Consider the following 113,037-nt stretch of genomic DNA (forward strand, 5'->3'; position numbering starts at 1 on the left):
TCCCGCGACGGCATCCAGATCCTCACGATCAACCGTCCCGAGGCGCGCAACGCCTGCACGAAGGCGGTGGCCGAAGCGCTAGCCGCGGCACTCGACGAACTGGAGCAGCGCGACGACCTGCGGCTCGCCATCATCACCGGCGCGGGCGGCACGTTTTGCGCGGGCATGGACCTGAAGGGCTTTCTCAAAGGCGAAAGGCCGAGCCTGCTGGGCCGCGGCTTTGCCGGGCTCACTGAAGCGCCGCCGCACAAGCCGCTCATTGCGGCGGTCGAAGGCTACGCGCTCGCCGGCGGCTTCGAAGTCGTGCTCGCGAGTGATCTCGTCGTGGCCGCGAACAACGCGCAGTTCGGTCTGCCCGAAGTGAAGCGCGGGCTATGCGCCGCAGCGGGCGGATTGTTGCGTCTGCAACAGCAGTTGCCCGAGCGCATCGCCATGGAACTCGTGCTCACGGGCGACATGTTCGGCGCGCAACGGGCCTTCGAATTCGGTCTCGTCAACCGTCTCACCGCGCCGGGCGAAGCGCTGGCGGGCGCGCTCGAACTCGCGCAGAAGATCGTGGCGAACGGGCCGCTCGCGGTGGCGGCGAGCAAGCGCGTGATGCGCGAGTCGCGCGACTGGTCCAGTGCCCAGATGTTCGCGCGTCAGCGCGAGATCACGGACCCGGTGTTCGCTTCCGCCGACGCGCGAGAGGGCGCGGCGGCGTTTGCGGAGAAGCGCAAGGCGGTGTGGCAGGGGAAGTAGGGCGGCCCTTGCTTCAAGCGTGCGTGAGCGTTCTTCGCAGCGCCGCGAAGAACAGCTCCGACTGCAAACGCTCGCCCTGAATCTGGTCGGCCACGCGTTGTGCGAGATCGGCCGCCACCGGTCGCAACCCGCGCCCGGTGGAGCCCGCGAGCACCTGCGCGGCGCAGGCGCGCTCGAGGTAATAGAGGTCGTCGAACGCGTAGTCGATGCGCTCGCCGCACACCACCACGCCGTGGTTGCCGAGGAAGCCGATATCCCTGCCGTCGAGCGCATGCGCGATGCGCTCGCCTTCCTCGGGGCCGAGCGCGAGCCCGTTGTACTCGCGGTCCAGCGCGACGCGGCCGTGATAGCGCATGGCGTTCTGCGACAAGGTCGTGTCGAGCCCGCAGTCCTCAGTGAGCGTGAGAGCGGTTGCGTACGGCATGTGGGTATGCAGCACACAGGCCTTCTTCGCGATCCCGTGGATGGCGGCGTGAATGAACATCGCCGTCGGCTCCACGGCGTGACGGCCTGCCATCACGTCCCCCTGTGCGTCGACGATGACGACATCGTCGGCCATCACCTCGCTCCACATCAGGCCGCGCGGGTTCAGCAGAAAGAGACCGTCTTCGCCGGGAAGCGCGACGCTGAAGTGATTGCAGACGCCTTCACCGAGCCCGAAATGCGCGGCGGCCCGCAGTGCGAGCGCGAGGTCCGCACGCAGCGTCGCGACGTCCGGGTGGTGGAACAACTCTTCGCTTTCAATGGCTCCAGCGTGATGCACGGCGTTGCTCATGGGTCGTGGCTCCGGTTGTTCAGATGACCGCGTTGCGTCTGCGTCGCAACCCGCGTTCCTCATTCGCCGTCCAGCGCGAGCGGCACTTCGAGCCCGACCTTCACGCGGCTCATGCTCACCAGCGTCTTGAACCGCTTTACGTTGTTGTTCGAGAAGAATAGCTCGCGCGTGAGTTCCGTGTACTGGTCCATGTTGCGCACCGCGAAAATCAGCACGAAATCCCACTCGCCCGCGACGTAGTAGCACTGCTGTATCTGCGGGCAACGCTCGAAGGTGCGCTTCATCGTATCGAGCAGGTCGATCTGCTCGCTCTCCACCTCGACGGTCGCAACGATCGTGATGGGATGATCGACCTTCTCGGGCGAGACGATCGCCGCGTAATGGTCGATCACGCCTTCGTCGACGAGACGGCGCAAACGCCGGTTCACCGCCGCCGTGGAGAGGTTCACACGCGCGCCGAGTTCGTTTTGCGGAGTCTGGGCGTCGCGCTGGACTTCCATCAGGAGTTTGCGGTCGAAGGAGTCGAGATGTGTCGCCATTTACGCGGGAGCCTGAAAGTCGATATTTTTTTGCGTGACGTGACCGCATTATGAGACTTTTTCGCAGGGGCTGCGCAATATCATTTCGACATCGCAAGTCCACCGGAGCCCACCCATGCTGTTCGCCAACCCGCGCGCCACGCGCCATGCCTACCCCGAAACGCTCGGGAACATCCTGAACGTGAAGTCGGGTGACGAAAGCCGGGCATGGCTCGCCCGTTGGGAATTGATCAGCCCGGAGCCCACGCCGCTCTGGGACCTGAGTGGTGCGGCCGCGCGCCTGGGCGTGGCCCGCCTCGGCCTCAAGGACGAATCGTTTCGTTCTCCTCTTGGCAGCTTCAAGGCGCTGGGCGCACCGATCGCGCTGATGCGCCTCATCATGCGCCTGTGGCCCCAGCAGGAGATCGATCCTTGCAAGCTGATCGAGGGCCGCTACGGCGAGATGGTCACGAACCTCACGGTCATCAGCGCGACCGATGGCAACCACGGCAAGGCGCTGGCGGCAGCCGCGCAATCGATTGGCTGCCACTGCGTGATCGTGCTGCATGCGAACGTCAGCGCGGAGCGCGAAGCGGCGATCGCCGCGTACGGCGCGCGTATCGTTCGCATCGCGGGCAACTATGACGAATCGGTCGAGCACGCGGCGCAGCTCGCGAAGACGAACGGCTGGCACGTCGTCTCCGATACCTCCTATGACGGCTACGAGGCGATCCCGCGCGATGTCATGCAAGGCTACGGCACCATCGCGGCGGAAGTCATCGAACAGTCTGGCGGCGCGTGGACGCATGTGTTTCTGCAGGGCGGCGTGGGCGGTCTCGCGGCCGGCGTAGCCAGCTATCTGTGGGAGCATCATGGCGCCGCGCGTCCGCGTTTCATCGTGGTCGAACCGCGCCAGGCCGACTGCCTGTATCAAAGCGCCATCGCCGGCCGCGCCGCGAAAGCCACAGGGTCGGTCGATTCCGTGATGGCGGGCCTTGCGTGCGGGGAGACCTCGCCGCTCGCGTGGCAGATACTCGAGCCGTGCGTCGACGACTTCATGCTGATCGACGACGAGGACGCCGTGGACGCGATGCGCAGCCTCGCCACCGGCGCGGCAGGCGACGTACCCGTTGTATCGGGTGAGTCGGGCGCGGCAGGGCTCGCGGGCCTTGCGAAGCTCATGCGCGAACCCGAACTTGCGCGCGCAGCAGGGCTCGACGCGAACTCACGCGTGCTGCTGATCAGCACCGAGGGCGCCACGGCGCCGGGTGTGTACGCGGAACTGGTCGGCGCGTCTGCGCAAACCGTGGCGGCGCGTCGCGACGCCTGGCTGAGTCAGGTCACGCAGTAACCGAAAAGAGGACACCCACATGGAAAGCACACTGCAAGGCCAACTCAAAAGCTGGCGACAGTATCTGCACCAACGTCCCGAGACCGGCTTCGAGGAGATCCATACTGCCCACTACGTGGCGAACATCCTCGAGACACTTGGGCTCGAGGTGCACCGCGGCATTGGCGGCACGGGGTTCGTGGCGAACCTCACGGTCGGCAACGGCAAGCGCGTGATCGGCCTGCGTGCCGACATGGACGCGCTCAATATCGCGGAGCAGGCGCCGGGCCGCGCGCATGCCTCGCTGAACGCGGGAAAAATGCACGCCTGCGGGCACGACGGCCATATGTCGATGGTCCTCGGCGCGGCGCGGCTGCTCGCCGAGCGGTGCGATTTCGACGGCACGGTGCGCTTCATCTTCCAGCCTGCCGAGGAGCACGGCCGCGGCGCCAAGGCGATGATGGCGGACGGCTTGTTCGAGCGCTTTCCCGTCGATGCGATCTTCGGCGCGCACAACATGCCCGGCATGCCCGCCGGCACGTTCGCCACGCGCGCGGGCGGCATCATGGCGAGCGAGGATAACTTCGTCATCCATATCAAGGGCCGCGGCACGCACGCGGCGCGCCCGCACATGGGGGTCGATCCCATCGTCATCGCCGCGCAGATCGTGCTCGCGCTGCAAACCATCGTGTCGCGCAATCTCGACCCGGGCCTGCAAGCCGTGATCTCCTGCACGGAATTCATCACCGACGGCATTCGCAATGTGATTCCCTCGAACGTGATCATCAAGGGCGATACGCGCAGCTATTCGAACGACGTGCAAGCGCTGCTCGAAACCCGCATGCGTGAAGTCAGCGTCGGCATTTGCCAGACGCACGGCGCCGAATGCAGCTTCGAGTACACGCACGAGTTCGCGCCGACCGTGAATTCGGAGCAGTTCGTCGATCTGGCGGTGAACGCCGCGCGCAACGTGGCGGGAGACGCCGCCGTGGACGCCAACGTGCAGCCGATGATGATCTCCGAGGATTTCGGGGCATTCCTGCAGGTCGTGCCCGGCAATTTCATCTTCATCGGCAACGGCGACGCGCCGGAACGCGGCGGCATTCCGCTGCACAACGCCGGCTACGATTTCAACGACGACATCCTGATGACCGGCGCCCGCTACTTCGCGGAAATCGCGCGCCTCGCCTTGCCGGTCGGAACCAACCAATCATGAATACGCTGAAACTGAACGGCGAAGTGCTGCTTCGCCAACTGCGCGAACTGGGTGAAATCGGCGCCGATCCGCAAGCGGGCGGGCGCACCCGCATCGCGCTCACCGACGACGAAAAAGCCGGACGCGACCGCGTGGTCGCGTGGATGCGCGAACTCGAACTCGACGTGCGCATCGACCGTATCGGCAACGTGTTCGGCACCCTGCACGCAGGCGCCGACGCCGGCTCGCAACGCCCGCTGATGATGGGTTCCCACATCGACACCGTGCGCAACGCGGGGGCGCTCGATGGTTGTTATGGCGTACTCGCCGGGCTCGCCGTGGTGCGCGCGTTTCGCGAAGCGGGCGTGAAGCCGGGCCGGTCCATCACCGTGGGCGCATTCACGAACGAGGAAGGCGTGCGCTACCAGCCGGACATGATGGGCTCGCTGGTCTACGCCGGCGGCCTGGCCGTGGAAGCGGCGCTCGACGCGCGCGGCATCGATGGCACGCGACTCGGCGACGAACTGGCCCGCATCGGCTACGCGGGGGCGATGGAGCCGGGCGCGATCACGCCGCACGAGTATTTCGAACTGCATATCGAACAGGGACCGATTCTCGAAGCGGAAAACGTGCGCATCGGCGTGGTCGAGAATCTGCAAGGCATTTCGTGGCAGCGCGTGAGCGTGCAAGGCAACGCCAATCACGCTGGCACGACGCCTACGCGTTTGCGTCATGACGCGGGCTGGGTGGCCGCGGCGGTCGCCACGTTCCTGCGCGACCTCGCGGTTCGAAGCGGCACGATGCTCGCCACCATCGGCATGCTGAGCATCGAGCCGAACGTCATCAACGTGATTCCCCGCAAGGCCGTTTTCACGGTCGACCTGCGCGACCCCGATGAAGCACGTTTGCAGGACGCCGAGCGCCGCCTCGCCGATTTTCTGGCGGAGGTGGCACACAAGGAGGGCGTGAAGATCGAGACCGAGCGTCTCGTGCGTTTCGAACCGGTGGTATTCGACGCGGCACTCGCACGCGCCATCGAGGCCGCCGCCGAACGCCGGGGCTTCTCGAACCGGCGCATGACCTCGGGCGCGGGCCATGACGCCCAGATGATTGCGCGGATCGCGCCGGCCGCGATGATCTTCGTGCCGAGCCGCGGCGGCATTAGCCACAATCCGCGCGAGCATACGGACGACGATCAGCTCATCGACGGCGCGAACGTGCTGCTCGATGTGGTGCTCGAGCGCGTTGGCACGGCGTGAGGCCCGCGTGGTGCGGGACTACGTGCCGACCGCCGCGGCCTCGTCGAGCGCATCGTAGATGCCGATCACGCCGGCGGCGACAGTGTTCCAATGATCGATGGCGTGCGTGCCGACCACGTCGTCCCAGAACGACTCCGATCCACATTGAAGACGTTGCGCGTGCAACCGTCTCGTATAGAGCTGCAGGTCGAACTCGGCGGTGATGCCCATCGCGCCCACCAGCGCGTGTGCGCCGTTCGCCACCAGCGGCGCGGCGCGGCTCGCACGCGCCTTCGCAATGGCCGCCGCGATGCGCTGTTCCGACGTGTGGTGTCCCGCGCAGCCCAACTGCGCCGCGACGCGCGTGGCGGCCACGTGCTCGGCCATGACGCTCAACTGCTGCTGCACGGCCTGGAACTTGCCGAGTGAGCGGCCGAACTGCTGGCGGTCGTTCACGTAGCCGAGCGTGATGTCGAACACGCGCTGCATGCCGCCCGCCATCGTTGCGGCCGTGGCGAGCGCGCCCAGTTCGCCCACGCCACGCACGCTGGCGGGCAGCGTGCGGGCCGCGTGCGCGGGGTAGGTGAGCGTGGCGTCGAGGCTATCGCCGTGCGCGCGCAGATCGGCGCTGGCGAGCTCGACGAGGCTCGCGCCATCGGCGGTTTCGACGATGAGCGTGTCGGCGACGAGACCGTAGGGCACGAACGCCGCGCCGTGGCGCGAAGCGTTGCCAAGCGCGATGGCGATGGGACCGCGCGGCGCTTCCACGCCCGCGCGTGCGAGCAGATCGCGCGCGATCATGGTGTGCGCGGCGGGTAGCGGCAGCGCGTGCGCGCCGAATTCGAACAGCGCGCCCGCGGTGGCGGCGAGGCGCATGCCCGAGCCGCCTTTCTCCTCAGGCACGAGCGCGTCGAGAAAGCCGAGCGCGTCGAGCTGGTCCCACAGGGCGCGTCCCGCGTGACGGTCGCGCGCCGCTTCCACGGTGCGCACGAATTGCGGCGTACAGTGACGCGCGAGCACGTGTCGCGCCGATTCGGTCAGCATGTCATCCATGGTGTTCTTCTCCATGTTCGTCGTTCGTTTAGCGCAGCCCGAGGCCGCGCGCGATCATGCCGCGCAGGATCTCGCGCGTGCCGCCGCGCAGCGAGTACGACGGCGCGATCTTCGTCACGTAGTCGAGCGTATCGGCTAGCTCGCGCGTCACGGCCTGCTGCGGATGCGCGCCGAGCGCGTCGCCGATCAGCGTGGGCACGCTCTGCTCGAAGCTGGTGCCGAGGTCCTTCACGAGCGCGGCCTGGGTGGCGGGGCTCGCCCCGTCGGCAAGCGCTCCCGTAACGGCCACGGACATGGCGCGCAAGGTGGCGAGTTCGGTTACGAACGCCCCGAGCGTGCGGCGCTCGCTTTCGCCGACCGGCGAGTGAGCAGTGCGTGCGGCTTCGCGCAACGTATGCGCCCATTCCTCCAGCAGCACGATGCTCGAATAAATGCGCTCGGGGCCGCTGCGCTCGAACGCCAGTTCCGCGGTGACCTGTTCCCAGCCTGCGCCTTCAGTGCCGATCAGCGCGTCCTCGGGCAATTCGACATCGTCGAAGGTGACTTCGGAGAAGTGCGCGTCGCCGGCGAGGTCGCGGATCGGCGCCACATGCACGCCCGGCAGCGACAGGTCGACGATCACTTGCGAGAGCCCGCGATGCCGGTCTTCGGGCGCGCCCGAAGTGCGCACGAGCGCGATCATGAAGTGCGAGTGCGGGGCGTTGGTCGTCCAGATCTTGCGGCCCGAGAGGCGCCAGCCGCTGGCCGTGCGCTCGGCGCGCGTGCGTACGCTCGCGAGGTCGGAGCCCGCGTTGGGCTCGCTCATGCCGATGCAGAAGAACGCCTCGGCCCGGCAGATGCGCGGCAGATAGAACGCCTTCTGCGCCTCGGTGCCGTAGCGTGCGATGAGCGGGCCGCTCTGGCGGTCGGCGATCCAGTGGGCCGACACCGGTGCGCCGGCCGCAAGCAGTTCTTCCACGAGCACGAAGCGCGCGAACGGGCTGCGCCCGCCGCCGCCGTATTCGCGCGGCAGCGTGAGGCCCAGCCAGCCTTGCGCCGCGAGCCGGCGGCTGAAGTCGGCGTCGAAGCCGAGCCACGAACGCGCACGCACCGCGGGCGGGACGCCCTTGAGTGCTTTGGCGAGAAATGCGCGCACCGGTGCGCGCAACGCCTCGTCTTCGGGCGGAATGGTTCGGAGTGTGAAAGGGTCGGTCATAGCGTGCTGCGCTTTACAGTGCAGTTCCTGGCAGTGCGAAGTCATCGGGCACTTGCGCGCTCATTCGGGGCGGCCGGCGAGCATGCGCTTGACGGTGTACGAGAGCACGAGTTCGTCGCGCTGGTTGAGCACTTCCACGCGGCTCGTGACCACGGCGCGATTGTGCTTCGAGGTGGGCTTCACTTCCTCGACTTCCACCACGCCGTAGATCGTGTCGTTGACGAGCACCGGCGCGTGCGCCTTCATCGAGAACTCGAGCATGGCGAGCCCGGTGCCTTGCACCATGGTCTGGAACAGCAGGCCTTCGATCAGGCCGCTCGTGAGCGCGCCCGGCACGGGGCGCCCGCTCATGGCGCCGTGCTCGAAATGCGCGTCGATGAAGATCGCCTCCAGCATGCCGGTCGCCGAAATGAAATTGACCAGGTCGGTCTCCGTGACCGTGCGCCGGAACGTGCGAAAGCGCTGACCTGCTTGCAGCTCCTGCCAGTAGAAACCGCGTCCGAGCAGTTGGGCGTCCTCGTGTGTCGTCATGCCTGTCTTCCTCCGGTGTGGGATGGCGCGCTGCGCCGGTATCGTGTTCCGATTCTAGAATCGAGTTTCGATATCGGCAACACGGTTCGAATATCGGAACAGCCTGGTCGACCGATGATGCGCCGGTAACTTTCTGTTTATAAAGAATAATTAGTCGAATTTTGGACGCTTAGAGGGTATACGCCAGGCACGCGCCTCGTTCGATATTCAGAATCCGATGCTACATTCGGAACCCGAGACCGGCACCGCCGGCCCGGCAGCCAGAACGATTCGAATAAACCTGAAAACAGGATTCAAGGAGACAAGCTGGATGAACGCCAACCCCGAGATCGCGCAGGCAGGCGCGGCGGCCGAAGCGGCGCCGCGACGCACGGCCAGCGTCATATTCGCCGGCAGCGTCGGCAACGTGGTGGAGTGGTTCGACTGGTCGGTGTATACGACCTTTGCGATCTACTTCAGCAAGCAATTCTTTCCCGCCGAGAACGACACCGCCTCGCTGCTCGCAACCTTCGCCGTGTTCGCCGTGGGCTTTTTCATGCGGCCGCTGGGCGGCTGGGTGATCGGCGGCTTCTCCGACCGCTTCGGGCGGCGCGCCGCGCTCACGCTCACCATCATGATGATGGCGGGTTCCTCGCTGCTGATTTCCGTGCTGCCCACCTACGCGACGATCGGCGTGCTTGCGCCCGTGCTCATGACGGTGCTGCGCATGGTGCAGGGCCTCTCGGTCGGCGGCGAATACGGCGCAGCCACCACTTTCCTCGCGGAATCCGCGCCAGCGAAGCGTCGCGGGCTGTATGGCAGCTTCCTGTTTTTCAGCATCGCGGCCGGCCTGCTGCTCGCTTCCGCGCTCGCCAGCGTGATGACGAACGTGATGTCGAAGGAAGCGCTCGTGACGTGGGGCTGGCGCGTTCCGTTCTTCATTGGCGGTTGCGGTTCGCTCGCAGGCTTCTGGATGCGCCGCAACGTGGGCGAAACGCACGCGTTCGAGCAACTGCGCCGTTCGGGCCGTATCGAGCGCCGCTCGCTGTGGTGGACGTGGACGCAACATCGCACGGCCGTGCTGCGCCTCGTGGGCATCAGCGTGCTGGGTGCGTTCAGCTTCTATCTCTTCATCAGCTTCATGCCGATCTACGCGATCCGCCACGCGGGCGCGACGCCGGCCGACGCCTTTCTGGCCAGCACGCTGAGCATTGCCATCTTCATGATTGCGCAGCCGTTCTTCGGCGCGTTGTCGGATCGCTTCGGGCGGCGTCCGCAGTTGATGGTGTTCGCGACGGCGTATCTCGTGTTCCTTTATCCGGTGGTGCGCTCGATCGGGCCCAGCGTGACGTCGATGCTGCTCGTCGAATGCTTCGGGCTGCTCACTTATGGACTCTATTCGGCCATTGCGCCCGCGATCATGGCCGAGTTGTTCTCGACCGCGGTGCGGGGCATCGGCATCGGCGCGGCGTACAACCTCGTGGTCGCCTTGCTCGGCGGCACGACACCGTATCTCATGACATGGCTGCAATCGCAGCAGCGCGAGGGCTGGTTTCTCGCCTACGTGTGCGCGGGCGCGGCCGTGAGCCTTATCGCTTACTGGCGCATGCCCGAGACTGCGGGCAAGCCGCTCGACTGAGCATGGCGTACGCGCAGCGCCCGAACGTGCAGTTTCGCAATCCAGGCAGAGGTCATTTCACATGCAGCAGCAGACGAGAGCAGCATCGGCATCGCAGTCAACGAAAGCGCAGGCACGACAACAGGCACAGCAAGGCGGCCAGCGCGGCCGGCCGCTCGAAGGCATACGGGTGCTCGATCTTTCCCGCGTGCTGGCAGGGCCGTGGTGCACGCAGAATCTCGCCGATCTCGGCGCGCAGGTGATCAAGATCGAACGGCCCGGCCCGGGTGACGAAACGCGTTCGTGGGGGCCGCCCTACCTGCGCGACGAAGCGGGCCGCGACACCGTGGAGAGCGCGTATTACCAGTGCGCGAACCGCGGCAAGCTGTCGATGGCCGTGGACATCGCCGCGCCCGAAGGCGCCGCGCTGATCCGCGAACTGGCGCGTCAGTGCGACGTGCTGGTGGAGAACTTCAAGGTGGGCGGCCTGAAGAAGTATGGGCTCGATTACGCAAGCCTCGCGGCGCTCAATCCCGCGCTCATCTACTGCTCGGTCACGGGCTTCGGGCAGAGCGGGCCGCTCGCGCATCGAGCTGGATACGACTTCCTCATTCAGGGCATGGGCGGCCTCATGAGCGTGACGGGCGAGCCCGACGAAACGCCCGGCGGCGGCCCGCAGAAAGTCGGCGTGGCGGTCACGGACCTGATGGCCGGCATGTACGCGACGACGGGCGTGCTCGCCGCCGTGATCGAGCGGCAGCGCAGCGGCCTCGGCCAGCACATCGACATTGCGCTGCTCGACTGCCAGCTGGCGATGCTCGCGAACCAGTCGATGAATTATCTCTGCACGGGCGAGGCACCGCGGCGCCTGGGCAACGCGCATCCCAACGTCGTGCCGTACCAGACCTTCGCGGCCAGCGACGGCCATCTGATTCTCGCGTGCGGCAACGATAGCCAGTTCCGGTCGCTGTGCGGCGCGATGGAGTTGAACGCACTCGCAGCGGACCCGCGCTTCGCGACCAACAGCGCACGCAGCGTGAATCGCGCTCTGTTGCTGCCGGTGCTCGAAAAGGCGTTTCGCACGCGCACACGCGACGCGTGGATCGACGCACTCGAAGCGTGCGGCGTGCCGTGCGGGCCGATCAACGATGTCGCGCAGGCGTTCGGCTCCGAGCATGCGCGTGCGCGTGAATCCGTGCGCCGCATTGCGCATCCGCTGGCGGGCACATCGCCGAGTGTGGCGAGCCCGCTGCGCCTGTCGGCGACGCCCGTGCAATACGAGGTGCCGCCGCCCCTTCTCGGCGAGCACACGCGTGAACTGCTCGACGATCTGCTCGGGCTCGACGCCGCGCGCATCGATGCGCTGTGCGCGAGCGGGGCGATCGGCGCGAACGCGAGCGTGCGCACGCGCGGCGCGCATGAGGAGGCGGTTTGAGCAGAGGTAAGCCACACCGTCGCGGCCGGTCCGCATCACTTTCGGGAGCAGGGCGGCATGTATAATTTTTCGCACCGTTCAACCGTCGATCGATCCATGGCGCACCTCCCCGAAGACCGCGAAGCGGGCACCGAATCCACCGCATCGCCCGGGCCGCGCGCGACCACGCGCATCGTGCAGGTGCTGCGCATTCTTGCCGACCATCCGCAAGGCGCCACGCTCACCGAACTCGCGGACCTCAGCGCCACGCCCAAAACGAGCCTGCTCGCGCTGCTGCGCGCGCTCACGCACGCGCACTATCTCACGCATGACGGCGGCAAGTACGCGCTCGGCGTGGAAGCATTCAAGCTCGGCGCGGCCATCGTCGCGCAGCGGCGCTTTCCCGAGATCGCGCGCCCCGTGATGGAGCGCCTCGCGCTCGAAGCGGGCGAAACGATCCTGATCGGTCAACTCGCGAGCGACCGGCCTTCCATGGTCTATGTGATGTCGGCGGAGAGCCGCAGCGCGATCCGCTTCATCGCGGGCATTGGCGAGCGGCGCGAACTCTTTTCCTCCTCGGGCGGACGCGTGCTGCTGGCCGCGATGAGCGAGGCGCAGCAAACCGAGTATTTCCGCACGGCCGAACTGCGCGCCCACACGCCCGCCACGCGCACGCAAAAGCGCGAGTTGAAGGCGCTTCTCAAGGAAGTGGCCGAGACCGGCGTGGCCGCCACGGTCGAGCAGAGTTCCGCCGACGTGGTGGGCTTTGCCGCGCCGATCCGCGACGAGTCGGGCGCGGTGATCGCCGCGCTCGTGATGGGCACGCCGGTCAGCCGCGGCGTGCCGGGCATGGAGCGCTTCAAGACGCTGATCGCGCGTGGCGCCGCGGAGGTGTCGGCGCTGCTTGGCTATGCGGGGCCCACTACGCTGGCGTTTTCGAAGCCGCAGAGATAACCCGCCTCGCTTGACCGCACACTGGCTTGGCGCTGGCTGCCTGACCCGAGCCACAGAAACCCGGCGGCCAGCAAGGAACTGACTTCCGCGCTGCGCCAGAACACCGAAAACGCCGTCCAGGGCGAGTGGCTTGCCGCAAGCGCTTCGGAAGTGGCGGCGCAATCCTGTGAACACCTCCCCTTAAACCCGGCTTTTCGAGCGATTAACCGGGAGGGGGTTGCCTGACAATCTCTAGAAACGCGGGGTGGGCTCGCACTTTCTCGAGGCAGATATGTCAAGCAGCATTACGATCACGGACGAACTGGTGGCTGAAATCGCGGAACGGATGGCCGACGAGGGCCAGAAGGTTTCTCCCATGGCCATCTGGTCCGAAGTTCATACCGGCTCGGTGGTCGCAGTGGCTGCCTCGCTGCGCAAGTGGCGCGAAGAGCGGGCGCCGCGCGTGCAGCAGGTCGTCGAGCGCCCCGCGTTGCCGGAAACCGTGACGGACACGATGCGCGACGCGCTCGACCGTCTGTGGACGTCGGCGCAGGACGAGGCCGAGCGCGCCGTGGCGCGCCGCCTGCTGTCGATGCGCGAGCGCGTCGAGGACGCATGCAACGAACGCGACAACGCGCTCGAAGAGCTGCAGAGCACGGTCCAGGAACTCGACGCCCTGCAGGTTCAGCTGGATAACATGACGCGCGCCTACGAGACCAGGCCCAATGACGGGCCGGCTCTCGAGGAAGACATCGCGAGCGCGATCGAGCGCGCCGATGCAGCGGAAAAGCGCGCCGAGGAACTGGCCGAGCGCGTTTCGGCCCTCGAGGCGGAACTGGCGCGCGCGGTCGCCGAACTGGCCGCCGAGCGCGAAGCGCACGCTGCCCAGGCCGCGGAAGCCGAAGCCGCTGCGGCAGCCGCGCAGGAAAGCGAGCAGGCCGAACCGGCAGCCTCGACGGAGAATGACGAAGCGGAGCGCGCAGCGCTGGAAACGGCTCACGCGGAAGCGGTTGCGAAGCTCGAGGGCGAACTGGAAGCGATTCGCGCGGCGCTGCAAGCCGAGCAGGAAGCGCACGCGGCCCAGCGCGAACAGGTCGCCGGTGCCCAGGCCGAGCGCGATGCCGCCGCCACCGAACTGCAGAATGCCCAGCAGCAGCTCGCCAGCCTGAGCGACGAGCGCACGGCCGACGCCTCCGAGATCGCCCGTCTCACGGCGAGCCTGACCGAGGCGCAGGAGCGCGCCGACGCCGCGCAGCAGCAGGCGACCGAACTCGCCGAACTGGGCGAATTCGCCAAGGCCGCGGCGTCGAGCGAAGCCGCCGAGGGCGCAGCCGAGGCACAGCCTGCGGCCGCCGATCCGGAAGAAATCGAGACGCTGAAGGCCCAGCTTGCCAGCGAGACGGCCAAGCACGCCGCCGCGATTACCGATGCGCGCGAGAACATCAAGCGCTGGTCCGAGTACGCGAACGGACTGAAGCAGCAACTGGCCCAGGCCAACGAAAAGGCGATTGTGGGTCTGGCCCGCAGCGCCGGCGAAGCCTCGCTGAGCCGCCGCCTCGCCGCCGAGCTGGGCCAGGTCGTGCCCGAGCATGAACTGCTGCGCAAGGAGTCCCAGCAGCAAGTGGTCGTCGAAGCGGTCAGCGCTCATCTCGAGCAGCAGGGCTACGCCTACGACGCCAAGACCGGCATGGTGACGAAGCTGAGCACCGAAAACGCGCCGGCCTGAGCGCACCAAAGACCGTCTGTTTGATGGCGCATCGCGAATGCGGTGCGCCGTGCCGTTTCTCCATGCCCGCTGCCTCAGTGCAGCGGTTTTTTTTGCCCCTGCTCGCCGGACCCGTCGATTGCGCGTGTGCAGGCATCGGGACAAATGCCGACTTCCAGCCAGCCGAACGCCCGCTTTCCCGAAAACGAATTGTTGGCCTCGTGCGCCTGAACCACACTGGCACCTGTCCAGTGGCGCGCCTATGCGAATCAGGCGCCGCCGCGCAGCACACTCCAAAGCACACAAAAGCCCCCAAGGGCAAAGGAGGAGACATGACGCGAATCAAGACGCAGCACGGGAGCATCGGCAGTCCGGGACGCGGACGGCCCGCGCCGACGAACCTGCGCGGCGCGCTGGCGGCAGCGCTGGCCATCGCACTCGCGCCGTCGTTCGCGCACGCCACGGAGTGGCGCGTGGGCGTGGAACTGCCGCTCACCGGCGCGCTCGCGCAGGCGGGCACCGAAATGTACCGCGGCATTCAGGTGGCGGCCGACATCTACAACCGGCGCCATCCGCAGGACAAGATCACGCTGGTGGCCGTCGACGACGAATCGAACCCGGCCAAGGCCGTCGCCGCCGTCGAGCAGCTCGCCTCGCAGCACGTGGTCGCGATCGCGGGCGCGGCCAATTCGAACTGCGCCGGGCCGGCATCGGAAGCCGCGAACAAGGCCGGGCTCGTCTACGTGACCTCGGGCGGCACCAGCGACGACATGGTCACGCGCGGCCTGAAGAACTTCTTTCGCGTGAGCAACACGCCCGGCTACACGAAGGGCATGGTGGGCCTCTTCAACACGCTGGGCGTGAAGTCGGTGGCGATCGTCTATTCGACGAAGGATGCGACGAGCGACCTCGCGAAGCAGCTCGACACGGCGCTCAAGGCGCAAGGCGTGAAGACCTTCCTGCATGCCTACGATCCCTCGATCAGCGACTTCAAGCCGCTCATCAACAAGGTCAAGCTGCAGGACAAGCCCGACGCCATGGCGATGATCGGCTACGAGAACGACTACGTGGGCATTCTGCGGGCCTCGCGCGTGCTCAAGCCCGAGCTGAAGGCGATAGCGGCGCCATGGGCGTTCGCGAGCCCGAAGATGGCGCAGTCGTTCCCCGACCTCGTGCCGAATGTGTATGGCGCGACCGTGCTCTCCTCGCCGGCTGACTACCGCTCGGCGGACCAGCGCGACTTCTCCGATACGTACCAGCGGCTCTTCAAGACCGGCTCGAACTATCAGTCGCAGACGTCGTTCGTCTACGCGCAACTGCTGTTCGACGCGATCGCGAGTGCGCAGAAGGCGGGCACGCTCGACAAGGGCGGTCTGGCCGACACGCTGCGCGCCACCCGGCGCGACGACACGTTCATTGGCAAGGTGGCGTTCGACGCTCGCGGCGACAACGCGAACTACGTGGCGCACATGGGCCAGTTCGCGCACGACGGCAAGCTCGCGCTCGTGTGGCCCGCGACCTACGCGACGGCGAAGCCGGTGTATCCGGGCGTGCCGTGGTGACAAAAACATAGAACAACGAAACAGGGCGAGCACCGCATCTGAACGGTGCCGCTTCCTATTACCGAGACTCAGGTTTGGAGGTTCGATGGACCGCTTCGCGACTCGCAGCAAGCCGCGCGCCCTCGTGCGTGCTCTCTTTCGCATCGGCGCGGGCGCCGCAAGCGCCTGCGCGCTGCTCGCCCACACGCCCGCCGCATTTGCCGACACGCTGCCCGTGGGGGTGGAGTTGCCGCTCACCGGTTCGATGGCGCGTGCAGGCAACGCGCAGCTCGAAGGCATCCGGCTCGCCGCCGATCTCTTCAACAACGGTAGCGGCAAACATAAGGTCGCGCTCACCGTGGTCGACGACGAGGCGCAGCCCGCCAAGGCCGTATCGGCGGTGGAGAAGCTCGCTTCGCAAGGCGTGCTCGCCATTACGGGCGGCTACGGCTCCAATTCGGTGAGCCCGGCTTCGGAAGCGGCGGACAAGGCGGGCATCGTCTATATCACCTCGGGGGCCGTGGACAGCGCGATGACTACGCGCGGCCTCAAGCACTTTTTCCGCATCGGGCCCGCATCGGGCTATTCGAAGGCCGTGGTGGGGCAGTTGAACGCCATGGGCGTGAAGTCGGTTTCGATTCTCGCCTCGACGAAGCAGGCCACCACCGACCTCAGCAACGAAGTCTCGACGCAACTGCGCGCGCAGGGCGTGACAGTGACGGTGCACGCATTCGACCCGGCGATGACGGACTTCAAGCCGCTCGTGAACAAGGTGCGCTTGCAGGACAAACCCGAAGTCCTGCTGATGATCGCGTACGAGAACGACTATATCGGCATTCTGCGCGCGGCCAAGGTGCTGCGCCCGCAACTGAAAGCCGTGATGGGCGCGTGGTCGATCGTCACGCCGAAGATGACCACCGACTATCCCGATCTCGTGAACAACGTGATCGGCTGCGCGATGCTGCCGTATCCCGCGGACTTCGGCACGGCCGACGGCAAGGCCTTCGTGCAGGCGTACCAGGCCGCCTATCACAAGGAACCCGATTACCTGGCCGAATTCGCCTACGTGCAGTCGCGGCTGCTGTTCGACGCCATGGCGCGCGCCGCCGACGCAGGCACGCTCAAGCAGGACGGCATTGCCGCCGAACTGCGCGCGAAGCCGCACGACACGCTGATCGGCAAGGTGAGCTTCGCGCCGAACGGCGACAACCCCGCGTTCCTGAACAACATGGCGCAGATCCAGGGCAATCGCATCGTGCTCGTGTGGCCGAAAGAGCGTGCGACGGGCAAGCTGAACTACCCCGCGCTGCCTTGGTAATTGCGCGCGCAACGAAGGAGGAGCCGCGATGACGGACCTGTTGCTGCAATCGCTGTATTCGGGCGTGCTCGTGGGCGGTGCCTACGCGCTCGTCGCGCTGGGGCTCGCGCTGGTGTTCGGCTCGATGCGCATCATCAATCTCGCCCACGGCGAGCTGGTGCTGCTTGCCGCCTATATCGCCTACACGTTCGAGACGAAGCTCGGCCTCAATCCCGTGTTCGCGATTCCGGTGGCGATTCCGGTGGTCTGCGCGGCCGCCGCCGCCGCGTGGTATCTGGTTAGCCGCATCAAACGCGACCGCGAGCTGAACTCGCTGATCCTGACCTACGGTATCGGCATCGTGCTGACCAACGCCGTGCTGCTGGGTTGGGGCGCCGACGTGCGCTCGACCGGCAGCGCATGGCTGCAGGACAGCGTGATGCTCGGCAACCTGCTTTCCATGCGCAGCGAAGTGCTCTCGTTCGGAATCAGCGTCGTGCTGATGCTCGCGCTCTGGTGGTGGCTCTCGCGTTCGTGGTATGGCCGCGCCGTGCGTGCGATTTCCAGCAACCGCGATGCGGCGCGCCTGATGGGTATCGACCCGCGCAAGACCGAACTGATCTCGTTCATCGTGGCGGGGCTGCTCGCTTCGTGTGCGGGCGTGTCGATCTACGCGTCGAGCGCGATCCAGCCATCCATTGGCGAAGCGCTCACCGTCAAGGCGTTCATCATCACGGTGCTCGCGGGCGTGGGCTCGATTCCGGGCGTGCTGGCGGGCGCGATGCTGCTTGGCATTACCGAGGCGCTCACCGTCACGCTCGCCAGTTCGGCGTTGCAGGAACTCGCGGGCATGCTGCTGTTTCTGCTCGTGCTCTACGTGCTGCCGAACGGCTTGTTCGGTGTGGCGAAACGAAGGGGATGAGATCGATGTCGACATTGAAAACCACGACGGCCTGGTCGGGCCCGCGCCTGGCTGGGCTCGCCGTGGCGCTGGCCGTGCTGTATGCGGGCGTGCCGCTCGTGTTCGGGCAGAGCCTGTATCTGATGAGCCTGGCGGTGGCCTCGCTCACGATCGCGGGTGTGGCGCTCGCGTGGGCGCTGCTCGGTAACCTCGGCGGCATGGTGAGCTTTGGACACGCGGCGTTTTTCGGCGTGGGTTCGTATATCTCGGCGCTCCTCACGCTCAAGGCGGGCTGGCCCGTGTTTCCCGCGATGCTCGCGGGCGGCGTGGGGGCGGCAGTCGCCTCGCTCGCCATGGCGCCCGCGCTGCGCCTGAAGGGGCCGTACTTCGCGCTCGCCATCCTCGCCTATGCGCAGATCTTCCGCATCATCGCGACCGAATGGTCCGGCCTCACGGGCGGCGCGAGCGGCCTTTCCAGCATTCCGGGGCTGCCGAAGGTCGCGGGCTTCGATTTCGGCAGCAAGAGCGGCGGCTATCTCGTGGTGCTCACGCTCGTGCTCGCGTTCGCCGCGATTTATGCGCGGCTGCGCGGCAGCCATGTGGGACTCGCGCTGCGGGCGATGCACGAGTCGGAGGACGCCACGCGCGTGGTGGGCGTCAACAGCGTGATGCTCAAGCTCGCCATGCTGATGCTCTCGGCGCTGATGACGGGGCTCGTGGGCGCCTTCAACGCGCACTACATCAATTTTCTCGAACCCGATTACGCGTTCAACGCGAGCTGGGCCGTCGTGCCGATCATCGCGGCAATCTGCGGCGGCTATCGCACCATACTCGGGCCGCTGGTGGGCGCGGTGACGGTCTATCTAGTGGATCAGCTCGTGCTCAAGAGCCTGCTGCCGACGGGACACCAGATCGTGCTGGGCATCCTGCTCGTGGCGATGATGATCGTGAGCCCCGCGGGTCTGACCGCGCTGCGCTTCAAACGTACCCGGCGAGGTGTTTATGCAGCAAGCTGAACAGGCGGCGGAGCTGCGCCTGCAGGATGTCTCGATCCGCTTCGGCGGCATCACGGCGGTCAACGGTGTATCGCTCTCGCTCGGCACGCGCGACGTGGTGGGGCTGGTCGGCCCGAACGGCGCGGGCAAGACGACGCTTTTCAACGCGATTTCGGGGCTCGTGCGGCCCACGAGCGGATCGATCCGTTTCGGCGACGTGAATCTGCTGAAAGCGCCGCTTTACCGGCGCGCGCGCCTGGGCATCGGGCGCACGTTCCAGGTGCCGCAGCCCATGCACGAACTCACGGTGCGCGAGAACCTGATCGTCGCGCAACGCTTCGGTACGGGGCGGGTTGACGAGGCGCGCATCGACGAAATCCTCGCGTTCCTGGGACTCGAAGGCAAGGCGCAGCGCGACGCGGCGACGGAACTCGCGCTCACCGAACTGAAGGCGCTGGAGGTAGCGAAGGCGCTCGCGACGGGGCCGAAGCTGCTGTTGCTTGACGAAGTGCTGGGGGGCCTGGAGACGGCCACCAAGCGCCGCTTCATGCAAACGCTGCTGGCGGTGCACGAGCGATACAACGTAGGCATCCTGATCATCGAGCACGATATCGAAACCGTGATGAACCTGTGCAGGCGCGTATGCGTGCTCAATTTCGGCAAGCTGATCGCCGACGGGCCACCTGCCGAGGTGTTCCGCGATCCGGAGGTCGTGCGCAGCTATACGGGGGAGGCCGCTCATGCTTGAGGTTAGTAGCGCCCGCGCCGGCTATGGCGCGATCAATGTGTTATGGGACGTTACGCTCAATATTGCGAGCGGCGAGGTCACGACCATCGTGGGCCCGAACGGTGCGGGCAAGACTACGCTGCTGCGGGCGATCATGGGGCTCGTGCCGCTGGAGCGCGGCCAGATCACCTTCGATGGTGCGCCGCTCGCGGGCGTGCCCACGTGGGACATGGCGCAGCGCGGCATTGCGATGGTGCCCGAAGGGCGCATGATCTTCCGCGACATGTCGATCGAGGAGAACCTGATGCTGGGCGCGTTTGCGAAAACGCGTCGCGCTGGGGCGAAATCGCAGCTCGAGGAGGTCTATGCACTGTTTCCGCTGCTCAAGGAGCGGCGCGGGCTGCCTGCGGGCACGCTATCAGGCGGGCAGGCGCAGATGCTGGCGCTTGGGCGCGGGCTCATGTCTTCGCCGCAGCTCATGCTGATCGACGAGCCTTCGCTTGGGCTTGCGCCTGTGATGGTGCAGGAAGTGTTTGCGATTCTTGATCGGCTCAAGGTTGCCGGGCGGACTATTGTGCTCGTGGAGCAAAATACTAATATGGCGCTGCGGCTTGCTGACCAGGTTTATCTTATGCAGGGCGGGAAGGTTACGTTTGCTGCGCGCGCTAAGGATGTGAATGTGGATGAGCTTCACGATATGTATTTTGCGCGTTAGGTTTTTTTTGTTTTCGGTCTTGGCTGTTTTCGCGGTTTCTTGTTTTTGCGTCGGTATGCAGGCGTTGCCCCTGTGCGGGGCGGCACCTACTTTCTTTGCGGCGGCAAAGAAAGTAGGCAAAGAAAGCCGCTCAAACCGCGAGCGCCTGCCACAGTTCACATCTGGCCGTAAATGGTGAATGGCTCCGGAGCGTCTGTCACCTCGCACCACCAAAGTCAGTGACAAAGCAATCATTCATCCCGCTGCTCGCTACGCGCGCTGCGGTTGGGTCTGCAAGGGAAAGCGGGTGGCACGCGTGAGCATTCGCGAGAACTCATGTACCCCATCGGTGTTTGGTTATGCCCTTCGGCGCGCGTAGCGCCGCCGGAAGGATGAGCGCCTTGTCACTACCTTTGAAGGTGCGGGGTGACAGACGCTCCGGAGCCATTCACCATTAATGGCGAGATGTGAACTGTGGCAGGCGCTGGCGGTTTGAGCGGCTTTCTTTGCCTACTTTCTTTGCCGCCGCAAAGAAAGTAGGTGCCGCCCCGCACAGGGGCAACGCCTGCACACCGACGCGAAAACAAGGAAAGGCCAAAACGGCCAGAAACCACGGCCAAAGCCCAGGAAAACCTCAAACGCACTAGCGGCTCAAACCGCGCCAGAATCGAGACAGTTCTCATCACTCCACCCATAAAGCCACTGCAGCGAGTCATAAAACTGCTCCTGGCTGCGCCCCACCCACATCGCATTGCGCACGAGCCGATCCACGCCCTTGGCGTGATAAATACGCCCCATCTCACGCGCAGAGTAAAGCACACGCGCCGTCCGCGGAATACGCGCCGCCTCATACCGCTTGAACGCCTCGACGAAATCGCCATCCGCAGCCTTGACGGCAACGCCCAGCGTGACCGCATCCTCTAGCGCCTGGCAAGCGCCCTGCGCCACATACTGCGTCATCGGGTGCGCAGCATCGCCGAGTATCGTCGCACGCCCGAAGCTCCATTGCTCGACCGGATCGCGGTCGGCCGTGGCCCAGCGCTTCCACGACGTCGGGCGGTCGAGCATCTGCCGCGGCAACGCGTCGACTCCTTCGAAGTACGAAAGGACTTCTTCCTTGCTGCCGTCGCGCACGCCCCAGACTTCCTGCTCCCGGCTATGAAAGGTCACGACGAGGTTGTACTGCCGGCCGCCGCGCAGCGGATAGTGCACGAGGTGGCAGTGCGGCCCCGCCCACACCACGGGCGCGTTGATCTGCAGATCCTTCGGCATGTTCTCCACGTCGACCACGGCGCGGTAGACCACGTGGCCCGTCACGCGCGGTTCGTCGCCGATCAGCGCCGCGCGCACCGCGGACTTCACGCCGTCGCAGCCGATCACGGCGTCGGCGCTGTAGCGCTCGCCATGCTGGTCGATCACGGTTACGCCGTGCTCGTTCTGTTCGAGCGACTTGATCTGCGTGTCGGTGCGGAACTGGATGAGCGGATTGTCCTTCACCGCTTCGAGAATCGACAGATGAATGTCCGCGCGATGAATCACGCCATATGGATTGCCAAAGCGCTCGCGAAAGCGCTCGCTCGTTTCGATGCGCGCGACGGGCTTCGCGTTGGTCGCGTCCATGAGCGTGAGCGAGTCCGTGAACACGGCGCGATTGCGCGCCGCCTCGCCCGCGCCGAGCGCGTCGAGCGCCGTGAACGCATTGGGGCCGAGCTGGATGCCCGCGCCGATCTCGCCGATCTGCGGGGCCTGTTCGAGCAGCAGCACGCGGACGTCGGCCCGCGCGAGCGCAAGCGCCGCGGCAAGGCCGCCGATGCCGCCGCCCACCACGATCGCGCTGCGTCTGGCGTTGGATGATTGCATGTCTTGTCTCCTGAATGACTTGTTTGAGGCCCGCGGCGCGCGGCTAGGCGGTGTAATCGGGCTGACGCCGTGGCTCGGCCGCTGCGAATGCGGGATGCTCGCAGGCGTGCCGGTAGACAGCCATGCTGCGCGGGTAAGCGGACAAATCGCAGTCCATGCGCAACGCGTTGGCGATCTGCGGCACGAGGCAGCAGTCGGCCAGCGTGGGCGCCGCGCCGAAGCACCACGGTCCATCGTGCGACCCGGCGGCCTGCGCGAGCAGACGCTCCACGCCTGCCATGCCTTGCGCGACCCAGTGCCGATACCACACGCTCTTCTGCTCCGGCGTCACGCCCAGCACATCCTGCAGATACTTGAGCACGCGCAGGTTGTTGACGGGATGCATGTCGCAGCCGATCAGGTACGCGAGTTCGAGCACGCGCGCACGCGCTTGCGGCTCCGCTGGAATCAGACGCGGCTCGGGATAGCGCGCATCGAGCCAGTCGATGATGGCGAGCGACTGGCCCAGATGGAAGTCGCCTTCGACGATCGCGGGCACCGTTGCCGAAGCGTTGATGTGCTCGACGTACTGCGGCGCGCGATGCTCGCCGGTGCGGATGTTGACGCCGAGATACTCATGTTCGACGCCCTTGAGCCGCAACGCGATGCGCACGCGGTACGAAGTCGAGCTATTGAAGAAGCTGTAGAGCTGCACGATGGACTTTCCTGTAGAACGGATGCAGCTCAAACCACCTTCACGGTCAGCTCGCCCAGGCGCTCGACGCCCACCTTCATGGTGTCGCCGGCCTTCACGGGGCCCACGCCTTCGGGCGTGCCGGTGAAGATCACGTCGCCCGGTTCGAGGCGGAAGAACTTCGAGAGATACGAAACCGTTTCGGCCACTGACCAGATGAGGTGCGAGACGTCGCTCTTCTGCTTCGTTTCGCCGTTGACGGTGAGCCACAGGCCTGCTTTCTCGAAGTGGCCGGCTTCGCTCGCCGGATGCACCGGGCCCACCGGCGCGGAAAGATCGAACGCCTTGCCGATCTCCCAGGGGCGGCCCATTTCACGCATCTTCATCTGCAGGTCGCGGCGCGTCATGTCGAGACCCACGGCGTAGCCCCACACGTGCGAGAGCGCGTGTTCCCCGGCGATGTCCGAGCCCGCCTTGCCGATCACCGCCACGAGTTCGGCTTCGTAGTGGTAGTTCTGCGTTTGCGCCGGATACGGCAGTTCGAGCGTTTCGCCGTAGGCGACCGGCACGATGGCGTTATCGGGCTTGCAGAAGAAGAAGGGCGGCTCGCGATCCGGGTCGAAGCCCATTTCGCGCGCATGCGCGGCGTAATTGCGGCCCACGCAGTACACGCGGCGCACGGCGAACTGATCGGTCGAGCCGGCGACGGCAAGGGCGACAGGCGCCTCGGGCTGGAAAACGAATGCCATGATGGTTGCTCTTTGAGAGAGTGAACAGATTGATAGGGATGCCGAAGCAAGCTGCGCGCGCGTATCGAGGCGGACGCGCGCTCGCCGTCGAAGCGTTAGCCGATGCGTTCTTCGCGCAGCAGATTGAGCGCGGCGAGCACGGGGCGATCGGAGTAGCTGAAGAGCACCGCGTCACTTTCAGCTTCGAGTTGGACCGGCACCCACGAGGGCGCGACGAACACGTCGTGCGGGTCGAACGTGAAGCGTTCCTCGCCGATGCGCACCGCGCCGCTGCCTTCCACCACGCAATAGACGGTCGAATCGGTGCTGCGGTAGGTCTTGCCCTTGAAGCCCTTCGGCAGGAACTGCATGAAGGTCGCCATGGTGGGCATGGGCCAGCCGCCCGTGGCCGGATTCACGTAGCGCAGCTTGACGCCGTCCCAGCCGTCGAGTTCGCCACCGCGGTAGAGCGTGTCGAGCGCTTCGCGGCTGCGCGCATACGGGTAGCTGAAGATCGGCGAGGTCGGATCGCTCACCGTATGGCGTACCGGCAGCATGTTGTGGCCGAAGCGCGCGAAACTATCGCCCTCGGTGCGCGCAATGGGCTGCGTGGCCTCGGGGTAGTTCTCGGCGAAGCCCGCGTCGAGATGCGCGATGAGCGGAATGTCCAGACCGTCGAGCCACACCACGGACTCGCCGCCTTCCTCGACGGACGGGTTGCCGTGATCGTGCCAGGTCCACGAGGGCGTGATGATGAAGTCGCCGGGGTGCATGGTGGTGCGCTCGCCGTTCACGGCCGTCCACGCGCCCTTGCCTTCGACGATGAAGCGCAGCGCCGACTGCGTATGGCGATGGCTCGGCGCGATCTCACCGGGCAGGATCAGCTGCAGGCCGGCATACAGATTGGGTGTGAGACTCGACTTGCCGGGCAGACCGGGATTTTCGAGCACGAGCACGCGCCGGATCGCCTCTTCGGCGCTGATGACCGAGCCCGCCTGCATGACGAGCTCGCGCAGCTGCGCGTACTTCCAGATGGCGGGCAGGGCCTGCGGACGCGGCGACTTCGGCACGAGGGCGTGCAGCGACTCCCAGAGCGGCGACATGCCGCTGCGCGCGATCTGCGCATAGTAGGCATCGCGTTCGGGCGTGGTTGTGCTGGCGGACATGCTGGACATGCGAGTCTCCTTTATTCCTGTGTATTCGTCGGCACGGCGTTTGGCCTGCATTGCCGTTGAACGAATTTATAAGCCAGCGAGCCATATCCAGTAAAATCATGATTTCTTCTTATCCATATGTTTTTTGGTATAGCTAAGTGGGGGACACATGGACTGGACACATCGCCTGCGTCTGCGGCACCTGCAGATGCTGCTTTCCGTGGCGCAGACCGGCAATCTGAGCCAGTCGGCCGAGGCGCTCAACACCACCCAGCCGGCGCTGTCCAAGTGGCTCAAGGACCTCGAAGCCGACATCGGCTTGCCGCTCTTCGAGCGCCACGCGCGCGGCCTGCGGCCTACGCCCTATGGCGAGGCGCTGATCGAGCATGCGCGGCGCATCGAGGGCCATCTCGACAGCGCGCGCGACGACATGGATGCGCTGCGCGAGGGCGGCAGCGGGCTGATTTCGATCGGCACGTCGGGTGTTTCGGCGGCGGACACGGTGCCGCTCGCGGTCGCGCGGCTCGTCGAGGCCATGCCGCGCGCGCAGGTGCGCCTCGTCGAAAGCACGATGAACCTCATGATGCCGGCGCTCGTCCATGGCGACCTCGATATCGTGGTGGGACGCGCGGCCAGTGCGCAAGTCGACCCGACGCTCGAAATGGAAACGCTCTATCGCGACCCGGTGAACTTCGTCGTGGGGCTCGGGCATCCGCTCGCAAAACGCCGCAAGCTGGACTGGCCCGATCTGTTCGAGTATGCGTGGATCGTCTGGCCGGCCGGCACGCCCATTCGGACGGCGCTCGAAACGGCGCTCGCCGCGGCGGGGCGCAGCATGCCGCGCCACACTGTGGAGTCGAATTCGTCGATGCTCAACGTGACGCTCCTGAACCAGACGCACCTGATCGGCGTGGCCTCGCATCGCGCGGCCGTGCGCTTCTCGCGGCTGAACGTGCTGCGCGTGCTCGCCATGCCGATGCCCCTCGCCAGTTCGGGCGGGGTGGCGATGTACTGGCGGCGCGACAGCGTGAGCCGCGCGGCGGTGGCGCTGGCGCTGGATTGTCTGCGCGAGAGCGCGAACCTGCCGGCGGAGGGCGCGGTCCTTCAATAGCGTTTCATGAATCCCATTCATGAAAGCATGCGCGATCCGGGTCTTTATCGAAAAGCGACTACGTATTTAAATCCCTACTTTGGCAACTAGCTCGAAGTGAGAGGATATGGACTATCGGAATCTGGGCCGCAGTGCGCTCAAGGTTTCCCCGCTGTGCCTCGGCGCGATGATGTTCGGCGGCGAGACCGACGAGGCCGCGTCGAAGCGCATCATCGACAAGGCCTTCGAACAGGGGATCAATTTCATCGATACGGCCGACGTGTATCACGCGGGCCGCTCGGAAGAAATCGTCGGCCGCGCCATCGCGGCGCAGCGCGACAGCTGGGTCGTGGCGACGAAATTCGGTTTCCCGTTCGCGCAGGGGCCGAATGAGCAGGGGCAGTCGCGCAAGTGGATCTACCAGTCGGTGGAGGCGAGCCTGAAGCGCCTCGGGACCGACTATATCGACATGCTGTATTTTCACCGCGCGTTGCCCGACGTGCCGCTCGACGAAGCCGTGCGCGCCGTGGGCGATCTGATCCGCCAGGGCAAGGTGCGCTACTTCGGCGTGTCGAATTTCCGTGGCTGGCGCATTGCCGAGATCGTGCGCCTCGCGGACCAGATGGGCATGGACCGGCCCGTGGCGAGCGAGCCGCTGTATAACATCGTCGATCGTACGGCCGAGGTCGAGCAGTTGCCCGCGGCCGCGCATTACGGGCTGGGCGTGGTGCCCTACAGTCCGCTCGCGCGCGGCGTGCTGACCGGCAAGTACGCCGTCGATGCACCGCCGCCCGGCGACAGTCGCGCGGGCCGCGGCGACCGGCGCATCCACCAGACGGAGTGGCGCACCGAGTCACTGCGGATTGCGAGCGAGATCGCGAACTACGCCGCGCAGCGCGGCACGACGCCTGTCGCGTTCGCGCTCGCCTGGGTGCTCAAGAATCGCCACGTCAGTTCGACGATCGCCGGTCCGCGCACCGAAGCGCATTGGGACAGCTATATCGACGCGCTGAACCTCCAGCTCGGCCCCGATGACGAAACGTTCGTCGACAGCCTCGTGGCGCCGGGGCATGCCTCTACGCCGGGATATACGGATCCGGGCTATCCGGTCGAAGGGCGCAAGTCCGGTAGTTAATCGGCACCAGGGCGCGCTACGCTACGCGCGATAGCGCAGCGCGTCGATCACGAGCGCGAGCGCGCGCGACGACTGTCGCCGGCTCGGGTAAAACGCGTGATAGCCCGGAAATACCGGGCACCAGTCCTTGAGCACGCTTTTCAGGCGGCCTGCGCGGAGGAACGGCAACGCGGCGTTCTCGGGAACGAACGCGAGGCCGTGACCGTCCAGCGCGGCGTTGAGCATTTGCGGCATGGCGTTGAACGTGAGCTGGCCGTCCACGCGCACTTGCAGCGCATGCTCGTCTTTCTTGAGTTCCCATGCGTACAGGCCACCCGACGACGTGAGCCGCAGCGTAATGCAGTTGTGCTTGAGCAGATCCTGCGGCGCGCGCGGCGCCTTGTGCGTGGCGAAATAATCGGGAGAACCGACGATTGCCATCTTGACGTCCGGCCCGATGCGCACCGCGATCATGTCTTTCTCGACCTGATCGCCCAGGCGCACGCCAATATCGTAGCGATCGGCGACGATGTCGCGCAGGCCGTAGTCCACGGTGATCTCGACCTTGATGTCGGGATAGTCGGCGACGAGCGGGCGCAGCTTCGGCCAGATCACCGTGTCGATGGGATGATCGATCGCGGTGATGCGGATGGTGCCCGCGGGCTTGTCGCGCAGTTCGGTGAGGGCGGCAAGCTCGGCGTCGATCTGCTCGAAGCGCGGCGAGAGCGCCTGAAAGAGCCGCTCGCCGGCTTCCGTGGTGGCGACGCTGCGCGTGGTGCGCGTGAGCAGACGCAGGCCGAGGCGCGTTTCGAGGCTGCGGATGGTGTGGCTCAGCGCCGACTGCGAGACGCCGAGCTGCGCGGCCGCGCGCGTGAAGCTGCGCTCGCGCGCGACGGCGAGAAACGCAAGAAGATCGCTGAAGTTTTCACGCGCCATGATGGGGTTCGCTGTGGGGGCGGGTGGAGCGAATCGTATCAAACACGCGAACGGGAGTGTGCCTCGCCTCCTTCATGCACGATCGTTGCGGTGTGCTCCGGCAAATCCGCTTGCACGGCGCTTGCTGCGCGCGTCCGCCCCAGGAACACGAGCACCGCGATAGCGCAGCCAAGCGTCAGCGCAGCCAGCCCCATCAGCAGCACCGAAAAGGCATCGGCATAGGCCGCACGCAACGCGGACACTGGCACTCCCGGCAGCCACGCCGCAGCCTGTGCGAGGTCGCCCGCCGCGAGTCTTGCCGACGTCTGCGCAAGCGCGCCCGCGTCGGCATGAACGTGGACCGCTGCGAGCAGCCGGGTTTGCGTGAGCGCGGCCAGCAGCGCGCTCACGCAGGCCAGCGCGATCCCTTCGCCCGCCACGCGCGTCGTGCTGAAGATGCCGGTGGCCATGCCCGCGCGCTCCTTCGGCACGACGCTCACGGAGAGGCCGTCCATCAAGCCCCAGGGCATGGCCGCGCCGGTGCCGATCGCGAGCATCGGCCCGATCGCGGACGCATTCGCACCGCCGCGCAACGCCAGCGCCAGCGCGTACAGCCCCGCGGCCGCAATGGCCAGGCCGATGCCCGAGACCACGCCCGGCGAGAGCCAGCGCGTGAGCACCGCCGCCGCGAGCGGCACGACCAGCATGGGCGCAGAGAGCGCGAGCATGAGCCAGCCCGCGTCGATCTCGCGGTAGCCCTCTACGCCGATGAGCCGTAGCGGCAGCACGACGAGCAGCACGACGTAGCAGAAGCAGGTCGCGATGGGCAGCAGCTGAACGCCCACGAAGCGCGGATAGCGAAAGAGCGAGAGATCGAGCATGGGGCGCGCGATGCGTCTTTCGATTGCCACGAAAGCGCGCGCCAGCAGCACGGAAGCGGCCAGCAAACCCGCCACGAGGGGCTCGGTCCAACCGCGGCTGGGTGCTTCGATCACGCCGTACGTGAAGCACGAAAGCGTTGCCGTGAAGGTGAGCGTGCCGGGCCAGTCGAGTCCGCGCGCGTTCGGGTCGCGCGACTCGCGCATGCGTGGTACACCGAATACGAGCGCGAACGCGCCTGCCACGGCGCCGGTCGCGAACACCGCGCGCCAGCCGAGGCGCTCGATCAGGAGCCCGGCGATCACGGGCCCGAACGCGAGTCCGAGGCCGAAGGTCGTGCCGAGCAAGCTGAATGCGCGGGTGCGGGCGTGGCCGTCGAACTCCTGCGCGAGCGCCGCGGTGCCACCTGCCAGCGCCGCCGCGGCGGACACGCCTTGCGCCGCGCGCAGCAGGTCGAGCGAGAGGAGCGTAGGCGCACACGCGAGCGCAAGCGAAGCCAGCGTAAAACCCGTCACGCCGAATGCGAACACGCGCTTGCGCCCGTACTGGTCCGCAAGCGTGCCTGCCGCCATCAGCAGACTGCCGAAGGCGAGCATGAACGCATTGGTGACCCAGGCGAGGGCGGCGGGGGCGCTGGCGGCGTCGCGCGCGAACGCGCGGCCGATGGCGGGGGTGGCCACGGCCCCACCCGAGAAAGCGAGCGGCAAGGCGAGGCCGGCGAGGCAGACGGCCGTCAGGATGGCGACGCGGCGCGACGCCTCGTTGTCGTTGCGGGAAATCTTCACGAAAAAAGCTCCAGAGGTCGCCGGGCGCGCGCCGGCCGGAGCGAACTACGATAATGCGCAAGCGTGCGCAGAAAAACAGGCTGGCGTTCCGCAGATTGCGGAATGCGATTCGCGAATCGTTGCGCGCGGGACGACTCGAATACGCTATGGACAATCTCAACGGCATCGTCGCTTTCGTGCGCGTCGCGCAGGCGCTCAGCTTCGTCGAGGCGGGGCACGCACTCGGCATCTCGGCCTCGGCGGTCGGCAAGAGCATTGCGCGGCTCGAGCAGTCGCTCGGCGTGCGGCTCTTTCACCGCACGACACGCCGCATCACACTCACCGAGGAAGGGCAACTGTTCTACGAGCGCTGCCATCGCATGCTCGAAGAACTGCGCGATACGCGGGAACTGCTTTCGGCGGCAGCCCAGACGCCGCGCGGGCGCCTGCGGGTGAGCCTGCCCGCCATCGGCTATCGCTTTCTGCTGCCGGTGCTGCCCGAATTCGCGCAGCGCTACCCGGAAATCGAACTCGATCTGGACTTCAACGACCGGCTCGTCGATCTCGTGGAAGGCGGCTTCGACGCCGCCATCCGCAGCGGGGCGCTCAACGATTCCAGCCTGATGGCGCGGCGTCTCGGGCCGTTTCGCTTCGTGCTTGCCGCGGCGCCCGCTTATCTCGCGCGCGCGGGCGTGCCGCGCACGCTGGGCGATCTCGCAGCGCACGCGTGCGTGCGTTACCGGTTTCCCACGACGGGCAAGCTCCAGCCGTGGGACCTCGCCACGGGAAAGGACGCGCCGCCGGCATTACGCGCCGCGCTCGTCTGCAACAACATGGAGGCCTTGCGCGGGGCGGTGGAGGCGGGCTTCGGCATCGGCTACATGCCGGACTTCCTCGCTCGCGACGCGCTGGCGGCGGGCACGCTCGCAACGGTGCTCGACGCGGCCTGCGAAGCGCCGGGCCAGTTCTCGATCCTCTGGCCCTCCAGCCGGCACCTTACGCCGCGCCTGCGCGCGTTCGTCGACTTCGCCTGCGAGCGGCTCTTCAAGGCGCCCTGAGCCGTCCGCCCAACCCGCGGCCTCGCCGGCAACCTGACGGCAGTCATGCCAGGATGCGCCCTTTCGCCCGTCCGGATCATGGCGCACGCTCACCCGCGAGCGCCGCACGGACCTCGCGGGCCCTCGAGGCGGCGCCATGCCGCCGCCTCGCACCCCGCCTTGTCCCCGCCCCCCTTCGAGCCAACGCGACGCGTGGGGCGTGGCAACGACATCCAGCCAATCCGCTGTAAATCCATACCGCTACATGGAATCCGACCGTTCCGGCTCGCGCCGTTCTTCCCGTTCTTCGTTGCTGCGTAGCGAACTGCTCGCCGGCATCACGTCGTCGTTTGCGCTCGTGCCCGAGTGAATCGCCTTCGCACTCGTCGCGCGCGTCAACCCGCTCGCGGGCCTGTACGGCGCGTTCTTCATCTGCACGATCACGGCGCTGTTCGGCGGCCGGCCCGGGATGATTTCGGGCGCGGCACCGGGTCGATGGCCGTGGTGATCGTCGCGCTCGTGGTTCAGCATGGGCCGCAGTATCTGTTCGCCACGGTCGTGCTGAGCGGCCTCGTCATGATGCTGTTCGGCGCGCTGCGCCTCGGCAAGCTGATCCGCATGGTGCCGCATCCGGTGATGCCCGGCTTCGTCAACCCCACGCCGATGATGGCCACGAGCGCCGGCGGCGCGGCCTTCGTCACGCGCGGCAGCACGAACACGATCGCCACGGTGAACGCGACGAGCCCCGCCATGAGCGCGAGCGCCGGGCCGCGCATCCATTGCGGCCCCTGCGGACCGGGCACCTTGAAGTGCTCGAACTGCGCGCGCGCAATGATGAACGCGAGGCCATGCGCGCGAATTCCGCTGCGATATTCGCGATACGGCGTCGGGCGAGCGCGTGTATGCGCCGCGCGGCACGCTGTTTTTCGCCTCGGCCACCCACTTCCAGATGCTATTCGATATGCAGGACGATCCCGCTCACATCACGATCGACTGCGCGCATCTGCACGTGGCGGACCATTCGGCCATTGCCGCGCTCGAAGCGGTGCAGGGGCGCTACGAGCGCGCGGGAGTAAGTGGGCAGGCAATGGCTGACGAACTGGAAAGCGTCCGCGAAAACGCCGCAACGACGGCGGACACGTCCACGCGCCGGCTACGTGCTGCAGAAAATCCTCACGTATTCCCGATTCCCTATGCCGACTCCATGATCCTGGTCGGGTTCATCTTCGAACTGGAGCGTGAGTTCCGACAATTGGTGGTGTCACCTGTGGAAATGCCCTGGCTGAAAGGCGCATAGAGAGCGAGACGAGCGAAACTGGCCCTGGTGCCGAACGCGCAAGCTCAATGAAGCGCCGATCCCTGCTGGAGCGCCCTCAAGTTCGGATACGGTAGTTTGCGCCCGAGGAACGGGGCCCGCAGAACTCGCCTAATTATTGATATTCTCCTCGCAATCCTTCCAGTAGCGCAGCGGATCGCCATGTTGTGGGTAACGTGAACTGAGCCACAGTGACAGCCGGCCCCAATCCGGATGATGGGTGCCCGTTTTCGCGGACCAGATTGACGATCTCTCAAGAATCTGGCCGTTTCCTCGATCACGGACAACCAGGCTGCCGAGCCCGCTTGAACTGTTCGCCTGCGCCTCAACCAGATACCTGGGAAGAATCCGGAGTTCAGCGTCCTCGGCCCACCCAAAAAGGGCGCGGACCACGCCAGTGGAATCGCGCAACTCTATGGGGCCACTTTGCGGACGAACGGCAGTCCATCCCTCAGGAAATTCGGCGACAACCTGGCTTTCCTCCTCCCGTACCCACCTCACGCGCCATGCGCGCACCATCGCCTCGCGCAAGGCGGATATCGACGCGTATCCAGCAGGCAATGCGATCGCTAGCGGGAGCGTAATGAGGTTGTCTTTCCAGAGTTTGGCTTCGTCGTCGACGCGCCTGATCTCGGTGAACGTCCCTGCGTCGAATGGGTTCTCGGGCCGACTCGACGTAGTTGCGTTCGAGGCGGGAAGCCCCTCGAAGAGTCGTTCAGCATCAAGACGCGTGAGTTTCGTCTTTCCTTTCTTCATTTGTCCCTCTGCAGCATGATTGATGTCTCGCGAATACCCTGGCCCCGACAGCCGAAGTCACACGTGTTTGAACGGGCGCATGATCTTGTCTGGCGCTATCCGTCTCGCGCGGCTTGTGTCGTCATCCGCGCGCCCAGAGAGTGGTGGGATCGATCCGTGGTGGATTGGATGACAGTGACGGGCAGCGCTCGCTTGCGAGATGACGTTCCCGATAGACGATATTGGCGTGTTACCGCCCGAGCGTGGTCGATTGCGCTTTCTGCCTGCGCCGACCGAAGGAATTAGCCCCCGGCGCGCTTCACCCGATGACCGGACTTTTTGAGCTCTTCGATAATACGGTCACAATGGTCGCCTTGCACTTCAATCGTGCCATCCTTGACCGTTCCACCCGAGCCGCAGGCGGCGCGCAACTGTTTGCCCAGCGAGGCCAGGGCGACGGGGTCGAGCGCCAACCCTCTCACGACCGTCACGCTCTTCCCGCCTCGACCTTTGGTCTCGCGAACTACCCGCGCGACGCTGTCCCCTGCGGGTTGTGTACTGGCAATCGTCTTGCATATACATTCTTCGACCGTGCGCCGGCACTCGGGGCACATCCGCCCGCCGTCTGTGGAGTAAACGAGGCCACCCTTCGAACTGCTCTTGACGATAGGCATACACAAGGACATAAAGACCAGCAACCGGCGAGTTTAGCAGGTTGCGTTTGCTTGCTCCTGAGCTACGCGGAATGAACCTCTGGTCATGGCTCCCGGTGCACCACACCTGTGCGCTCGCGAACTCGTCCGTCTCGAGCGGGCCATTGAATTTCCATGCGCGATCGGTCGGATAAAAATAATGTGGCGAGATGAAAACACTGAACTTCGCTGCTTTCGCGGCCTTGAATATCCGCGGCATGTTTTCTACGGTCCGGTTCTCCGTCACGCTGGCTCCAACCGCGTCCCAGTTCTTCCCAGGAGGCCGTGGCGAGCACGTCTTCAATGAGGTCGATGTGAATCGCGCACAGTAAAGTCTGTACGGAACAATCCGCATGCGATCGCATCGCAGCACTCGCGGACTCTTCGCGGACTCTTCGCGACGATCGAGGCGCAATTGCCGCTGCTCGACAACCCCTACCGAAATCCTGGGCTGGATCTCAGGCGATAACCTTCTGCTCTGCGTCGGCCTGCTCTCGCATGCGACGGGCTTCGTCGCGCAGGAACTGCTGGTAATCGTCCAGATCACCGTCGAAGGGTTCGACGCCGCCCTTGGTGACCAGCCAGAATTCGTCACAGACGGCGCGAAGCAGGGCCCGGTCGTGACTGACCAGCATCACCGTGCCTTCAAATTCGTTGAGCGCCATGGCCAGCGCTTCGCGTGTAGCAAGGTCGAGGTGGTTGGTAGGCTCGTCGAGCAGCAGCAGGTTGGGGCGCTGCCACACGATCATGCACAACACGAGCCGCGCCTTTTCGCCGCCGCTCATCGTGCTCACTGCCTGGTGGACCGTGTCGCCACTGAAGTTGAAGGTGCCGAGGAAGGTGCGAAGCGATTGCTCGGTGCCGCTCTGGCCTGGGGCGCGCAAGTGCGCCGGTGTGTCCCTGGCGAGGCGGATCATGTGTTCCATCGGCGTGTCGAGCGGGCGCAGCACGTCCAGCTCCTGCTGGGCGAAATAGCCGATGTTCAGGCCTTTGCCTTCGCTGATTTCGCCGGCAATCGGCGCCAGCGCGTGCGCCACCGTCTTCACCAGCGTGGACTTGCCCTGGCCGTTGGCACCGAGAATGCCGATGCGCTGCCCGGCCAGCACGGAACGATTGATGCCCCGCACGATGACCGTAGGCGGCGTGCCCGGCAGTGCGTCAGCCGGCGCGGGGTAGCCGAAGCTCGCGTCCAGCATCGACAACAGCGGGTTCGGGACGTTGAGGGGTTCCTTGAATTCGAAGTTGAACTCCGCTTCCGCAAGCACCGGTGCGATCTTCTCCATGCGTTCGAGCGCTTTGACCCGGCTCTGCGCCTGTTTTGCCTTCGAGGCCTTGGCCTTGAAACGGTCGATGAACTTCTGCAGGTGGGCGATCTTGTCCGCCTGCCTGGCCATCGCGGCCTGCTGCAACTCGAGCTGCTCGGCGCGCATGTCTTCGAACTTGCTGTAGTTGCCGCCATAGCGCACCAGCTTGGCGTTGTCGACGTGCACCGTCACCTGCGTTACCGCGTCGAGGAATTCGCGGTCATGGCTGATCACGACCAGGGTTCCCTGATAGCGCTTGAGCCAGGCTTCCAGCCAAACCAGCGCGTCCAGGTCAAGGTGATTGGTTGGCTCGTCGAGCAGCAACAGGTCGGACGGGCACATCAGCGCGCGCGCCAGTTGCAGTCGCATGCGCCAGCCGCCGGAAAAACTGTTGACCGGCTGATCAAGCTGCGCGGCCGTAAAGCCCAGTCCCAGGATCAGCGCCTGGGCACGTGCGGGGGCATCGTGTGCGCCGGCGTCGTGCAGGGCCATGTAGGCGTGCGCCATGCGCATGCCGTCGTCGCTGGCCTCGGCGGCGGCGACTTCGGCCTGTGCGGCGAGCAGCACGGTGTCACCTTCGACTACGAAGTCAGTCGCGCCCTGCTCGGTCTCCGGCATTTCCTGTGCGACCTGGCCCATCCTCCATGCAGCTGGAATCGAGAACTCGCCGCTGTCTTCGTGCAGCGTACCGTTGAGAAGGCCGAAGAAGGACGACTTGCCGGCGCCATTGCGGCCGACAAGACCAATCTTTTCGCCGGGGGTGAAAGTGACGGACGCGCGGTCGAGCACGACTTTAACGCCGCGGCGCAGCGTGACATTACGGACGGAAATCATAAGGAGCGACTTCGGAGAGGAATGGCATGATAGCCGACTGGAAGCACAGGGCCGTCTTTTTTGAGCCGCTTGCGCTTTGCGGCGCCCATGGGTCACAAGGCAAGGGACGCCCTGACGCACCACGCGGACCGGCTGCGGGGCCAGCGAATATCGTGCTGAATGGCGGCTCTAGTCGAGCCCAAACGGTCACAGGATTCAGCGCCATGCCAATGACAGCTTCCAAGGTATAACGGTCGCCGTCGACTTGATAGGCCAGCAGTGATTGATGGGAGGCGCGACAGGCTGTGTGAGCTTGCCCACGCTATTCGTCTGGTTCGGCTTGTTACGTCTTGTTACAACTCCTGGACTGCATTCCACATTGGCCGCGGGGGCGGTCAAGATGAGAAGGAAAAAGCTGCTGACGGGGACGGCAGCTGCGGCCATGATCGGGCAGCGCGCTCGCGGGGTGCGGCACTGAGATGCACGCGCGAGACCATGAGGGGGCTCACGACGTATTCGTAGCCCGCGAGCGCGCAAAACGGCGACGTGGCAGATGTAGAAGCCAATTTCAGGGGACACGTCTTGAACGAGTTGCTCAGCGAGAGCCAGCAAAAACTGGCCGTCGAACCCGGTCGTCGTTCAGTCAACATCCAGTCCGCGAGCCGCTCCTCGCGAATGCGCACGCAGTGCGACGTAGAGGGCGCACTTTGCCTTAGACGCGTGCGTTCGGGTGGGAGCGGTCGCGCTCGACGTCGTGATGTGGGGTGTCTTCAGTTCGGTGTTTTTCAGTAGCGCAATTTGCATTCTTTTGAATGACTATGCCGGCGCGCGCGTAGTGCCGGTGCTATCGCTCGCCGTCGACGGCACTGTCCACATCACGCACGGAAAACACACGTCCTGCGCACTCGTCCTTGACGCGTCGACACCAGTCGTCCTGGACGACAAACGGATCCGCACTTTACCGATGCCGTGCTCGCTGGCCTATCGGCACAACGATTCTTTCGAGAACAGGTACGACGTGCAGATCAATCCCGGGCTGCTCGGGGCCCCGTTCGTACAGTCAATCTCAGTGCACGAGTGACCGCGGCGTCACCCCCTCAATCCGCGTGAGAATCGACGCACCCGCGCCCCACGCCTCAATCATGTGGCGCTTGCCATGGCGTCCTCGGCATCAGTGAGACGAGCGTGTATGGCGAAACTCGCTGCGCTGGGTGCTCCGTGCGACGCCTCCAGCGGGCTCGCCTGACCGGGACAGAGAGCCCCACGCGCGACTTTCGCGACGCCAGAATATACTTCGCGTGGACGATGGGCCTTCGGTCATCCCGTGTCCGAAGCCTACTGTTGGCGCAGCGATTGCACGTGCATGAGGGCCGCCGGGACCAGGTCGACTAGAAAACTTCCATTGTCATTTTAATTTTCGAGTTCTATTGGCAGGGCAGGGGCAAGAGTTCTCAAGTCTATTGCTCGTTTTCTCGGGTCTATTGTGCAGGGACACGCCCGCGCAAAAAAAGCTTGACCTGGAGTGCACTCGAAGTCTCACCATTCAGAACGTCGATGAGGAGAAGCGCATGAAGATTGGCGAACTGGCCGCGCTCACGGGCCTTTCGGCCCACACGATTCGCTACTACGAACGCATCGGGCTGATTCCCTATGCGGTGCGCAACGAAACGGGCCAGCGTGCTTACGACCGCTCGGTGCTCGAATGGATCGAGTTTCTGGACCGTCTGAAGACCACGGGCATGCCGATTCAGGGCATGTTGCGCTATGCGCAACTGCGTGCGGCGGGCAAGGCAACCGAGCGCGAGCGCGGCGAATTGCTGGCGGCGCATCGCGAAGCGGTGCGTGCGCAGGTGGCGGAACTCCAGGCGTGTCTTCTCGTCCTCGACAACAAGATCGAAGGTTATTCCCACGCCATGCAAAGGAACGAGAATGCACACCACGATGAATCAGCACAGCGACGCCCACCAGGAAAGCCGCCTCGCAAGAGGCAAGCGCATGCTCTCGGCGATTGACGGCAGCGGCGGCGAGCACGTGATCGACTCGCTTGCCGACATCGCGCCGGATTTCGCGCAGTATCTGCTCGAATTTCCCTTCGGCGACATCTACGCGCGGCCGGGTCTCGACCTGCGCTCGCGCGAGATCGCCACCATCGCGGCGCTTACGGCGATCGGCCACGCGCAGCCGCAGCTCAAGGTCCATATCGCGGCGGGCCTGAATGTGGGCCTCACGCGCGAGGAGATCGTCGAGACGATCATGCAGATGGCCGTCTATGCGGGCTTTCCGGCGGCGCTCAACGGCCTGTTCGCGGCGCGCGAGGTGTTTGCCCAAGGGGGTTGAGGTGTGCGCGGCATGCGTCGGCGCGATCCTGGATCGCGCCGACGAACCGCGCAATGACCCGCGCCACGTCGGCCGGCGCCTCCAGCGGCGACAAGTGTCCCGTTCCAGGCAGGATGTGCATCGCCGCGTGCGGGATGCGCGGCAGCAGTTCCGCCTGCAGCGTCGCCACGCGATCCACCTGGTCAAGCTCGCCTGAAATGACGATGGTCGGCACGTCGATGCATGCCACCGCTTCGGTGATGTCTTCGCGCATGGCCACGTTCGGCCAGGCCGCCCTGGCCTGCGGCGCGGCCTTCAGGCTGTCCTCGATGACTTGCTCGCGGCGGGCGGCGTCGAGCGGTTTTGCGGTCAGCACGTGATCGATGACGTATTCGACCGATGCGCGCGATTGATACGCGCCGGTCAACGTCGCGCGCTGCTCGTCTGACAGGATCATCGGCGACGGCGGCGATGGCGCCACGAGCACGAGGCCTTCGAGCCCGTCTGGCCGACGCGATGCGATCAGTTGCGCGACCTTGCCGCCCATCGAATGCCCGACGAGGACGTAGCGCGGCAGACCCAGCGCCTCGATGACACCCTCGGCGTCGGCGGCGAGATCGGCGATCCGGTAGCCGTCAGCAGGCGCCTCGGAATCGCCCCAGCCGCGGTGATCGGTGGCCACGATCCGATAGCGGTCGGACAGTTCGCTCGCTACGCCATCCCATGTGCGCGACGAGCCGCCGTAGTAGTGCAGGCACACCAGCGCCAGCTCGCCGCTGCCTTGCTGCCTGACGTGTATCCGCGTGCCGTTCGACTCGATTTCCATTTCCAGGCTCCTTCCCGGTTGGGTGATGGATGCATCGTAGATTCAAGCCTTGGCTTTGATAATTGCCGTTCCAGTGTGGTCAGCCGATAATCGGATGATCGAATCGGAGGATGCAATGGACCGACTGACGAGTCTCGGCGTCTTTGTCGCCGCCGTAGAAGAGGGCAGCCTCGCCGCGGCGGCGCGGCGCTTCGGGTTGTCGGCCGCGATGGCCGGCAAGCACGTGAGCGCAATCGAGGCCGAACTGAATGCGCGGCTGCTCCAGCGAACGACGCGGCGCCTGAGCCTGACCGATGTCGGCCACACCTATTACGAGCGCTGCAAGCGGATTCTCGAAGCGTTCGACGAAGCGAACCGGGAGGCAAGCGATTCCCAGCTCACGGCGCGCGGCGTGCTGCGCGTCGCCGCGCCGGTGACGTTCGGCGCGATGCATCTGGGCGGGGTCGTCGCGCGCTATCTGGAGGACCATCCGCACGTGAACGTGGAGGTGCTGCTCGGGGACCGCTACGTTGACCTCATCGATGCGGGCGTCGATGTCGCGATCCGGATCGGACGGCTGCAGGACCCAAGACTCGTGACGCGCCGGCTGGCACCGTGCCGGATGGTCGTGTGTGCGTCGCCCGCGTATCTCGAGCGCCATGGCACCCCGCGCACTCCCGACGACCTGCGGCGCGCGCAGCGCCTCGCCTTCAGCGAGGCCGTCTCGGCCGGCGACTGGACCCTGCTCGACGCGAGCAGCCGCGCACACGTCATCGACGGACCTTGCCGGCTGGCGGCCAGCAATACGCAGATGCTGCTCGGTGCCGCGCTGGCCGGAGCCGGCATCGCCTATGGTCCGACCTTCGTGTTCGGCGAGCACCTCGGGCGCGGCGAACTGGTGGCGCTGCTGCCGGACTATCGCGCGACCGAGCTGGCGATTCAGGCGGTGTATCCGGGCGTGCGGCGCATACCGCTCAAGGTGCACCGGTTCGTCGATTACCTCGCGGAGACGTTCGGCGACGAACCGCCCTGGGATCGCAAGGCGATGCCTTAGACGCGCGCTATCGAATGGCATGTGCCGGCCGCGATTGAATGGAGTTGTCGCCTGGCCGACAATCTTTCGGCGAGTCCGCACGCATCATGAGGACTCTCTGGAGTTCACCAAACCCAACCAAGGAGCGTCGACATGGCTTCACCCTGTGTCAATGTCAAGAACGACGTGTCACCCGCCGAATGGGAGGCGCGCGTCAATCTGGCAGCTGCTTATCGCCTCACCGCGCTGTTCGGCTGGGACGATCTGGTGTTTACCCATATCTCGGCGCGCGTGCCCGGCCCGGAGCATCATTTCCTGATCAACCCGTACGGCATGATGTTCGAGGAAATCACGGCGTCCTCGCTGGTGAAGATCGACCTCGACGGCCGCAAGGCCAGCGAGTCGCCGTACGACATCAATCCGGCTGGCTTCACGATTCACAGCGCCGTGCATGCAGCACGTGACGACGCGCACTGCGTGATGCACACCCATTCGATCAACGGCGTTGCCGTGTCGGCCCAGGAGGCGGGACTGCTGCCGCTCTCGCAGCAGTCGCTCGGGGTGTTGGCGTCGCTCGGTTACCACGACTACGAGGGCCTTGCCCTGAACGAAGCCGGAAAGCCGCGTCTGGTTCGAGACCTCGGCGACAAGATGTATCTGATGTTGCGTAACCACGGACTGCTGACTGTCGGCGGCACGCCGGCGGACGCCTTTGTCGCGATGTACTTCTTCGAGGCGGCCTGCATGATCCAGGTGCGCGCGCAGTCGGGCGGCACAAAGCTGACGCCAATCGCGCAGCCGATTCTCGACGGCTTCAAGCAGCAGATCGTGGCGGTGACGCGCGGCGTCATGCCAGGGGCGCTCGTCTGGCCCGGACTGCTGCGCCGGCTCGATCGAGCCTGTCCGGGGTATGCGGACTGACGTTCGAGACGACGCGATCCGCGCTCGATTGACGGCATTGCGATGGGCCGGTTAGGCTCGGGGCCATGCGCCCATCCAAAGTCGATCTGAATCTCTTCGTCGTGTTCGAGGCCGTCTATCGAACGCGTAACCTCACGCGCGCGGCGGAGTTGCTGTTCATCACGCAGCCCGCCGTGAGCAACGCGCTCGCGCGCATGCGCAAGGCATTCGACGATCCGTTGTTCGTGAGCACGCCGGCCGGCATGATGCCCACGCCGGTTTCCGAAAATATCATTGGGCGCGTGCGCGAGGCGCTGCAGTTGCTCGATTCGAGCACCCACGCCGGTGAACGCTTCGATCCGGCCTCGTCGCAGCGAACCTTCCGGCTCAGCATGAACGACCTGACCGAGACCATGCTGCTGCCTGCGCTGGAGGAGGTGTTGCAGCGTCTTGCGCCGGGCATCCGCATCGAGAGCTACTTCACGACGCGCCGCGACGTTCCCGAAGCGCTGGCGAGCGGCGCGGTCCATCTGGCGATCGACGCGCCGCTCATCGACGATCCGTACCTCGAGCAGGAGCCGATGGGCCGCGACCGTTATGCGTGCATGCTGCGCCAGGGCCATCCGTTCGCGAAGAAGAAGCTCACGATCGACGACTACCTGCGCTTCGGCCATATTCATGTGTCCAGCCGCCGGCAGGGACCCGGTCTCGTCGATACTGAACTCAACAAGCTGGGACTCCGCCGCACCATCCAGACCCGCGTTCAGCACTATCTCGTCGCGCCCTTGATCGCGATGCGCACCGATCTCGCCCTGACTGCGCCGCTCATGTTGCTCAAGCGCTATGACGCACGCATCCTGGCGCTGCCGTTCGATCTCCCCGATCTCGAGACGCATGGCTACTGGCACCGCAGCGTCACGGCCGATCCGGCGCATCGCTGGCTGCGCGAGCAGATCGGCCGCCTCATGCGCAAGCAGCGACCGTAGGTGTCACGAATCGTTATGGCGCAGTATCACCAGAATAAATTTCCTGAATAGTCTGTGTGCCAGTATCGTTGCCGTCATGTTCAGATGAGGTTGGCATGGCGGAACTCTTCCTGGTACGGCACGGGCAGGCGTCGTTCGGCGCCGAAAACTATGACGAGCTTTCAGCTTGCGGCGTTACCCAGTCGCGCTGGCTGGGCGAATATTGCGCGCAGGCGGGGCTGACGTTCGATCGTGTCGTGACCGGCACGATGCGGCGCCACGCGCAGACCGCCGACGCGTTGCTCACCGCGATGGGCGGCGCGACAGTGGAGGTCGTACAGGACGCGGATCTGAACGAGTACGATTTTCAAGCCCTCTTTTCCGCGCTCGGCGAGAGCGGACTCGCGCCCGGGCTTTTGGCCGAAGGCTCGATGAAGCACTTCTACAAGGGGCTCAAGCAGGTCTTGCAGCTTTGGTCCGAAGATAAGCTGCCCGGGCGCATTCCCGAGACCTGGGGGCAGTTCCAGGCGCGCTGCGAGCGTGCGCGTCTCGCCATTCAGCGCAGCGGCGGCAAGCGCATTCTGGTGGTGAGTTCGGGCGGACCGATCGCCGTGTTCACGCAGCAGGTTCTGCAGGCGCCGGCTGCCGCCGCCATCGCGCTCAACATGCAGATCCGCAACAGCAGCGTGAGTCAGTACGTCTTCAACGACAGCGCCATGTCACTGCTCACCTTCAACACCTTGCCGCATCTCGAACAGGCCGAGAGGCGCGAACACGTCACCTATGGCTGATTCGAATCCGGATTCCCGCTCCATGATGAATGCAAGTCTTCAGTTCGATGCCGATGCACTCGCGCGCTATCTGACCGCGCACGTGCCCGGCTTTCACGGGCCGATGGTCGTCGAGAAGTTCGCTGGCGGACAATCGAACCCCACGTTTCTTCTCGAGGCGCAAAGCGGCCGCTATGTGCTGCGGCGTCAGCCGCCGGGCGAACTGCTCAAGTCCGCGCATGCGGTGGACCGCGAATTCCGCGTGCTGAGCGCGCTCGGCAACACGCCGGTTCCCGTTGCGCGGGCCTTACACCTTTGCGAAGACCGCGACGTGTTCGGCAGCCTGTTCTACGTGATGAGCTTCGAAGAGGGCGAAATCTACTGGGACCCGTCGTTGCCAGCGTTGCCCGTTGAAGCGCGCGGCGCTGTGTACGACGCGCTGATCGGCACGATGGCGGCCCTGCACGATGTCGATGTCGAGGCCGTTGGCCTCGCCGACTACGGCCGCGCGGGCAACTACTTCTCACGGCAGATCGAAGTCTGGACGAAGCAATATCGCGCGGCGCAGACCGACGAACTCGACGCCATGGAAGCGCTGAACGCCTGGCTGCCGGCGCACTGTCCGGCCGAAGCGGGCAAGCCTTCGCTCGTGCACGGCGACTTTCGCATCGACAACCTGATCTTCCACCGCGGCACGCCGAAGGTTCGCGCCGTGCTCGACTGGGAACTCTCCACGCTCGGCAATCCGCTCGCCGACCTCGCGTACTTCTGCATGTGCCTGCGGCTGCCGCCCAAAGGCCATATCGGTGGTCTCGCGGGGCTGGACAGGGCGGCGCTTGGCGTGCCGGACGAGGCCGCGATCGTCGAGCGGTATTGCCGCTTGCGGGGAATCGGGCCGATCGAGCACTGGAATTTTTACCTGGCGTTCAGCTTCTTCCGGCTGGCGGCCATCGCGCAGGGTGTGAAGAAACGTGCGCTGGGCGGCAACGCATCGCATGAGAAGGCGCGCCAGGTCGGTGAAATGGCCGGTGCGCTCGCGAAGATGGGCGTCGACGTCATCTGACGCCAGGCATTTGACGCGGACACGCGACTACATTGAGGAGACAGTTGTGACTACTGATTTGTTCGATCTGGGCGGAAAGATTGCATTGGTCACCGGCGCGAGCCGTGGCATCGGCGAAGAGATCGCGAAGCTGCTCGCGGAACAGGGCGCCCATGTGATCGTGTCGAGCCGCAAGCTCGACGACTGCGAGACCGTGGCGCGCGGGATCCGGGAAGCGGGCGGCAGCGCCGAGGCGTATCCGTGCCACGTGGGGCGTCTCGACGACATTCAAGGCGTTTTCCAGCACGTCCGCTCGAAACATGGCCGGCTTGACATCCTCGTGAACAACGCGGCGGCGAATCCGTATTTCGGCCACATTCTCGACACCGATCTGTCGTCGTTCGAAAAGACGGTGGAGGTCAACCTGCGTGGCTACTTCTTCATGTCGGTCGAGGCGGGCAAGCTGATGCGCGAGCACGGCGGCGGTGCGATCGTCAATACGGCTTCCGTCAATGCGCTGCAGCCCGGCGACAAGCAGGGCATCTACTCGATCACCAAGGCCGCCGTGGTCAACATGACGCGGGCATTTGCCAAGGAGTGCGGACCGTTCGGCATCCGCGTGAACGCGCTGCTGCCGGGCCTCACCAAGACGAAATTCGCCGGGGCCCTGTTCGCAGACCAGGCCCTGTACGAAAGCTGGATGACGAAGATACCGCTGCGCCGCCATGCGGAGCCTCGCGAGATGGCCGGCACCGTGCTCTATCTCGTCTCCGGCGCGGCGAGCTACACCAACGGCGAGTGCATCGTCGTGGACGGTGGCCTGACGATTTGACGATGGGAGCGGCGCGCGTTATCGACCCACGCGCCGCACGACATTCACCACGATTCAAGGAAGAGCAAGATGGACTTTGCCTATAGCTCGAAAGTCGAAGCGCTGCGCACGCAGTTGCGCGCGTTCATGGACGCGCATATCGTGCCGCGCATCCACCAATGGCACGAAGAAGTGAGTGCGGGGCAGTATCCCGTTTCCTTCATGGAAGACCTGAAGGAGAAGGCGCGTGCGGTAGGCCTCTGGAACCTGTTCCTGCCGCATCTGCGCGACGACGAGCCGGGCACGCGTCTGACCAATCTCGAGTACGCGCCGCTGGCCGAGATCATGGGGCGCGTGTCGTGGGCCTCGGAGGTGTTCAACTGCAATGCGCCGGACACGGGCAACATGGAGCTGCTCCATATGTTCGCGACGCCCGCGCAGCGCAAGAAGTGGCTCGAGCCGCTGCTCGACGGCAGGATCCGCTCGGCGTTTGCGATGACGGAGCCGGCAGTGGCGTCCTCGGACGCGACCAATATCACTACGTCGATTCGACTCGACGGCGACGACTATGTGATCGACGGCCGCAAATGGTTCATCACGAACGCGGCGCACCCGAACTGCCAGTTGTTCATCGTCATGGGCAAAACCGACCCGGACGCGCCCGCGCACCGTCAGCAAAGCATGATTCTCGTGCCTCGCGATACGCCGGGCGTGACGATCATCCGCAATATCACGGTGGTCAACCACACGGCGCCCGAAGGCCACTGCGAGATCGAATTCAAGGGTGTGCGCGTGCCGCGCTCGAACCTGCTCGGCGAAGAAGGCAGCGGTTTCGCGCTCGCCCAGGCGCGTCTCGGACCGGGCCGCATTCACCATTGCATGCGTTCGATTGGCGCCGCCGAACTGGCGCTCGAACTGATGATCGAGCGCGCACAGGCGCGCACGGCGTTCGGCAAGAAGCTCTATCAGCACGGCTCCGTTGGCGAGTGGATTGCGAAGTCGCGTATCGAAATCGATCAGGCAAGGCTCTTCGTGCTGAAGGCGGCCTGGATGATCGACAACGTGGGTGCGAAGGAGGCGCGCAAGGAAATCGCCATGATCAAGGCGCTCGTGCCGGGCGTGCACACCGCCGTATGCGAGCGCGCGATCCAGACCTTCGGCGCGATGGGGCTGAGCCCCGACACGCCGCTGGCGGACAGCTGGACCTGGGGGCGTGCATTGAAGTTCGCCGATGGCCCGGACGAGGTGCATCTCCAGAGCATTGCGCGCATGGAGATCAAGGCGCGGCCCTATGAGCCGGGCCATGAGAGTCCTTACCTGACGCGTTAGCGAGCCGTTCCGGCTTCTGTCGACCGGTTCGCACACGCACCAGCATGCGCGGCAGCTCCCGACGGATTCCCCGTTATTGGCAGGGCTGTACCTGGCCGTCATGGGGTGGGAAATCGTCTCGTGCGCACTCTCGAGCGTACGTAGGCAAGCCGACGCACGTTCACTGGGCAACCATGCTGTTTGTCCTGTTATGCCACGGTGCCGGGGCGTCGTCGCCTGACCGCCTCACACGTCAGCGATGACGGAGTCCCTTGCCGCAATGCCGGGCTTGAAAGGTTCGCCTGCCGTGCTTTTCCGACATGGGAATCTGCAATGCCGGATTCGGTGCATGAAGTGTCGTGCCTGGAAATTGTCTCCGTTCAGGGCCTCATGTTCGGCGGGGTCACGCGCTCACTTGCGAGCGATCTGCGCCACCATTTAACAAGTTGAACAAAAGCATTCCATAGACTAGAGTGGTCCGTAGCCTCTATCTTCAGACATTTTTCTGATCCACAACACGCATAGTGGACAACGGGCGTTCTCGTCGTCGATCACGGTGATCCATGACAGACGCGCTAATGGCATCCATCGAGAGCCCGTTCCAGGGGACTCGATTTTTTATCGATCTTCGCAGTCGTCGAGTTTTCGCTGTGACGCACATTCGTCGAATGCGTGTCGGCGTGCGTGCCGGCGTTGGTGCATAAGCCGATCACGGGCGCGCACGCTTACCGATGGACCCGCGGCTTGCTCTGCGCTACAGATAAAACGATCAGTAGTGCCATGCTATTTTTACTCGTTTCTGCTTCAAAATGAATTTTGAGGCGGCTACGACCGGGTATCTCGTCACGACACGATATGCAGCAAGGGGATCGCCATGTACTCCACATGGAAGGTAGGAACGGGCGCTGGAGTCGGGCGAGGCCGATCTGGCTATTGGCTATGTGCCCTGGCTAAGTGGCGGCATCTACCAGCAGCAGCTTTATCAACAGGATTGGGTATGTCTGACGAACCGGCACCATCCGCGCGTTCGCGCGCGGCTCGGTTTGAAGCAGTACCGCGCGGCGGGGCATGTCGCCATCGAATCGGGCACGGGTGCGCAACTGCTCGAACAGGCGCTGGCGCGCGAGCGGATCGAGCGTGACGTCGTGCTGCAGCTGCCCGGTTTCCTGGGACTCGGCACGATCGTCAAGACGACCGATCTGATCGCTACGCTGCCTCGTCACATTGGCGAAATCCTCGCGCAGGGCAACGATCTGGCAGTACATTCGTGCCCGGTCCCCGTGGATGGTTTCGCAGTCCGGCAACATTGGCATGCCCGGTATCATCACGAGGCCGGGAATCGCTGGTTGCGTGGTGTGGTCCTCCAGCTGTTCGGAGTCTCGCCGTGAGAATGACACTAAGGCGCCGTGCGCCATTTCACGGACAATACGACCGTTGTACCTCTGCAACCAGCTGCCGATACTGGTTTGCGAATGGCAGCAAGCCAACCTGCAGACGCACGGAATAATCCGGCTAGCGAACTGTTCTAATAAGCACCTGATACCCGGTCGCGACAGATGCTTTGAGTCCGACAACACCTGCGGAGACGTTCATGGCGACAAAAATGTGGAGCTTGTTTCGCTGGATTCCCAGGCAGCACGCACTCACCGCGGTGGAGGAAAAGCTCATGTCGCATAACGGGGCAGCGCTGTGGGTGTTTGACCTTGAACAGTCCTATCGGCCGGGGCAGGCAATTTCCGGTAATGCCTGGTTAGTGGCCTACGATCTCGACCGAACTGCCGAAACCAACATCAAAAATCGTCAGCATGTCGATTTTGAGTCGGAAGACTTCCGCGGGGAAGCTGCTCATCCGGCAGATATCATCGTCAAGGAAAACGAGAAGGGTGCCTATGGTATCGGGCGAATGCGCCAAAGCACCACGAAATTTCACGTTACCGCCCGGTTTGCCACGAAGAAGGAGGTCGCCAGGGCGCTCGGCCTGAAAGAGGTGGAAGTTGCCGATGGTTATCGTCCGGGCAGGACCTGGCCGACGTGAGCTTCCAGCCGAACGCCTGGAGTCGAGCCGACATTGGGATTCAAGAGCATGCGAGGGAGACGGGCTATCCGTGCGTATTTCAAGGACCTGCAGCACGGATTGCCCGCGCCGGGGGCGAGACTCACTTCAGATTTTCAGTCGCGAAATCTTGGCGCCAGACAGTGACACGTCGCCCATCAATCCGGCGTTGGTCATCACAATGGCTTGAACCGGCGCGGTAGCCGTAGTCGTATCAATCTGGCCATTCGCTCCGACCTTCACCAGCGCAACCGATCCTTCGCCACCGACCGACCAGCCTTTCGAGTTGCGGAAGCTGTTAAGCGCATCGTGCGTCATGAACAGAAAGATGACAGCCTTGGATTGCGCACCTGCCTGCAAGCCGAATGAGGCCGCCGCCGTGCTGTAGTAGCCGACACTTTTCCCGCCTATCCGCAAAGCGCCCTGGCCGTATTCTCCCCCGGCGACGAAACCAGCCTTGATGACAGACGGGAATACGAGTACGCCATTCGCCTTGCCGACGAGTTCCTTTGAGCCACTGACTGTCTCGAACAGCCGCGACAGTGTTTCATTGACCTTTGCGTCGATTTCGTGGCGCTTTGCTGCATTGGACTCTGCGGCAACGGCCGCAGTCACCGGCGCCCAGAAACTGGTCAACGACAGTCCCGTGATCGTTAGCGTTGCGGCACCTGTCTTCAAAACAGAACGTCTGTGCATGATCACCTCCATCAAGGGTTAAGGTCGAATTCACACAGGAAAGTGAGGCGAGGATTGTGGCGCCGCAGGCGAAGCCTTTTCGTCTGGCGATACGGCAATCCAGATCGATTTGACCGGGCACCCAGTGCGTGGTCGTGCCAACAATATTTGGCAGACTCGCGGGTTGCGCAATAGGACTTAGGTCCAATAGGGTGATGGCAGCCTTTCGCAGAGGCTGGTAAACGCACTTCCAGCATGCTGTGTAGCTCTTGAAGGCCGCGTAAGGTTTAGGCCTGAGCCAAAGAACCGGTAGCGAGCCGCTCGTGCCAGGCAATCCAGCCGACGACAATCGATAGTGTCGCCGCGACAAGTGGCGCCACCGCGTGTTCGTATTCGCCGTGCACTGCGACGGTTGCCAGCGCAGCCAACATCACGGTGCAGCCGAGCGCCGCGCCCCACAGCCTCGTCCGTGCTCGCGCGAGCAGAAGGGCCGTCATGAGTTCCAGCGAACCAGTCACGAAATGGAACCAGTGCGGATATCCCCACTTCAGGTATTCCTCAAGGATGGATCGCGGGGCGACGATGTTGCTGAGCGATCCGACGACGAAAAACGCGGCAAGAACCAAAGGTAATATCTGGCGCCAGGAAATCTTGGACATGCGTTCTACCTTCTCTGTTGAGTGCGCAGCGGAGGACCAGTGCGGCCGTCTGTTCGACGAGACGGCCGATCTTCGTTGTTCATGCCGTAGTGGCCTTGTGGGCCGCCGCAAAGACATCACGAAGAGACGTCGTGCCCGCGATGTGCTCCGCACCCGCGACGCCGAGATCCATCCAGCCCGCGTTGACGGCATCGAACATCGCTTCCGCGGGTCCAGTCTGTCCCTTCGGGACGCCGAACTGTTCGAACGCTGCAGGCCACCCGGCCCGCGGGATGGGAAAGGCCTTGACGTCGCGCTGCAAGACTTCGCCCAGTTGGGCCGCGACTTCATCGGCGCTGACCATCGAGCCAAGCTCGACGACGCGATGCCCGGACCACGCCGGCCCGGTCAGCAGCGTCGTCACCCCGGCGCCGATATCGTCGGTCGCGACCATGGTCGACTTCCGGCTCGTCGGGTTGTAGTAGACGGGTAGCGTGCCGCCCTGGGCGACGTGCAGGCCGTAAAGGAAGTTTTCGAAAAACCCGCCGGCTCGCACATAGGCGATCGGCAGCGTCAGGTGGCGCAGTCCTTGCTCCAGAAGCGACAGGGCCGTGATCAGTCCCAGCCCGCTGGTTCTGTTTGCCCCCATCGACGACAGCACAACCACCCGCGGCGGCGCTGCCCTGGTCAGCGCCTCGACATAGGTCGCGATCACGCTCTTTGCTTCCCTGAAATCAGGCGAGGGTGCCCAGACAGCCGGCAGCATGACGAATGCGCCGTCGACCCCTTCGAGCGCCCTCTCTACGGCGGCTGCATCATTCCAGTCTCCGTCGATGAGTTCCACACCTTGATCCGCCCAATTCGTCGCCTTCTCGCGATTGCGGACCAGCGCTCGTACTTTCCGGCCTTGCGCCAACAGATGTTTGGCCGTTGCGCCGCCTGCGCGTCCCGTAATTCCCATTACCAAAAGCATGTATTTCTCCTGAAATTGGAATTGCCCCTAACGCCAACACTTCTGCGGCTGCGGTTGCGGCTAACTGAGGAGCGGTCTTCGTTTGAGGGCAGGTCTATCATAGAGACCGATGCCTCGCGCCGGAAGGAGGCAGTTTTTTGTTACCAGAAGAGTCAAGGGGAACCCGAATGAGCACCGCCCAGAATGCGATCGAGAGATTCAGCCGATATCAACGTGAACTGGCCGACGCCCAGGCCGCACACTGCGCGATTCGTGACGTGCTCGACCGCATCGGCGATAAATGGAGCATGCTTATGATCATGGAGCTCGCGACGCGATCGCAGCGCTTCAGTGAACTTCACCGGGCCATCCCGGACATTTCCAAGCGCATGCTTACCCAGACACTGCGCGATCTGGAGCGCGACGGACTCATCACCCGTCATGTTTTTCCCACCAGCCCACCAAGCGTCGAATATCGTCTGGCTCCGCTAGGCCATTCCCTGTTGGACCCAATGGCGGCCCTCATCGATTGGGCCGATCGTCGTTATCCCGACATCCATGCCGCGCGCGTGCGCTTTGACGGCGCATCCGGTGATGGCCCGCGCTAGATGCCCAGTCCGATGTGGGGTTGGTGGCGAAAGGCTGAGGCGGCCAGTTGATGTCCTGCTGTGCAGATGGCGCGGAAGGTCGGGCGGGAATGAAAAATGCTTCACAGCCAACTTTCGCAGATGCACGCTGAAAAAACGCGTGCTTTTGACAGACAAACGAACCAGACCTTCGAAACGACAGCCAGACGCTACTGCGTGCATAGGAAGCCGATGGTATGCACTTAAGGACACGCGAGTTGGCTTTTGCACCGGTGGTTCAGGATCGTCCTGAAACGCAAAAGCAGGGGCGGTACGTGGCCACGATATTGCTGGTAGAGGACGATGCGCGCATGCTCGATGCCCTGGTCTGGCTAATCGAGTCCGAAGGCCATCGGGTGGCTCAGGCACACAATGGCGCAGAAGCGCTGGCGCTCGCGCGTTCGCAACCGCCAGAACTAGTCGTCACCGATTACATGATGCCTCTCATGAATGGTCTCGAACTGGCCAGAGCCCTCGCTGACGACCCCCGGCTTTCGATGGTCCCGGTCGTGCTCATCTCGGCCATCGTGGAGCCGCCTGACCCGGGTGCATTTCGGGCCTTTCTGCGCAAGCCTTTCGCCGCGTCCCGGCTCCTCGACCTGATCAACAAGAGTGTCGCCGGGCCACACGACTAGCACCAGGACCGGCGTGTCATTCCCTGCCTGGCCTCGGCAGCCTCCCATGCGGAGATCGAGCGGAGGTCACGCGGGAAGCCCGGCAGTTCCCGGTCAGTACCGCTTTTTCGGCGGCAACGACCGTTTGATCTGCTTGCGCAGGCGTGCCACAGCAGCGGCCTTTTTGCGCTTGCGTACTGCGGTAGGCTTTTCATAGGCTGTCCGGGCACGAAGCTCCGGAATCAGGCCGGTGCGCTCGATCGCGCGACGGAAACGGCGTAACGCAACGTCCACGGGTTCGTCGGGTTTCAGAATTACGGTAGTCACTATTTTCCCTGGTTGAGATCCGCCAGCAATGGCGAATCGTGATGTGGAAGTGCACGCAACGGCGTCACAGGTATGGATCCCAGCCGACGGTCGCGTATCGCGCCATCAACGACGTCGAAATGCGGTTCTTTGCGTTGCGGGACCGCTTCGCTCATCCTTGTGCCGGAAATTGATTCGTCCTTTCGTCAGGTCGTACACCGAGAGTTCCAGCGTCACCCGGTCGCCCGCAAGGATGCGAATGTGATTCTTGCGAATGCGACCGGATGCGTACGCCCCTACAACCACGCCATTGTCAAGCGTGACGCGGTAACGGCTGTCTGGCAGCACTTCGTCAACGATACCGTCGAGTTCCAGCAGTTCTTCTTTGGCCATTCAAGATTCCTGATCATTTGGCGGGACATGGATTCGGACGCCGCATTGCCGAAGACGTCGCGAGCGTTGATCGACAAGCGCTCGCGCGGCAATGGGGAGCATGAAAATTACTGGGCTGCCCTTGCGTCCCGGAAGTCATGGGCACCACCCTGTCCGGGCGGCGAGTCAGGTACGCGAGGGGATGGGTCAGACGCGGCGGCTCGCAATACCAGACCGATGCGCGTCGGGGCGTGCAGTCCAGCGAGCACGGTTATCGCTGGACGATCAATCAAAGCAGGGACTCGCGACTCACCAACACGCGTCTTGTCGGTGCTGTGCGAAGCGAACTCGTCCTGTATTGTAACCGAAGGCCGCTATCTATCCCGCCGCGATCGGCGAGGCCACGGGAAAGGGTGTCGTCAGCGACGCGTGCCGAAGATGCGCAGTTCGGCTTCCCGCGTGATGTTTGGGCGCGTTTGCTGCACCCGTCCTGGCGCTTCGGGTGCGTTGAGTGTTTCGAACTGAGGCGTCGTCTTTAGCCGCGCGTGTCGACCCAGTTGCGTGCCCACTGGGTCGAGTGCTGCAACGCTTGCTCTTCACTCTTGAAGTAATCGAGCGAATAGAACCAGTAGCGGCCTTCGGCTCGCTCGCCGTCGATGAGTTCGAGCAACAGGTTGGATGAAAAGCTGCCATCGGGCAAACGATGCGCCGAGGATTGGACGGCATAGCCGTTGTAATGTTGAATTTGTTTGTTCTGCATTTTAATTTTAATGATATTTGCGCGCGCATATGCCGTGCGAATAGCGCACGGGCGCGCCGATTCAAGGCCATTCGAGCCGAATGCTTCAGCAGTCGAAAAGCGAAAAAAGGGCGTTAAAGCCTGAGGGGAGAATGAGGCGCAACGAGGCGTATGGCGCCGGCACGCTGCTGAATAAACAGATGCCAATCAGGAGAAATCGCGCCAACTGTGGGAGACAAAGCTCCGCGAGGGTATCGCTGCAGCCCGGCGTCCGTCTGAGGAGGCCGGGCCCTTCAACTTTACAGCGGCTTGATGTTAGCCGCTTGCAGCCCCTTCGGGCCTTGCTTCGTTTCGTAGCTCACCTTCTGGTTTTCAGCCAGCGTCTTGAAGCCTTCGCTCCTGATTTCGGAGAAATGAGCGAACAGGTCGTCACCGCCCTTGTCCGGGGTGATGAAGCCAAAGCCTTTGCTGTCGTTGAACCACTTAACGGTGCCGGTATCCATAAAGAATCCTTGAGAAAGAAATGCGGGAATTTGCTCTATTGAAGAGCGCGTGAAGCTTCAAGGAGGGAGAGGACAACGAATACCGCGGAGGAGCGATCAATTGATGAACAGCAATCGAACTTCTTGAACTTCGACCAGAACAGTACCTCGCCGGATGGTCCAGCGTCAATACTTATCTTGTAACTGTTTCACCAGACTGCCCGTTTTGCAGGCGAAGCGATGCGGCCCTACCTTGCTGCGCCCCTTGCCTGGTATGGCATTGCGCACAGGTCAGACAGGCTTGGGGCAGGCATGGGCCGGTGTTCTACGAGGCCCGTTCTGACCACGGTCGCCTCGTGGGCCGGCGCAGTGCTCGTCTGCTGGCTTGGCCTGACGTTTGTCATGACGCGCGATCCTCCGCGTAGCGCGACCCTGATCGGCGCTCTTTTCATGGGCGCCGGAATTGCTGTCATGCACTATTCCGGCACTGCTCCAGACCAGTGAGTTGCGGTCCAGGGCGGAGCAGGAGGTCGCCATCGATCCGTTCTTCTTCTTGAGCGCGCAACGCGATGGCGGCGCCGTAACGGACTTCATTTTCGATTACGCCAATCCCGCTGCGCTTCGTTTCTGGAAGCTCGCCGAGGCGGACATCCCTGGCAGCAGCTTCAAGCAAGCGGCGTTGATGTCGCTGTGGAACATCGACGGGGCGTCAATCCGGGCCATACATGACACCACGCACCATAAACACGCCGCATTCAACGCATTGAAAGTGCGGTTCGCCGTCCAGCCCGTGTCCATACGACCTGAACCGACATACGTGAGTCCTGCCTTTCCATCTCCTTTCACGCGCAGCCGGTGCTGACGCGCGCCGGCTGCGCGTCAGCGTTGCTGGTCTGCTGGCATCCGCGTGCCACATTCATTCGCTCCAGAGTTCGCCCTTGCTTGACCAGGGAAGCCTTTAACCCCTATGACGGCCAGAATGCGCTTTGACTTGTCAATTCGCTGTAGCGAGCTTAGAGGATGATTCTTAAGGCTTCCTTATCTTGTTGTCATGACAATGCCCCCTGGCTGCCGCCTTTGGCACAACGGCGGGGCTCTCGCACAATCCAGCGGATCACTCGCTGATGCCGTTGACATGCAGGCTGACGCGAGCGCCTACGCGACAGGTTCGCCAGCAGTTTCGCGCGGCCCGGTTTTCAAGCGCCGCTCTGCATGACTGAGCGACATCGTGCTGTTCTCACCCGGCGTCTGGCCGTCGCACGCAGTTACACGGCAAGGGAGATCTGCTCGCGCAGCCAGCGATGCGCGGGGTCGCGATGCGAGCGCTCGTGCCAGAGCATGCACATTTCGTAGCCGGGTACCTCGACAGGCGCTTCGACCACGCGCAGCGCCGCGCTTTCGCGCACGAGTCGCCACGGCAGCATCGCCACGAGGTCGCTGCGTTCGAGTACTGAAATGACGAAAAGGAAATGCGGAACGGAGAGCACGACGCGCCGCGTGAGCCCGGCTTGTGAAAGCATTTCGTCGGTGATGCCGCGAAATCCGCCGCCATCGGGCGAGACGATCACGTGTTCGAGAGCGCAGAACTGCTTGATGCTCGGCCGGCGCTTTAGGCGCGGATGGTCCGCGCGGCCCGCGAGTACGTAGCGCTCGGTGAAGAGCGCGCGGCGGCGCAGGTTCTCGGGGGCGTCGCTGGTGGTATGGAAGGCCAGATCGATTTCGCCCTGCGCCGCCTGCTTCGCGACACGCGCTGGCGCGAGTTCCACCACGGCCAGGCGCGTATGCGGCGCGGCCACGCGCAAGCCACGCAGCGCCGGCAGCGCGATGGTGGACTCGCCATAGTCGCTTGCAGCCACGCACCAGGTATCGCGGGCGATGGCCGGATCGAACGAGCTCTCGGGCGCGATAGCCCGCTCGAGCGATTCCAGCGCCTCGCGCAGGGGCTCGCGCAACGCCAGCGCGCGCGCCGTGGGCTGCATGCCGCGTGGGCCAGGCAGCAGCAGTGGATCGCCCAATATCTCGCGCAACTTCCCGAGATGCACACTAACCGAGGGCTGCGAGAAGTTCAGGCGGCGCGCCGCGCGTGTGACGTTGTGCTCGGCAAGCAGCACGTCGAGCGTGACGAGCAGGTTGAGATCGAGGCTGCGCAAATTAGCAGACATAATGGCTGGTATCTCCGTTATTCATTTCCAATATAGCAGCCGGACAACTAAGCTGGGTTCGTACCCGATCACGGAGCCCACTTCATGAATATCCTGCTCGTCTATGCGCATCCCGAACCGAAGTCGCTCAACGGCGCGCTGAGAGATTTCACCGTGCGGCGTCTCGAGGCGGCGGGTCACGCCGTTCAGGTGTCGGACCTCTATGCCATGAACTGGAAAGCGGCGCTCGACGCGCAGGACAGCGTCGAGCGCCGGAGCGACGCGCCGTTTGACCCGTCACTCGATTCGAAGCACGCTTTCGAGAACGGCCTCCAGGCCGGGGACATCGCGCAGGAGCAGGCGAAGCTCTTGTGGGCCGATACGCTCATCCTGCAGTTTCCGCTCTGGTGGTTCTCCATGCCGGCCATCCTCAAGGGCTGGGTGGAGCGTGTTTTCGCGTACGGCTTCGCCTATGGCGTGGGCGAGCACTCCGACGTGCGCTGGGGAGACCGCTACGGCGAAGGCACGCTGGCCGGCAAGCGCGCGATGCTCGTCGTGACGATGGGCGGCTGGGCGTCGCATTACGGGCCTCGGGGCGTGAACGGCCCGATCGACGACATTCTGTTCCCGATCCATCATGGCGTGCTCTATTACCCGGGCTACGACGTGCTGCCGCCGTTTCTCGTGTATCGCACGGGGCGCATGGACGAGGAGCGTTATGCGCAAACACGCGCCGCGCTCGGCGCTCGGCTCGATGCGCTGGCGCAGACGGAGCCGATCGCGTTTCGCAAGCAGAATGGCGGTGCGTATGAAATCCCGGCGCTCACGCTGCGTGAAGACGTTGCGCCGGAACTCACGGGGTTTGCCGCGCACGTTGCGTAAGCGGCTGGGGTGGCGCTTGTGGGCGCCGCGTGCAATCGGAAAACGATCGCCCTAGCGCCCCATGCGCCGGTCGTAGCTGCTCACGACCCGGTGTATCAACGTGGGGTCGCGCGCGTCGGCGGTATCGAACTTCACGACCACGCTGCCGTCGGGTTGCTGGCGCACGTTCGCCGTCACGGTGCCGCCGTCGAGCGTCCCCGCAATCGTGCCCGTGCCGGGGTCCTGCACGGTGATCGCGAGTCCCTCGTCGCGCATGGCGCCCGCCGCGGCGGCGAATGAGCGGTCGTAGCTGGCGGGCGTCATGACCACGGTGCCGGGTGGCGCGGCGTAGTAGGGACATCCCGCCAATGACAGCAGGCAGGCACAAACGCCGGCGAGCACGAGCCGTCTCGATGCGGAACCTGCCGTTGAACGTAATTGACGCTCACCTATCGGACTCATCGCAATTCTCCTCACGCGCATCCATCGTTCGAATTCCTAAAAGCTGACCGCCAGGCCGAACGACACGCCGCGCACGTTGTGGCCAAACACATAGCGCACCATCGCGCGCGTACGGGTGATGATGACGGGATACGCGCTGCTGTCGAGTTCCAGGCCCACGCCCAGCGAGGTGAGTTCGTTGAAGCCGAGCACCCCGGCGCTGTCGCCGAAGTAATGCGAGTAGGCGAACTCCAGTACGTAGCGCACCGGCTTGTCCAGCGCATGCCAGCCCGTTGGCGCGCGCCAGCGCGTCCAGAGGCTCACTTGCTGCGCCATGGCGGAACCTTGAACGGCTTCCGAACTCCCGCCGAAGCTGCGCAGGTAGATATCGGTCGCGCGCAGTTCCGCATCGATCTCGTAGTTTTCGCGGTAGTGCTCATAGTCGAGCATGAGCGAGCCGCCGTAGCCATACGCGTCCAGATAGCCGTTATTGAGGAACTGGAGATTGCTGTCCGTGACATGGTTGAACAACGTTTGTCCGACGCGCAGATCGCTGGAAACACGCCCGATCGTGCCGTTGATGATCGGGCGAAACACGAGTTCGTTGGTGATGCGGAAGTCCCAGCCAAGCCCCACCGTGCCGCTGAAGGTATTCCACCTCGTGGGCACCGCCCGTGTCTCGGCGCCGTCGGTCGCGATGAACGTCGGGTCGTAGCGGCTATAAGCGAGCGTGCCTTCCATGTACAACGGAAACGTCCGGCTCAGCGTGAAGCCGCCGCCGAGCTGTGTTTGCCCGAAGCCCGGATTGCCGGTGGTGCCGTTGTTGATCGAAAGCGAGCTGGTGGTGACGTCCGGCACGGTGGTGTAGGTCATGATGGACAGCACGGCGTCCGCATGCTGCTTGATGTTGCCGCCGATCACGGTCTGGTTCGACAGCTGGCCCGGTACGTTCTGCGCGTGCGCTTGCCACGGCAGCACGGCGGCGAGCATCGCCGCGCCAGTTTTCACCAGCGCGATGCGCAGTTGCAGCCAACGGACGGTGGTGTTCGTCATGTTCGATCCTGCCGGGTCCCGATGCCCGATGGGGTCTGAGTACACCCGCTCGAATAGGCTTGAAGCCGTCTCACGCCCGATTGCGCGCATGGCGTGATGCCTCCTGTACGCCGCGCACGGCGGCGGCGACGATCAATCCGGTAAACACGAGGCCGATCAGTCCGAGCAGCACCGCGTCGATACGGCCGAACGTGGTGGTCGGAACGACATCGCCGTAACCGATCGTCAGTGCCGTGATCGCGCAGAAGTACACGGTCTCGCCCATCGGCGAAGGAGTGCGGTTCAGCGTCTCCACGGCGCCGCCGAAATAGAACATGCCAATCGTCAGGATGACGAATATCAGTAGCAGGCCGCCCAGAAGCAGGCGCATGTACCAGATGGTCCGGCCCGATTCCAGCAGGATTTCGCGTGCTTTCGGGGCATGGTCCGCGCTTGTAGACGCATTGTTCATGGCGTATTCCTCTTGAGCGCGGCACGCTGTGCGAAACGCTCGACTATCTGCAGCATCAGGCATGCGTAAGCGGTGACGGCCAGAAAGAGCGCCATGCGCACGGCGAATGCGCGGTACACGTCCTTGCCCGCCACACTGTCCTGGACCGACTGACCCAGCAGAATGATCATGGTGACGAGACTGTTCAGCCAGAAGCCGGGCGAGTAACGCGTGGGACGGATGCGATAAAGCTTGCGCGCCACGAGCAGGCCGAATAGCAGCATCCAGAGATAGAACATCCAGATGTTCACGAAGAGCCTGAGCGCAAACCAGAACGCGACGGCGAGCAGTCCGCCGAGCGCCGTGGAGCCGAGCAGCTCACGCGCCGCGCCGCGTGCCGACGTGGTGCAGGTTTGCCTGCCGAGGCTCACGGACTTCATGATGATCGGCATGTAGCTCGCGGGGTCGTTCATCGCCAGCAGCCAGGCGGGCATGACCACGAGCGCGGCCTGCAAGGCGATGCGCGACGCTGCGTCCGGCGGCAGGACGCGCGCGGCGGGTTTGGCGCCCGCACCCGCGGCGCCCGGCTCGGGAAAGAGCGCGTGACTCAAGACCGAGACGAGCACGGCGAGCAGCAGTCCCTTGACGAGCGCGCCGACCACTGTGGCGGCGAGTTGCTGGTCGGCCACGCCCGCTGCGCTGATCATCGTGAGGCCGGCCGCGAGGAACGTCGCGACGAGATTGTTGCCGCCGCGCAGGCCGGCGCGAAACGCCAGGAAGAGACACAGGCCGACGAGCAGCACGCCCGCGAACGCGTAATAGCGCAACACGGGGACGAGCAGCAGGCCGCTGCCTGTCGTGAGCGCGACGACCAGGGCGAGCGCGAACGCCGCCTTGAGCGACAGCGGCCGGTTCTGCGTTGCCAGCAGAAAGACGGCGAGCACCGGCGCGATCACCGGAATCGGAAAATCGAGTGCGAAGCTGATGGCAAGCGTGAGCGCCGTGCCCGTGGCAACGCGTAGCGCGCGGCGGCCGGGAATCGATGGGCTCGTTTGCATGGGCGCCGCTCAGTAGAGGAAGGAGAGCCAGCTCATCACGCGCAGGAACACGCGACCGAGCGGATTGAGCGGGTTGCCTGCGCTCGGAAACGCCATCACTTCGGCTTGCCCGCCCACGCGGACGTTGCGCAGCCGTGCGCGCTCGTCGCTGTCGAACTCGACGATCACGGGAAAGCGTTGCGCGGGACGCAGCCAGTCGCGGCTGTTCTGCACGGTGGGCAGGGTGCCGGGCGGCGTGCTCTGCCCGACACTCACGCCATAGCCGATGCTGCGGATGCGTCCCGCGAACACTTCGCCCGGCAGCGCGTCGAGCGCGATGGCGACGGGCGTGCCCGCATGGAGGCGGCCCAGATTGTTCTCCGTCATGTCAGCGCTGACCCAGACATCGTGAATGGCGATGAGCGTCATGACCGGATTGCCCGCGGCCGCGAACTGGCCGACTTCGGTGCGCAGGTCGGTGATGACGCCGGCCGAGCGCGCGCGAATGCGCGTGTTGGCGAAATCGAGTTCGGCCTTTTCGAGCGCGCCCGCGGCGCTGCGCAACTGGGCGTTCTCCGCCTCGTTGCCGCCTTGCTGTTCGCGCGCCCGTTCGACCTCGGCCCGGGCCGCTTCGACCTGGCTTTGCGCCTGCTCGTGCGTGGCGCGCGCCACTTCGAGCCGCCGCAGCGAGACCGTGCCCTCGTCTTCGCGGTACAGCCGTTCGAGCCGGTCGCTGTCCTGGCGCGCCTTGACCTCGTTGGCGAGCGCCGCGCGCAATGACGCTTGCGCCGAATCGATGCCGGCGGTGCTCGCACCGATCTGCCGGCGTGTGGATTCGAGGTCGGCGCGCGCGCGGTCGGCGGCAATGCGGTATTGCTCGCCGTCGATTTCGAACAGCACGTCGCCCGCGCCGACCTCCTGGTTGTTGTGTACGAGCACGCGCGTCACGCGGCCCGACACTTCCGCGGCTACGGGCACGACGTAGGCCGCGATGCGCGCCTGCTGCGTATAAGGCGTGAAGCGATCGGCGAGCAGGTACCAGATCAGGCTGATGACGATCAGGACGACGATCCACTTGAGCGCCTTGCCCGAGGAGTCGGAAGCGGGCGGCGCCTCGCGCGGGCTCGAAGGTTCGGACGCGCTGCTCATCGTGTCGGCCCCTCCGGTTGATTGCCAGGGTTCTGCGCGGCAGCGGGCGCCGCCGGTTCGTCGAGCAGGTCGCCCCAGTCCGTGCGTCGTTGCATCTGGGCTCGGGTCGCCGGATCGATGAACGGCTGATCGAGCTCCCAGCCGCCGTCCACGGCCTTGTACAGCGCAATCAGGCTGCTCACGGCGTTGCCGCGATTGACGACGAACGCGTCCTGCTGCGCGGAGAGTGCGCGCTGCGCGTCGAGCACGCGCTGGAAGTCCGAGTACCCTTCGCGGTAGATCGTATTGGCGAGCGTGAGCGAGCGCTGCGCCGCGCCTTGCGCGTCGTGCAGGATCGTATCGCGCTGCAGCGCCGCGTTCAGCGCCGTTGCGGCGTCGTCGGCCTCGCGCGCCGCGTCGCGCACGGTGTCCTGATATGCGACGATCAATTGCTGCAGGCGGGCATCCTGCACGCGCACGTTGTTCGTGATGAGGCCGTGATCGAACAGGTTCCATGTGATGCTCGGCCCGCCCGCCACGCCAAGCGTGCTCGGCGCGCCCGCAAGCGAACTGGCGCTCCAGGCGAGCGAGCCGACCAGCGAAATGGACGGATACAGGTCGGCCTTCGCCACGCCGATCAACGCCGACTGCGCGGCCATCTGCTGCTCCGCGGCGCGCACGTCCGGCCGGCGCAGCAACAGCTTCGCGGGCACATCCTGCAGTACGGCGCGGTCGATGAGCGGGACGAAACCCGCCTTGGCCGGCTGCACGTCGAGTTCCGGCAGCGGGCCGGGCGGGCGCCCGAGCAGCACGCTAAGCGCGTGGCGCGCCACTGCGATCTGGCTTTCGAACACGGGAATGCTGCTCAGCGTGCCGAGATACTGGGTTTTCGCTTGCTGGAGATCGAGCTCGTCGGTTTCGCCGCTCTTGAAGAGCTTCTGCGTGATCTCGTAGCTGCGCTTTTGCAGCTGCGCGTTTTCACGCGCAATGCGCAGGCGCGCTTCGGTCGTGCGCAGCGTGAAATAAGTGTCCGCGACCTGCGCGTGAATGAGCACGAGCGCGTCTTCGCGGTTGTCCTGGGCGGCGAAGAACGAGGCGTCGGCCGATTCGATCGCGCGGCTGAAGCGTCCCCAGAAGTCCAGTTCCCAGCCGATGCTGAAGCCAAGCCCGTATTGGAAGTACGCACCCGAACGCGGGTCGAAACCGTCGTGGCGCTTGCGCGCCGAGGCCAGCACGTCGGCGTTGGCCTGCTGGACCTGCGGGTAACGCCCCGCGAGCGCGATGCCGAGCTGGGCGCGCGCCTCGATTACGCGCAAGGCGGCGATCTTCAGGTCGCCGTTGTTCGCGTCGGTCGCGGCAATCAGCTGCTCGAGATTTTCGTCTCCGAATACGCGCCACCATTGCCGCGCGTCGGGTTGCGCGTTGGCTTGTGCCGCGATCGACGTGACCTGCTCGATCGACGCGCTGCTCCAGTGCTCGCTCCAGCTTTCGCGTTGCGGCTGAAAGTCGGGGCCCACGCGCATGCAGGCGCCCAGCAGCGTGCTCAGGCAGCAGGCGCCGAGCGGGAGCCAGTAAGGGCGCTCGCAGAGGATCACCGGGCGGCCTCGCGGCTCAAGCCTGCTGTTCTTCTCGTGCGCGTTCGGATTGCGGCTGGTCTTTCACCCAGCGCCAGAACAGTTGGTAGCCGACGGCGAGCATCACCGGACCGATGAACAGGCCGATCACGCCGCCCGTGACCATGCCGCCAATCGCGCCGATCAGCACCACGGGCATCGGCACCGCCACGCCGCGGCCAAGCAGCAGCGGCTTGAGCACGTTGTCGGCGAGACCGGCAACGAACTCGTACACGGAGAACACGATGGTCGCCGTGCTCACGCCCTGTGTCATGATCACGAAGATGATGACGGGCACGGTGACGAGCGTGGCGGGCAGCTGCATGATGCCGATCAGTAGCACGGCCAGCGCGAGCAGGCCAGCGCCGGGAATGCCCATCACGATGAAGCCGACGCCGATCAACACCATCTGGATGAACGCGATGCCCACCACGCCCTGGGCGACGGCGCGAATCGTGGCGGTGCAAAGGTCGGCGATCTGCGGGCCGTTTTCCGGGCCGGAAACGCGCGACGCGATCTGCACCGTGCTGCGATAGCCCGTCTCGCCGTGGGCCATGAGAATGCCTGCAATGATCAGGGATACGAAAAAAATCAGCAGCGCAGCGCCGAGTCCGGTGATCGTGCCGAGCAGCGCGAGGCCGGCCGCCTTCAGTTGCGGCGCGAACCGCTGCACGAGCCCGGTGATGTCGGTCGATGCCTGCATCCAGAAGTCGTATACGCGCTGACCGACGATCGGCCAGTGAGCGATCGAGTCGGCGGGAGGCGGGATATGAAACGTGCCGCCCTTCGCGACGCTCATGGCATGCTCGATCGAATCGGCCACGGTGACGCCGAGCAGCCACGTGGGCGCGAGGATCACGGCGAACGCCACGAGAATGATGAGCGTGGCGATGAGTCCATCCTTATGAGGGAAGCTGCGCTGCAGCTTCATTTGCAGCGGATATAGCGTGACCGCGAGAATCACGGACCAGACCATGAGGTCGAGGAACGGGGCAAAGATGCGAAAGCAAAACATTGCCAGGACGGCAATGAGCGCGGCGCGGATCAGGACATCGAGCAAATCCCGGGACTGCGCCTTCGGCGTTGATGTAGTGGGCAGCAGCATCGTCTGTGTCTCCTCGCAGGCCTCGGCGCGCAACCCAGCCACGCCCAGGCTCCTATCGCGTTCCGGCGAGGACCGCCGGAACTCCAGGTAGTACGAGAAACTGTGCGCCGACGTTGCGCTTCTTCCTGGCGTGACCCCGTGACAGGGAGCACCACTCTATGATGTTTGCAGTCGCCTGTGAGTGGTGCGGCGCGCGTCGTCGAATTGAGTCTATTACACGCACTGAAAAGGGACAATGAACGCGCGGGCCGCCTTGCACCAGCGAGAAATGTGGTTAGCAGTGCGCTGAAAATGGCGTCGTGCGCGGGCTGCGATTCTGATTCTGATTCTTGTTTGCAGGCTTCAATGTCCCGGACCACTCGAAGGCACGCAACTGAGAATGAGCCGATCGCCGTTGCCCGCACCGGGAGCCAGTGCAGCGTTGTGGAATTCATGACCGCCGCAGCGCCACTCGGCGAGATAGTCATTGCGACAGCCGCCCGATTGCGCGGCGACCATCGACACCGGATAGCTGCAGGTTCGCAAACCGTCGCAGTGCGCGGCGAGATCGCGCGTGACGTTGCCGTGTGGCGCGCCGCAGTTGCTGCCGTAGGTGCCGGAGACGATGGCGATCGTCGCTTCATTCGCGGCGCCCGCCGCCGACGAGATGACGAGGCCGACGGCGCTCCACGCGAGTGCGAGGGCGATTGCGGCTGGCTTCATGGTGGACCTCCCAGGCCGGCGTTGCGCATGCGCGCTGGTGCGGCCCCACCCATCCATGTTTATAGAGTAGTGCGGTCGCGCCGAAGGGCAAGACGGTGCCCGGCGATGGTGCGGGGCTTCGCTGCAGTGCACCAGCAGCAGTCACCTGAAGCACACGATTGGTGGCGCGCAGCCGGTCACCGTTGCGCGGGCTACGCGCGCTGCGTGAACCGTGAAACCCGCGCCAGCCGGGCGTTGCGCGGGGCGCGCGAGCCGCCTGCGGATCGGGTGGCACACCTATTGCTTTATCGCTACCGGGGCCAATGACGGCTCCAACGAATTGCATCATCGTCCCGCCATGCGCGGGAACAGTCGATCGTGCGGGGCAACGGCGTCCCGAAGCAGCACTCCACGGCACAGCGTGCGTGGCGGGTGCGCTTCGGGACGCTTTTTTTTATGCGCGTCGCGCAATCGTCGTGGTCTGACGAACCCTTGGCGACGCGCTTTGCACAACTAAAGATGACCATGCGGGAAACGATACCTGACATCTCTGCGGAAATCGTCGGCGAGCTCATCAATCTGGCCGGGCGTCAGCGCATGCTCTCGCAGCGCGTGGTCCTGCATGCGCTGCTCGGCTTGCGCGGCGACGCCGCCGCGCTCGTCGTCGCGCGCGAATGCCTCGACACGTTTGCGGCCTCGCACGCACGGCTGGTGGAGGGCGACGATCATTTTCCCGGCGTGTTCTCGACGGCGTTGCGCGAACTCTATTTCGGCGCACGCAAGGCCGACGAACGCATTCGTGCGTTCACGCAGCTCGCCGCGCACGCATGCGCGTGCCTCGAGCGCTCAGTCCATGCCGGGGCGGCCGATAGCGGGTGCGAGGCCGCCTTGACGGAACTCACCGCTGCCGCCACGCCGCTGCTCGACCTGCTGCAGGCGCTGACCCAGGCGTACCAGGACGAATTGCGCAGCGTGGAAGCCGCGGCGGCGAAGCGCCAGGCCGGCATCGTCGATGAACTCGCCGCCATTTCGCTGCGCGCGAACATCGTCGCGCTCAATGCACGGGTGGCGGCCGCCCGCGCCGGCCAGTTCGGCCGCGAATTCGCGGTGATCACGGCGGAGCTGGCGCACGTGATAGGTGAAATGGACCGGCTCGTGCAGGGCGTGGTCGGCAAGCCCGAACCGCGCAACAGCGCGCCCGAAAGACATTCTGGATTCCGAAATCAACGGATGCATGCCCGCCTGGCGGGTTGAGATCCACTACTGGAGAGAACCACGTGAAAGACCTCGTAAGTTCGCTCAAGAGCGGTAACTGGCGCGCGCTGATCGCGTGTTTCCTGTATTTCGACACCGGCTTCACGGTGTGGGTGATGTTCGGGCCGCTCGCGCCGTTCATCCAGAAGGACATTGCGATGACGCCGGCCGAACTGGGCCTGCTCGTAGCCGTGCCCGTGCTCGGCGCGGCGATTCTGCGCGTCACGCTCGGCAATCTCTATCAGGCCTACGACGGCCGCCGTGTCGCGCTGATGGGCATCGCGCTTTCCGCCATCCCCGCCGCCGTGCTGCTGATGCTGCCGGGTACGCCGTCCTATACCTTGCTGCTCGTGCTCGGCGTGCTGCTCGGCGTGGGCGGCGCGAGCTTCGCCGTGGCGCTGCCGATGGCGGGCAGCAACTATCCGCCGAAGGTGCAGGGCCTCGTGCTCGGCCTCGCCGCGGCCGGCAATATTGGCGCCGTGCTCGACGGCTTCCTGTTTCCGGGCCTCGCCGGCCACTATGGATGGGCGCGCGCCACGGGCGCGGCGCTGCCGCTGCTCGCGCTCGCCGCGACGGCCGTGACCTTCTGGGCCCGCGATCTCGGCCAGAAGTCCGGCAGCGCGCCGCAGGCATTGCGCTCGTTCGGCATCACGCTCGCCGGCTTGATCGCGCTCGTGCTGGCCGTGCATGCCGGCTTGTTCGGCGCGGGCAAGACCGGCGTGCTGCTGCTGCCGGTGCTGGGCGCGCTGCTCGCCATAGGCGTGTTGCCGCGCCACTACCGTGCGGTGCTGACTGAAGGCGACACGTGGGTCGTGATGCTCGTGTACAGCATCACGTTCGGCGGCTTCGTCGGCATGTCGTCCTATGTCTCGACGCTGCTGATTTCGCTCTACCAGGTGCCGAAGCTCGAAGCCGGCGTGGTGATGTCGCTGCTCGCGCTGACCGGCGCGATGGTGCGCCCGCTCGGCGGCCTGATCGCGGATCGCATCTCGGGCGTGCGCGCACTCGTGGTGCTGCTTGCCGCGATCTCAGTGTGCGACTTCGCGTTCGCGCTGTGGATGCCGCCGTTCGCTGCCGGCATTGCGCTGCTCGCGTTCACCTACGTGTGCTTCGGACTCGGCAACGGCGCGACGTTCCAGCTCGTGCCGCGCCGCTGGCAGGGCCGCACCGGGCTGATGTCGGGCATCATCGGCGCCGCGGGCGGGATCGGCGGCTTCTATCTGCCGGTCATCATGGGCATCGCCAAGGAGAGCACCGGCAGCTACCAGATGGGTTTCGCGACGTTCGGCGTGATCGCGGCGGCTGCATTCGGACTCGTGGTGCTGCATCGCGCACGCTGGCTCGAATGGGCGCTGCCCCAGGAGCCGGCGATCGCAACGGCTGTCGTGCAGGGCGCTCAGGCGGGCGCAAGCAACTAAAGACCTAAGTAGTGAGCAGGATGCGGCCCGCGCGCAAGCGACGGGCCGCTAACGCGTTTACGCGCGGCGACGCAGGTCCTCGACACCCGCTTCGCGCGAATGCACGCCAAACGAGTCAGGCGAAATGGCGAACGAAGCCGCCTCGCCGATCGCGTTGCCCACGAGGATGATGGCAGGGCTGCCAAGGCCTGCTGCACGCGCGTGTGCCGCGATCGTGCCGAGCGTGCCGGTGACGCGCCGCTCGCTCGCGCTGCCCGCCCACTGCACCACGGCGGCGGGCGTCGCCGTGGGGAGCGCGCCCACGAGCGTTGCGCACAGCGACTCGATGCGGCTCATGCCCATATAGATGGCGAGCGTCATGCACGTCGCGGCGAGCGCCTGCCAGTCCGGTTCGCTGTGGTCGCGCAAGTGCGCAGTCACGAAGATCACGCCCTGGCAATGGTCGCGATGCGTGAGCGACACGCCGAGTCCCGCCGCTGCCGCGAACGCCGAAGACACGCCGTTCACGATTTCCACCGTCACGCCCGCCCGGCGCAACGCCGCGAGTTCTTCCCCGGCGCGGCCGAACAGCAGCGCGTCGCCGCCTTTCACGCGCACCACGTGCAAGCCGCGGCGCGCGTAGCGCTGCATCAGCCGCTCGATGAAGGCTTGCGGCGTGGAGCGGCAGCCGCCTCGCTTGCCCACGCGGATCACCCGGGCCTGCGGCGCGAGCGTGACGAGTTCCGGATTCACGAGATCGTCGAGCAGCACGACGTCGGCGCTCGCGAGCACCTTCGCCGCCTTCAGGGTGAGGAGGTCGAGATCGCCCGGACCTGCGCTCACCAGCGTGACCTTGCCTTCGTTGCCCGTCATCATCGTCGTCTTCCTTTGTATTGCGCGCACCCGCATGGGGAGCGCCATAAAACAAATGGCGTCCGCTCGCCGCTTGCGACGAGGGGACGCCATTGTCCGTGTGCTTGAAAAGAGGCGCGAAGCGCGGCCCCAGGTTGCTTGTCCGGCAACGCTGCCGGGCGCCCAGGTTCACGCAAGTTCCAGACCAACTTGCGCGCGCTCGCGCCGCCCGCCCATAGGCCGGGCGCGCTTGGCCGGCCGCACCTAGCCGGCCGCCCCCAATTGACAAAGTCGCAACCTGCACGCCCAGGGCGCACAGTCAATGTGCTGCACGGCACCAATCTTGTGCCGGCGTGCATCACGATGCGCGCGGGCGTTGTGCCGGACGCCCCGCTCGCCAGCCGCCGAAGTCCGCCAGACGGGCCGTTGCGCGGGATGCGCGCAGATTGGCACAGTGCTTGCGTATCGCTTCGCAGCAAGTGCCACGCGAATCAATGGGGATTCGGCCGCAAGCAGTAGCGCGGCGCACGAGGGTTTCGTATTCAGGGCAACGGCGTCCCCCGAATCTGGCTTCGCGCAAGCTGGAATCGCGGGACGCCTTTTTTATTGGCAGGGGCTCAGCATGGTGCAAGCAGCGAACGAAGTGAACAGCTCGGCCGCGATGGAGATCGTCGTCGTCGGCCATGGCATGGTGGGCCACAAATTTCTCGAGTGCCTCCTTGCCGACGGCGCGCCCAACGCGCGCGTGACCGTGCTCTGCGAGGAGCCGCGTCCCGCCTACGACCGCGTGCACCTCTCCGAATTCTTCGCGGGCAAGTCGGCGGACGATCTCTCGCTCGTGACGCCCGGCTTCTTCGAGCGCGAGAACGTGCGTCTCGTACTGAACGCAAAGGCGGTGTCGATCGATCGCGAAGCGCGCACCATCGAGGTGTCGAACGGCGAGACGCTTTCGTATGACAAGCTCGTGCTGGCCACCGGCTCCTCGGCGTTCGTTCCGCCCATTGCGGGCAATGATCGCGCCGATTGCTTCGTCTACCGAACCATCGACGATCTCGAAGCGATGCAGGCGCGCGGCGCGCACGCGAAGACGGGCGTGGTGGTGGGCGGCGGCCTGCTCGGTCTCGAATGCGCGAAAGCCTTGCGCGACCTGGGCCTCGAGACGCACGTGGTGGAATTCGCGCCGCGCCTGATGGCGGTGCAAGTCGACGACGACGGCGGCCGCATGCTGCGCGGCAAGATCGAAGAACTCGGCGTGAGCGTGCACACGCAGAAGCACACGCTGGCGATCGTGGACGGCAAGACGGTGGACGGCGCAACGGCCGCCAACCGCATGCAGTTCGCCGACGGCACGCACCTCGACGCCGACATGATCGTGTTCTCGGCCGGCATTCGCCCGCGCGACGAAGTCGCCCGCGCCTGCGGCCTCGAGATCGGCGCGCGCGGCGGCATCGTGATCGACGACCAGTGCCGCACGAGCGACGCGAACATCTACGCCATCGGCGAATGCGCGCTCTGGCAAGGGCAGATCTTCGGCCTCGTCGCCCCCGGTTACGACATGGCGCGCATCGCCGCCAAAGCGCTGGCGGGCGAGGCAACGAGCTTCGCGGGCGCCGACATGAGCACCAAGCTCAAGCTGATGGGCGTGGACGTCGCGAGCATCGGCGACGCGCACGGCAAGACGCCCGGCAGCCGTTCCTACCGCTATGCCGACGAGCGCCGCCAGGTCTACAAGAAGATCGTCGTGTCCGATTGCGGCAAGAAGCTGCTCGGCGCGGTGATGGTGGGCGACGCGAGCGAATACGGCACGCTGCTGCAGATGATGCTCAACGGCATCGAGCTGCCCGAGTCGCCCGAATTCATGATCCTGCCGCAGGCCGACGGCAAGGCCAGGCCTGCGATCGGCGTGGAAGCGCTGCCCGACGCCGCACAGATCTGCTCGTGCAACAACGTTTCGAAGGCGCAAATCTGCGCGGCCGTGCAGGATGGCGCGACGACCATCGCCGCGGTGAAGGGGGCATGCAACGCCGGCACGTCATGCGGCGGCTGCGTGCCGCTCGTCACGCAGATCATGAAGTCGGAGATGAAGCGCCAGGGGCTCGCCGTCAACAATCACCTTTGCGAGCACTTCCATTATTCGCGCCAGGAGCTGTATCACATCGTGCGCGTGGAGGGCATCAAGACCTTCGGCGACCTGCTCGCGAAGCATGGCAAGGGGCTGGGCTGCGATATCTGCAAGCCGGCCGTGGGCGGGATTCTCGCGTCCTGCTGGAACGAATTCGTGCTGAAGAAGGAGCACGCGAGCCTGCAGGATTCGAATGACTACTACCTCGCCAACATTCAGCGCGACGGCACGTATTCGGTGGTGCCGCGCATGCCGGGCGGCGAAGTCACGCCGGAAGGCCTCATCGCCGTGGGGCAGGTGGCGAAGAGGTACGGCCTGTACACGAAGATCACCGGCGGCCAGCGCGTGGACCTCTTTGGTGCGCGCGTCGAGCAGTTGCCTTTCGTCTGGGAAGAGCTGATTGCCGCGGGCTTCGAATCGGGGCACGCATACGGCAAGGCCCTGCGCACGGTGAAGTCGTGCGTGGGCTCGACGTGGTGCCGCTACGGCGTGGGCGACTCGGTGGGCTTCGCGATCGAACTCGAGAACCGCTACAAGGGTCTGCGCGCACCGCACAAGATCAAGTTCGGTGTCTCTGGCTGCACGCGCGAATGCGCGGAGGCACAAGGCAAGGACGTCGGCATCATCGCCACCGAGAAGGGCTGGAACCTCTACGTGTGCGGCAACGGCGGCATGAAGCCGCGTCATGCGGAACTGCTCGCTGCCGATCTCGATCAGGCCACGCTGGTGCGCTACGTCGATCGCTTCCTCATGTTCTACGTGCGCACGGCCGACCGCCTGCAGCGCACGAGCGTGTGGCGCGACAACCTCGAAGGCGGCCTCGACTATCTGATCGACGTGGTCGTGCACGACAAGCTTGGCCTCGGGGCCGAACTCGAAGCGGAAATGCAGCTCGTGGTGGACACCTACGAATGCGAATGGAAGAAGGCCGTGACCGATCCCGAAACGCGCCGCCGCTTCCGTCACTTCGTCAACAGCGATGCCGGCGACCAGCACGTCACCTTCATCGAAGAGCGCGGCCAGATTCGCCCGGCTACGCCTGAGGAGCGCACGCAGGTTTCGCAAGCGGCGCCGCAATTCAAGCGACATGAAGCGCTGTCCGGCGTTCCCGTCGTCGTCGAAACCGTCTGATTCCCTTTCATCGAACCGAGGAGTACGCAATGAGCAACGAACAGAGTCAAGGCAACTGGGTTCCCGTCTGCACGCTCAACGACATCGTGCCGAACACCGGCGTGTGTGCGCTCGTGAAGGGCGAACAGGTCGCCGTGTTCCATGTCGACGACGGCGACGCGCGTGTGTACGCCATCGGCAACTACGATCCGAACTCGCACGCGGCGGTGCTCTCGCGCGGGCTCGTGGGCAGCTTCGGCGAGCGCATCGTGGTGGCCTCGCCCATCTACAAGCATCACTTCGATCTGTCCACCGGCGAGTGCATCGAAGCGCCGCAGCATTCGGTCAATGCGTTCCCCGCGCGCGTGGAAAACGGTCAGGTGTGGATCGCGGCCTGACTGGCCACCCGAAGTGCCGACTGAAGTGACAAAGGAAGTGACGAACGCGCGGCGCACAGGATGCGCCGTGCGCCCCGAATCTGTTTCAAGCTGATATCGATCGACCGCATGAGCAGCGAGAGCGTAAAGAGCGTTTGCCCGTACTGCGGCGTAGGCTGCGGGATGATCCTGCACGTCGAGGACGGCCAGGTCGCGAAGATCTCCGGCGACGCCGAGCATCCGATCAACTTCGGCCGCCTCTGCACGAAGGGTTCGTCGGCGCACGTGGCGCTGCGCAAGTCGGGGCGCCTCGAGCGCGCCTTCGTGCGCCACGCGCGCGACGAGGACCCCGTGCCGCTGCCGCTCGCGCAGGCCATCGCCGATACGGCGCGCCGCCTGCGCTGGACGCTCGACGCGCATGGCCCCGACGCGCTCTCGTTCTACGTTTCCGGGCAGATGTCGATCGAGGCGCAGTACCTCGTGAACAAGCTCGCCAAGGGCTTCGTGCGCACCAACAACATCGAGTCGAACTCGCGCCTGTGCATGGCGAGCGCGGGCAGCGGCTACAAGCTTTCGCTCGGCGCGGACGGGCCGCCGGGTTCGTATCAGGACTTCGACCGCGCCGATCTCTTCTTCGTGATCGGCGCGAACATGGCGGACTGCCATCCGATCCTGTTCCTGCGCATGATGGACCGCGTGAAGGCGGGCGCGAAGCTGATCGTCGTGGACCCGCGCCGCACGGCGACCGCGGAAAAGGCGTCGCTGTTCCTGCAGATCGCGCCGGGCACCGATCTCGCGCTGCTCAATGGCCTGCTGCACCTGCTGCACAAGCACGGCCACACCGATGCGGATTTCATCGCACAGTACACCGAAGGATGGGACGCAATGCCTGCGTTCCTCGACGACTACACGCCGGAAAAGGTCGCCGAGATCACGGGTCTGGCCGTCGACGACATTCGCCGCGCCGCGCAGATGATCGGCGAGGCGCCCGAGTGGATGAGCTGCTGGACCATGGGCCTGAACCAGAGCACGCACGGCACGTGGAGCACCAACGCGATCTGCAACCTGCATCTCGCGACGGGCAAGATTTGCCGTCCCGGCAGCGGGCCGTTTTCGCTCACGGGGCAGCCCAACGCCATGGGCGGGCGCGAGATGGGCTACATGGGCCCCGGCTTGCCCGGCCAGCGCACGGTGCTCGCGCAAGAAGACCGCGCGTTCGTCGAAGCGGCGTGGGGCGTGGCGCCCGGCACGCTGCCCGTGAAGGTGGGCAGCGGCACCGTCGACATGTTCTCGCGCATGGCCGCGGGCGAGATCAAGGCGTGCTGGATCATCTGCACGAACCCGGTGGCGAGCGTCGCGAACCGGCAAACGGTAGTGGCGGGCCTGCGGGCCGCCGAACTCGTGATCGCCCAGGACGCTTTTCTGGACACCGAAACGAATCAGTACGCCGACGTGCTGCTGCCCGGCGCGCTCTGGGCCGAGGCCGACGGCGTGATGATCAACTCCGAGCGCAACATGACGCTCATGCAGCAGGCTGTCGAGCCGCCGGGCGAGGCGCTGCCCGACTGGCAGATCATCGCGCGCGTGGCCTGCGAGATGGGTTTTGCGCACGCGTTCAGCTACGCGAGCGCCGCCGAGGTGTTCGACGAAATCACGCGCTTCGCGAATCCGAAGACGGGCTACGACCTGCGCGGCGCGAGCCATGCGAAGCTGCGCGAAACGCCGCTGCAATGGCCCATCGCGCCGGATGCCGCGAGCGACCGCAACCCGCTGCGCTATGTGAACGACGGCGTGAGCCAGACGCTCAAGGAAAACGCCGACGGCACGCGTCCCCGCATCGCGTTCGCCACGCCGCACGGCAAGGGCGTGTTTCTCGCGCGTCCCCATGTTGCGCCTGCCGAACTGCCCGATGGCACGTTCCCGGTCGTGTTCAACACGGGGCGCCTGCAGCACCAGTGGCACACCATGACGAAGACCGGCAAGGTGCCGATGCTCAACAAGCTCAACCCGGGCCCGTTCGTCGAGATTCATCCCGAGGATGCCGCCGCGCTCGGCATTGCCGCGAAGGATCGTGTGGAAGTGCGCTCGCGCCGCGGCCGCGCGGTGCTGCCCGCCGTGGTGACCGAGCGTGTGCGTCCCGGCAACTGCTTCGCGCCCATGCACTGGAACGACGTGTATGGCGAGGAGCTTTGCGTGAACGCGGTCACGAGCGATGCGATCGACCCGATTTCCCAGCAGCCCGAACTGAAATTCTGCGCGGTCGCGCTCTCGCGCGTCGGCCCGCCATCCGCGCCGCGCGAGACCACGCGCGTACCGGATGGCGCCGATGCCGCCGTTGCGTCGGCCACGTTCGACGCCGGCGCGCCGCAAGCCGTCAACCCGTCTCAGGAACTCGACATGTCCCGTATCGATGCCTTTTCGACGCTACTCGGTCTCGACGACGTCGCCGCGCCGCAGCTGGGCGACGTGCAGCGCCAGTACCTCGCGGGCTTTGTCGGCGGCCTGCGCTCGTTGCGGGCGGCCGAGCCCGTCGGCGTGCCCATGCTGCCCGCGCACGCGCCGTTTTCCGCCGACACGCGCGTCTGGCTGGACGGCCTGCTGGCGGGCCTGTTCAGCCGCGGCGAGCCCGTCGCACGCACGACTGCGCTCGCGGTGCCGGATGCTCCCGAAGAAAAGCCGCATGGCGTGCGCATCGCCCATACGCGCCCCAAGGTCGTGCTGCTGTGGGCCTCGCAGACGGGCAACGTCGAATCGCTCGTCGAGCAATACGCAACGCAACTGATGGAATCGGGCTTCGAGATTCGCACGGCCTGCATGGCCGATTACCCGCTCGCGAACCTCGCCAGGGCGCAATACATCCTCCTGATGACGAGCACGTTCGGCGACGGCGACGCGCCCGACAACGGCGCGGCCTTCTGGAGCGCGCTCGCGGCGGACAACGCGCCACGCCTCGCCTCGCTGCGCTTTTCCGTGCTCGCCTTCGGCGACCGCAACTACGACGCGTTCTGCGGCCACGGTCGCAAGCTCGACGCGCGCCTCGAAGCGCTGGGCGCCACGCGTCTCATGGAGCGCGTGGATTGCGACAGCGAATACCAGAGCGCCGCCGACGCATGGCTCGAGCGCATCGTGGTGCGCATCAAGCAGGAGGACGCGGCGCTGCACGCGGTGCCCGCCGACGGTTCGATTCCCGAGGTGCTGCCCGGCTGCGCGGCGACGAAGGCACGCCCGGCCACCTCGAAGCTGCTGAAGAACGCGCGCCTGAACATGAAGGGCGCGACGAAGGACACGCGCTACTTCTCGCTCGCAACGGGCGAGGCGGGCCTCGACTATGAAGCGGGCGACGCGCTCGGCGTGTGGCCCACCAATTGTCCCGCGCTCGTCGACGAGTTGCTGGAACTCACGCGCCTCGCCGCCGACACGCCGGTCGCCGTGAGCGGCCACGGCGAGATGCGCCTTGGCGAGGCGCTTGGCAAGCACTACGAGATCGCGCGCCCGAACCCCGATGCGCTCGCGTTCATTGCGTCGCGCACGCGCTCGCGGGGCCTCGCCGAGATGCTCGACGATTCGCGCAAGGGCGATCTGCGCAACTGGCTCTGGGGCCAGCAGCTCGCCGACGTGCTCCACGAATATCCCGTCGACATGAGCGCGCCCGAACTGCTCGGCATGCTCAAGCGCCTGCAGCCGCGGCTCTATTCGATTTCGTCGAGCCCGAAGGCGCATGCGGGCGAAGTGCATCTGACCGTTTCGGCCGTGCGTTACAACAACGGCCGCCGCGAGCGCAAGGGCGTGGCCTCGACCTTCCTCGCCGACCGCGCGCAGGAGGGCAGCGTCCCCGTGTTCGTGCAGAAGAGCACGCATTTCCGGCCGCCGCGCAGCGGCGACGCGCCGATGATCATGATCGGTCCCGGCACGGGCGTCGCGCCCTTCCGCGCCTTCCTGCACGAGCGCCAGGCGCGCGGCGACACGGGCCGCAACTGGCTGTTCTTCGGCGAGCAGCACGCGGCCACCGACTTCTACTACCGCGACGAACTGGAGCAAATGCGCAAGGACGGCCATCTCGACCGGCTCGACCTCGCGTTTTCGCGCGACCAGAGCGAGAAGGTCTATGTGCAGGACCGCATGCGCGAGCAGGGCGCGCAGCTATGGGCCTGGCTGCAGGAAGGGGCGCACCTCTATGTGTGCGGCGATGCGAGCCGCATGGCGAAGGACGTGGATACGGCGCTCAGGGAGGTGGTGGCGGGCCATGGCGGCATGAGCGCCGAGGCCGCGCACGACTACGTCAGTGCGCTCGGACGGGACAAGCGCTACCTGCGCGACGTCTATTGAAGGGGCGCGGCGCGGCTTCGGTGCGGCCCGGCGAGGGCCGGCCGCCTGCGCGCCACGTCTGCAGCGCGCGAAAGCGGCGCGTGCGCGCCTGGTCCGTGCGCACGAAGCTTTCGTCTTCTTTGCCGAGCCCGGCATAAAGGCCGCCCCGGGCGCCTTTGGCCACGACGGGTTCGGGCAGCAGGATGGCGATCAGAAACGTCAGGCACGAGCCTGCGAACACCGCCACCACGCTCATCGAGATCGACTCGAACATCCGTTTGTCCCCCGGTAGAATGGTGTCCGGCGGCCGACGCCGTGCGTATCGCGCACCGCATCGCCGCCATCGCAAACCATTTTGCTCAGGGCGCGCGTCCACGTCCAAGACGATATTCGGATCGTCACGATAAGCGCGCCTTATGAAAAAAACCGGAGATATTCGGGAGGCAGCCATCTTGATGCTTCGCTCGATACGCTACGTGCTCACCGTGGCGGAGTTGAAGAATTTCACGCGCGCAGCCGAAGTGCTGCACGTCTCGCAGCCGGCGCTCTCACAGCAGATCCGCCAGCTGGAAAACGATCTCGGCGGCGCGCTGTTCGACCGCAGCGGCCGCGCCATCAGCCTCACCGAATTCGGGCGCGTGTACATCGAACACGCGCGCCAGGCGCTCGCGCATCTCGACGCCGGCAAGCGCGCGCTCAACGAGGTGCGCGACCTCACGCGCGGCCTGCTGCGGCTCGCCTATACCCCGACCTTCGCGGAATATCTGATCGGCCCGGCGCTGCGCGGCTTTCGCGAGGCGCACCCGGCCATCGCGCTCGACGTGAGCGAGCGGCCGCTCGAAGATATCGAAGGCGGACTCGAGCGTGACGAACTCGATCTCGGCATCGGCTTCACGGATGTGCGCTCCGACGAAATCGAAGTGCGTCCGCTGTTTGCCGAGCACATGGCGCTGCTCGTGGCCACGCGCCATCCACTGGCGCGCCGCCGCGCGGAGGTGACGGCCGAGCAGCTGGGGACGATGCCGCTTGCGCTATTGAGCCCCGACTTCGTGGTGCGGCGCTTCGCCGATGCCTATTTCCGCGCGCACCAGTTGATTCCGCGCGTGATGCTGCAAGCCAATTCAGTGGGCACGGTGCTCAAGCTCGTGAAGGACGGCACGCTCGCCACGCTGCTGCCTTCGGCGGTGCTGCGCGAGCATCGCGGGCTCGTCACGCTGCCCGTCACGCCGGCGTTGCCGCAGCGCACCGTCGCGCTGCTCAAGCGGCGGCGCGCATCGAGCACGCTCGCCGCCAACGCGTTCTCCGATGTGCTGCTCGCGTTGATTTCGCAGGAAGGGTTGGGCGAAGCCTGAGGCGGCCTTTGGTTTTCTCGTCGGCTCAGGGTTGGTCGGACGACAGCAGGTTGTGGAAGAAGTCCACGGCGTGCTGGCGGGTCGGCATGGTCCCGAGCGTGGCGGCCGGGTCGAGCCCCGAGCGCCGCGCCGTGCCGCTCACGAGGCTCTTTTGCAGGTCGTTGAGCGGGCGGGCGAGATTGGTGGCGATGAATCCGGAAGCGGGCGGCGCGGCGATGGCCGGCACGTCGGTGCGCGGCGCGTCCAGCGTGAGCAGCGCAGCGAGCGTGGGTGCTGCGGCCACGCGCTGGCTCGCGAGCATGTCGGCGGGCGCGATGCCGAGCCAGTCGCGCAGGGTGGCGAGAATCGACGTGTGGTCGTAGGGCGTGGCGCCGGGCGAGCGGAACACGGTGCCCGGCGCAATATACGGCGACACCACGACCGCCGGCACGCGCACGCCGAAGCTGTCGAAGGCGAAATTCTGGTCGCCGGGCTTGCTCGCGGCATCGGGCGCCACGGCGTTGGCGGGCGGCAGCACGTGGTCGTAGGTGCCGCCGTGCTCGTCGTAGGTGATCACGAGCAGCGTCTCGGGCCATGCGGGCGAGGTGCTCAACGCATGCCAGATGTCGTAGAGAAAGCTCTCGCCCGCATAGACATCGTGGGGCGGGTGCTGGTCGTTGGGATCGAGCAGAAAACGCGGCTCGATGAACGAATACCGCGGCAGCGTGTTGTTCTGGCAGTCGGAGACGAAGTTGCTGAAGCGCTGGAAGTTCGTCTTGTATTTCGGATCCCATAACGTCGGGAACATCGTGAGCGTGAGCGAGGGCGCGACGAGGGCGGCGCTGTACACGGCCCAGCTTGCGCCCATGTCGCCCAGCACGTTGAAGATGGTGCGCACCTGCCACTCGAACGGATCGGGCGGCGAGCCGTTGTCGACGTGGCCGTTCGACGTGCCCGCGTGGGCGAAGGCGCGGTTCGGCCAGGTCTGGCTCGGCACAGGGGCGAACCAGGCGTCGCAGACGGCGTATTCGCGCGCGAGCGTCGAGAGCACCTTCAGCTGATCGGGGCTGTGGCACTGCATGACCTGGCTGGCGTCGGTCGTCGCGGTCGTTTCGTAGTCTTGCACGAAGCCCGACATGGGCGTTGCGCCTGCCGCGTTGCCGAGCAGTTGCACGCGCACGTTCGCGAACGTCTCCTGCGGATCGGGGTCGGGCAGCGTGGCCGTCGAGGCCGGCATGGTGGCGGCGATGGTGGCGCCGGCCTTCGTCGGGTTGCTCAGGCCCATCGTGAGCCCATCGAATGGCCGTTCCGCGCTGGCCGCGGGCAGGAAATGGGTGGGGCTGCTGCCGTTCGTGTACAAGCCGCCAAGCATTGTGTCGAACGATCGGTTCTCGAACATCACGACAACGACGTGCTTGATGTTCTGCAGGGACATGGGCTCTCTCCGTCACGCGGGTTTGACGAAGAATAGTGGTGCAGGCGGGTGGATTCGGCAAGGTTCGGCAACCCTGAGAAAACCTGCCGACGCCTCGGGGGTGTCTTCGGGCGTACCAGCTGCAGCACCCCACGACCGCCGCCGGTCGATCCAGCGGGCCGCCCAGCCCTGTGGGATAATTGCGAGTTCTGCCCAGAGCGCAGCTCAAGAGGTTGTTCGCAAGGGCGTGCGTGGGGCCTTTATTCCCGTGGCCCGCTTCCTTTCTGCGATTTTTCTTCTACAGCCACAATGCCCGCATACCGTTCCAAAACCTCCACCGCCGGCCGCAACATGGCAGGTGCGCGTTCCCTCTGGCGCGCCACCGGCATGAAAGACGAAGACTTTGCCAAGCCGATCATCGCGGTCGTCAACTCGTTCACCCAGTTCGTCCCCGGCCATGTGCACCTGAAAGACCTCGGCCAGCTCGTTGCGCGCGAAATCGAAGCCGCGGGCGGCGTGGCCAAGGAATTCAACACGATCGCCGTCGATGACGGCATCGCCATGGGCCACGACGGCATGCTGTATTCGCTGCCGAGCCGCGACATCATCGCGGATTCGGTCGAATACATGGTCAACGCGCACTGCGCCGACGCCATGGTCTGCATCTCGAACTGCGACAAGATCACCCCGGGAATGCTGATGGCCGCCATGCGCCTGAACATCCCCGTGATCTTCGTCTCGGGTGGCCCGATGGAAGCGGGCAAGACGCGCCTCGCGAACCCGGTCACCAAGGCCATCGAAGTCAAGAAGCTCGACCTGATCGACGCCATGGTGATCGCGGCCGACACCAAGTACTCCGACGCCGAAGTGGCCGAAGTCGAGCGCTCCGCCTGCCCGACCTGCGGTTCGTGCTCGGGCATGTTCACGGCCAACTCGATGAACTGCCTGACCGAGGCGCTGGGCCTCTCGCTGCCGGGCAACGGCACCGTGGTCGCCACGCACGCCGACCGCGAACAGCTCTTCAAGCGCGCCGGCCGCCGTATCGTCGAACTCGCGCGCCAGTACTACGAGCAGGAAGACGAGCGCGTGCTGCCGCGCTCGGTGGGCTTCAAGGCGTTCGAAAACGCCATGACGCTCGACATCGCCATGGGCGGCTCGACCAACACCATCCTCCACTTGCTGGCCATTGCGCAGGAAGCGGGCATCGAGTTCGGCATGGCCGACATCGACCGCCTTTCGCGCGTCGTGCCGCAGCTGTGCAAGGTCGCGCCGAACACGAATAAGTACCACATCGAAGACGTGCACCGCGCGGGCGGCATCATGGCGATCCTCGGTGAACTGGAGCGCGCCGGCAAGCTGCACACCGATGTGCCGACCGTGCACACGCCGACGCTCGGCGACGCGCTCGCGCAATGGGATATCACGCGCACCCAGGACGAGGCGGTCAAGACGTTCTACATGGCTGGCCCGGCCGGCGTTCCGTCGCAGGTCGCTTTCAGCCAGAACACGCGCTGGCCGAGCCTCGACTCGGACCGCGCCGAAGGCTGCATCCGCTCGTACGAGCACGCGTTCTCGAAGGAAGGCGGCCTCGCCGTGCTGACCGGCAACATCGCGCTCGACGGCTGCGTGGTGAAGACCGCGGGCGTGGACGACAGCATCCTCGTGTTCGAAGGCACGGCTCACGTGACCGAATCGCAGGACGAAGCGGTGGAAAACATCCTCGCCGACAAGGTCAAGGCCGGCGACGTGGTGATCGTGCGCTATGAAGGCCCGAAGGGCGGTCCCGGCATGCAGGAGATGCTCTACCCGACGAGCTACATCAAGTCGAAGGGCCTCGGCAAGGCGTGCGCACTGCTGACCGACGGCCGCTTCTCGGGCGGCACCTCGGGCCTCTCGATCGGCCATTGCTCGCCGGAAGCGGCGGCAGGCGGCGCGATCGGCCTCGTGCGCGACGGCGACAAGATCCGCATCGACATTCCGAACCGCACGATCAACGTGCTGGTCCCGGACGACGAACTCGCGCGCCGCCGCGAAGAGCAGAACGCCAAGGGCTGGAAGCCGGCGAAGGCGCGTCCGCGCAAGGTGTCGGCGGCGCTGAAGGCCTATGCCAAGCTCGTGATGTCGGCAGACAAGGGCGCCGTGCGCGATCTCTCGCTGCTCGACGACTAAGCCTCGAATGAGGGGCGGGCCGCGCGGCTCGCCTCGAACAGGAAGGGCAAAAAAATCGAGCCTCCCACGGTGACGTGGGAGGCTCGATTCGTTTATGGCGCACGTCCCCCGCGCAACGCACGGGGGCGGGGTCCATCACTTACTTCGCAGCAGCAGCAAGCGCGGCGTTGAACGTCGTGCTCGGGCGCATGACTTCAGCAAGCTTCGCGAAGTCCGGCTTGTAGTAGCCGCCGATATCGACCGGCTTGCCCTGAACCGCGGCCAGCTCGCCCACGATCTTCTGCTCGTTCTCGGCCAATGCCTTCGCCAGCGGCGCGAAGTGTGCCGCGAGTTCCGCGTCGTCCTTCTGCGCGGCCAGTTCCTGCGCCCAGTACATCGAGAGGTAGAACTGGCTGCCGCGGTTGTCCAACTCGCCGGTCTTCGGCGACGGGCCCTTGTTGTTGTCGAGCAGCTTGCCGGTGGCGGCGTCGAGCGTCTTCGCGAGCAGCTTGGCGCGCGCGTTGTTCGTCTTGATGCCGAGGTCTTCCAGCGAAACGGCCAGCGCGAGGAATTCGCCGAGCGAGTCCCAGCGCAGGTGGTCTTCCTGAACCAGCTGCTGCACGTGCTTCGGAGCCGAACCGCCGGCGCCCGTTTCGTACATGCCGCCGCCCGCCATCAGCGGAACGATCGAGAGCATCTTCGCCGAGGTGCCCAGTTCCATGATCGGGAACAGGTCGGTCAGGTAGTCACGCAGGATGTTGCCGGTGACCGAGATCGTGTCCAGGCCGCGGATCACGCGCTCGAGCGTGTAACGCATCGCGCGCACTTGCGACATGATCTGGATGTCGAGGCCGGTCAGATCGTAATCCTTCAGGTACGTTTCGACCTTCTTGATCACTTCGTTTTCGTGCGGACGGTACGGGTCGAGCCAGAACACGGCCGGCGTGTTCGAGTTCTTTGCGCGCGTGACGGCGAGCTTGACCCAGTCGCGGATCGGCTCGTCCTTCACGAGGCACATACGCCAGATGTCGCCTTGCTCGACCGGCTGCGTGAGCGCTTCGAGCACTTCGCCCGTGGCGTTGTCGACGATGCGCGCCGTGCCGTCCTGCGTGATCTCGAACGTCTTGTCGTGCGAACCGTACTCTTCAGCCTTCTGCGCCATCAGGCCGACGTTCGGCACCGTGCCCATCGTGCGCGGGTCGAATGCGCCGTTGGTCTTGCAGAAGTTGATGATTTCCTGGTAGATGCGCGCGAACGTGCTTTCCGGAATCAGGCACTTCGTGTCGGCCGGGCGGCCGTCGGCGCCCCACATCTTGCCGCCTGCGCGGATCATGGCCGGCATCGAAGCGTCGACGATCACGTCGTTCGGTGCGTGCAGGTTCGAGATGCCCTTGGCCGAGTCGACCATGGCGAGCGCCGGACGGTGCTCGTGGCATGCGTGCATGTCGCGGATGACTTCTTCGCGCTGCGATTCCGGCAGCTTTTCGATCTTCGTGTAGAGATCGACGAGGCCGTTGTTCACGTTCACGCCGAGTTCTTCGAACAGCTTGGCGTGCTTGGCGAACGCGTCCTTGTAGAACACGCGCACGGCGTGGCCGAACACGATGGGGTGCGAAACCTTCATCATGGTCGCCTTCACGTGCAGCGAGAGCATGACGCCGGTCTTGCGCGCGTCTTCCATCTGGTCTTCGTAGAAGGCCAGCAGGTGCTTCTTGCTCATGAACATGCTGTCGACGATCTCGCCGGCTTGCAGCTTGACCTTCGGCTTGAGCACGATGGTTTCGCCGGCCTTCGTCACGAGCTCCATGCGGACTTCGCGGTCCTTGTCGTTCGTGATCGACTTTTCGCCGTGGTAGAAGTCGCCGTGCTTCATGTGCGCGACGTGGGTGCGCGAAGCCATGCTCCACTCGCCCATGCTGTGCGGGTGCTTCTTCGCGTAGTTCTTGACCGCGAGCGGTGCGCGGCGGTCCGAGTTGCCTTCGCGCAGCACCGGGTTCACGGCCGAACCGAGGCACTTCGAATAGCGCTTCTGGATCGCCTTTTCTTCGTCGGTCTTCGGATCTTCGGGGAAGTCAGGGACCTTGTAGCCCTTGCCCTGGAGTTCCTTGATCGCGGCGATGAGCTGCGGCACCGATGCGCTGATGTTCGGCAGCTTGATGATGTTCGTTTCCGGCAACTGCGTGAGACGGCCCAGTTCGGCCAGGTTGTCCGGCACGCGCTGTTCTTCCGTGAGGAATTCCGGGAACTCGCCGAGGATACGGCCCGCAACGGAGATATCGCTGGTCTCGACGTTCACGCCGGCCGGCGCAGCGAAAGTGCGGATGATCGGCAGAAACGCGCTGGTGGCGAGCAGCGGCGCTTCATCGGTCAGGGTATAGATGATGGTGGGTTGCTGGGTACTCATCGGCTTCTTGGCGGGGTTCAAAAACGGGGTGATAACACCACCGGCTGCGCGCAGTCGGCGAAACACCTGGATTTTGCCTCAATTTGCAGCGGGCCGGGGACTAAGCGTGCCTATATTTCATATCGTGGAAAGCGCTTGCGCAATGTTAATTGACCAGAAAGTTGGCGCGTTTGCCTTGATCGGCCGGCCCTGCGCTGAAAACGTTTCCGCGCCGGAGCCCCGTTCTATAAGGCTTTGCGAGCCGAAACCGATGTTTCGGCTGCGCCTCCATGGTTTTGTGGATCGTACCCTTGATTGACTGTCAAGCTGGTAAAGACCCTTGTGAAAAGAGAAGTGAATCGGGGAGTCTTATATAAGAATTTTGTCCCGCGAGGCTCACCGAAGGCCACGAAAACGGTTGCCTTGCTAATCAATTCGTGGTCTCATTGCCCCCATGTTCGATCACTGCCTTTACTTCAATTCGTCGGCGCTCGCGCGACTCGTCGAGCGCGAGTGGAGCGCCGTCTATGCGCCGTTCGGTCTCACGCCTGCGCAAGGTTTCGTGCTGCGCGTCGTGCTGGCGAAACCCGGCTGCCTCGCGAGCGACGTCGCGCAAACGCTCGGCATCGCGCGGCCCACGGCGACGCGTCTCGTCGACAACCTGTGCGAGAAGGACTTGCTCGAGCGCCGCCAGGGCGAGGCCGATGGGCGCGAATGGGGACTCTTTCCCACGGCGGGCGGCACGGCGCTCGACGGCCCGATCAACGGCGCGAGCGCCGAAGTCGCGCGGCGTCTGCGTGCGCAAGTGGGCCCCGACCTCTTCGAGTCGACGGTCACGGGCATGCGCAAGATCCGCAAGGGACTCGCGTAGGGCGTTCGCGCCTTTTTTAAAACTCAAATGATTGTCTTGCTAATCAATAGGGAGAAGAGCGATGAACGAAGCGGCGCTAAAAGGGACGGGGGAGGAAGCCTGGCGTTGGGCGATCGGCATGGCGATCGCCGCGCTGGCGGTAGGGGGCGTGGTGGCGGCGATTCTCGTCATGCCGCGCGCGGCGGAGGCAAACAACCGCGTGTGCATAACGGCCTACGCCAACGACCTGCACGCGGATCTCGCGGCGTTCGCGCAAGACCCGGCGTGGCAGGCGCAATACGTCGAGGCGCTCACGGCGTGCGCGCGTTGAACGCTCACGCCGTGCGCCGCCGCGTTACTTGCGGTTCAGGAACGCGAGCAGGTCGGCGTTGACCTGACCGGCCATCGTCGTGCACATGCCGTGCGGGCCGCCCGGGTAGATCTTGAGCGTCGCATCCTTGACGATCTTCGCGGAGAGCTTGCCCGCGTCGTCGATCGGCACGATCTGGTCGTCGTCGCCGTGCAGGATCAGCGTGGGCACGTCGAACTTCTGGAGGTCTTCCGTGTAATCGACTTCGGAGAACTCGTGCACGCAGTCATGCAGCGCGAGGATGCCGCCCCACATGCCCTGCTGCCAGAACGAATCGACCACGCCCTGCGAGACCTTCGCGCCGCTGCGGTTGTAGCCGTAGAACGGCACGGCGAGGTCCTTGAAGAACTGCGAGCGGTCGTCGATCACGCCCTTGCGGATGCCGTCGAACACATCCTTGGGCAGGCCGCCCGGATTCTTCTCGCTCTTGATCATGACGGGCGGCACCGCGCCGATCAGCACCGCGCCCGAGACGCGCTTCGTGCCGTGGCGTCCGATGTAGCGCGCGACTTCGCCGCCGCCCGTGGAGTGGCCCACGAGCGTGGCGTCCTGCACGTCGAGCTTGTCGAGCAGGTCGGCCAGGTCGTCGGCCCAGGTGTCCATGTCGTTGCCCTTGGCGGGCTGATCGGAGCGGCCGTGGCCGCGGCGGTCGTGCGCGATCGTGCGGAAGCCGTTTTGCACGAGAAAGAGCATTTGAGCGTCCCACGCGTCGGCGGTCAGCGGCCAGCCGTGGGAGAAGACGACGGGCTTGCCGCTGCCCCAATCCTTGTAATAGATCGACGTGCCATCTCGGGTGGTGAACGTGCTCATGGAAACTCTCCAGTTTCTTTTACAGCATCACAAGGCAGGCAGACGCCGGCGCGTCGGCGCGCGCGGTCGCGCTTCGCGCGGCGGTTCGTGGCGGCGTCCAGGGATAGGCAATGCGGGTGGAACGTGCCGGCGCCTGCGCGTCATGGAAAGAGGCAGGCGGCACGCGGGTCAGTATAGAGAGAACGCCTGAGCGATGACGCGAAGCTGTGCGGCTTGAAATCTTCGCGGCGCCGCGGATGTTTGCAGACGGCTCGTGAACTTCAACCCTGCCGCGCGCGGCTAGGCGACTTCCGCGCCGACCGCCTCGCGCAGATAGTCGCCGAGAAAATCGACAAAACTGCGCAGCTTCGCGGAGAGCTTGTTGCGCTCGAGATAGATCGCGTGGATATCGGCGTTCGGCAGCGCCCAATCCGTGAGCAGCGGCACGAGTTCGCCGCGCTCGATAGCCTCGCCGATTTCCCACTGCGAGCGCACGACGATGCCGCGGCCGTCGAGCGCCCAGCGCAGCACGGTGCTGCCGTCGTTGCTCGACAGCGCGCCGTCGACCTTCACGGTCTCCGTGCGCTTGCCGCGCGAAAAGTGCCAGGTGCCGTAAGCCGAGTCGTTTTCGCGTAGCACGATGCAGGCGTGGCGCGTCAGATCGTGCGGCGCCGATGGCTTGCCATGCCGCTTCAAATAAGCCGGCGACGCGCACACGACGCGCCGGTTCTTGAGCAGCAACCGCGCATTGATGCGCGCGTCGGGCACCTCGCCGAAGCGGATGCCGAGATCGAAGCCTTCTTCCTGAAGGCTGAGCGGGCGCTCCGTCAACTGCAGCTGAATCTTCATCGAGGGAAAGCGCTCGACATAGGCGGACACCGCGGGCGCCACATGCGCGCGGCCAAAACCGAACGACGCGTTCACGCGCAGCAGCCCGGCCGGTTCCCCGCGGCTGCGCGTGACGAGCTGTTCCAGTTCCGAGAGTTCGTCGAGGATGCGCGAGCCGTTCGCGAGATACAGCTCGCCTTCCGGCGTGAGGGAAAGACGCCGCGTGGTGCGGTTCACGAGCCGCACGCCAAGGCGCTGCTCCAGTTGCGCGAGCCGCTTGCTCACGGCGGGCGGCGTGACCCCCAGTTCGCGTGCCGCTGCGGCCAGATTGCGGTTGCGCGCCACGAGCGCAAACAGATTCAGATCGGAAAACGCGTCCATTGCGCCGCTCCCGTTGGCTTGCTTGATTCGTTCCTGGTAGTTACGACCGGATTGCTTTAACGGAAACCCAATCGTCCAAGGCATCAATTAGACTGCATGCAACCTCGGGAGACAAGCATGTTCGACGGTTTCACAGACGCATCGGCAGACATCGAAGGCGTTCGCATTCACGCCATCCAGGGCGGACGCGGCCCCGCGCTGCTGCTCCTGCACGGCCATCCGCAAACCCACGCCATCTGGCACAAGGTGGCGCCGACGCTCGCGCAACACTTCACGGTGATTGCCGCCGACCTGCGCGGCTACGGCGACAGCGGCAAACCGCAGGGCACGCCCGACCACGCCAACTACGCGAAGCGCCGCATGGCGCTCGATCAGGTCGCGCTCATGCGCGGCCTCGGCTTCCCGTCGTTCGCGGTCATGGGTCACGACCGGGGCGGACGCGTCGCCGCGCGCATGGCGATCGACCATCCCGACGCGGTCACGCGGCTCATTACGCTCGACGTCGCGCCGACCGTCGCGATGTACGAGCAGACGTCGTTCGAATTTGCACGTGCTTACTGGCACTGGTTCTTTCTCGTGCGTCCGGCGCCGTTTCCGGAAACGCTGATCCGCGCCGACCCCGATCTGTATCTGAAGCAGACCATGGGCGCGCGCAGCGCCGGGCTCGCGCCATTCGCTCCCGAGGCCTACGCGGAGTATTTGCGCTGCCTCTCCGATCCGGCGACGGCACACGGCATCTGCGAGGACTATCGGGCGTCGATCACGATCGACCTCGAACACGACCGCGCGGATCTGGCGGCGGGCAAGCGCATTGCGTGCCCGTTCCTCGCGTTGTGGGGCGCTCACGGCGCGGTTGGCCAGTGCTTCGATCCGCTGGCCGAGTGGCGTAGCTGGAACGCCGGCGTGAGCGGCGAGGCGCTGCCGTGCGGCCACTACCTCGCCGAAGAAGCGCCCCAGTTGCTCCTCGAACGCGTGCTGCCGTTTCTCCAGCGCTGATCCGCTCGTTCGTCACTATTCAGTCTTCAGTCGGGCTTCATCATGTCTTCACACACGCTTTACCGGAAACTGGTTGATTCGCACACCGTATCGATCGTCGACGCCGAGCACGTTCTGCTCTACGCCGATCTGCACATCATGAACGAGTACACGAGCCCGCAAGCGTTCGCGGGGCTGCGCGAGAAGGGCTTGCGGGTACGGCGCCCGCGCCAGCAGATGGGCGTGGTCGATCACGTGATTCCCAGCAAGCCGGTGCCCGTGGCCGCGCGCACGATCGAGATCGTCGACGCCGCGAAGCAGGCCGCGAACTTCACGCGCAACTGCGTGGAGCAGGGCATTCATCTGTTCGATATCCACGACCCCATGCAGGGCATCGAGCACGTGGTTGCGCCTGAGATCGGCCTGATCCGCCCCGGCATGGTCGTGCTGTGCGGCGACAGCCACACGACGACCTACGGCGCACTGGGCGCGCTCGGCTTCGGCATCGGCACCTCGGAAGTCGAGCACGTCCTGGCGACGCAGACGCTCGTGTATCGCGTCGCGAAGGACATGCGCATCGTGGTGGACGGCGTGCTGCCGCCGGGAACGACGTCGAAGGACCTCGTGCTGCACATCATTGCGAAGATCGGCGCGCAGGGCGCGCGCGGCTACGCCGTCGAATATGCGGGCGCAGCGATCGCCGGGCTCTCCGCCGAGGCGCGCATGACCCTCTGCAACATGACCGTGGAGGCGGGCGCGCGCGCCGCGCTGATCGCGCCCGACCGCACGACGCTCGACTACGTGGCCGGCAAGGTCCGCGACCTCGACGCGAAGACGCTCGACGCCGCGTGCAACGCGTGGTCGCAACTGCGCTCCGATGACGACGCGCATTTCGATATCGAGCATCGCTTCGACGCCGCGCGCGTCGCGCCTTACGTCACATGGGGGACGAGCCCGGACCAGGCGCTGCCGGTGGACGGCCGCATTCCCGAGGCAGCCGAAGGCGCGGGTCTCGACGCCGCGACGCTGCACAAGGCGCTCGACTACATCGGCCTCGCCGCGGGCGCGCCGATCGAGGGCACGCCCATCGACCGCGTCTTCATTGGCTCCTGCACGAACGCGCGCATCGAGGATCTTCGCGCCGTCGCCAAGGTCGTGCGCGGCCGCAAGGTGGCCGCGACGGTGCGCGCGATGGTCGTGCCGGGCTCGGGCATGGTGCGCGACCAGGCCGAGCGCGAAGGCATTGCGCAAGTGCTGATCGACGCCGGGTTCGAGTGGCGCCAGCCGGGCTGCTCGATGTGTCTCGCGATGAACGACGATGTGCTCGCGCCGGGCGAGCGCTGCGCGTCGACGACGAACCGCAATTTCGAAGGGCGCCAGGGGCGCGACAGCAAAACGCATTTGATGAGTCCCGCGATGGCCGCCGCCGCCGCGATAGCGGGCCGCATCGTCGACATTCGCAAGGAGCTTGCACATGGCTAAGCCGTTCATGATCTCGGGCGTGGCCGCGCCGCTGCCGGTCAACAACCTCGACACCGACCAGATCATGCCGAAGCAGTTTCTGCTCGGCATCGACAAATCGGGACTCGCGCGCGGGCTGCTGTACGACCTGCGCTTCGATGCCGATGGCCGCGCGCGTGAGACGTTCGTGCTCAACCGCGCCGAGTATCGCGGCGCGAAGGTGCTGATCGGCGGCTCGAACTTCGGCTGTGGATCGAGCCGCGAACACGCCGTGTGGGGCCTGCAGCAGGCGGGGTTCGAAGCCGTGATCGCGCCGAGCTATGGCGAGATCTTCTATTTCAATTCGACGAACAACCGGCTGCTGCTCGTCACGCTGCCGCCGCAACAGGTCGAGGCGCTGGTCGCGGAGATCGCGAGCGGCGACGACAAGCGTGTGTCGATCGATGTCGAACACGAAGTCGTGATCGCGCCTTCGGGCAAGCGCTATGCGTTCTCGCTGCCGCCGCGCCAGAAGCAGATGCTCGTGGAAGGACTCGACATGATCGGCATGACGCTGCGCCAGCAGGAAGCGATCGACGCGTTCGAAGCGAAACACTTGGCCGCGCAGCCGTGGTGCCGCATTGACCTTCCGGCGCAACAGCAGCGCGGATAACACCCTCAGTCAGCCCTCATTGATAACCAGACCGTTCGCGCGACGCGCGCAACGGCACAGGGGCGCACTGACCGCCGCGCGCGGCGAGTGCGCCCATACGGAGACACCCATGAACATTGCCGCAGTCCATCCGCAGGACGCCGCCGCGCTGGAGCCCAGCGTCGTGCGCAAGGTCTCACGACGCATAACGCCGTTCATCATCGTCCTGTATTTCCTCAGCTTTCTGAACCGCGTCAACGTCGGCTTCGCGGGGCTCACGATGAATCACGACATCGGGCTCACACAGGCCATGTTCGGCGTTGGCGCGGGGATTTTCTTCGTCGGCTATATCGCGGCCGGCATGCCGTCGAACCTCGCGCTGCAGCGCGTCGGCGCGCGCAGATGGATCGCATTGCTGATGGTGGCATGGGGTCTGCTCTCCGCGGCCACGGCGTTCGTCACGGGCCCGTACAGCTTCTATACGCTGCGCTTCGTGCTCGGTCTCGCCGAAGCGGGTTTCTTTCCCGGCATCATTCTCTACCTGAGCTTCTGGTTTCCCGCGCGCCATCGCGCCTTCGTCACGGCGATGTTCATGACCGCCGCGCCGCTCTCGAACATGATCGGCTCGCCCATCTCGGGCGCGCTCATGAGCCTCGAGGGCGCGGCGCATCTGCACGGCTGGCAGTGGCTCTTCCTCGTCGAAGGCGCGCCCACCGTGCTGCTCGGCATCGTTTCGTACTTCTATCTGACCGACCGGCCCGAGGACGCGCAGTGGCTCGCACCCGCCGAGCGCGAGTGGCTGAGCGGCGAAATGCGGCGCGAACGCGAAGCCAAGGCGGCGCAGAGCAAATCGAGCGTGTGGGGCGCCGTGAAGGACCCCCGCGTGCTGCTGCTCGCGCTCGTCTATGCGGGCACGTCGACGGGGCTCTACGCCATCGGCATCTGGGCGCCGATGATCATCCACCACTTCGGCTTCAGCTACTTCGAACTGGGCCTGGTGAACGCGATACCGAATCTGTTCGCGGTCGTGACGATGGTGCTGTGGGCGCGCAACTCGGACCGCACCAACGAACGGCGCCTGCACGTTGCGACTGCGTGTCTCGCGGCCGGTATCGGCATGCTGATGTCCGGCCACGCCGCCAACGCCATTGTGCTGATCATTGGGCTCTCGATCGCGAACTTCGGCATCAACGCGGCGAAGCCGCCGCTCTGGAGCATACCCACGCAGTTTCTCTCGGGTTCTGCCGCGGCTGCGGGCATCGCGATCATCAACGCGATGGGCAGCCTCATCGGCGGCACCATCGGCCCGATGGTGATCGGCCGCCTGCGCGACCTGAGCGGCGACTATTCGCTGGGGCTGTACTTCGTCAGCGCCGCGCTGCTCGTCTCGGCGGCGCTCGCGTATGCGTTCGGGTCGCGCGGCCGAAGAATCCAGCCGCAGCCGTGAAACAGGCGGCCCGGCCCGCGCCGCTCGCGGCGAGGGCCAGAAGAGACACTGCACGGTTCAGGCATCGCATCCCCCGCGATACGCGATAATCGCGCTTTATCGATTCCCGTCTCTCTCGTATGTCGACGCCTGAACCGGTCTCGTCCGGGCACTCCTGGTGGGGCGTGCTCGTCCTGGCGCTCTCGGCCTTCATTTTCAACACGACCGAATTCGTGCCGGTTGCGCTGCTGAGCGCCATTGGCGAGAGCCTGCACATGAAGCCGACCGACGTCGGCCTCATGCTGACGATCTACGCGTGGACGGTGGCCGTGGCGTCGCTGCCCTTGATGCTGCTGACGCGCAACGTCGAACGCCGCAAGCTGCTGACGTGGATATTCGCGCTCTTCGTCGTCAGCCATATCGTGACCGGCGTGGCGTGGAACTTCCCGGTGCTGATGGTGGGCCGGATCGGCATTGCGTTTGCGCACGCCATTTTCTGGTCGATTTCCGTCTCGCTGGTGGTGAGGCTCGCGCCGCCCGGCAACAAGAGCCGGGCGCTCGCCATGCTCGGCATGGGCACCTCGATCGCCATGGTGGCCGGCATTCCGCTTGGTCGCGTGATCGGCGAGACGCTGGGCTGGCGGCAGACCTTCTTCGTCATTGCGGGCGCGGCGGCGATTGCGCTGCTCATGCTGCGCGTGATGCTGCCCGTGTTGCCGAGCCAGCAAACGGGCTCGTTCAGCAGCGTGCCCGTGCTGTTCAGAAAGCCGATGCTCGCCTCGCTCTATCTGCTCACGGTCCTCGTGGTGACCGCGCATTTCACGTCGTACACGTATATCGAGCCCTTCATTCACACCGTGGGCCACGAAAGCAGTCAACGCATTACCTATGTCCTGATCCTGTTCGGCAGTGCCGGCATTCCCGCGGCAATATTCTTCAATCGCCTTTATCCGCGCGATCCGGCGCAGTTTCTGCAAGCGGCGGTGATCGCCGTGTGCGTGTGCCTGCTCGTGCAGTTTCCCGCCGTGCTGAGCATCGTCACGTTGTCGGTTCACACGCTGGTGTGGGGCGGCGCGATCGTTTCTTTCGGCCTTGCCATGCAGGCATGGGTGCTCAAGCTCGCGCCCGAAGCCGCGGACCTCGCGGTCTCGATCTATTCCGGCCTCTATAACGTGGGGATCGGCGCGGGCGCGCTGCTCGGCAACCATATTGCCAATGGTTTCGGTGTGTCGTGGCTCGGCAGCTTCGGCGGCGTGGTGGGCGGTCTTGGGGCTGGAGTATGCTGGCTCGCATTGCGCATGTATGCGCGGGCGCATCCATCGGAGCACTGATCGACTGCGCGCGCCGACGAACTCGCGCTACTACGCTTTCGCGAGGCGTTCACCGTGGCGTAACGGGAGGCGTCTCGCCTTCTGCGGGAGGAAACGTCAGCACCACGGCAAACCCGCCCCCGGCGGGAAACGCGAAGTTCACGCGCCCGCCGTGCGCCTTCATCACCGCCTGCACGATGGCAAGTCCAAGGCCGGAGCCCGTCGTGCGCTCCGCGCCCTCCTGGCCGATGCGCTCGAACGGACGCAACGCGGCGTCCCAGTGTTCGTGCGCAATGCCTCGTCCGTTGTCGGTCACGGTCAGCGTGACGGCCTCCGGTGCGGCGTTCACGGTGACGACGATATCGTCGGCCTTGCCGTGCAGCAGCGCGTTGTGCAGCACGTTCGACAGCGCTTCCTGCAGGCTCACGGGGTCGCCCGCGATCCAGACCTGCGGCGCGTTGCTTTCGAACGCCACTTGTACGTCGCGTTCGTCGGCGAGCGGAATCGTTCGGCCCAGCCCTTCCCTCGCGAGCTTCGCGAGGTCCACATGCTGCAGCGGGACCACTTCGGTGCGATGAATCACCATCGCGTGATTGAGTAGCTGGCCGGTGAGCCGGCCCACGTCCGAGCAGGTGGCGCGCAGCGCTTCGAGCCGCGCGGCGTGGCGCGCGGGATCGGACTCGGTGCTGAGCAATTCGATCTGCGCGTCGAGCCGCGCGATCGGCGTGCGCATCTGGTGCGCGGCGTCGGCAATGAAGCGCTGCATGGCCGTCATGCGTTCGGCGAGCCGGCCGATCAGCCCGTTGATGGCGCCGATCAGCGCGTTGATTTCGCTTGGTGTGTCGTGCGCCACGGGCCGCAGGTCGGCCGGGTCGCGCGCGGCGATGATCTGCTCGATCTGCGCGAGCGGACGCAGGCCGCGCCGGATCGCAAGTCCGCTCGCGCCAATGGCGAGCACGCTCATCAGCAGGATCAGCGTCCAGACCTTGAGGCTCATGTCGTTCGTGAGCTGCTGGCGGGCATGCGTCGTCTGCGCGACGGTGACGAGGGCCCAGCCTGGCGGCCGCGCGTCCGGCATGTAGCGCCCGATGGTCGCGGTGCGCACGCGCTCGCCCTGGTAGCGGGCGTTCGCGAATGTCGGACCCTGATGCGCGCTCATCGCGCTCTTCGTATCGGCGGGACCGGGAAGGTCGCCATAACCGGCGACGACGAGGCCGCGCGCGTCGACCACTTTGTAGTAGACGACGTCATAGCGCGAGAGCGTGGAGAGCGCGGCCACCGGCGGATTGAGCGCGAGCACGCCGCCCTGCACGTAGAGGTTTTCGGCGACCTGGATGGTTGCGCCCGCAAGCAGCTGGTCGTAGGCGCGCTCGGACGCAACGCCCGCGTAATAGCGCGCGATGCCCGCGAGCGCCGCTGCGCCCGACGCCACGACGAGCGCGATGAAGAGCAGCGTGCGCCCGAGCAGCGTTTTCGGGAACCAGTCAAAGCGCGGCAATTTGATATCCCATGCCGCGCGCCGTGCGGATCTCGACCGAGCTGCCCTGCAGCTTCTTGCGCACGCGCGTGACGTATTGTTCGACCGCGTTCGCGCTCGGCTCGTTGCCGTAGCTGAACAACTGGTTCAGCAGTTCTTCCTTGGGGAAGATGCGTTGCGGACGGCTGGCGAGGATTTCGAGCAGTGCGAATTCCTGGCGCGAGAGCGAAAGCGGTCTGCCGTCGAGTTCGGCAAGCCGGCTGCTGCGGTCGATGGCGAGACCGCCCAGCCTCACCACATCGTTCGCGTGCCCGCTGTTGCGGCGCAGGAGCGCCTGCACGCGCGCTTCGAGTTCGCGATAGTCGAACGGCTTGACGAGGTAGTCGTCGGCGCCGAGGCCGAGGCCGCTCACGCGGTCGTCGATGGCCGAGCGTGCGGTGAGCAGCAGCACCGGCGTGGTTGAGCCCGACGCACGCAGATGGCGCAGAATCTCGAAGCCGTCCATGCCGGGAAGCATCACGTCGAGCACGACCAGATCGAAGCGCTCCACGCCGAGCAGGCTGTTCGCCGTGGCGCCGTTCGCTTCGAGGTCCACCGCGTGACCGAGGCGCGTGAGGCGGCTGTGGACCGCCGCGCCGATTTCCGCGTCGTCCTCTACCACCAGAATGCGCATGATGCCGTTCCTGCCAAAATCTTCATGGGTGCGATTGCGGGTTTTCCCCGAGGTCTACTCTGTGTGTTTCTCAGCATTTTCTCAGACTCGCCCGGTAATCTCGCGAACCATGGAAGATAGCGCGACGTGATTACGACACGAACCAACGGAGACGGCAAGATGCGCGTGAAGTCGCCGCGGCCTTCACCGCGTCGGCGCGCGCTCGTTGTGGCCGGGCTTGGCGCGGCTGCCGTTGCCGCGGGGCTCGCGCCTGGCTGGGTCCGGGCCACGCCGCGCACGGTGCGCATTTCCAAGGGCTATGGTCTGCTGTATCTGCCGCTGCTCGTGATGGAAAAGGCGCGGCTCTTCGAGCGCCATGCGGCTCGCCAGGGGCTCGCGGACGTGAGCGTGGAGTGGGTGAGGCTCGACGGCGGCAATTCGGTCGACGACGCCATGATGGCCGGCACGCTCGACTTCGCCGCCGTGGGCGCGCCCGGCTTCATCGAACTGTGGGCGCGGGCGCGCGGCATACCGAACGTCGAGGTGATCGGCATCAGCGGCCTGTCGGCCACGGCGCTCTCGCTCAACACGAACCGGCCGCAGATCGCGACGCTGCGCGACTTCACGAGCGCCGACCGCATTGCGGTGCCGGGCATCCGCACCTCGCTGTCGGCCGTGGTGCTGCAGATGGTGGCGAGCAAGCTGCTCGGGCCGCAGCACTTCGCGCAGCTCGATTCGATCACCGTCGGCCTGCCGCATCCGCAGGCCATGCAGTCGCTGATCCGGCGCGAGGGCGGCATCACCGCGCATTTCGCGTCGCCGCCATTTTCGACGCTCGAATTGCAGCAGCCGGGCATCCATCGCGTGGTCAATTCGGTCGACGTGCTCGGGCCGCTCACGCTCGACGTGGTGTTCGCGCCCAAGCGCCTCGTCGATACCGAGCCGGCGCTGGCAAAAGCGTTCCTTCACGCGCTCGACGAGGCGAACCGGATGATCGCGCAGGACAAGGCGGCCGCGGCGCAGATCTATGTCGATTCGTCGGGCTTCGGCGCGTCGCGCGAGCATGTGGTGCAGACGCTCTCCGCACCGGAGTCGCGCTTTTCGGTCTGGCCCGAGCAATTGATGGAGTACGTGGATTTTCTGTACATGGTGGGCACGATCAAGGCGAAGCCGCGCACATGGAACGACATGTTCGTGGCGATGCTCGGGGATTTCCGTCCGTCCTGAACATACGCATAGCCACAAATAAACGTAGGAGAACAGAGTGAATACAGACTCAACCGTCGATCAACAATCCGTCGAAGAACGGGATGTCATGTCGAAGATCGCGCGCCGCCTCATGCCGATCCTCGTCGTGATGTTTCTGATCTCGTTCATCGACCGCCAAAACGTCGGCTTCGCGAAGCTGCAGATGGTGCACAGCCTCAACATGACCGAAACGGCGTTCGGCCTTGCGTCGTCGCTGTTCTTCATCGGCTATCTGCTGTTCGAAGTGCCCAGCACGCTCGCGCTGCACCGCTTCGGCGCGCGCGTGTGGCTCGCGCGCATCATGCTCACCTGGGGCGTGATTACGGTGCTGATGGGCTTCACCACCTCGATGCAGGTGTTCTGCGGTCTGCGCCTCGCGCTGGGCGTGGCCGAAGCCGGCTTCTATCCCGGCGTGATTTACTACCTCACGCTGTGGTTTCCGCAAAGCTATCGCGCGCGCGTGCTCGGCATCTTCACGCTGGGCAGCGCGCTCGCCAATATGCTGGGCTCGCTCGTGGGCGGCTGGCTGCTGAGCCTCAATGGCGTATGGGGCCTCGCCGGCTGGCAGTGGGTGTTCATCGCCACGGGCCTGCCCGCCGTGCTGGTCGGCATCGCCGTGTTCAGGCTGCTGCCGGCGTCGTACCAGGAAGCGCGCTTTCTGAACGAGCGCGAAAAGCAGATCGTGGCGGCCGCGCACGAGCGCGAGAAGCCTGTGCACGCCGAACACGCGCAGCCCTGGAAGGCGCTGCTCGATCCGCGCGTGATGCTGTTCGCGGCGACCTACATGCTGATGTCAACATCGCTCTACGGCGTGACTTACTGGCTGCCCACGCTGGTGAAGTCGTTCGGCGTGTCGAGCAGCATGAACGGGCTGTTGAGCATGCTGCCGTGGGCGCTGGCGGTGCTGCTGCTGCTGTGGCTGCCGTCGAAGCTGCGCCGCGCGAAAAGCATTCTGCGCGCGATGGCGATCGTCGCGGCGCTCGGCACGCTGGGCTTCCTGCTGAGTCTCCTGCTGCCTTCCACGCCGCTGCGCTTCATCGCGCTCGTGTTCGGCGGCGCGTGCATTCCGCTGCTGTACCCGTGCTTCTGGTCGATGCCGCCGCGCTACTTCACCGGCGCGCGGGCGGCGGCGAGCGTCGCGGCGATCAACTCGATCGGCAATCTCGGCGGCTTCTTTGGCCAGAACCTCATGCCGCTGGCGGGCAAGCTCACGGGTACCGCGTTCGGGCCGATGATCGTGCCGATCGTGTGCCTCGCAGTGCTCGGTCTCGGCGTCGTGGTGGCGTGGGGACGTTCCGGACGCGCCATCGAGGGCGTGCCGGCTTGACCCGGGCCGCTCGTCGCGTTCATGGGGCCAGAAAGGGATCGCGATTGTATTTCTGGCGGTAACAGTGAATTCAGTCTATGGACATAGACTTTCGATAGGGCGACCCTAAAATCCACACTCATGTGAGCGTATTGCGACGCTCGATCGTGAGAGGGATTCATGGAGCAGATCATCAAGGGGGCCGTCAGGCTTGCGGGCGTGGCAAGCCGGTCCTCGCACAAGCTCGCCGTATCGCTTGCCGCCGCGTGCGCGGTGCTGGCGGGTTGCGCATCGGCCGGCGACGTCACCACGGCGGACAACTCGGGCACGTACGTCGTTTCGGCGTCCGCGACGGGCGGGCGACTCGCGTGGGCGCGCGCCCACAAGCGCGCGGTGAGCGAGGCCACCGACTACTGCGAGAGCCGCGGCATGCAAACGAGCCTCGGCATGGAGCACACCGAAGGGCTCGAAGCGCTGCAGCAGCAGGCCTCCGTTATCCGCTTCGAGTGCCACCCCAAGCTTTGAGGCGTGCGCGCCTCAGCGAATCACGAACGTTTCCCTGCGAGCCCCGTACCACTTCGTGACGTCGGAGTGCGCGGTCAGTCTGGACGACTTCAGAATCGGGCTCGTCACGCGATACAGCCGGTCCGGGTCGGGCCCGTACATGTAGAGATAGCCATCGTTGCCGTCGATGTGAATTTCGGTTTCGCCGAGTTCGCCGGCATCCGCGCGCTTGATGGCGCCGGCCAGCCGCTGTTCGAGCGCATGAATCTGCGGGCGGTCTTTCGGGTAGTAGTCGAAATGGACCATCATGGCCGGCCCCGGCGGCTTCTGCGCCGGTTGCGCGGCGGCGCTGCCCGCGGCGAGTGCGAGGCCCAGCAACGTGGCGAGGGTTTTCCGGATTTTCGGCATGGATGGATGGCGTCCGCGAAAGAAGCTGCGATGTTCGCATATCGACGGGGCGGCTTGGAGCGGCAGCGCTCTTGCTAGAACGCAAAGCCTTTAAAACAAAATTGCCGTCCCCTACCTCGGCCTCAATCATTCGAACAACAGCACAAAACCTGAGGTCCCTCCCGCAACGTCCGGATGGAATATCGATTCAGTTCGCCATGCCTCTTGCCAGATTCCGGTGGACCCGAAAAACGCTACCCTGAGACTTTCAAGCCGCCGCTCGGCGCGCGTCTAGTTCGTTGCGGACGCAAGTCACTCTGGATTTCGGACGATACCTTCTTCCGCTTTGGAGCACGTTCCCGGAGTGACGCAGCACGCGCTTCGCCGAGCGCGATCATGGCGTCGGTGAGTTGCTCCATGTGCGCTTTCATTGTCTTGTTGTCGCCGGACTGCAAGGATATAAACGCGCCATCAAATCCAAGCATGCCGAAGTGCGCGAGTTCGTCGGCTACAGCTGACGCCAAGGCCTCACCCACTTCGCTGAATGCGTTGCGAATCATCTCGTGCATGTAGTTGCGGCCTTCGGTGCGCACTTCCACAACGATCTGCATGGCCTCGGGTTCGGCCGCCTCGTTGCTCATGACCATGACGAACAACAGGCGCAGGAAGTTTTCCCGGTGCTCGAACACCTCGCCCGTCTTTTTCAGGTACCAGCCGAGCCGTTCGCGCGGTGTTCCGCCTTGCGGTGGATTTTCGTGTGCTTCGCGCATGGCGGCGAAGAAGTCGCGCGCGCCTCTAGCCATCACTTCTGCGAGTAGTCCAGCCTTCGAGCCAAAGTGATGGTAGATCGCGCTCTTGGGGATGCCGGTCGCCTCGACCAGCGCGGACATTGACGTGCCTGCGTAACCATAAGCCGACATCACGCGCGCCGCCGCGTCGAGGATTTCCTGACGCGATCGTTGGCCGCGCCGATTGCCAATCTGTTGTGCCTTTTCCATCCGCGAAGTATACGTCATCCTGTCTTGTACCGATCGGTACATTACTTGTTTTCCCTGGGGTGCGGTGTTTTGGACCTATCGGTACACTTCCGTCGTGGTCGCAACCGCCAGATTCGGGAACGGCAATCGGATGCCACGTCAGGATCGCATGGCGCCCAGAAAGCGCTTCACCGATGCGCCGGGCAGGCAGTCAGGAAAAATCGCGAAACGAGGAGAGGTAATGCATAGCGTATCGACGCTGGGATACATGGTTTTTGGAGTCAACGACCTGGCGGCATGGGAGGTGTTTGCCGTCAACGTACTTGGCTTGCAGGCAGGACGGCGAATGCCCGGCGAGTCACTTGGCCTGCGTATGGACGACTACGAACAGCGCATCTTGCTGGTGAAGAGCGACCTCGATGATTTCCTCGCCGCTGGCTGGGAATTCGAATCGGATGCGGAACTCGAGGCGTTCGTCGTTCAGACGCGCGCTCAGGGGGTCGACGTTGCCGAGGCGGACGCTGAAGTTGCCGAACAGCGTCGTGTCTCTCGTCTGTTTGTCTGTTGCGATCCGGACGGCATCCGCCACGAGTTCTACTGTGGTGCCTACAGGACCACATCCCGGGACACGTTCCGTTCGTCCGTGCTGCGCGGTGCATTTAGCACCGGACGCCTCGGTGCGGGGCACTTCGTCACCGTGCCCAGGCAGAGCGCACCGGCGAGGGCGTTTTGCGAGCGCGTATTGGGTCTGAAACTCAGCGACTCGATCAATGGCGATGCCGCGCCTGGCGTCAACCTCGATGTCGCCTTTTTCCACGCGCGTACCGGCCGGCATCATTCTCTGGCGATTGCTGATGTGCCGTTTCCGGTCCACAAACGTATCCATCACGTCATGGTCGAGTGTGTCGATCCCAACGATGTTGGCCTGGCCTACGATCGCTGCAAGCAGGCGGGAGTGCCCATCCTGATGGAGTTGGGCCATCACCCCAACGACCAGATGTTTTCCTTCTACATGATTTCGCCGTCCGGATTCGCCATCGAGTTTGGCGCGGGTGGCATCGTGGTGGACGATGCAACGTGGGAAGTCAAACGCTACGCAGAGCTTAGCGATTGGGGGCATAAGCTGAATCCGCCGCCGGGCCCGGAAGCCGCAATCACACAGTGAATCGTGTTTGATCGAGCAAACGACGCACAGATCTACCATCTTCGGAGCAAAAGAATGACCCTGACCGAATCCAGTACGAGCAAGTTCGTGACGATCAACGAACCGGGCCTCGAGAATTTCACGATCCATTTCAACGATGCCGGGGAAGGCCCCGCTGTCGCGATGCTGCATGGCGGCGGCCCCGGCGCCAGTGGCTGGAGCAACTACTACCGCAATATCGAAGCGCTGGTCGCAGCGGGATTTCGCGTTCTGCTGATCGACAGCCCCGGTTTCAACAAATCCGGCGAAATCGTCAGCGACGTGCCGCGCAACCTGATGAACGCGCGTGCCACGAAGGGCGTGCTGGATGCGCTGGGTATCGAGAAGGCGCATCTGGTCGGCAACTCGATGGGCGGCGCCTCGGCGCTGAGTTTCGCGCTCGAGTTTGCCGATCGCCTCGATCGCATGGTGCTCATGGGACCGGGGGCGCAAGGCCCGAGCATCCTCCAGCCGCAACCGGGCGAAGGCATCAAGCACATGTTCAAGCTGTACTCGCAGCCGGGTTACGCGAACTTCGAAGCCATGCTCGACGTGTTCGTCTACAACCCGGCAGCGATCACCGAAGAACTGCGTCGGGGGCGCTGGAACAATATCGAGTCGAACCTGAACCACCTGAAGAACTTCGTCGAAAGCTCGAAGCTTTGCCCGGTTACGACGTGGGACCTGTCCTCCCGTTTTGCGGAAATCGGCCACAAAACGCTGATTACGTGGGGACGAGACGACCGGTTCGTGCCGATCGATCATGGCCTGCGCATGATCAGCACGTTGCAGGATGCACGGCTCCATATCTTCCCGAAGTGCGGCCACTGGGCACAGTGGGAACACGCTGAGGAATTCAACCGGCTCGTCATCGACTTCCTGAAGCACTAACGGCTAACGACGGCTGCGACGGCGCGCAGCGAGAATTCGCAATGCCGTCTCCGTGAAACAACAACGGAGACGCACAAGCAATGTAATACGCACTACGAATCGAACAGCCGGCTTTCGCATTCCACAAAACCCATTGGAGTCACCCCATGTCAGAACACTTCGACGCGGACGTTGCCATCGTCGGCTACGGTCCTTCTGGTGTCATTGCCGCGCTTACGCTCGCGAAATATGGCATTCCCTGCGTTGCGTTCGAACGGCATCGCGACATCTATCCGCGTGCCCGCGCTGTCACCGTGAATGACTGGACGATGCGGATTTTCCAGAATCTCGGCGTTGACGAGCCGGTTCTGAAATGCATCGATCCCCAACGCGCCTTGCGCTGGATGCGCTACGACGGTACGGAGATCATGCGCGTCGAGCATCCGCCTTCGACGCTGGGCATCAAGCCGCGCTTCTTCAATATATACCAGCCGACCATGGAAGCTGCGCTGCGCGAGTCCGCAGCGCAGCATGGCGAATTGATCGATGTCCGCTACGGTTTCGAAGTGGCATCGCTGGAGCAGGACGAGACCGGCGTCACGGTCACTGCGAAGGATATCGATACCGGCGCATTGACAAGCACGCGCGTGCGTTATGTGATCGGCTGCGACGGCGGTAGCAGCGCCACGCGCGGCATGATCGGAGCAAAGCTCGAGGGCGATACGCTCGACGTGATGTGGATCGTGATCGACTGCCGTGCGAAACGTTGGTGGCCGGACCGGAACCTGTTGACCTTCTGGTCCGACAAGGAACGGCCGGTGGTGGACATCGCGCTCTCGGGCGGTAATCACCGTTGGGAGCTGCCGCTCAAGCCCGGCGAGACCGAGGCCGACTTCGCCACGAACGCCCAGATCTGGCCGCTGCTCGAGGCGCTGGGGGTGACGCAGGACGACGTCGAGATTCACCAGCATGCGTTCTATCGCCACCACACCCGCATGGCTGACAAGTGGCGTGAAGGCCGTGTCTTCCTGGCTGGCGATGCCGCACACCTCATGCCGCCCTGGGCTGGCGCAGGCATGCAGACGGGGATGCGCGATGCATTCGATCTCGGCTGGAAGCTCGCGGGCGTCCTCAATGCAACCTTGCCCGAGCATTTCCTCGCCACCTACGAAACCGAACGTCGGCCGAACGCCACTTTCTACACCCAGCTTGCCGTTCAGCTTGGCCGTGTCATCAAGCAGGAGCTCTCGGAGGAGGAGCAGGCCGCACTCGATGCAGCGCATCGCGATGCCGTTCAGGAGCCGCCGCTGATCGCACCGCCGGTGCTCGCCGCCGGATGGCTGCGTGGCCCGCTCGCCGACGACAGCATCGTGGGCCGGATGGTGCCGCAGCCGGTGGTCGGAGACATTCGCGGGGTGATGGGGCGCCTGGACGATTTACTCGGTGACGGTTTCGTGTTGCTCGGCGACGACGTGGACCCGGCGACGCTGCTCACCGCTGCGGAAAAGGACGCCTGGGACAGTCTCGGCGCACGGTACTTCGCCGTACGCCAGCAAGACCAGCACACTCAGGGTAACGACGAGTTGATCGACCTGGACGGCGTATTGCGTCCGTGGTTGCGCAAGTATGGTGCGCGCGTCGTGGCGTTGCGGCCTGACCGGTTCGTCGCTGCCGCCGACGTGACCGGTCTTGCCGTGCCCGCCTGAGCCGCCACGGTACGGAGCATCGGTTGCCGCAATGGATGTGCGGGCAACCGATGCCACCCAAAAAGAGCGGGTGGCTGCAGAGCTACCCGGAAAACACGAGATGAGCAGGAGCTGAGGATGCCTGATATCAATGTGATCGATGCGCTTGCGAGGCGACTGCGCAACGCCGAAGCCTCGCGCAACGTGATCGAGCCGGTGCGCGGCGAGATCGCGCTGGACGATATCGCCACCGCCTACGCCGTGCAGCAAGCAAACGTCGATCTGCGCGTGGCGACCGGCGAGCGCATCGTGGGCCGCAAGATCGGTCTCACGTCGCTCGCGGTGCAAAAGCAGCTCGGCGTCGATCAGCCTGACTTCGGCGCGCTGTTCGCGTCGATGGCTTACGGCGATGCGCAAGCGATTCCGCTCTCGCAGCTGATCCAGCCGAAGGTGGAAGCGGAAATCGCGCTCGTGCTGGAGCACGACCTCACGTTCGAGAAGCACACCTTCGTCGATATCCTGCGCGCCAGCGCGTATGCGCTCGCGGCCATCGAGGTGGTGGACAGCCGCATCCAGAACTGGGACATCCGCTTCGTCGATACGGTGGCCGACAACGCGTCGAGCGCGCGCTTCGTGGTGGGCAGCCGCCCGGTGCCGCTCTCGCAGATCGACCTGACCGCCTGCGCCATGGAGCTTTCGCGCGACGGCGAAGTGCTCTCGCGCGGCAACGGCGCCGCCTGCCTCGGCAATCCGCTCAATGCGGCCGTGTGGCTCGCCGACCGCATGGTCCAGCTCGGCACGCCGCTGCGTGCGGGCGACGTGGTGCTCACGGGCGCACTCGGGCCCATGGTCGCCGTGAAGGAACCCGGCACGTACACCGCGCAGATCGAAGGCCTCGGCAGCGTTCGCGCGACTTTCTCCGCCTGATACAGGAATTCATATGGCTTCCGAAAAACTCAAGGCCGCGATCATCGGCTCCGGCAACATCGGCACGGATCTGATGATCAAGATCCTGCGCAACAGCAAGCATCTGCAGATGGCGGCGATGGTCGGCATCGACCCGAACTCCGATGGGCTCGCGCGCGCTGCGCGACTCGGCGTGGCGACCACGCACGAAGGCGTGGTGGGTCTCACGCGCCTGCCGGTGTTCAACGACATCGACTTCGTGTTCGACGCGACTTCCGCCGGCGCTCACGTGAAGAACGACGCGCTGCTGCGCACGTTCAAGCCGTCGATCCGCGTGATCGACCTCACGCCTGCCGCCATCGGCCCGTACTGCGTGCCGGTCGTGAACCTCGACGCGCATATCGACGCGCCCAACGTCAACATGGTGACGTGCGGCGGCCAGGCCACGATTCCGATGGTTGCGGCCGTGTCGCGCGTCGCGAAGGTCCACTACGCGGAAATTGTCGCGTCGATCAGCAGCAAGTCGGCGGGCCCCGGCACGCGCGCCAACATCGACGAATTCACCGAGACGACCTCGAAGGCGATCGAGGTGGTGGGCGGCGCCGCAAAGGGCAAGGCCATCATCGTGCTGAATCCGGCCGAGCCGCCGGTCATGATGCGCGACACGGTCTATACGCTCTCCGAAATCGCCGACCGGGAGAAGGTCGAGCAGTCCATCGAAGAGATGGTCGCGAAGGTGCACGCCTACGTGCCGGGCTATCGCCTGAAGCAGAAGGTGCAGTTCGACGAGATTCCGGCCAGCGCGCCGTTGAATATTCCGGGCCTCGGCAGGTTCAGCGGCCTGAAGACCTCGGTGTTCCTCGAAGTGGAAGGCGCCGCGCATTATCTGCCCGCTTACGCAGGCAATCTCGACATCATGACTTCCGCCGCGCTCGCCACCGCCGAACGCATGGCGCAGACGCTTCTGAGCGTGGAGGGATAACACCATGAGCAAGAAACTCTATATCTCCGACGTGACGCTGCGCGACGGCAGCCACGCCATTCGCCATCAGTATTCGATCCAGAACGTGCAGGACATCGCCCGCGCGCTGGATAAGGCGAAGGTCGACAGCATCGAAGTCGCGCATGGCGACGGCCTGCAGGGTTCGAGCTTCAACTATGGCTTCGGCGCGCACAGCGACCTCGAATGGATCGAGGCGGTGGCCGACGTGGTCACGCACGCGCAGATCGCCACGCTGCTGCTGCCCGGCATCGGCACGATTCACGACCTGAAGGCCGCATACCACGCCGGCGCGCGCGTGGTGCGCGTCGCCACCCACTGCACGGAAGCCGACATTTCGAAGCAGCACATCGAATACGCGCGCGAACTCGGCATGGACACCGTGGGCTTCCTGATGATGAGCCACATGACCACGCCGGAAAACCTCGCCATCGAAGCGAAGAAGATGGAAAGCTACGGCGCGACCTGCATTTACGTGGTCGATTCGGGCGGCGCGCTCACGATGAACGACGTGCGCGACCGCTTCCGCGCAGTGAAAGCCGTGCTCAAGCCCGAAACGCAGACGGGCATGCACGCGCACCACAACCTCTCGCTGGGTGTGGCGAACTCGATCGTGGCGGTGGAAGAAGGCTGCGACCGCGTCGATGCCTCGCTTGCGGGCATGGGTGCGGGTGCCGGCAACGCACCGCTCGAAGTGTTCATCGGCGCGGCGGAACGCATGGGGTGGAACCACGGCACCGACCTCTACACGCTGATGGACGCCGCCGACGACATCGTGCGCCCGCTGCAGGACCGCCCGGTACGCGTGGACCGCGAAACGCTCGCGCTCGGCTATGCGGGGGTGTATTCGAGCTTCCTGCGCCACTCGGAAGTGGCCGCGAAGAAGTACGACCTGAAGACGGTGGATATCCTCGTCGAACTGGGCAAGCGCCGGATGGTGGGCGGCCAGGAAGACATGATCGTTGACGTGGCGCTCGATCTGAAAGGTAGATTGGCTCAGCCTTGATTCGGTCGGTGAAACCTCGCGCGTGAGTCGGGTGGTTGTCAGCAGGAATTGTGAGCTTATTAGAATACGATTGGAGACTTGAATGCGGAAATGTTCCATTGCCATCATGTTGGCAGTCCTGCCTGTTGAAGGGGCTTTTGCACAAAGCAACGTCACCATGTACGGCTTGATCGATGGTGGCATCTCGTACGTGTCGAACCAGGGCGGGCACTCCGTCACCAAATTCGATGACGGGATTTTCAACCCCAACCTCTTCGGGATCACGGGCGCCGAAGATCTGGGTGGCGGTACGAAAGTGATCTTCAAGCTGGAAAACCAGTTTCAGCTCGGGACGGGTGCGATGCTGCAGCAAGGTCTGTTCGGCCGGAATGCCTGGGTCGGGCTCGACAACGCGCACCTCGGCAAGCTGACTCTCGGTAACGTCTACGATTTCATGTACACGTCGCTGACAGAGGCAGGGAATGCGCCGCCCGTATTCTCCGGTGGACTGTATAACTTTGCCGCTGGCCCGTTCCAGAAGCTCGGTATTCCCCAAAACCCCACGGGCTGGTTCGATTGGAGCAGAACCAGTGGCATTCCCACTTCGAACTCCATCAAATACGAGTCGCCCATATTCGCCGGCGTGTCGGTTGGCGCACTCTACTCGCCGGGTGGTGTTGCAGGTTCGTTCGGATCCAACTCCGCGATGAGCTTTGGCCTCAACTACGCGAATGGACCGTTTGGCGTCGGAGCGGCGTACACACAGAAGAAGTATCCGGGGTCGGCCAGTGGTTCGCCGCAAATCCCGGTCTGGAACTGGGGCGTCGGCGCTCACTACGCTTTCGGCCCGGTCTACACCGCTGCGGATTTCGTGACCGTGCGCAATTCGTTCACGGGTGCCGGGGCCTACGCGGGGCAGGTCGCCGCGAACTGGCAGATCACGCCCGCCTGGTCTTTCGGGGCGAGCTACATGTACATGAAGGGCAACGATGTTCTCGACAACAACCATGCCAACCAGCTTGGCGCAACGCTGAACTACTCGTTGTCGAAGCGAACGATGGTGTACGCCGAAGGCGTCTACCAGCGTGCGAACTCGGGCGCCCAGGCAGCCATCAACGGCATCATGGACCCGACTGGTTCCTCGAGCAGCGCCTCTCAGGCGATTGCCCGAGTCGGCCTCCGTACCACTTTTTAATTCGGCCGGGCCGTTTGATACGTGCCCGCTTCCCGAATCAGTTTCAAACAGTTGGCGTACGGACCATATTTTCCGTCACAACGATACGCACCGAGTAGAGGAAGACAACATGCAGTTCCATCTTAACGGTTTCCGCGCTGGCGACCCGACGATCGAACCGGCCGCCGAAGGCGCCCCTCACAGCCTTGCACCCGACGCTGTCGACGTGCTGATTGTCGGTAGCGGCCCCGCGGGACTCGTGCTCGCGGCGCAGCTTTCGCAATTCCCGACGATCAAAACGCGCGTGGTCGAGCGCCGCAACGGGCCGTTGCAGATGGGGCAGGCAGACGGCGTGGCGTGTCGTACCGTCGAAATGTTTGAAGCGTTCGGGCTCAGCGATCGCCTGCTGCGCGAGGCCTACTGGGTCAACGAAACGGTGTTCTGGCGACCCGACGCGCTTGAACGGGGTGCGATCAAGCGGACTGGACGTGTGCAGGATACCGAAACCGGGTTGTCTGAGTTTCCGCACGTCATCGTCAATCAGGCGCGCATTCAGGACTATCTGCTCGATGTGATGCGGTGCTCCTCGCATCGACTCGAACCCGACTACGGGCTCGAAGTTGTCGATCTCGTGCGCGAAGACGAGGGCGACTATCCCGTGCGCGCCACGCTGCGCCGCACGGACGAAGCGCGAGAGGGCGAAACGGTCGTCATGCGCGCTCGCTACCTGGTGGGCTGCGACGGCGCGCGCAGCCGCGTGCGCGCTGCCATCGGGCAAACGCTGCGTGGCGACGCCGCCAATCATGCATGGGGCGTGATGGACGCGCTCGCCGTTACCGACTTTCCGGACATCCGGCTCAAAGCGGCCATTCAATCGGCGAGCGAAGGCAATCTGCTCATCATTCCGCGCGAGGGTGGCTATCTCGTGCGCTTTTATGTCGATCTCGGCGAGGTGACGCCGGAGAATCGCGATAGCATCAAGCAGACCTCGGTCGATCGCATCATCGAAACCGCGCAACGGATTCTGCAGCCCTACACGCTGGAGGTGAAGGAAGTCGCATGGTTCTCGGTGTACGAGGTGGGGCAGCGCCTGAGCGACCGCTTCGACGACGCCGTCGCCGCCGACGCAACGTCACGCGAGCCGCGAGTGTTCATCGCCGGCGACGCCTGTCACACGCATAGCGCGAAGGCCGGTCAGGGCATGAATGTGTCGATGCAGGACGGCTTCAATCTTGGCTGGAAGCTCGGCGCGGTACTCGAAGGGCGCAGCGCTGCGGATCTGCTGCGCACCTATTCCGCTGAGCGCCAGCCCATCGCGCAGGAACTGATCGATTTCGACAAGGAGTGGTCGACGATGATGGCCGCGCCGCCGAAGGACCCGAACCGGCCGGAAGCGGGAGGCGTCGATCCCGCCGAATTGCAGGCGTATTTCGTGCGCGCGGGCCGCTATACGGCGGGCGTCGCGACGCGCTACCGGCCCGGAACGCTCACGGGCGAGGCCACGCATCAAGCGCTCGCCAGCGGCTTCGTGATCGGCACGCGCTTTCACTCGGCACCCGTGGTTCGCCTCGCGGACGCGAAGCCTGTCCATCTCGGCCATGCCGCGCGCGCCGACGGCCGCTGGCGACTCTACGCGTTCGCGGACGCACAGGGGAAAGCGCTCGATGCGCTGTGCGAGCATCTGTTCTCGGCGCCCGATTCGGTGCTCCGGCTCGTGACCCCCGAGGGCGCCGATATCGACAGCGTGCTCGATCTGCGTGCCGTATTGCAGCAGCCACATCGCGAAGTGCGCATGGAGTCGCTGCCCGATCTCCTGCGGCCGAAAAAGGGGCGCTACGGGCTCGTCGATTACGAGAAAGCATTTACGAGCGACACGTCGGCCGATATTTTCGACGCGCGCGGCATTGACCGCGGGCGTGGCGCGCTCGTGATCGTCCGTCCGGACCAATACGTCGCGCAGGTTTTGCCGCTGGACGCTTACGCGGAACTGCATGCCTTTTTCCGGCCGATAATCCGCATGCAGTGAACCTTCATGACATCGCAAACTGGTCGAGATCGCCATGGGCGTTGCTGTGAAGCGCCGCCGTGCGCTCACAACAGCGGCAGCGTGAGCCGGATGTGCTCGGCAAACGCCGCCGTGAGGAGCGACGGCCGCTTGCGCCCGAACTTGATCGTGATGCCCACGGCCGGCAAGGGCGGCAGCGCGGGATCGCCATTGAGTATCGCCAGATCCGCCGGTACGGCCGTTTGCGTCATGACGGCGAAGGCCTGGCCCGAACGCACCAGCGCGGTGAGACCCGCGAGGCTGCTGCTCGCGTACGCGACGCGGTAGGCGCGACCCATGCGCTCCAACGCTTCGCAGGCCGCAATGTGGTCGAGCGTGTCCGGATCGGAGAGCGCGAGCGGCAACGGCGCGAAGTGCGCGGAGTCGAGTCCGGGCGAGCCGATCCAGACCAGCTGCTCGCGGCGAATGATCTCGTCGTGTGGGCCGCTTGCATTTGCAGACGCAGCGGCGGTCAAAGGCAGCGACACCATGGCGAGATCGACCGCACGCTTGTCGAGTTGTTCGAGAAGGCGCGGCGTCGGAACGCACACGACTTCCACGAGCGCATTCGGATGCTGGCCCGAAAACCGGCGCAGCAACGAGGGCAGGAACACAGCCGCATAGTCGTCCGGGCAGCCGAAGCGCAGGGTGCCCGACAAGCCCGTGCCGCACAGGTCGGCCATGGCCTCGTCGTGCAGGCGCAGAATGCGCTGGGCGTGCACCAGCAGGCGCTCGCCGGGGCTCGTCAGCGCAACGCCGCGGCCGGTGCGCTGAAACAGCGGCTGATCGACGATCTCCTCGAGCCGCTTGATCTGCTGGCTCAGCGCCGACTGGGTGCGGCCCACGCGTTCGGCCGCGCGGCTTAGCGAGCGCATCTCGGCGATAACGGCGAACGAACGCAGCAGATCGATTTCCAGCGGACGGCTCACGATATTAGCCTCTCTTCTAGCTCGCATAAGAACTATTCGATTCTATAAAACCAGAGCGGCGACTAGACTGCAAGGAAAACCCGCAAAACCCGCTACCCGACGAGGAGAAGCCCGTGTCCAGGAACGACGACGAACAGTTTTGGCGCAACGCGAGGCAGCACCTGATCCGCTATGGCGGCACGTTCGAGCCGATGATCATCGAACGCGCCCAGGGCAGCTTCGTCTACGACGCCGACGACCGCCCGATCCTCGACTTCACTTCGGGGCAGATGAGCGCCGTGCTCGGTCACAGCCACCCCGAGATCGTCTCGGTCATCAACGAATACGCGGGCAAACTGGATCACTTGTTCAGCGGCATGCTCTCGCGGCCCGTGGTCGAACTGGCCACGCGTCTCGCCGACGTCACGCCCGCAGGGCTCGACCGCGCGTTGCTGCTGAGCACGGGCGCGGAGTCGAACGAGGCCGCCATCCGCATGGCGAAGCTCGTCACGGGCAAATTCGAAATCGTGGGCTTTGCGCAGTCGTGGCACGGCATGACGGGCGGCGCGGCATCGGCCACCTATAGCGCAGGGCGCAAGGGCGTGGGTCCCGCCGCGGTGGGCTCGTATGCGATTCCCGCGCCGTTCACGTACCGGCCGCGCTTCGAGCGCAACGGGCAATACGATTACCTCGCGGAACTCGACTACGCGTTCGATCTCATCGACCGCCAGTCCAGCGGCAATCTCGCCGCCTTCATCGCGGAGCCGATCCTCAGTTCGGGCGGCATCATCGAACTGCCGCCCGGCTATATGGCGGCGCTCAAGCGCAAATGCGAAGAGCGCGACATGCTGCTGATTCTGGACGAGGCGCAAACGGGCGTTGGGCGCACCGGGATGATGTTCGCATGCGAGCACGACGGCGTGACGCCCGACATTCTCACGCTGTCGAAAACGCTCGGCGCCGGCCTGCCGCTCGCGGCCGTGGTCACGTCCGCACAGATCGAGGAAGCCGCGCACGAACGGGGCTTCCTGTTCTACACGACGCATGTGTCCGATCCGCTGCCTGCCGCGGTCGGCCTGCGGGTGCTGGACGTCGTGGAGCGCGACGGACTAGTTGCGCGCGCAAACATCATGGGCGAGCGCTTGCGGCGCGGGCTGCTCGACCTGATGGAGCGCTTCGAGTGCATCGGCGACATTCGCGGGCGCGGGCTGCTGCTCGGTCTCGAGATCGTCAAGGACCGCCGCACGAAGGAGCCCGCCGACGGCCTTGGCGCGAAGATCACGCGCGAGTGCATGAAGCTCGGGCTCAGCATGAACATCGTGCAGTTGCCGGGCATGGGCGGCGTGTTCCGCATCGCGCCGCCGCTGACCGTGAGCGAGCAGGAGATCGATCTCGGCGTGGAGTTGCTGGGGCAGGCGATCGAGCGCTCGCTCTGAGGACCCGGGTCGTCGCGGCTAGGCCTTGCCGCGCGACCCGGCCGCGCTCGCCTGAGGCCGCGCGAGTGCACGCGCGGCGAGCGGCGTGGACATGACGACGGACGTGCGCGTCTCGCCGTAGAGGTTGATGCGCTGGATCAGGCGCTCCAGGTCGGCCACGCTCGTCGCGACGAGGCGAATGACATAGGAGTCCGCACCAGTCACGTGATGGCATTCGAGCACCTCGGCAATCGTGCCGAGCAGCTTGAGAAACTTCGCTTTCGCGGATTGGGGCACGGTAATGCCGATCAGGGCCGAGATAGGATAGCCGGCGGCGGCCGGATTCACGCGCGCCGTGTAGCCTTCGATCACGCCGGCCTCTTCGAGACGTCTCACGCGCTCCGTGACTGCCGGCACGGAGAGATGCACCTGGCGCGCAAGCTCGGTGTAGGTCATGCGGCCGTTGTCCTGCAGCAGCGCCAGTACTTTCCAGTCCAGATCGTCCATGATGGCGAAATGTTTAAGGTGAAAGGCCAATTTTCCCTTAAATCCCGACTTCTGCGGATACTCCGCGCCGTCTACGATAGCTCCCTATAGAACACGCATTGCGGGAGAGGGGACATGTTGTTCGTCAAAGCCGTGGCGATGGGCTTTTGCATCGCCGCACCGGTCGGGGCCATCGGCATGCTGTGCATCCAGCGCAGCCTGAGCCGCGGGTTTTACTCCGGCTTCGCAACGGGCATTGGCGCGGCCTGCGCGGATGCGTTTTATGGCCTGCTCGGCGCGCTCGGCGTGGCTGGGATCGTGACGGCGCTGCCGATGCTGACGGTCGTGTTGAAGGCAGCGGGCGGCGCATTTCTGGTGTGGATGGCGTGGACCATCGCGCGCGAGTCGCCTGGCACGCCTGCCGCCGTAGAGGAGACCCCGCGCAGCCCGGTCACGCGGGACTTCCTCACGACGTTTGCGCTGACACTCTCGAACCCCCTGACCATTTTTTCGTTCATCGCCGCGTTTGCCGCGCTCGGCCCCCTGCCGGCCATGCCAGGCGAGCAGGGCGCGCCGGCAGGTTTTTCGGCGGCGCTGATGGTGACGATGGTGACGGGCGTGTTCGCGGGTTCGGCCGTGTGGTGGCTGTTCCTGAGCGGCGTGACGTCGGCACTGCGTACGAAGCTGCCGCTCGCGTTCACGCGGGGCATCTCCATGTTTTCCGCCGTTGCGATTGCCGCGTTTGGCGTCGTTCAGATGGTCACGGGTCTCGCGCGGCTCGCTTAAGACGTCGTTTCGAAACGTTCGAGGGCTTGCGCCACTTCCTCGACGTAGGCGTCGGTCATTGCGCAGTCCGCGAGCGCCTGCCTGAGCTGGAACACATATTCCGCGTTGCTGCCGAGCGGTCCATGCGCCTGGGCAATCGCGCGTGCGACAGTCGCAGGGCTCGAATCGGCCTCGTATTGATGCGGGCAGGTGTTCGCCACGAAGGCGAGGGCGTGCCGCGTTTTGCCGGTGGCGAGCGTCACGGTGGTCCAGGCCGGCGTGTAGGCGCCGGTCAGCATCTCGCGGGTCCAGAGAATGTGCAGCTCTTCCTCGAGCGTGGCCGTATCGAGGCGCAGCACCACGCCTTGCGTATCGCCGCCGCGCTCCAGCGCGAGCATGCGGCCGGGGCGCTGCGGCGTGCCGCGCCCGCCGAACAGGCGAATGCAAAAGCTCCGGCGCCAGCCGTGCAGCGTGGCGTACGCGCGCTGGTCGAAGTGCGAGAGCGGATTCCACATGAGCGAGCCGTAGCCGAACACCCAGACCTCTTCGCCGGCGGGGCGCTTCGCCATCGTATCGGCGAGCGACTGGGCGATCTGGGCTTGCGTCCAGAGAATTTCCGGCGGGAGATGGCTGAAACTCTCGAGAAACGCACCGGAGCGAATGGCGTCCCTGTTTAGCATGGCGTTGACGGGTCGGTGGAGGCTACGTCACGAAGTATGCGGTCGGCGCGTGCGTGGATAAAGTGGCTGGAACGCGATGCTGCGTTCAACTGGGGGCGACAATCGGGGTGGGTTTTGTCTTTGTCCCGCAGGGATGCGAGCGCCATCAATCACTCGGCGGTGCATAGCCAAGTTCGCGCTGGTGACGAATCGAGAGGACCACGGCGCGCGTTTCGGAGTGGGCATACAGGATCACGTGCGGTCGCAGCACATATTCGCGGAAATCGGGGACGCCAGCCTCGATTGCCAGACGCTTGAGCTTGTCGAGGCGTGTCTGCCCCTCGATGGTTTGCGACGCAAGGAACCCGGCCGGCCGGCCAAGTTCTGGATGAGCCGTCACGAGATCGCGGAGGTCGCCGGAAATCACCGGGAATCTTGATGACTTCGCAAGCGGCCGTGCTCATAGCCGGCGCGGCCGCTTCAGCACAGCACTCAATGACCGAGACCGCTCGCCGCGATCTGCTGCTCGACGAACTGCGCGAACAGCGCATGCGTGTGCGTGGTCGGGTGGAGGTCGTCGGCGAACATATAGGTCTGGTCGGCATGAGCCGAGACGTAGGTGGCGGGCGAGCAGAGCAGTGAGGTGTTGTCCGGCGTTTTCGAAGCGTCGCACGCCTGGGCCGTGTTGGACACGGTAAATCCGCTCGCCTGGAAGTTTGCGACGAGCTGCGTGATCCAGGTGTAGGAATCGACTTCGATGACCTTGCCTTGCAGGCCGTCCGTCTGCAACGCACCGTTCAACGTCGAGTTGAAGAGCTGCGAGAGCTGGGTCAGGTTCGCGCCGCCATCGGCCGAGGTGATGCCCTTGGGCGAGAGGCCGACGTTCGGCACATTGATCACCACGACATGCGTGGCGCCGGCCTGCACGATCTGCCCGACGACTTGAGCGAGCGTCGTGGCGGCAGTCTGCACGACCGTATTGGCGGTCGGCGGGTTGCCGGCGCGCAGCACATCGTTCGCGCCTGCCCAGACCAGCACGAGCTGGCCGGAGTTGAAGGTGCCGTGAGCGGAGAGATAGCTCGAAACCTGCTGATTGACCGGCATTTCGATGTTGCCGATCACGTCCGAGAGGAAGTCGTACTGGTTGGCCGGCGTGGCGACCGTCGAGCCGCCCTCTGCGTAGCCGAAGCCGCCTTGCGCGCTCAGCTTGTGATCGAGGCCGACGGTGTATGCGGCGTTCAGAGTGTCCCCATAATACTGCGCGACGTCCTGGGACCAGACCTGACCGGGGTTGGTCGTGAAGCGCCCGCCGCCCACGGCGCTCGCAAGCGGCGCGTAGGTC

Annotated in this window: 105 protein-coding genes and 4 pseudogenes (2 of these 109 running past the window's edge); 61 read left to right on the forward strand and 48 right to left on the reverse strand. The window is 65.0% G+C overall.

From position 1 onward, the window contains the following. Positions 1-741: the 3' portion of a crotonase/enoyl-CoA hydratase family protein gene (locus tag AB4Y40_RS17400; RefSeq protein WP_368688778.1), read on the forward strand. Its footprint begins 24 nt before the window's first position; only the last 741 of its 765 coding nucleotides appear in the window; its start codon lies off the left edge, out of view; its stop codon occupies positions 739-741. 13 nt (positions 742-754) lie between these two features. Here AB4Y40_RS17400 and AB4Y40_RS17405 read toward each other — a convergent pair whose 3' ends face one another. Beyond that, positions 755-1,516: an aldolase gene (locus AB4Y40_RS17405; protein WP_368688779.1), complete on the reverse strand. Its 762-nt coding sequence runs from the start codon at positions 1,514-1,516 to the stop codon at positions 755-757. 59 nt (positions 1,517-1,575) lie between these two features. Beyond that, positions 1,576-2,055, reverse strand: a complete 480-nt coding sequence (locus AB4Y40_RS17410; protein WP_368688780.1) for an Lrp/AsnC family transcriptional regulator — start codon at positions 2,053-2,055, stop codon at positions 1,576-1,578. Positions 2,056-2,170: 115 nt separating this feature from the next. On the opposite strand from AB4Y40_RS17410, the gene AB4Y40_RS17415 reads away from it, so the two are divergent. From AB4Y40_RS17415 to AB4Y40_RS17425, 3 genes are read left to right on the forward strand one after another with little or no spacing between them, the layout of a single operon-like run. Further along, positions 2,171-3,385, forward strand: coding sequence for a diaminopropionate ammonia-lyase (locus AB4Y40_RS17415; RefSeq protein ID WP_368688781.1), 1,215 nt, complete (start codon positions 2,171-2,173; stop codon positions 3,383-3,385). A gap of 19 nt (positions 3,386-3,404) precedes the next feature. Beyond that, positions 3,405-4,580 carry a M20 aminoacylase family protein gene (locus tag AB4Y40_RS17420; protein ID WP_368688782.1) on the forward strand — a complete coding sequence of 392 codons (1,176 nt, stop codon included), beginning with the start codon at positions 3,405-3,407 and terminating at the stop codon, positions 4,578-4,580. Further along, on the forward strand, positions 4,577-5,818 hold the full coding sequence (locus tag AB4Y40_RS17425; RefSeq protein WP_368688783.1) for a Zn-dependent hydrolase: 1,242 nt from the start codon (positions 4,577-4,579) through the stop codon (positions 5,816-5,818). Before AB4Y40_RS17420 ends, AB4Y40_RS17425 begins: the two co-directional genes overlap by 4 nt. A gap of 18 nt (positions 5,819-5,836) precedes the next feature. On the opposite strand, the gene AB4Y40_RS17430 is transcribed toward AB4Y40_RS17425, so the two are convergent. From AB4Y40_RS17430 to AB4Y40_RS17440, 3 genes are read right to left on the reverse strand one after another with little or no spacing between them, the layout of a single operon-like run. Then, complete coding sequence (locus AB4Y40_RS17430; RefSeq protein WP_368688784.1) at positions 5,837-6,865, reverse strand: acyl-CoA dehydrogenase family protein; 1,029 nt, start codon at positions 6,863-6,865, stop codon at positions 5,837-5,839. Between the two features lie 13 nt (positions 6,866-6,878). Continuing rightward, positions 6,879-8,045, reverse strand: a complete 1,167-nt coding sequence (locus AB4Y40_RS17435; RefSeq protein ID WP_368688785.1) for an acyl-CoA dehydrogenase family protein — start codon at positions 8,043-8,045, stop codon at positions 6,879-6,881. 60 nt (positions 8,046-8,105) lie between these two features. Beyond that, entirely contained in the window at positions 8,106-8,576 is a 471-nt protein-coding gene (locus AB4Y40_RS17440) for a MaoC family dehydratase (protein ID WP_233888092.1), read from the reverse strand. Positions 8,577-8,886: 310 nt separating this feature from the next. Here AB4Y40_RS17440 and AB4Y40_RS17445 point away from each other — a divergent pair, with 310 nt between their 5' ends. From AB4Y40_RS17445 to AB4Y40_RS17490, 10 genes are all read left to right on the forward strand, one after another. Continuing rightward, positions 8,887-10,194: an MFS transporter gene (locus AB4Y40_RS17445; RefSeq protein ID WP_368688786.1), complete on the forward strand. Its 1,308-nt coding sequence runs from the start codon at positions 8,887-8,889 to the stop codon at positions 10,192-10,194. 61 nt (positions 10,195-10,255) lie between these two features. Continuing rightward, positions 10,256-11,608: a CaiB/BaiF CoA transferase family protein gene (locus tag AB4Y40_RS17450; protein ID WP_368688787.1), complete on the forward strand. Its 1,353-nt coding sequence runs from the start codon at positions 10,256-10,258 to the stop codon at positions 11,606-11,608. Between the two features lie 96 nt (positions 11,609-11,704). Then, positions 11,705-12,541, forward strand: coding sequence for an IclR family transcriptional regulator (locus AB4Y40_RS17455; RefSeq protein WP_368688788.1), 837 nt, complete (start codon positions 11,705-11,707; stop codon positions 12,539-12,541). Positions 12,542-12,812: 271 nt separating this feature from the next. After that, positions 12,813-14,246 carry a DNA-binding protein gene (locus AB4Y40_RS17460; protein WP_368688789.1) on the forward strand — a complete coding sequence of 478 codons (1,434 nt, stop codon included), beginning with the start codon at positions 12,813-12,815 and terminating at the stop codon, positions 14,244-14,246. A gap of 311 nt (positions 14,247-14,557) precedes the next feature. Beyond that, positions 14,558-15,787 (forward strand): ABC transporter substrate-binding protein, encoded by a 1,230-nt coding sequence (locus AB4Y40_RS17465; RefSeq protein ID WP_368688790.1) that lies wholly within the window; start codon positions 14,558-14,560, stop codon positions 15,785-15,787. Between the two features lie 85 nt (positions 15,788-15,872). After that, the gene (locus AB4Y40_RS17470) at positions 15,873-17,084 is read left to right on the forward strand and encodes an ABC transporter substrate-binding protein (RefSeq protein WP_368688791.1); all 1,212 of its coding nucleotides are present in this window, start codon (positions 15,873-15,875) and stop codon (positions 17,082-17,084) included. A gap of 28 nt (positions 17,085-17,112) precedes the next feature. After that, positions 17,113-17,985, forward strand: coding sequence for a branched-chain amino acid ABC transporter permease (locus AB4Y40_RS17475; RefSeq protein ID WP_368688792.1), 873 nt, complete (start codon positions 17,113-17,115; stop codon positions 17,983-17,985). A gap of 5 nt (positions 17,986-17,990) precedes the next feature. Next, positions 17,991-18,980 carry a branched-chain amino acid ABC transporter permease gene (locus tag AB4Y40_RS17480; protein WP_368688793.1) on the forward strand — a complete coding sequence of 330 codons (990 nt, stop codon included), beginning with the start codon at positions 17,991-17,993 and terminating at the stop codon, positions 18,978-18,980. Continuing rightward, a complete protein-coding gene (locus tag AB4Y40_RS17485) occupies positions 18,967-19,707 on the forward strand; it encodes an ABC transporter ATP-binding protein (RefSeq protein ID WP_368688794.1) in 741 nt (246 codons plus the stop codon). The genes AB4Y40_RS17480 and AB4Y40_RS17485 overlap by 14 nt, the downstream gene beginning before the upstream one ends. Beyond that, positions 19,700-20,401: an ABC transporter ATP-binding protein gene (locus AB4Y40_RS17490; RefSeq protein WP_368688795.1), complete on the forward strand. Its 702-nt coding sequence runs from the start codon at positions 19,700-19,702 to the stop codon at positions 20,399-20,401. Before AB4Y40_RS17485 ends, AB4Y40_RS17490 begins: the two co-directional genes overlap by 8 nt. A gap of 630 nt (positions 20,402-21,031) precedes the next feature. Here AB4Y40_RS17490 and AB4Y40_RS17495 read toward each other — a convergent pair. From AB4Y40_RS17495 to gtdA, 4 genes are all read right to left on the reverse strand, one after another. Beyond that, the gene (locus tag AB4Y40_RS17495) at positions 21,032-22,240 is read right to left on the reverse strand and encodes a 3-hydroxybenzoate 6-monooxygenase (protein ID WP_368688796.1); all 1,209 of its coding nucleotides are present in this window, start codon (positions 22,238-22,240) and stop codon (positions 21,032-21,034) included. Between the two features lie 43 nt (positions 22,241-22,283). Continuing rightward, complete coding sequence (maiA, locus tag AB4Y40_RS17500) at positions 22,284-22,934, reverse strand: maleylacetoacetate isomerase (protein WP_368688797.1); 651 nt, start codon at positions 22,932-22,934, stop codon at positions 22,284-22,286. A 29-nt stretch (positions 22,935-22,963) separates the two neighbouring features. Further along, entirely contained in the window at positions 22,964-23,662 is a 699-nt protein-coding gene (locus tag AB4Y40_RS17505; protein ID WP_368688798.1) for a fumarylacetoacetate hydrolase family protein, read from the reverse strand. A 95-nt stretch (positions 23,663-23,757) separates the two neighbouring features. Then, entirely contained in the window at positions 23,758-24,807 is a 1,050-nt protein-coding gene (gene gtdA / locus AB4Y40_RS17510) for a gentisate 1,2-dioxygenase (RefSeq protein WP_368689073.1), read from the reverse strand. 157 nt (positions 24,808-24,964) lie between these two features. Between gtdA and AB4Y40_RS17515 the strand changes: the two genes are divergently transcribed. Both AB4Y40_RS17515 and AB4Y40_RS17520 read left to right on the forward strand, forming a co-directional pair. Then, complete coding sequence (locus tag AB4Y40_RS17515; protein ID WP_368688799.1) at positions 24,965-25,906, forward strand: LysR substrate-binding domain-containing protein; 942 nt, start codon at positions 24,965-24,967, stop codon at positions 25,904-25,906. A 106-nt stretch (positions 25,907-26,012) separates the two neighbouring features. Next, complete coding sequence (locus tag AB4Y40_RS17520; RefSeq protein ID WP_368688800.1) at positions 26,013-27,020, forward strand: aldo/keto reductase; 1,008 nt, start codon at positions 26,013-26,015, stop codon at positions 27,018-27,020. 21 nt (positions 27,021-27,041) lie between these two features. On the opposite strand, the gene AB4Y40_RS17525 is transcribed toward AB4Y40_RS17520, so the two are convergent. Both AB4Y40_RS17525 and AB4Y40_RS17530 read right to left on the reverse strand, forming a co-directional pair. Next, a complete protein-coding gene (locus tag AB4Y40_RS17525; protein WP_368688801.1) occupies positions 27,042-27,935 on the reverse strand; it encodes a LysR family transcriptional regulator in 894 nt (297 codons plus the stop codon). Positions 27,936-27,973: 38 nt separating this feature from the next. Beyond that, positions 27,974-29,572, reverse strand: a complete 1,599-nt coding sequence (locus tag AB4Y40_RS17530; RefSeq protein ID WP_368689074.1) for an MFS transporter — start codon at positions 29,570-29,572, stop codon at positions 27,974-27,976. 152 nt (positions 29,573-29,724) lie between these two features. Between AB4Y40_RS17530 and AB4Y40_RS17535 the strand changes: the two genes are divergently transcribed. Together AB4Y40_RS17535 and AB4Y40_RS17540 are read left to right on the forward strand one after the other, a co-directional pair. After that, complete coding sequence (locus AB4Y40_RS17535) at positions 29,725-30,615, forward strand: LysR substrate-binding domain-containing protein (protein ID WP_368688802.1); 891 nt, start codon at positions 29,725-29,727, stop codon at positions 30,613-30,615. 349 nt (positions 30,616-30,964) lie between these two features. Then, positions 30,965-31,248: pseudogene (locus tag AB4Y40_RS17540) on the forward strand (SulP family inorganic anion transporter); the annotation flags it as partial. On the opposite strand, the pseudogene AB4Y40_RS17545 reads toward AB4Y40_RS17540, so the two are convergent. Continuing rightward, positions 31,245-31,445, reverse strand: a pseudogene (locus AB4Y40_RS17545) (sodium-independent anion transporter); the annotation flags it as partial. The pseudogenes AB4Y40_RS17540 and AB4Y40_RS17545 overlap by 4 nt on opposite strands. Before the next feature lie 47 nt (positions 31,446-31,492). Between AB4Y40_RS17545 and AB4Y40_RS17550 the strand changes: the two are divergent. Next, positions 31,493-31,891: an STAS domain-containing protein gene (locus tag AB4Y40_RS17550; RefSeq protein WP_368688803.1), complete on the forward strand. Its 399-nt coding sequence runs from the start codon at positions 31,493-31,495 to the stop codon at positions 31,889-31,891. Between the two features lie 129 nt (positions 31,892-32,020). On the opposite strand, the gene AB4Y40_RS17555 is transcribed toward AB4Y40_RS17550, so the two are convergent. From AB4Y40_RS17555 to AB4Y40_RS17570, 4 genes and pseudogenes are all read right to left on the reverse strand, one after another. Beyond that, entirely contained in the window at positions 32,021-32,665 is a 645-nt protein-coding gene (locus AB4Y40_RS17555) for a hypothetical protein (RefSeq protein WP_368688804.1), read from the reverse strand. 281 nt (positions 32,666-32,946) lie between these two features. Continuing rightward, positions 32,947-33,318, reverse strand: a complete 372-nt coding sequence (locus AB4Y40_RS17560; protein WP_368688805.1) for a translation initiation factor Sui1 — start codon at positions 33,316-33,318, stop codon at positions 32,947-32,949. 115 nt (positions 33,319-33,433) lie between these two features. After that, positions 33,434-33,613, reverse strand: a pseudogene (locus AB4Y40_RS17565) (cysteine hydrolase); the annotation flags it as partial. Between the two features lie 181 nt (positions 33,614-33,794). Then, positions 33,795-35,474 carry an ABC-F family ATP-binding cassette domain-containing protein gene (locus AB4Y40_RS17570; RefSeq protein WP_368688806.1) on the reverse strand — a complete coding sequence of 560 codons (1,680 nt, stop codon included), beginning with the start codon at positions 35,472-35,474 and terminating at the stop codon, positions 33,795-33,797. A gap of 1,547 nt (positions 35,475-37,021) precedes the next feature. On the opposite strand from AB4Y40_RS17570, the gene AB4Y40_RS17575 reads away from it, so the two are divergent. Beyond that, the gene (locus tag AB4Y40_RS17575; RefSeq protein WP_368688807.1) at positions 37,022-37,465 is read left to right on the forward strand and encodes a MerR family transcriptional regulator; all 444 of its coding nucleotides are present in this window, start codon (positions 37,022-37,024) and stop codon (positions 37,463-37,465) included. Continuing rightward, on the forward strand, positions 37,449-37,790 hold the full coding sequence (locus AB4Y40_RS17580) for a carboxymuconolactone decarboxylase family protein (RefSeq protein ID WP_368688808.1): 342 nt from the start codon (positions 37,449-37,451) through the stop codon (positions 37,788-37,790). The genes AB4Y40_RS17575 and AB4Y40_RS17580 overlap by 17 nt, the downstream gene beginning before the upstream one ends. On the opposite strand, the gene AB4Y40_RS17585 is transcribed toward AB4Y40_RS17580, so the two are convergent. Then, positions 37,744-38,595 carry an alpha/beta fold hydrolase gene (locus AB4Y40_RS17585; protein ID WP_368688809.1) on the reverse strand — a complete coding sequence of 284 codons (852 nt, stop codon included), beginning with the start codon at positions 38,593-38,595 and terminating at the stop codon, positions 37,744-37,746. The genes AB4Y40_RS17580 and AB4Y40_RS17585 overlap by 47 nt on opposite strands. Positions 38,596-38,710: 115 nt before the next feature. Between AB4Y40_RS17585 and AB4Y40_RS17590 the strand changes: the two genes are divergently transcribed. The 9 genes and pseudogenes from AB4Y40_RS17590 to AB4Y40_RS17630 all read left to right on the forward strand — a co-directional run bounded on the left by AB4Y40_RS17590 (position 38,711) and on the right by AB4Y40_RS17630 (position 47,438). Next, on the forward strand, positions 38,711-39,628 hold the full coding sequence (locus tag AB4Y40_RS17590) for a LysR family transcriptional regulator (protein ID WP_368688810.1): 918 nt from the start codon (positions 38,711-38,713) through the stop codon (positions 39,626-39,628). A 132-nt stretch (positions 39,629-39,760) separates the two neighbouring features. Continuing rightward, positions 39,761-40,528: a class II aldolase/adducin family protein gene (locus AB4Y40_RS17595; protein WP_368688811.1), complete on the forward strand. Its 768-nt coding sequence runs from the start codon at positions 39,761-39,763 to the stop codon at positions 40,526-40,528. Between the two features lie 65 nt (positions 40,529-40,593). Continuing rightward, positions 40,594-41,493 carry a LysR family transcriptional regulator gene (locus tag AB4Y40_RS17600; protein WP_368688812.1) on the forward strand — a complete coding sequence of 300 codons (900 nt, stop codon included), beginning with the start codon at positions 40,594-40,596 and terminating at the stop codon, positions 41,491-41,493. Between the two features lie 95 nt (positions 41,494-41,588). Further along, positions 41,589-42,263, forward strand: a complete 675-nt coding sequence (locus tag AB4Y40_RS17605; protein WP_368688813.1) for a histidine phosphatase family protein — start codon at positions 41,589-41,591, stop codon at positions 42,261-42,263. Between the two features lie 22 nt (positions 42,264-42,285). Continuing rightward, positions 42,286-43,305, forward strand: a complete 1,020-nt coding sequence (locus tag AB4Y40_RS17610) for a phosphotransferase (protein ID WP_368688814.1) — start codon at positions 42,286-42,288, stop codon at positions 43,303-43,305. A gap of 46 nt (positions 43,306-43,351) precedes the next feature. Continuing rightward, the gene (locus AB4Y40_RS17615; RefSeq protein WP_368688815.1) at positions 43,352-44,116 is read left to right on the forward strand and encodes an SDR family oxidoreductase; all 765 of its coding nucleotides are present in this window, start codon (positions 43,352-43,354) and stop codon (positions 44,114-44,116) included. A gap of 69 nt (positions 44,117-44,185) precedes the next feature. Continuing rightward, positions 44,186-45,424 carry an acyl-CoA dehydrogenase family protein gene (locus AB4Y40_RS17620; protein ID WP_368688816.1) on the forward strand — a complete coding sequence of 413 codons (1,239 nt, stop codon included), beginning with the start codon at positions 44,186-44,188 and terminating at the stop codon, positions 45,422-45,424. A gap of 875 nt (positions 45,425-46,299) precedes the next feature. Further along, a pseudogene (locus AB4Y40_RS17625) lies at positions 46,300-46,791 on the forward strand (LysR substrate-binding domain-containing protein); the annotation flags it as partial. A gap of 203 nt (positions 46,792-46,994) precedes the next feature. Further along, positions 46,995-47,438: a hypothetical protein gene (locus AB4Y40_RS17630; protein ID WP_368688817.1), complete on the forward strand. Its 444-nt coding sequence runs from the start codon at positions 46,995-46,997 to the stop codon at positions 47,436-47,438. A 126-nt stretch (positions 47,439-47,564) separates the two neighbouring features. On the opposite strand, the gene AB4Y40_RS17635 is transcribed toward AB4Y40_RS17630, so the two are convergent. From AB4Y40_RS17635 to AB4Y40_RS17645, 3 genes are all read right to left on the reverse strand, one after another. Then, positions 47,565-48,152: a YSC84-related protein gene (locus AB4Y40_RS17635; protein ID WP_368688818.1), complete on the reverse strand. Its 588-nt coding sequence runs from the start codon at positions 48,150-48,152 to the stop codon at positions 47,565-47,567. A 266-nt stretch (positions 48,153-48,418) separates the two neighbouring features. Further along, positions 48,419-48,790: a DoxX family protein gene (locus tag AB4Y40_RS17640; protein ID WP_368688819.1), complete on the reverse strand. Its 372-nt coding sequence runs from the start codon at positions 48,788-48,790 to the stop codon at positions 48,419-48,421. A 79-nt stretch (positions 48,791-48,869) separates the two neighbouring features. Beyond that, entirely contained in the window at positions 48,870-49,742 is an 873-nt protein-coding gene (locus AB4Y40_RS17645; RefSeq protein ID WP_368688820.1) for an NmrA family NAD(P)-binding protein, read from the reverse strand. A gap of 167 nt (positions 49,743-49,909) precedes the next feature. Here AB4Y40_RS17645 and AB4Y40_RS17650 point away from each other — a divergent pair, with 167 nt between their 5' ends. Continuing rightward, positions 49,910-50,329 (forward strand): winged helix-turn-helix transcriptional regulator, encoded by a 420-nt coding sequence (locus tag AB4Y40_RS17650; RefSeq protein WP_368688821.1) that lies wholly within the window; start codon positions 49,910-49,912, stop codon positions 50,327-50,329. A 236-nt stretch (positions 50,330-50,565) separates the two neighbouring features. Next, positions 50,566-50,982 carry a response regulator gene (locus AB4Y40_RS17655; RefSeq protein ID WP_368688822.1) on the forward strand — a complete coding sequence of 139 codons (417 nt, stop codon included), beginning with the start codon at positions 50,566-50,568 and terminating at the stop codon, positions 50,980-50,982. A 93-nt stretch (positions 50,983-51,075) separates the two neighbouring features. On the opposite strand, the gene rpsU is transcribed toward AB4Y40_RS17655, so the two are convergent. From rpsU to AB4Y40_RS17675, 4 genes are all read right to left on the reverse strand, one after another. After that, positions 51,076-51,288 (reverse strand): 30S ribosomal protein S21, encoded by a 213-nt coding sequence (rpsU, locus tag AB4Y40_RS17660; protein WP_158761989.1) that lies wholly within the window; start codon positions 51,286-51,288, stop codon positions 51,076-51,078. Between the two features lie 105 nt (positions 51,289-51,393). After that, entirely contained in the window at positions 51,394-51,660 is a 267-nt protein-coding gene (infA, locus tag AB4Y40_RS17665) for a translation initiation factor IF-1 (RefSeq protein ID WP_342922662.1), read from the reverse strand. Positions 51,661-52,174: 514 nt separating this feature from the next. Then, the gene (locus AB4Y40_RS17670) at positions 52,175-52,399 is read right to left on the reverse strand and encodes a hypothetical protein (protein ID WP_342922739.1); all 225 of its coding nucleotides are present in this window, start codon (positions 52,397-52,399) and stop codon (positions 52,175-52,177) included. A gap of 278 nt (positions 52,400-52,677) precedes the next feature. After that, positions 52,678-52,881 carry a cold-shock protein gene (locus AB4Y40_RS17675; protein ID WP_368688823.1) on the reverse strand — a complete coding sequence of 68 codons (204 nt, stop codon included), beginning with the start codon at positions 52,879-52,881 and terminating at the stop codon, positions 52,678-52,680. Positions 52,882-53,323: 442 nt separating this feature from the next. Between AB4Y40_RS17675 and AB4Y40_RS17680 the strand changes: the two genes are divergently transcribed. Further along, positions 53,324-53,722, forward strand: coding sequence for a hypothetical protein (locus AB4Y40_RS17680; protein ID WP_368688824.1), 399 nt, complete (start codon positions 53,324-53,326; stop codon positions 53,720-53,722). A 403-nt stretch (positions 53,723-54,125) separates the two neighbouring features. Here AB4Y40_RS17680 and AB4Y40_RS17685 read toward each other — a convergent pair whose 3' ends face one another. Then, positions 54,126-55,022 carry a LysR family transcriptional regulator gene (locus tag AB4Y40_RS17685; protein ID WP_368688825.1) on the reverse strand — a complete coding sequence of 299 codons (897 nt, stop codon included), beginning with the start codon at positions 55,020-55,022 and terminating at the stop codon, positions 54,126-54,128. A gap of 84 nt (positions 55,023-55,106) precedes the next feature. Between AB4Y40_RS17685 and AB4Y40_RS17690 the strand changes: the two genes are divergently transcribed. Further along, positions 55,107-55,883 (forward strand): NAD(P)H-dependent oxidoreductase, encoded by a 777-nt coding sequence (locus tag AB4Y40_RS17690; RefSeq protein ID WP_368688826.1) that lies wholly within the window; start codon positions 55,107-55,109, stop codon positions 55,881-55,883. Between the two features lie 51 nt (positions 55,884-55,934). On the opposite strand, the gene AB4Y40_RS17695 is transcribed toward AB4Y40_RS17690, so the two are convergent. The 8 genes from AB4Y40_RS17695 to AB4Y40_RS17730 form a co-directional block, all read right to left on the reverse strand. Further along, complete coding sequence (locus AB4Y40_RS17695) at positions 55,935-56,324, reverse strand: hypothetical protein (protein ID WP_368688827.1); 390 nt, start codon at positions 56,322-56,324, stop codon at positions 55,935-55,937. Positions 56,325-56,360: 36 nt separating this feature from the next. Next, on the reverse strand, positions 56,361-57,293 hold the full coding sequence (locus tag AB4Y40_RS17700) for a hypothetical protein (RefSeq protein WP_342922740.1): 933 nt from the start codon (positions 57,291-57,293) through the stop codon (positions 56,361-56,363). 133 nt (positions 57,294-57,426) lie between these two features. Beyond that, a complete protein-coding gene (locus AB4Y40_RS17705; RefSeq protein ID WP_368688828.1) occupies positions 57,427-57,807 on the reverse strand; it encodes a potassium channel family protein in 381 nt (126 codons plus the stop codon). Then, positions 57,804-58,844, reverse strand: a complete 1,041-nt coding sequence (locus AB4Y40_RS17710; RefSeq protein ID WP_368688829.1) for a DUF2955 domain-containing protein — start codon at positions 58,842-58,844, stop codon at positions 57,804-57,806. Before AB4Y40_RS17710 ends, AB4Y40_RS17705 begins: the two co-directional genes overlap by 4 nt. A 9-nt stretch (positions 58,845-58,853) precedes the next feature. Further along, complete coding sequence (locus AB4Y40_RS17715) at positions 58,854-59,972, reverse strand: HlyD family secretion protein (protein WP_368688830.1); 1,119 nt, start codon at positions 59,970-59,972, stop codon at positions 58,854-58,856. Beyond that, entirely contained in the window at positions 59,969-61,498 is a 1,530-nt protein-coding gene (locus AB4Y40_RS17720; protein ID WP_368689075.1) for a TolC family protein, read from the reverse strand. The genes AB4Y40_RS17715 and AB4Y40_RS17720 overlap by 4 nt, the downstream gene beginning before the upstream one ends. 64 nt (positions 61,499-61,562) lie before the next feature. After that, the gene (locus AB4Y40_RS17725) at positions 61,563-62,669 is read right to left on the reverse strand and encodes an AI-2E family transporter (protein ID WP_368688831.1); all 1,107 of its coding nucleotides are present in this window, start codon (positions 62,667-62,669) and stop codon (positions 61,563-61,565) included. Positions 62,670-63,011: 342 nt separating this feature from the next. Further along, a complete protein-coding gene (locus AB4Y40_RS17730) occupies positions 63,012-63,371 on the reverse strand; it encodes a hypothetical protein (protein WP_368688832.1) in 360 nt (119 codons plus the stop codon). A 498-nt stretch (positions 63,372-63,869) separates the two neighbouring features. Between AB4Y40_RS17730 and AB4Y40_RS17735 the strand changes: the two genes are divergently transcribed. Then, positions 63,870-64,604 carry a type IV pili methyl-accepting chemotaxis transducer N-terminal domain-containing protein gene (locus tag AB4Y40_RS17735; RefSeq protein ID WP_368688833.1) on the forward strand — a complete coding sequence of 245 codons (735 nt, stop codon included), beginning with the start codon at positions 63,870-63,872 and terminating at the stop codon, positions 64,602-64,604. A 23-nt stretch (positions 64,605-64,627) separates the two neighbouring features. Beyond that, positions 64,628-66,022 (forward strand): MFS transporter, encoded by a 1,395-nt coding sequence (locus AB4Y40_RS17740; RefSeq protein WP_368688834.1) that lies wholly within the window; start codon positions 64,628-64,630, stop codon positions 66,020-66,022. Positions 66,023-66,079: 57 nt separating this feature from the next. On the opposite strand, the gene cobA is transcribed toward AB4Y40_RS17740, so the two are convergent. Next, complete coding sequence (gene cobA, locus AB4Y40_RS17745; protein ID WP_368689076.1) at positions 66,080-66,874, reverse strand: uroporphyrinogen-III C-methyltransferase; 795 nt, start codon at positions 66,872-66,874, stop codon at positions 66,080-66,082. 640 nt (positions 66,875-67,514) lie between these two features. Here cobA and nirB point away from each other — a divergent pair. From nirB to AB4Y40_RS17760, 3 genes are all read left to right on the forward strand, one after another. Then, positions 67,515-70,106, forward strand: coding sequence for a nitrite reductase large subunit NirB (gene nirB, locus AB4Y40_RS17750; protein ID WP_368689077.1), 2,592 nt, complete (start codon positions 67,515-67,517; stop codon positions 70,104-70,106). A 29-nt stretch (positions 70,107-70,135) separates the two neighbouring features. Then, on the forward strand, positions 70,136-70,483 hold the full coding sequence (gene nirD / locus AB4Y40_RS17755) for a nitrite reductase small subunit NirD (RefSeq protein WP_368688835.1): 348 nt from the start codon (positions 70,136-70,138) through the stop codon (positions 70,481-70,483). Between the two features lie 108 nt (positions 70,484-70,591). Next, positions 70,592-74,788 carry a molybdopterin-dependent oxidoreductase gene (locus AB4Y40_RS17760; protein ID WP_368688836.1) on the forward strand — a complete coding sequence of 1,399 codons (4,197 nt, stop codon included), beginning with the start codon at positions 70,592-70,594 and terminating at the stop codon, positions 74,786-74,788. On the opposite strand, the gene AB4Y40_RS17765 is transcribed toward AB4Y40_RS17760, so the two are convergent. After that, positions 74,742-75,041 (reverse strand): hypothetical protein, encoded by a 300-nt coding sequence (locus tag AB4Y40_RS17765; RefSeq protein ID WP_368688837.1) that lies wholly within the window; start codon positions 75,039-75,041, stop codon positions 74,742-74,744. The two genes, AB4Y40_RS17760 and AB4Y40_RS17765, sit on opposite strands and share 47 nt — an antisense overlap. 181 nt (positions 75,042-75,222) lie before the next feature. Here AB4Y40_RS17765 and cynR point away from each other — a divergent pair, with 181 nt between their 5' ends. Continuing rightward, positions 75,223-76,119, forward strand: a complete 897-nt coding sequence (gene cynR, locus AB4Y40_RS17770; RefSeq protein ID WP_368688838.1) for a transcriptional regulator CynR — start codon at positions 75,223-75,225, stop codon at positions 76,117-76,119. 25 nt (positions 76,120-76,144) lie between these two features. Here cynR and AB4Y40_RS17775 read toward each other — a convergent pair whose 3' ends face one another. Next, positions 76,145-77,533, reverse strand: a complete 1,389-nt coding sequence (locus AB4Y40_RS17775; RefSeq protein WP_368688839.1) for an alkaline phosphatase family protein — start codon at positions 77,531-77,533, stop codon at positions 76,145-76,147. A 288-nt stretch (positions 77,534-77,821) separates the two neighbouring features. Between AB4Y40_RS17775 and ilvD the strand changes: the two genes are divergently transcribed. Next, on the forward strand, positions 77,822-79,681 hold the full coding sequence (gene ilvD, locus AB4Y40_RS17780; RefSeq protein WP_368688840.1) for a dihydroxy-acid dehydratase: 1,860 nt from the start codon (positions 77,822-77,824) through the stop codon (positions 79,679-79,681). Between the two features lie 139 nt (positions 79,682-79,820). Here ilvD and AB4Y40_RS17785 read toward each other — a convergent pair whose 3' ends face one another. Further along, positions 79,821-82,064, reverse strand: a complete 2,244-nt coding sequence (locus AB4Y40_RS17785; RefSeq protein WP_368688841.1) for an NADP-dependent isocitrate dehydrogenase — start codon at positions 82,062-82,064, stop codon at positions 79,821-79,823. 433 nt (positions 82,065-82,497) lie between these two features. Here AB4Y40_RS17785 and AB4Y40_RS17790 point away from each other — a divergent pair, with 433 nt between their 5' ends. Both AB4Y40_RS17790 and AB4Y40_RS17795 read left to right on the forward strand, forming a co-directional pair. After that, entirely contained in the window at positions 82,498-82,914 is a 417-nt protein-coding gene (locus AB4Y40_RS17790) for a MarR family winged helix-turn-helix transcriptional regulator (RefSeq protein WP_368688842.1), read from the forward strand. A 61-nt stretch (positions 82,915-82,975) separates the two neighbouring features. Then, entirely contained in the window at positions 82,976-83,224 is a 249-nt protein-coding gene (locus AB4Y40_RS17795; protein WP_368688843.1) for a hypothetical protein, read from the forward strand. A gap of 24 nt (positions 83,225-83,248) precedes the next feature. Here AB4Y40_RS17795 and AB4Y40_RS17800 read toward each other — a convergent pair whose 3' ends face one another. Together AB4Y40_RS17800 and AB4Y40_RS17805 are read right to left on the reverse strand one after the other, a co-directional pair. Further along, on the reverse strand, positions 83,249-84,073 hold the full coding sequence (locus tag AB4Y40_RS17800) for an alpha/beta fold hydrolase (RefSeq protein ID WP_368688844.1): 825 nt from the start codon (positions 84,071-84,073) through the stop codon (positions 83,249-83,251). A 279-nt stretch (positions 84,074-84,352) separates the two neighbouring features. After that, complete coding sequence (locus tag AB4Y40_RS17805) at positions 84,353-85,261, reverse strand: LysR family transcriptional regulator (RefSeq protein WP_368688845.1); 909 nt, start codon at positions 85,259-85,261, stop codon at positions 84,353-84,355. A 117-nt stretch (positions 85,262-85,378) separates the two neighbouring features. On the opposite strand from AB4Y40_RS17805, the gene AB4Y40_RS17810 reads away from it, so the two are divergent. The 5 genes from AB4Y40_RS17810 to AB4Y40_RS17830 all read left to right on the forward strand — a co-directional run bounded on the left by AB4Y40_RS17810 (position 85,379) and on the right by AB4Y40_RS17830 (position 91,085). Beyond that, positions 85,379-86,257, forward strand: coding sequence for an alpha/beta fold hydrolase (locus tag AB4Y40_RS17810; RefSeq protein WP_368688846.1), 879 nt, complete (start codon positions 85,379-85,381; stop codon positions 86,255-86,257). Between the two features lie 42 nt (positions 86,258-86,299). Further along, a complete protein-coding gene (gene leuC, locus AB4Y40_RS17815; RefSeq protein ID WP_368688847.1) occupies positions 86,300-87,718 on the forward strand; it encodes a 3-isopropylmalate dehydratase large subunit in 1,419 nt (472 codons plus the stop codon). Beyond that, entirely contained in the window at positions 87,711-88,349 is a 639-nt protein-coding gene (gene leuD, locus AB4Y40_RS17820) for a 3-isopropylmalate dehydratase small subunit (protein WP_368688848.1), read from the forward strand. Before leuC ends, leuD begins: the two co-directional genes overlap by 8 nt. 109 nt (positions 88,350-88,458) lie before the next feature. Further along, the gene (locus AB4Y40_RS17825; RefSeq protein ID WP_368688849.1) at positions 88,459-89,775 is read left to right on the forward strand and encodes an MFS transporter; all 1,317 of its coding nucleotides are present in this window, start codon (positions 88,459-88,461) and stop codon (positions 89,773-89,775) included. Between the two features lie 119 nt (positions 89,776-89,894). Further along, on the forward strand, positions 89,895-91,085 hold the full coding sequence (locus tag AB4Y40_RS17830) for a sugar transporter (protein WP_368688850.1): 1,191 nt from the start codon (positions 89,895-89,897) through the stop codon (positions 91,083-91,085). 49 nt (positions 91,086-91,134) lie between these two features. On the opposite strand, the gene AB4Y40_RS17835 is transcribed toward AB4Y40_RS17830, so the two are convergent. Next, positions 91,135-92,562 (reverse strand): sensor histidine kinase, encoded by a 1,428-nt coding sequence (locus AB4Y40_RS17835; RefSeq protein ID WP_368688851.1) that lies wholly within the window; start codon positions 92,560-92,562, stop codon positions 91,135-91,137. Next, the gene (locus tag AB4Y40_RS17840; protein WP_368688852.1) at positions 92,549-93,214 is read right to left on the reverse strand and encodes a response regulator transcription factor; all 666 of its coding nucleotides are present in this window, start codon (positions 93,212-93,214) and stop codon (positions 92,549-92,551) included. The genes AB4Y40_RS17835 and AB4Y40_RS17840 overlap by 14 nt, the downstream gene beginning before the upstream one ends. Positions 93,215-93,373: 159 nt before the next feature. Between AB4Y40_RS17840 and AB4Y40_RS17845 the strand changes: the two genes are divergently transcribed. The 3 genes from AB4Y40_RS17845 (at position 93,374) to AB4Y40_RS17855 (ending at position 96,272) form a co-directional block, all read left to right on the forward strand. Further along, positions 93,374-94,420 (forward strand): ABC transporter substrate-binding protein, encoded by a 1,047-nt coding sequence (locus tag AB4Y40_RS17845; RefSeq protein ID WP_368689078.1) that lies wholly within the window; start codon positions 93,374-93,376, stop codon positions 94,418-94,420. A gap of 37 nt (positions 94,421-94,457) precedes the next feature. Beyond that, positions 94,458-95,768, forward strand: coding sequence for an MFS transporter (locus AB4Y40_RS17850; RefSeq protein ID WP_368688853.1), 1,311 nt, complete (start codon positions 94,458-94,460; stop codon positions 95,766-95,768). A gap of 159 nt (positions 95,769-95,927) precedes the next feature. After that, positions 95,928-96,272: a hypothetical protein gene (locus AB4Y40_RS17855; protein ID WP_368688854.1), complete on the forward strand. Its 345-nt coding sequence runs from the start codon at positions 95,928-95,930 to the stop codon at positions 96,270-96,272. Positions 96,273-96,284: 12 nt separating this feature from the next. Here AB4Y40_RS17855 and AB4Y40_RS17860 read toward each other — a convergent pair whose 3' ends face one another. Continuing rightward, on the reverse strand, positions 96,285-96,659 hold the full coding sequence (locus AB4Y40_RS17860) for a hypothetical protein (RefSeq protein ID WP_368688855.1): 375 nt from the start codon (positions 96,657-96,659) through the stop codon (positions 96,285-96,287). Between the two features lie 233 nt (positions 96,660-96,892). Beyond that, complete coding sequence (locus AB4Y40_RS17865) at positions 96,893-97,654, reverse strand: TetR/AcrR family transcriptional regulator (RefSeq protein ID WP_368688856.1); 762 nt, start codon at positions 97,652-97,654, stop codon at positions 96,893-96,895. 130 nt (positions 97,655-97,784) lie between these two features. Between AB4Y40_RS17865 and AB4Y40_RS17870 the strand changes: the two genes are divergently transcribed. The 8 genes from AB4Y40_RS17870 (at position 97,785) to AB4Y40_RS17905 (ending at position 107,444) form a co-directional block, all read left to right on the forward strand. After that, the gene (locus AB4Y40_RS17870) at positions 97,785-98,780 is read left to right on the forward strand and encodes a VOC family protein (RefSeq protein ID WP_368688857.1); all 996 of its coding nucleotides are present in this window, start codon (positions 97,785-97,787) and stop codon (positions 98,778-98,780) included. A gap of 54 nt (positions 98,781-98,834) precedes the next feature. Then, positions 98,835-99,689: a 2-hydroxy-6-oxo-6-phenylhexa-2,4-dienoate hydrolase gene (gene bphD, locus AB4Y40_RS17875; protein ID WP_368688858.1), complete on the forward strand. Its 855-nt coding sequence runs from the start codon at positions 98,835-98,837 to the stop codon at positions 99,687-99,689. A gap of 146 nt (positions 99,690-99,835) precedes the next feature. After that, the gene (locus AB4Y40_RS17880) at positions 99,836-101,374 is read left to right on the forward strand and encodes a bifunctional 3-(3-hydroxy-phenyl)propionate/3-hydroxycinnamic acid hydroxylase (protein WP_368688859.1); all 1,539 of its coding nucleotides are present in this window, start codon (positions 99,836-99,838) and stop codon (positions 101,372-101,374) included. Between the two features lie 117 nt (positions 101,375-101,491). Continuing rightward, positions 101,492-102,280 carry a 2-keto-4-pentenoate hydratase gene (gene mhpD / locus AB4Y40_RS17885; protein WP_368688860.1) on the forward strand — a complete coding sequence of 263 codons (789 nt, stop codon included), beginning with the start codon at positions 101,492-101,494 and terminating at the stop codon, positions 102,278-102,280. A gap of 13 nt (positions 102,281-102,293) precedes the next feature. After that, on the forward strand, positions 102,294-103,241 hold the full coding sequence (locus AB4Y40_RS17890) for an acetaldehyde dehydrogenase (acetylating) (protein WP_368688861.1): 948 nt from the start codon (positions 102,294-102,296) through the stop codon (positions 103,239-103,241). 4 nt (positions 103,242-103,245) lie between these two features. Further along, entirely contained in the window at positions 103,246-104,265 is a 1,020-nt protein-coding gene (gene dmpG / locus AB4Y40_RS17895; protein ID WP_368688862.1) for a 4-hydroxy-2-oxovalerate aldolase, read from the forward strand. A gap of 82 nt (positions 104,266-104,347) precedes the next feature. Continuing rightward, positions 104,348-105,439: a porin gene (locus AB4Y40_RS17900; RefSeq protein WP_368688863.1), complete on the forward strand. Its 1,092-nt coding sequence runs from the start codon at positions 104,348-104,350 to the stop codon at positions 105,437-105,439. Positions 105,440-105,548: 109 nt separating this feature from the next. Beyond that, on the forward strand, positions 105,549-107,444 hold the full coding sequence (locus AB4Y40_RS17905) for an FAD-binding monooxygenase (protein ID WP_368688864.1): 1,896 nt from the start codon (positions 105,549-105,551) through the stop codon (positions 107,442-107,444). Between the two features lie 65 nt (positions 107,445-107,509). Here the strand turns inward: AB4Y40_RS17905 and AB4Y40_RS17910 are convergent, their stop codons facing one another. Beyond that, positions 107,510-108,418 (reverse strand): LysR family transcriptional regulator, encoded by a 909-nt coding sequence (locus AB4Y40_RS17910; RefSeq protein ID WP_368688865.1) that lies wholly within the window; start codon positions 108,416-108,418, stop codon positions 107,510-107,512. A gap of 86 nt (positions 108,419-108,504) precedes the next feature. Between AB4Y40_RS17910 and AB4Y40_RS17915 the strand changes: the two genes are divergently transcribed. Further along, on the forward strand, positions 108,505-109,806 hold the full coding sequence (locus tag AB4Y40_RS17915; RefSeq protein WP_368688866.1) for an aspartate aminotransferase family protein: 1,302 nt from the start codon (positions 108,505-108,507) through the stop codon (positions 109,804-109,806). Between the two features lie 18 nt (positions 109,807-109,824). Here AB4Y40_RS17915 and AB4Y40_RS17920 read toward each other — a convergent pair whose 3' ends face one another. Next, the gene (locus AB4Y40_RS17920; RefSeq protein ID WP_368688867.1) at positions 109,825-110,292 is read right to left on the reverse strand and encodes an Lrp/AsnC family transcriptional regulator; all 468 of its coding nucleotides are present in this window, start codon (positions 110,290-110,292) and stop codon (positions 109,825-109,827) included. 114 nt (positions 110,293-110,406) lie between these two features. On the opposite strand from AB4Y40_RS17920, the gene AB4Y40_RS17925 reads away from it, so the two are divergent. Beyond that, the gene (locus AB4Y40_RS17925; RefSeq protein ID WP_368688868.1) at positions 110,407-111,057 is read left to right on the forward strand and encodes a LysE family translocator; all 651 of its coding nucleotides are present in this window, start codon (positions 110,407-110,409) and stop codon (positions 111,055-111,057) included. On the opposite strand, the gene AB4Y40_RS17930 is transcribed toward AB4Y40_RS17925, so the two are convergent. The 3 genes from AB4Y40_RS17930 to AB4Y40_RS17940 all read right to left on the reverse strand — a co-directional run. Next, positions 111,054-111,716 carry a gamma-glutamylcyclotransferase gene (locus AB4Y40_RS17930; RefSeq protein ID WP_368688869.1) on the reverse strand — a complete coding sequence of 221 codons (663 nt, stop codon included), beginning with the start codon at positions 111,714-111,716 and terminating at the stop codon, positions 111,054-111,056. The two genes, AB4Y40_RS17925 and AB4Y40_RS17930, sit on opposite strands and share 4 nt — an antisense overlap. A 145-nt stretch (positions 111,717-111,861) precedes the next feature. Continuing rightward, a complete protein-coding gene (locus tag AB4Y40_RS17935) occupies positions 111,862-112,122 on the reverse strand; it encodes a hypothetical protein (protein ID WP_368688870.1) in 261 nt (86 codons plus the stop codon). Positions 112,123-112,187: 65 nt separating this feature from the next. After that, on the reverse strand, positions 112,188-113,037 hold the 3' portion of the coding sequence (locus tag AB4Y40_RS17940; RefSeq protein ID WP_368688871.1) for an SGNH/GDSL hydrolase family protein. 182 nt of this gene lie beyond the right edge of the window; the window shows 850 of its 1,032 coding nt (coding positions 183-1,032); its start codon lies off the right edge, out of view — the gene reads right to left on this strand; its stop codon occupies positions 112,188-112,190.

The sequence above is a fragment of the Paraburkholderia sp. EG287B genome, from assembly GCF_040965595.1.
Classification (GTDB): Bacteria; Pseudomonadota; Gammaproteobacteria; order Burkholderiales; family Burkholderiaceae; genus Paraburkholderia.

Coding starts and splice junctions, on each gene's coding strand:
- AB4Y40_RS17405 (WP_368688779.1), bottom strand. CDS start 1,516: ATGAGCAACGCCGTGCATCACGCTGGAGCCATTGAAAGCGAAGAGTTG.
- AB4Y40_RS17410 (WP_368688780.1), bottom strand. CDS start 2,055: ATGGCGACACATCTCGACTCCTTCGACCGCAAACTCCTGATGGAAGTC.
- AB4Y40_RS17415 (WP_368688781.1), top strand. CDS start 2,171: ATGCTGTTCGCCAACCCGCGCGCCACGCGCCATGCCTACCCCGAAACG.
- AB4Y40_RS17420 (WP_368688782.1), top strand. CDS start 3,405: ATGGAAAGCACACTGCAAGGCCAACTCAAAAGCTGGCGACAGTATCTG.
- AB4Y40_RS17425 (WP_368688783.1), top strand. CDS start 4,577: ATGAATACGCTGAAACTGAACGGCGAAGTGCTGCTTCGCCAACTGCGC.
- AB4Y40_RS17430 (WP_368688784.1), bottom strand. CDS start 6,865: ATGGAGAAGAACACCATGGATGACATGCTGACCGAATCGGCGCGACAC.
- AB4Y40_RS17435 (WP_368688785.1), bottom strand. CDS start 8,045: ATGACCGACCCTTTCACACTCCGAACCATTCCGCCCGAAGACGAGGCG.
- AB4Y40_RS17440 (WP_233888092.1), bottom strand. CDS start 8,576: ATGACGACACACGAGGACGCCCAACTGCTCGGACGCGGTTTCTACTGG.
- AB4Y40_RS17445 (WP_368688786.1), top strand. CDS start 8,887: ATGAACGCCAACCCCGAGATCGCGCAGGCAGGCGCGGCGGCCGAAGCG.
- AB4Y40_RS17450 (WP_368688787.1), top strand. CDS start 10,256: ATGCAGCAGCAGACGAGAGCAGCATCGGCATCGCAGTCAACGAAAGCG.
- AB4Y40_RS17455 (WP_368688788.1), top strand. CDS start 11,705: ATGGCGCACCTCCCCGAAGACCGCGAAGCGGGCACCGAATCCACCGCA.
- AB4Y40_RS17460 (WP_368688789.1), top strand. CDS start 12,813: ATGTCAAGCAGCATTACGATCACGGACGAACTGGTGGCTGAAATCGCG.
- AB4Y40_RS17465 (WP_368688790.1), top strand. CDS start 14,558: ATGACGCGAATCAAGACGCAGCACGGGAGCATCGGCAGTCCGGGACGC.
- AB4Y40_RS17470 (WP_368688791.1), top strand. CDS start 15,873: ATGGACCGCTTCGCGACTCGCAGCAAGCCGCGCGCCCTCGTGCGTGCT.
- AB4Y40_RS17475 (WP_368688792.1), top strand. CDS start 17,113: ATGACGGACCTGTTGCTGCAATCGCTGTATTCGGGCGTGCTCGTGGGC.
- AB4Y40_RS17480 (WP_368688793.1), top strand. CDS start 17,991: ATGTCGACATTGAAAACCACGACGGCCTGGTCGGGCCCGCGCCTGGCT.
- AB4Y40_RS17485 (WP_368688794.1), top strand. CDS start 18,967: ATGCAGCAAGCTGAACAGGCGGCGGAGCTGCGCCTGCAGGATGTCTCG.
- AB4Y40_RS17490 (WP_368688795.1), top strand. CDS start 19,700: ATGCTTGAGGTTAGTAGCGCCCGCGCCGGCTATGGCGCGATCAATGTG.
- AB4Y40_RS17495 (WP_368688796.1), bottom strand. CDS start 22,240: ATGCAATCATCCAACGCCAGACGCAGCGCGATCGTGGTGGGCGGCGGC.
- AB4Y40_RS17505 (WP_368688798.1), bottom strand. CDS start 23,662: ATGGCATTCGTTTTCCAGCCCGAGGCGCCTGTCGCCCTTGCCGTCGCC.
- gtdA (WP_368689073.1), bottom strand. CDS start 24,807: ATGTCCGCCAGCACAACCACGCCCGAACGCGATGCCTACTATGCGCAG.
- AB4Y40_RS17515 (WP_368688799.1), top strand. CDS start 24,965: ATGGACTGGACACATCGCCTGCGTCTGCGGCACCTGCAGATGCTGCTT.
- AB4Y40_RS17520 (WP_368688800.1), top strand. CDS start 26,013: ATGGACTATCGGAATCTGGGCCGCAGTGCGCTCAAGGTTTCCCCGCTG.
- AB4Y40_RS17525 (WP_368688801.1), bottom strand. CDS start 27,935: ATGGCGCGTGAAAACTTCAGCGATCTTCTTGCGTTTCTCGCCGTCGCG.
- AB4Y40_RS17535 (WP_368688802.1), top strand. CDS start 29,725: ATGGACAATCTCAACGGCATCGTCGCTTTCGTGCGCGTCGCGCAGGCG.
- AB4Y40_RS17555 (WP_368688804.1), bottom strand. CDS start 32,665: ATGAAGAAAGGAAAGACGAAACTCACGCGTCTTGATGCTGAACGACTC.
- AB4Y40_RS17560 (WP_368688805.1), bottom strand. CDS start 33,318: ATGCCTATCGTCAAGAGCAGTTCGAAGGGTGGCCTCGTTTACTCCACA.
- AB4Y40_RS17570 (WP_368688806.1), bottom strand. CDS start 35,474: ATGATTTCCGTCCGTAATGTCACGCTGCGCCGCGGCGTTAAAGTCGTG.
- AB4Y40_RS17575 (WP_368688807.1), top strand. CDS start 37,022: ATGAAGATTGGCGAACTGGCCGCGCTCACGGGCCTTTCGGCCCACACG.
- AB4Y40_RS17580 (WP_368688808.1), top strand. CDS start 37,449: ATGCTCTCGGCGATTGACGGCAGCGGCGGCGAGCACGTGATCGACTCG.
- AB4Y40_RS17585 (WP_368688809.1), bottom strand. CDS start 38,595: ATGGAAATCGAGTCGAACGGCACGCGGATACACGTCAGGCAGCAAGGC.
- AB4Y40_RS17590 (WP_368688810.1), top strand. CDS start 38,711: ATGGACCGACTGACGAGTCTCGGCGTCTTTGTCGCCGCCGTAGAAGAG.
- AB4Y40_RS17595 (WP_368688811.1), top strand. CDS start 39,761: ATGGCTTCACCCTGTGTCAATGTCAAGAACGACGTGTCACCCGCCGAA.
- AB4Y40_RS17600 (WP_368688812.1), top strand. CDS start 40,594: ATGCGCCCATCCAAAGTCGATCTGAATCTCTTCGTCGTGTTCGAGGCC.
- AB4Y40_RS17605 (WP_368688813.1), top strand. CDS start 41,589: ATGGCGGAACTCTTCCTGGTACGGCACGGGCAGGCGTCGTTCGGCGCC.
- AB4Y40_RS17610 (WP_368688814.1), top strand. CDS start 42,286: ATGATGAATGCAAGTCTTCAGTTCGATGCCGATGCACTCGCGCGCTAT.
- AB4Y40_RS17620 (WP_368688816.1), top strand. CDS start 44,186: ATGGACTTTGCCTATAGCTCGAAAGTCGAAGCGCTGCGCACGCAGTTG.
- AB4Y40_RS17630 (WP_368688817.1), top strand. CDS start 46,995: ATGGCGACAAAAATGTGGAGCTTGTTTCGCTGGATTCCCAGGCAGCAC.
- AB4Y40_RS17635 (WP_368688818.1), bottom strand. CDS start 48,152: ATGCACAGACGTTCTGTTTTGAAGACAGGTGCCGCAACGCTAACGATC.
- AB4Y40_RS17640 (WP_368688819.1), bottom strand. CDS start 48,790: ATGTCCAAGATTTCCTGGCGCCAGATATTACCTTTGGTTCTTGCCGCG.
- AB4Y40_RS17645 (WP_368688820.1), bottom strand. CDS start 49,742: ATGCTTTTGGTAATGGGAATTACGGGACGCGCAGGCGGCGCAACGGCC.
- AB4Y40_RS17650 (WP_368688821.1), top strand. CDS start 49,910: ATGAGCACCGCCCAGAATGCGATCGAGAGATTCAGCCGATATCAACGT.
- infA (WP_342922662.1), bottom strand. CDS start 51,660: ATGGCCAAAGAAGAACTGCTGGAACTCGACGGTATCGTTGACGAAGTG.
- AB4Y40_RS17670 (WP_342922739.1), bottom strand. CDS start 52,399: ATGCAGAACAAACAAATTCAACATTACAACGGCTATGCCGTCCAATCC.
- AB4Y40_RS17675 (WP_368688823.1), bottom strand. CDS start 52,881: ATGGATACCGGCACCGTTAAGTGGTTCAACGACAGCAAAGGCTTTGGC.
- AB4Y40_RS17685 (WP_368688825.1), bottom strand. CDS start 55,022: ATGTCTGCTAATTTGCGCAGCCTCGATCTCAACCTGCTCGTCACGCTC.
- AB4Y40_RS17690 (WP_368688826.1), top strand. CDS start 55,107: ATGAATATCCTGCTCGTCTATGCGCATCCCGAACCGAAGTCGCTCAAC.
- AB4Y40_RS17695 (WP_368688827.1), bottom strand. CDS start 56,324: ATGAGTCCGATAGGTGAGCGTCAATTACGTTCAACGGCAGGTTCCGCA.
- AB4Y40_RS17700 (WP_342922740.1), bottom strand. CDS start 57,293: ATGCTCGCCGCCGTGCTGCCGTGGCAAGCGCACGCGCAGAACGTACCG.
- AB4Y40_RS17705 (WP_368688828.1), bottom strand. CDS start 57,807: ATGAACAATGCGTCTACAAGCGCGGACCATGCCCCGAAAGCACGCGAA.
- AB4Y40_RS17710 (WP_368688829.1), bottom strand. CDS start 58,844: ATGCAAACGAGCCCATCGATTCCCGGCCGCCGCGCGCTACGCGTTGCC.
- AB4Y40_RS17715 (WP_368688830.1), bottom strand. CDS start 59,972: ATGAGCAGCGCGTCCGAACCTTCGAGCCCGCGCGAGGCGCCGCCCGCT.
- AB4Y40_RS17725 (WP_368688831.1), bottom strand. CDS start 62,669: ATGCTGCTGCCCACTACATCAACGCCGAAGGCGCAGTCCCGGGATTTG.
- AB4Y40_RS17730 (WP_368688832.1), bottom strand. CDS start 63,371: ATGAAGCCAGCCGCAATCGCCCTCGCACTCGCGTGGAGCGCCGTCGGC.
- AB4Y40_RS17735 (WP_368688833.1), top strand. CDS start 63,870: ATGACCATGCGGGAAACGATACCTGACATCTCTGCGGAAATCGTCGGC.
- cobA (WP_368689076.1), bottom strand. CDS start 66,874: ATGACGGGCAACGAAGGCAAGGTCACGCTGGTGAGCGCAGGTCCGGGC.
- nirB (WP_368689077.1), top strand. CDS start 67,515: ATGGAGATCGTCGTCGTCGGCCATGGCATGGTGGGCCACAAATTTCTC.
- nirD (WP_368688835.1), top strand. CDS start 70,136: ATGAGCAACGAACAGAGTCAAGGCAACTGGGTTCCCGTCTGCACGCTC.
- AB4Y40_RS17760 (WP_368688836.1), top strand. CDS start 70,592: ATGAGCAGCGAGAGCGTAAAGAGCGTTTGCCCGTACTGCGGCGTAGGC.
- AB4Y40_RS17765 (WP_368688837.1), bottom strand. CDS start 75,041: ATGTTCGAGTCGATCTCGATGAGCGTGGTGGCGGTGTTCGCAGGCTCG.
- cynR (WP_368688838.1), top strand. CDS start 75,223: ATGCTTCGCTCGATACGCTACGTGCTCACCGTGGCGGAGTTGAAGAAT.
- AB4Y40_RS17775 (WP_368688839.1), bottom strand. CDS start 77,533: ATGTCCCTGCAGAACATCAAGCACGTCGTTGTCGTGATGTTCGAGAAC.
- ilvD (WP_368688840.1), top strand. CDS start 77,822: ATGCCCGCATACCGTTCCAAAACCTCCACCGCCGGCCGCAACATGGCA.
- AB4Y40_RS17785 (WP_368688841.1), bottom strand. CDS start 82,064: ATGAGTACCCAGCAACCCACCATCATCTATACCCTGACCGATGAAGCG.
- AB4Y40_RS17790 (WP_368688842.1), top strand. CDS start 82,498: ATGTTCGATCACTGCCTTTACTTCAATTCGTCGGCGCTCGCGCGACTC.
- AB4Y40_RS17795 (WP_368688843.1), top strand. CDS start 82,976: ATGAACGAAGCGGCGCTAAAAGGGACGGGGGAGGAAGCCTGGCGTTGG.
- AB4Y40_RS17800 (WP_368688844.1), bottom strand. CDS start 84,073: ATGAGCACGTTCACCACCCGAGATGGCACGTCGATCTATTACAAGGAT.
- AB4Y40_RS17805 (WP_368688845.1), bottom strand. CDS start 85,261: ATGGACGCGTTTTCCGATCTGAATCTGTTTGCGCTCGTGGCGCGCAAC.
- AB4Y40_RS17810 (WP_368688846.1), top strand. CDS start 85,379: ATGTTCGACGGTTTCACAGACGCATCGGCAGACATCGAAGGCGTTCGC.
- leuC (WP_368688847.1), top strand. CDS start 86,300: ATGTCTTCACACACGCTTTACCGGAAACTGGTTGATTCGCACACCGTA.
- leuD (WP_368688848.1), top strand. CDS start 87,711: ATGGCTAAGCCGTTCATGATCTCGGGCGTGGCCGCGCCGCTGCCGGTC.
- AB4Y40_RS17825 (WP_368688849.1), top strand. CDS start 88,459: ATGAACATTGCCGCAGTCCATCCGCAGGACGCCGCCGCGCTGGAGCCC.
- AB4Y40_RS17830 (WP_368688850.1), top strand. CDS start 89,895: ATGTCGACGCCTGAACCGGTCTCGTCCGGGCACTCCTGGTGGGGCGTG.
- AB4Y40_RS17840 (WP_368688852.1), bottom strand. CDS start 93,214: ATGCGCATTCTGGTGGTAGAGGACGACGCGGAAATCGGCGCGGCGGTC.
- AB4Y40_RS17845 (WP_368689078.1), top strand. CDS start 93,374: ATGCGCGTGAAGTCGCCGCGGCCTTCACCGCGTCGGCGCGCGCTCGTT.
- AB4Y40_RS17855 (WP_368688854.1), top strand. CDS start 95,928: ATGGAGCAGATCATCAAGGGGGCCGTCAGGCTTGCGGGCGTGGCAAGC.
- AB4Y40_RS17860 (WP_368688855.1), bottom strand. CDS start 96,659: ATGCCGAAAATCCGGAAAACCCTCGCCACGTTGCTGGGCCTCGCACTC.
- AB4Y40_RS17865 (WP_368688856.1), bottom strand. CDS start 97,654: ATGACGTATACTTCGCGGATGGAAAAGGCACAACAGATTGGCAATCGG.
- AB4Y40_RS17870 (WP_368688857.1), top strand. CDS start 97,785: ATGGCGCCCAGAAAGCGCTTCACCGATGCGCCGGGCAGGCAGTCAGGA.
- bphD (WP_368688858.1), top strand. CDS start 98,835: ATGACCCTGACCGAATCCAGTACGAGCAAGTTCGTGACGATCAACGAA.
- AB4Y40_RS17880 (WP_368688859.1), top strand. CDS start 99,836: ATGTCAGAACACTTCGACGCGGACGTTGCCATCGTCGGCTACGGTCCT.
- mhpD (WP_368688860.1), top strand. CDS start 101,492: ATGCCTGATATCAATGTGATCGATGCGCTTGCGAGGCGACTGCGCAAC.
- AB4Y40_RS17890 (WP_368688861.1), top strand. CDS start 102,294: ATGGCTTCCGAAAAACTCAAGGCCGCGATCATCGGCTCCGGCAACATC.
- dmpG (WP_368688862.1), top strand. CDS start 103,246: ATGAGCAAGAAACTCTATATCTCCGACGTGACGCTGCGCGACGGCAGC.
- AB4Y40_RS17900 (WP_368688863.1), top strand. CDS start 104,348: ATGCGGAAATGTTCCATTGCCATCATGTTGGCAGTCCTGCCTGTTGAA.
- AB4Y40_RS17905 (WP_368688864.1), top strand. CDS start 105,549: ATGCAGTTCCATCTTAACGGTTTCCGCGCTGGCGACCCGACGATCGAA.
- AB4Y40_RS17910 (WP_368688865.1), bottom strand. CDS start 108,418: ATGCGAGCTAGAAGAGAGGCTAATATCGTGAGCCGTCCGCTGGAAATC.
- AB4Y40_RS17920 (WP_368688867.1), bottom strand. CDS start 110,292: ATGGACGATCTGGACTGGAAAGTACTGGCGCTGCTGCAGGACAACGGC.
- AB4Y40_RS17925 (WP_368688868.1), top strand. CDS start 110,407: ATGTTGTTCGTCAAAGCCGTGGCGATGGGCTTTTGCATCGCCGCACCG.
- AB4Y40_RS17930 (WP_368688869.1), bottom strand. CDS start 111,716: ATGCTAAACAGGGACGCCATTCGCTCCGGTGCGTTTCTCGAGAGTTTC.